Origin of the sequence: Dyella ginsengisoli, from assembly GCF_044904665.1 — a bacterium.
Classification (GTDB): domain Bacteria; phylum Pseudomonadota; class Gammaproteobacteria; order Xanthomonadales; family Rhodanobacteraceae; genus Dyella_A; species Dyella_A ginsengisoli.
Genome location: NZ_JADIKM010000002.1, coordinates 114,373 through 227,128, shown reverse-complemented (window position 1 = coordinate 227,128; position 112,756 = coordinate 114,373). Strand labels below are relative to the sequence as shown.

At 68.3% G+C, this 112,756-nt stretch carries 102 protein-coding genes and 1 tRNA gene (2 of these 103 running past the window's edge); 59 read left to right on the top strand and 44 right to left on the bottom strand.

Annotated features, from left to right (window positions below; genetic code table 11):
- Together ISP17_RS08005 and ISP17_RS08000 are read left to right on the top strand one after the other, a co-directional pair.
- Positions 1 to 436, top strand: the final stretch of a protein-coding gene (locus ISP17_RS08005; protein ID WP_404631863.1) for a LysR family transcriptional regulator. Its footprint begins 470 nt before the window's first position; 436 of the gene's 906 nt are visible here — the last part of the coding sequence; its start codon lies beyond the left edge, outside the window; its stop codon occupies positions 434 to 436.
- 181 nt (positions 437 to 617) lie between these two features.
- On the top strand, positions 618 to 1,001 hold the full coding sequence (locus ISP17_RS08000) for a GFA family protein (protein ID WP_404631861.1): 384 nt from the start codon (positions 618 to 620) through the stop codon (positions 999 to 1,001).
- Between the two features lie 93 nt (positions 1,002 to 1,094).
- Here ISP17_RS08000 and ISP17_RS07995 read toward each other — a convergent pair whose 3' ends face one another.
- Positions 1,095 to 2,033: an alpha/beta hydrolase gene (locus ISP17_RS07995; RefSeq protein ID WP_404631859.1), complete on the bottom strand. Its 939-nt coding sequence runs from the start codon at positions 2,031 to 2,033 to the stop codon at positions 1,095 to 1,097.
- Between the two features lie 264 nt (positions 2,034 to 2,297).
- Between ISP17_RS07995 and ISP17_RS07990 the strand changes: the two genes are divergently transcribed.
- Both ISP17_RS07990 and ligD read left to right on the top strand, forming a co-directional pair.
- Entirely contained in the window at positions 2,298 to 2,558 is a 261-nt protein-coding gene (locus ISP17_RS07990) for a hypothetical protein (RefSeq protein WP_404631857.1), read from the top strand.
- 34 nt (positions 2,559 to 2,592) lie between these two features.
- Positions 2,593 to 5,169 (top strand): DNA ligase D, encoded by a 2,577-nt coding sequence (ligD, locus tag ISP17_RS07985; RefSeq protein WP_404631855.1) that lies wholly within the window; start codon positions 2,593 to 2,595, stop codon positions 5,167 to 5,169.
- Between the two features lie 150 nt (positions 5,170 to 5,319).
- Here the strand turns inward: ligD and ku are convergent, their stop codons facing one another.
- Genes ku through ISP17_RS07970 form a run of 3 tightly spaced genes read right to left on the bottom strand, consistent with a single transcriptional unit; the run spans position 5,320 to position 6,811 of the window.
- Complete coding sequence (ku, locus tag ISP17_RS07980) at positions 5,320 to 6,294, bottom strand: non-homologous end joining protein Ku (protein WP_404631853.1); 975 nt, start codon at positions 6,292 to 6,294, stop codon at positions 5,320 to 5,322.
- Positions 6,287 to 6,610 carry a hypothetical protein gene (locus ISP17_RS07975; RefSeq protein WP_404631851.1) on the bottom strand — a complete coding sequence of 108 codons (324 nt, stop codon included), beginning with the start codon at positions 6,608 to 6,610 and terminating at the stop codon, positions 6,287 to 6,289. The genes ku and ISP17_RS07975 overlap by 8 nt, the downstream gene beginning before the upstream one ends.
- Before the next feature lie 21 nt (positions 6,611 to 6,631).
- On the bottom strand, positions 6,632 to 6,811 hold the full coding sequence (locus tag ISP17_RS07970) for a hypothetical protein (protein ID WP_404631849.1): 180 nt from the start codon (positions 6,809 to 6,811) through the stop codon (positions 6,632 to 6,634).
- A 601-nt stretch (positions 6,812 to 7,412) separates the two neighbouring features.
- Here ISP17_RS07970 and ISP17_RS07965 point away from each other — a divergent pair.
- Positions 7,413 to 8,318 (top strand): SDR family oxidoreductase, encoded by a 906-nt coding sequence (locus ISP17_RS07965; protein ID WP_404631847.1) that lies wholly within the window; start codon positions 7,413 to 7,415, stop codon positions 8,316 to 8,318.
- Positions 8,319 to 8,322: 4 nt separating this feature from the next.
- Here the strand turns inward: ISP17_RS07965 and ISP17_RS07960 are convergent, their stop codons facing one another.
- Together ISP17_RS07960 and ISP17_RS07955 are read right to left on the bottom strand one after the other, a co-directional pair.
- Positions 8,323 to 9,033 carry a DUF4386 domain-containing protein gene (locus tag ISP17_RS07960; RefSeq protein ID WP_404631845.1) on the bottom strand — a complete coding sequence of 237 codons (711 nt, stop codon included), beginning with the start codon at positions 9,031 to 9,033 and terminating at the stop codon, positions 8,323 to 8,325.
- Between the two features lie 33 nt (positions 9,034 to 9,066).
- Positions 9,067 to 9,501 (bottom strand): DUF6326 family protein, encoded by a 435-nt coding sequence (locus tag ISP17_RS07955; protein WP_404631843.1) that lies wholly within the window; start codon positions 9,499 to 9,501, stop codon positions 9,067 to 9,069.
- Between the two features lie 220 nt (positions 9,502 to 9,721).
- Between ISP17_RS07955 and ISP17_RS07950 the strand changes: the two genes are divergently transcribed.
- Together ISP17_RS07950 and ISP17_RS07945 are read left to right on the top strand one after the other, a co-directional pair.
- Complete coding sequence (locus tag ISP17_RS07950) at positions 9,722 to 10,051, top strand: hypothetical protein (RefSeq protein WP_404631841.1); 330 nt, start codon at positions 9,722 to 9,724, stop codon at positions 10,049 to 10,051.
- A 37-nt stretch (positions 10,052 to 10,088) separates the two neighbouring features.
- Positions 10,089 to 10,391, top strand: coding sequence for an antitoxin Xre/MbcA/ParS toxin-binding domain-containing protein (locus ISP17_RS07945; protein ID WP_404631839.1), 303 nt, complete (start codon positions 10,089 to 10,091; stop codon positions 10,389 to 10,391).
- 96 nt (positions 10,392 to 10,487) lie between these two features.
- Here ISP17_RS07945 and ISP17_RS07940 read toward each other — a convergent pair whose 3' ends face one another.
- Complete coding sequence (locus ISP17_RS07940) at positions 10,488 to 11,330, bottom strand: oxidoreductase (protein WP_404631837.1); 843 nt, start codon at positions 11,328 to 11,330, stop codon at positions 10,488 to 10,490.
- A 113-nt stretch (positions 11,331 to 11,443) separates the two neighbouring features.
- On the opposite strand from ISP17_RS07940, the gene ISP17_RS07935 reads away from it, so the two are divergent.
- Positions 11,444 to 12,340, top strand: coding sequence for a LysR family transcriptional regulator (locus ISP17_RS07935; RefSeq protein WP_404631835.1), 897 nt, complete (start codon positions 11,444 to 11,446; stop codon positions 12,338 to 12,340).
- Between the two features lie 55 nt (positions 12,341 to 12,395).
- On the opposite strand, the gene ISP17_RS07930 is transcribed toward ISP17_RS07935, so the two are convergent.
- Positions 12,396 to 13,958 carry an ankyrin repeat domain-containing protein gene (locus tag ISP17_RS07930; protein ID WP_404631833.1) on the bottom strand — a complete coding sequence of 521 codons (1,563 nt, stop codon included), beginning with the start codon at positions 13,956 to 13,958 and terminating at the stop codon, positions 12,396 to 12,398.
- A 281-nt stretch (positions 13,959 to 14,239) separates the two neighbouring features.
- On the opposite strand from ISP17_RS07930, the gene ISP17_RS07925 reads away from it, so the two are divergent.
- Positions 14,240 to 15,034 (top strand): SDR family NAD(P)-dependent oxidoreductase, encoded by a 795-nt coding sequence (locus ISP17_RS07925; protein WP_404631831.1) that lies wholly within the window; start codon positions 14,240 to 14,242, stop codon positions 15,032 to 15,034.
- Positions 15,035 to 15,432: 398 nt separating this feature from the next.
- On the opposite strand, the gene ISP17_RS07920 is transcribed toward ISP17_RS07925, so the two are convergent.
- On the bottom strand, positions 15,433 to 15,663 hold the full coding sequence (locus ISP17_RS07920) for a hypothetical protein (RefSeq protein WP_404631829.1): 231 nt from the start codon (positions 15,661 to 15,663) through the stop codon (positions 15,433 to 15,435).
- Between the two features lie 305 nt (positions 15,664 to 15,968).
- On the bottom strand, positions 15,969 to 16,883 hold the full coding sequence (locus ISP17_RS07915) for a LysR family transcriptional regulator (RefSeq protein WP_404631827.1): 915 nt from the start codon (positions 16,881 to 16,883) through the stop codon (positions 15,969 to 15,971).
- A 118-nt stretch (positions 16,884 to 17,001) separates the two neighbouring features.
- Between ISP17_RS07915 and ISP17_RS07910 the strand changes: the two genes are divergently transcribed.
- Positions 17,002 to 17,751 (top strand): SDR family oxidoreductase, encoded by a 750-nt coding sequence (locus ISP17_RS07910; protein WP_404631825.1) that lies wholly within the window; start codon positions 17,002 to 17,004, stop codon positions 17,749 to 17,751.
- A gap of 57 nt (positions 17,752 to 17,808) precedes the next feature.
- Here ISP17_RS07910 and ISP17_RS07905 read toward each other — a convergent pair whose 3' ends face one another.
- Entirely contained in the window at positions 17,809 to 18,345 is a 537-nt protein-coding gene (locus ISP17_RS07905) for a carboxymuconolactone decarboxylase family protein (RefSeq protein WP_404631823.1), read from the bottom strand.
- A gap of 133 nt (positions 18,346 to 18,478) precedes the next feature.
- On the opposite strand from ISP17_RS07905, the gene ISP17_RS07900 reads away from it, so the two are divergent.
- Together ISP17_RS07900 and ISP17_RS07895 are read left to right on the top strand one after the other, a co-directional pair.
- A complete protein-coding gene (locus ISP17_RS07900) occupies positions 18,479 to 19,411 on the top strand; it encodes an AraC family transcriptional regulator (protein ID WP_404631821.1) in 933 nt (310 codons plus the stop codon).
- 70 nt (positions 19,412 to 19,481) lie between these two features.
- Positions 19,482 to 19,946, top strand: a complete 465-nt coding sequence (locus tag ISP17_RS07895; protein WP_404631819.1) for a nuclear transport factor 2 family protein — start codon at positions 19,482 to 19,484, stop codon at positions 19,944 to 19,946.
- A 189-nt stretch (positions 19,947 to 20,135) separates the two neighbouring features.
- Here ISP17_RS07895 and ISP17_RS07890 read toward each other — a convergent pair whose 3' ends face one another.
- The 4 genes from ISP17_RS07890 to ISP17_RS07875 all read right to left on the bottom strand — a co-directional run bounded on the left by ISP17_RS07890 (position 20,136) and on the right by ISP17_RS07875 (position 23,071).
- The gene (locus ISP17_RS07890) at positions 20,136 to 20,660 is read right to left on the bottom strand and encodes an SRPBCC family protein (protein WP_404631817.1); all 525 of its coding nucleotides are present in this window, start codon (positions 20,658 to 20,660) and stop codon (positions 20,136 to 20,138) included.
- 197 nt (positions 20,661 to 20,857) lie between these two features.
- A complete protein-coding gene (locus ISP17_RS07885) occupies positions 20,858 to 21,373 on the bottom strand; it encodes an OsmC family protein (protein ID WP_404631815.1) in 516 nt (171 codons plus the stop codon).
- A 70-nt stretch (positions 21,374 to 21,443) separates the two neighbouring features.
- Positions 21,444 to 21,983 carry a cytochrome b gene (locus ISP17_RS07880; RefSeq protein ID WP_404631813.1) on the bottom strand — a complete coding sequence of 180 codons (540 nt, stop codon included), beginning with the start codon at positions 21,981 to 21,983 and terminating at the stop codon, positions 21,444 to 21,446.
- A complete protein-coding gene (locus tag ISP17_RS07875) occupies positions 21,980 to 23,071 on the bottom strand; it encodes a catalase family peroxidase (protein ID WP_404631811.1) in 1,092 nt (363 codons plus the stop codon). Before ISP17_RS07875 ends, ISP17_RS07880 begins: the two co-directional genes overlap by 4 nt.
- A 107-nt stretch (positions 23,072 to 23,178) precedes the next feature.
- On the opposite strand from ISP17_RS07875, the gene ISP17_RS07870 reads away from it, so the two are divergent.
- Together ISP17_RS07870 and ISP17_RS07865 are read left to right on the top strand one after the other, a co-directional pair.
- Entirely contained in the window at positions 23,179 to 23,721 is a 543-nt protein-coding gene (locus tag ISP17_RS07870) for an RNA polymerase sigma factor (protein ID WP_404631809.1), read from the top strand.
- Positions 23,718 to 24,473: an anti-sigma factor family protein gene (locus ISP17_RS07865; RefSeq protein WP_404631807.1), complete on the top strand. Its 756-nt coding sequence runs from the start codon at positions 23,718 to 23,720 to the stop codon at positions 24,471 to 24,473. The genes ISP17_RS07870 and ISP17_RS07865 overlap by 4 nt, the downstream gene beginning before the upstream one ends.
- Before the next feature lie 12 nt (positions 24,474 to 24,485).
- On the opposite strand, the gene ISP17_RS07860 is transcribed toward ISP17_RS07865, so the two are convergent.
- Positions 24,486 to 25,334 carry a LysR family transcriptional regulator gene (locus ISP17_RS07860; protein ID WP_404631805.1) on the bottom strand — a complete coding sequence of 283 codons (849 nt, stop codon included), beginning with the start codon at positions 25,332 to 25,334 and terminating at the stop codon, positions 24,486 to 24,488.
- Positions 25,335 to 25,452: 118 nt separating this feature from the next.
- Here ISP17_RS07860 and ISP17_RS07855 point away from each other — a divergent pair, with 118 nt between their 5' ends.
- Positions 25,453 to 26,460: a zinc-dependent alcohol dehydrogenase family protein gene (locus ISP17_RS07855; protein WP_404631803.1), complete on the top strand. Its 1,008-nt coding sequence runs from the start codon at positions 25,453 to 25,455 to the stop codon at positions 26,458 to 26,460.
- A 121-nt stretch (positions 26,461 to 26,581) separates the two neighbouring features.
- Here the strand turns inward: ISP17_RS07855 and ISP17_RS07850 are convergent, their stop codons facing one another.
- The 6 genes from ISP17_RS07850 to ISP17_RS07825 all read right to left on the bottom strand — a co-directional run bounded on the left by ISP17_RS07850 (position 26,582) and on the right by ISP17_RS07825 (position 33,881).
- Positions 26,582 to 27,079, bottom strand: coding sequence for a hypothetical protein (locus tag ISP17_RS07850; RefSeq protein WP_404631801.1), 498 nt, complete (start codon positions 27,077 to 27,079; stop codon positions 26,582 to 26,584).
- 52 nt (positions 27,080 to 27,131) lie between these two features.
- Positions 27,132 to 27,602 (bottom strand): GNAT family N-acetyltransferase, encoded by a 471-nt coding sequence (locus ISP17_RS07845; RefSeq protein WP_404631799.1) that lies wholly within the window; start codon positions 27,600 to 27,602, stop codon positions 27,132 to 27,134.
- 350 nt (positions 27,603 to 27,952) lie between these two features.
- The gene (locus ISP17_RS07840) at positions 27,953 to 28,231 is read right to left on the bottom strand and encodes a hypothetical protein (RefSeq protein ID WP_404631797.1); all 279 of its coding nucleotides are present in this window, start codon (positions 28,229 to 28,231) and stop codon (positions 27,953 to 27,955) included.
- A 162-nt stretch (positions 28,232 to 28,393) separates the two neighbouring features.
- Positions 28,394 to 30,079 carry an alpha-amylase family glycosyl hydrolase gene (locus ISP17_RS07835; protein ID WP_404631795.1) on the bottom strand — a complete coding sequence of 562 codons (1,686 nt, stop codon included), beginning with the start codon at positions 30,077 to 30,079 and terminating at the stop codon, positions 28,394 to 28,396.
- Positions 30,080 to 30,201: 122 nt separating this feature from the next.
- A complete protein-coding gene (locus ISP17_RS07830) occupies positions 30,202 to 31,671 on the bottom strand; it encodes an MFS transporter (protein ID WP_404631793.1) in 1,470 nt (489 codons plus the stop codon).
- Positions 31,668 to 33,881 (bottom strand): alpha-L-rhamnosidase-related protein, encoded by a 2,214-nt coding sequence (locus tag ISP17_RS07825; RefSeq protein WP_404631791.1) that lies wholly within the window; start codon positions 33,879 to 33,881, stop codon positions 31,668 to 31,670. Before ISP17_RS07825 ends, ISP17_RS07830 begins: the two co-directional genes overlap by 4 nt.
- A 519-nt stretch (positions 33,882 to 34,400) precedes the next feature.
- Here ISP17_RS07825 and ISP17_RS07820 point away from each other — a divergent pair.
- Together ISP17_RS07820 and ISP17_RS07815 are read left to right on the top strand one after the other, a co-directional pair.
- Positions 34,401 to 35,105, top strand: a complete 705-nt coding sequence (locus ISP17_RS07820) for a LuxR family transcriptional regulator (RefSeq protein ID WP_404631789.1) — start codon at positions 34,401 to 34,403, stop codon at positions 35,103 to 35,105.
- A gap of 120 nt (positions 35,106 to 35,225) precedes the next feature.
- Positions 35,226 to 36,008 (top strand): YdcF family protein, encoded by a 783-nt coding sequence (locus ISP17_RS07815; RefSeq protein WP_404631787.1) that lies wholly within the window; start codon positions 35,226 to 35,228, stop codon positions 36,006 to 36,008.
- A gap of 92 nt (positions 36,009 to 36,100) precedes the next feature.
- Here the strand turns inward: ISP17_RS07815 and ISP17_RS07810 are convergent, their stop codons facing one another.
- The 5 genes from ISP17_RS07810 to ISP17_RS07790 form a co-directional block, all read right to left on the bottom strand.
- Complete coding sequence (locus ISP17_RS07810) at positions 36,101 to 38,140, bottom strand: glycoside hydrolase family 13 protein (RefSeq protein ID WP_404631785.1); 2,040 nt, start codon at positions 38,138 to 38,140, stop codon at positions 36,101 to 36,103.
- 130 nt (positions 38,141 to 38,270) lie between these two features.
- Positions 38,271 to 40,643, bottom strand: a complete 2,373-nt coding sequence (locus ISP17_RS07805) for a TIM-barrel domain-containing protein (protein WP_404631783.1) — start codon at positions 40,641 to 40,643, stop codon at positions 38,271 to 38,273.
- 44 nt (positions 40,644 to 40,687) lie between these two features.
- On the bottom strand, positions 40,688 to 42,202 hold the full coding sequence (locus ISP17_RS07800) for an alpha-amylase family glycosyl hydrolase (protein WP_404632675.1): 1,515 nt from the start codon (positions 42,200 to 42,202) through the stop codon (positions 40,688 to 40,690).
- Positions 42,203 to 42,610: 408 nt separating this feature from the next.
- A complete protein-coding gene (locus tag ISP17_RS07795; protein ID WP_404631781.1) occupies positions 42,611 to 44,122 on the bottom strand; it encodes a tryptophan halogenase family protein in 1,512 nt (503 codons plus the stop codon).
- Positions 44,123 to 44,235: 113 nt separating this feature from the next.
- Positions 44,236 to 47,160 carry a TonB-dependent receptor gene (locus ISP17_RS07790; RefSeq protein ID WP_404631779.1) on the bottom strand — a complete coding sequence of 975 codons (2,925 nt, stop codon included), beginning with the start codon at positions 47,158 to 47,160 and terminating at the stop codon, positions 44,236 to 44,238.
- A gap of 914 nt (positions 47,161 to 48,074) precedes the next feature.
- Here ISP17_RS07790 and ISP17_RS07785 point away from each other — a divergent pair.
- Both ISP17_RS07785 and ISP17_RS07780 read left to right on the top strand, forming a co-directional pair.
- The gene (locus ISP17_RS07785) at positions 48,075 to 49,691 is read left to right on the top strand and encodes an alpha-glucosidase family protein (protein WP_404631777.1); all 1,617 of its coding nucleotides are present in this window, start codon (positions 48,075 to 48,077) and stop codon (positions 49,689 to 49,691) included.
- A 7-nt stretch (positions 49,692 to 49,698) separates the two neighbouring features.
- Positions 49,699 to 50,160, top strand: a complete 462-nt coding sequence (locus ISP17_RS07780) for a GNAT family N-acetyltransferase (RefSeq protein ID WP_404631775.1) — start codon at positions 49,699 to 49,701, stop codon at positions 50,158 to 50,160.
- A gap of 116 nt (positions 50,161 to 50,276) precedes the next feature.
- Here the strand turns inward: ISP17_RS07780 and ISP17_RS07775 are convergent, their stop codons facing one another.
- Positions 50,277 to 51,032, bottom strand: a complete 756-nt coding sequence (locus tag ISP17_RS07775; RefSeq protein WP_404631773.1) for a molybdopterin-binding protein — start codon at positions 51,030 to 51,032, stop codon at positions 50,277 to 50,279.
- Positions 51,025 to 51,954, bottom strand: coding sequence for a cytochrome b/b6 domain-containing protein (locus ISP17_RS07770; protein ID WP_404631771.1), 930 nt, complete (start codon positions 51,952 to 51,954; stop codon positions 51,025 to 51,027). The genes ISP17_RS07775 and ISP17_RS07770 overlap by 8 nt, the downstream gene beginning before the upstream one ends.
- Positions 51,955 to 52,336: 382 nt before the next feature.
- On the opposite strand from ISP17_RS07770, the gene ISP17_RS07765 reads away from it, so the two are divergent.
- The 7 genes from ISP17_RS07765 (at position 52,337) to ISP17_RS07735 (ending at position 66,796) form a co-directional block, all read left to right on the top strand.
- Positions 52,337 to 60,955 carry a GH36-type glycosyl hydrolase domain-containing protein gene (locus ISP17_RS07765; RefSeq protein WP_449757870.1) on the top strand — a complete coding sequence of 2,873 codons (8,619 nt, stop codon included), beginning with the start codon at positions 52,337 to 52,339 and terminating at the stop codon, positions 60,953 to 60,955.
- Between the two features lie 151 nt (positions 60,956 to 61,106).
- Positions 61,107 to 62,765, top strand: coding sequence for a glucose-6-phosphate isomerase (gene pgi / locus ISP17_RS07760; protein WP_404631769.1), 1,659 nt, complete (start codon positions 61,107 to 61,109; stop codon positions 62,763 to 62,765).
- Between the two features lie 126 nt (positions 62,766 to 62,891).
- Complete coding sequence (gene pgm, locus ISP17_RS07755; RefSeq protein ID WP_404631767.1) at positions 62,892 to 64,544, top strand: phosphoglucomutase (alpha-D-glucose-1,6-bisphosphate-dependent); 1,653 nt, start codon at positions 62,892 to 62,894, stop codon at positions 64,542 to 64,544.
- 27 nt (positions 64,545 to 64,571) lie between these two features.
- Entirely contained in the window at positions 64,572 to 65,114 is a 543-nt protein-coding gene (locus ISP17_RS07750) for a cytochrome b (RefSeq protein ID WP_404631765.1), read from the top strand.
- A gap of 46 nt (positions 65,115 to 65,160) precedes the next feature.
- Positions 65,161 to 65,856, top strand: a complete 696-nt coding sequence (locus tag ISP17_RS07745; protein ID WP_404631763.1) for a VIT1/CCC1 transporter family protein — start codon at positions 65,161 to 65,163, stop codon at positions 65,854 to 65,856.
- Positions 65,857 to 66,016: 160 nt separating this feature from the next.
- Positions 66,017 to 66,229 (top strand): hypervirulence associated TUDOR domain-containing protein, encoded by a 213-nt coding sequence (locus ISP17_RS07740; RefSeq protein WP_404631761.1) that lies wholly within the window; start codon positions 66,017 to 66,019, stop codon positions 66,227 to 66,229.
- A 3-nt stretch (positions 66,230 to 66,232) separates the two neighbouring features.
- Positions 66,233 to 66,796: a DUF488 domain-containing protein gene (locus ISP17_RS07735; protein WP_404631759.1), complete on the top strand. Its 564-nt coding sequence runs from the start codon at positions 66,233 to 66,235 to the stop codon at positions 66,794 to 66,796.
- A 22-nt stretch (positions 66,797 to 66,818) separates the two neighbouring features.
- Here the strand turns inward: ISP17_RS07735 and ISP17_RS07730 are convergent, their stop codons facing one another.
- From ISP17_RS07730 to ISP17_RS07720, 3 genes are all read right to left on the bottom strand, one after another.
- Positions 66,819 to 67,574: an ROK family protein gene (locus ISP17_RS07730; RefSeq protein ID WP_404631758.1), complete on the bottom strand. Its 756-nt coding sequence runs from the start codon at positions 67,572 to 67,574 to the stop codon at positions 66,819 to 66,821.
- A 52-nt stretch (positions 67,575 to 67,626) separates the two neighbouring features.
- Positions 67,627 to 68,532, bottom strand: coding sequence for a phosphogluconate dehydrogenase (NAD(+)-dependent, decarboxylating) (gene gnd, locus ISP17_RS07725; RefSeq protein WP_404631757.1), 906 nt, complete (start codon positions 68,530 to 68,532; stop codon positions 67,627 to 67,629).
- Between the two features lie 111 nt (positions 68,533 to 68,643).
- The gene (locus ISP17_RS07720) at positions 68,644 to 72,105 is read right to left on the bottom strand and encodes a glycosyltransferase (RefSeq protein ID WP_404631756.1); all 3,462 of its coding nucleotides are present in this window, start codon (positions 72,103 to 72,105) and stop codon (positions 68,644 to 68,646) included.
- 449 nt (positions 72,106 to 72,554) lie between these two features.
- Between ISP17_RS07720 and ISP17_RS07715 the strand changes: the two genes are divergently transcribed.
- On the top strand, positions 72,555 to 74,114 hold the full coding sequence (locus tag ISP17_RS07715; protein ID WP_404631755.1) for an MASE1 domain-containing protein: 1,560 nt from the start codon (positions 72,555 to 72,557) through the stop codon (positions 74,112 to 74,114).
- A 45-nt stretch (positions 74,115 to 74,159) separates the two neighbouring features.
- Here the strand turns inward: ISP17_RS07715 and ISP17_RS07710 are convergent, their stop codons facing one another.
- From ISP17_RS07710 to ftsY, 6 genes are all read right to left on the bottom strand, one after another.
- Positions 74,160 to 74,606, bottom strand: coding sequence for a hypothetical protein (locus tag ISP17_RS07710; RefSeq protein ID WP_404631754.1), 447 nt, complete (start codon positions 74,604 to 74,606; stop codon positions 74,160 to 74,162).
- 236 nt (positions 74,607 to 74,842) lie between these two features.
- Positions 74,843 to 74,918 (bottom strand) — tRNA-Phe (locus ISP17_RS07705).
- 82 nt (positions 74,919 to 75,000) lie between these two features.
- Positions 75,001 to 75,279 carry an oxidative damage protection protein gene (locus ISP17_RS07700; protein ID WP_404631752.1) on the bottom strand — a complete coding sequence of 93 codons (279 nt, stop codon included), beginning with the start codon at positions 75,277 to 75,279 and terminating at the stop codon, positions 75,001 to 75,003.
- On the bottom strand, positions 75,276 to 76,349 hold the full coding sequence (gene mutY / locus ISP17_RS07695) for an A/G-specific adenine glycosylase (protein ID WP_404631750.1): 1,074 nt from the start codon (positions 76,347 to 76,349) through the stop codon (positions 75,276 to 75,278). The genes ISP17_RS07700 and mutY overlap by 4 nt, the downstream gene beginning before the upstream one ends.
- The gene (locus ISP17_RS07690) at positions 76,346 to 77,401 is read right to left on the bottom strand and encodes an AsmA family protein (protein WP_404631748.1); all 1,056 of its coding nucleotides are present in this window, start codon (positions 77,399 to 77,401) and stop codon (positions 76,346 to 76,348) included. Before ISP17_RS07690 ends, mutY begins: the two co-directional genes overlap by 4 nt.
- Before the next feature lie 24 nt (positions 77,402 to 77,425).
- The gene (gene ftsY / locus ISP17_RS07685; protein WP_404631746.1) at positions 77,426 to 78,520 is read right to left on the bottom strand and encodes a signal recognition particle-docking protein FtsY; all 1,095 of its coding nucleotides are present in this window, start codon (positions 78,518 to 78,520) and stop codon (positions 77,426 to 77,428) included.
- Between the two features lie 74 nt (positions 78,521 to 78,594).
- Here ftsY and rsmD point away from each other — a divergent pair, with 74 nt between their 5' ends.
- From rsmD to ISP17_RS07655, 6 genes are all read left to right on the top strand, one after another.
- Entirely contained in the window at positions 78,595 to 79,167 is a 573-nt protein-coding gene (rsmD, locus tag ISP17_RS07680) for a 16S rRNA (guanine(966)-N(2))-methyltransferase RsmD (protein WP_404631744.1), read from the top strand.
- Between the two features lie 42 nt (positions 79,168 to 79,209).
- A complete protein-coding gene (coaD, locus tag ISP17_RS07675; protein ID WP_404632671.1) occupies positions 79,210 to 79,737 on the top strand; it encodes a pantetheine-phosphate adenylyltransferase in 528 nt (175 codons plus the stop codon).
- Positions 79,730 to 80,230: a hypothetical protein gene (locus ISP17_RS07670; protein WP_404631742.1), complete on the top strand. Its 501-nt coding sequence runs from the start codon at positions 79,730 to 79,732 to the stop codon at positions 80,228 to 80,230. Before coaD ends, ISP17_RS07670 begins: the two co-directional genes overlap by 8 nt.
- A gap of 98 nt (positions 80,231 to 80,328) precedes the next feature.
- Positions 80,329 to 80,589, top strand: coding sequence for a YfhL family 4Fe-4S dicluster ferredoxin (locus tag ISP17_RS07665; protein ID WP_404631740.1), 261 nt, complete (start codon positions 80,329 to 80,331; stop codon positions 80,587 to 80,589).
- A 186-nt stretch (positions 80,590 to 80,775) separates the two neighbouring features.
- Positions 80,776 to 81,642: an MBL fold metallo-hydrolase gene (locus ISP17_RS07660; RefSeq protein WP_404631738.1), complete on the top strand. Its 867-nt coding sequence runs from the start codon at positions 80,776 to 80,778 to the stop codon at positions 81,640 to 81,642.
- Complete coding sequence (locus tag ISP17_RS07655; RefSeq protein WP_404631736.1) at positions 81,642 to 82,709, top strand: TMEM43 family protein; 1,068 nt, start codon at positions 81,642 to 81,644, stop codon at positions 82,707 to 82,709. Before ISP17_RS07660 ends, ISP17_RS07655 begins: the two co-directional genes overlap by 1 nt.
- 115 nt (positions 82,710 to 82,824) lie before the next feature.
- Here the strand turns inward: ISP17_RS07655 and ISP17_RS07650 are convergent, their stop codons facing one another.
- The 5 genes from ISP17_RS07650 to ISP17_RS07630 form a co-directional block, all read right to left on the bottom strand.
- Positions 82,825 to 84,093 (bottom strand): EAL and HDOD domain-containing protein, encoded by a 1,269-nt coding sequence (locus tag ISP17_RS07650; RefSeq protein WP_404631734.1) that lies wholly within the window; start codon positions 84,091 to 84,093, stop codon positions 82,825 to 82,827.
- 52 nt (positions 84,094 to 84,145) lie between these two features.
- The gene (locus ISP17_RS07645; protein WP_404631732.1) at positions 84,146 to 84,592 is read right to left on the bottom strand and encodes a flagella synthesis protein FlgN; all 447 of its coding nucleotides are present in this window, start codon (positions 84,590 to 84,592) and stop codon (positions 84,146 to 84,148) included.
- Positions 84,589 to 84,927: a flagellar biosynthesis anti-sigma factor FlgM gene (gene flgM / locus ISP17_RS07640; protein ID WP_404631730.1), complete on the bottom strand. Its 339-nt coding sequence runs from the start codon at positions 84,925 to 84,927 to the stop codon at positions 84,589 to 84,591. Before flgM ends, ISP17_RS07645 begins: the two co-directional genes overlap by 4 nt.
- Positions 84,928 to 85,021: 94 nt before the next feature.
- On the bottom strand, positions 85,022 to 85,720 hold the full coding sequence (flgA, locus tag ISP17_RS07635) for a flagellar basal body P-ring formation chaperone FlgA (protein WP_404631728.1): 699 nt from the start codon (positions 85,718 to 85,720) through the stop codon (positions 85,022 to 85,024).
- On the bottom strand, positions 85,720 to 87,027 hold the full coding sequence (locus ISP17_RS07630) for a methyl-accepting chemotaxis protein (protein WP_404631726.1): 1,308 nt from the start codon (positions 87,025 to 87,027) through the stop codon (positions 85,720 to 85,722). The genes flgA and ISP17_RS07630 overlap by 1 nt, the downstream gene beginning before the upstream one ends.
- A gap of 175 nt (positions 87,028 to 87,202) precedes the next feature.
- Between ISP17_RS07630 and ISP17_RS07625 the strand changes: the two genes are divergently transcribed.
- The 12 genes from ISP17_RS07625 to flgL all read left to right on the top strand — a co-directional run bounded on the left by ISP17_RS07625 (position 87,203) and on the right by flgL (position 98,805).
- Positions 87,203 to 88,120, top strand: coding sequence for a chemotaxis protein (locus ISP17_RS07625; protein ID WP_404631724.1), 918 nt, complete (start codon positions 87,203 to 87,205; stop codon positions 88,118 to 88,120).
- A gap of 248 nt (positions 88,121 to 88,368) precedes the next feature.
- A complete protein-coding gene (gene flgB / locus ISP17_RS07620; RefSeq protein WP_404631722.1) occupies positions 88,369 to 88,761 on the top strand; it encodes a flagellar basal body rod protein FlgB in 393 nt (130 codons plus the stop codon).
- A 5-nt stretch (positions 88,762 to 88,766) separates the two neighbouring features.
- The gene (gene flgC / locus ISP17_RS07615) at positions 88,767 to 89,189 is read left to right on the top strand and encodes a flagellar basal body rod protein FlgC (RefSeq protein WP_404631720.1); all 423 of its coding nucleotides are present in this window, start codon (positions 88,767 to 88,769) and stop codon (positions 89,187 to 89,189) included.
- 17 nt (positions 89,190 to 89,206) lie between these two features.
- The gene (locus tag ISP17_RS07610) at positions 89,207 to 89,872 is read left to right on the top strand and encodes a flagellar hook assembly protein FlgD (RefSeq protein ID WP_404631718.1); all 666 of its coding nucleotides are present in this window, start codon (positions 89,207 to 89,209) and stop codon (positions 89,870 to 89,872) included.
- Between the two features lie 40 nt (positions 89,873 to 89,912).
- Complete coding sequence (gene flgE, locus ISP17_RS07605; RefSeq protein ID WP_404631716.1) at positions 89,913 to 91,127, top strand: flagellar hook protein FlgE; 1,215 nt, start codon at positions 89,913 to 89,915, stop codon at positions 91,125 to 91,127.
- Between the two features lie 9 nt (positions 91,128 to 91,136).
- The gene (gene flgF / locus ISP17_RS07600) at positions 91,137 to 91,877 is read left to right on the top strand and encodes a flagellar basal-body rod protein FlgF (RefSeq protein WP_404631714.1); all 741 of its coding nucleotides are present in this window, start codon (positions 91,137 to 91,139) and stop codon (positions 91,875 to 91,877) included.
- A gap of 39 nt (positions 91,878 to 91,916) precedes the next feature.
- Entirely contained in the window at positions 91,917 to 92,702 is a 786-nt protein-coding gene (flgG, locus tag ISP17_RS07595; RefSeq protein WP_404631712.1) for a flagellar basal-body rod protein FlgG, read from the top strand.
- 8 nt (positions 92,703 to 92,710) lie between these two features.
- Positions 92,711 to 93,400, top strand: a complete 690-nt coding sequence (gene flgH, locus ISP17_RS07590; protein WP_404631710.1) for a flagellar basal body L-ring protein FlgH — start codon at positions 92,711 to 92,713, stop codon at positions 93,398 to 93,400.
- 197 nt (positions 93,401 to 93,597) lie between these two features.
- Positions 93,598 to 94,674, top strand: coding sequence for a flagellar basal body P-ring protein FlgI (locus ISP17_RS07585; protein ID WP_404632669.1), 1,077 nt, complete (start codon positions 93,598 to 93,600; stop codon positions 94,672 to 94,674).
- A 1-nt stretch (position 94,675) separates the two neighbouring features.
- Complete coding sequence (gene flgJ / locus ISP17_RS07580; protein ID WP_404631708.1) at positions 94,676 to 95,605, top strand: flagellar assembly peptidoglycan hydrolase FlgJ; 930 nt, start codon at positions 94,676 to 94,678, stop codon at positions 95,603 to 95,605.
- Between the two features lie 87 nt (positions 95,606 to 95,692).
- Positions 95,693 to 97,570 (top strand): flagellar hook-associated protein FlgK, encoded by a 1,878-nt coding sequence (gene flgK, locus ISP17_RS07575; RefSeq protein ID WP_404631706.1) that lies wholly within the window; start codon positions 95,693 to 95,695, stop codon positions 97,568 to 97,570.
- Between the two features lie 5 nt (positions 97,571 to 97,575).
- Positions 97,576 to 98,805, top strand: a complete 1,230-nt coding sequence (flgL, locus tag ISP17_RS07570; RefSeq protein WP_404631705.1) for a flagellar hook-associated protein FlgL — start codon at positions 97,576 to 97,578, stop codon at positions 98,803 to 98,805.
- Positions 98,806 to 98,858: 53 nt separating this feature from the next.
- On the opposite strand, the gene ISP17_RS07565 is transcribed toward flgL, so the two are convergent.
- The gene (locus tag ISP17_RS07565; RefSeq protein WP_404631703.1) at positions 98,859 to 99,095 is read right to left on the bottom strand and encodes a hypothetical protein; all 237 of its coding nucleotides are present in this window, start codon (positions 99,093 to 99,095) and stop codon (positions 98,859 to 98,861) included.
- On the opposite strand from ISP17_RS07565, the gene ISP17_RS07560 reads away from it, so the two are divergent.
- The 14 genes from ISP17_RS07560 to ISP17_RS07495 all read left to right on the top strand — a co-directional run.
- Positions 99,094 to 100,548, top strand: coding sequence for a flagellin N-terminal helical domain-containing protein (locus tag ISP17_RS07560; protein WP_404631701.1), 1,455 nt, complete (start codon positions 99,094 to 99,096; stop codon positions 100,546 to 100,548). The two genes, ISP17_RS07565 and ISP17_RS07560, sit on opposite strands and share 2 nt — an antisense overlap.
- Before the next feature lie 307 nt (positions 100,549 to 100,855).
- Positions 100,856 to 102,250: a flagellar filament capping protein FliD gene (gene fliD / locus ISP17_RS07555; protein ID WP_404631699.1), complete on the top strand. Its 1,395-nt coding sequence runs from the start codon at positions 100,856 to 100,858 to the stop codon at positions 102,248 to 102,250.
- Between the two features lie 14 nt (positions 102,251 to 102,264).
- Positions 102,265 to 102,690: a flagellar export chaperone FliS gene (gene fliS / locus ISP17_RS07550; protein WP_404631697.1), complete on the top strand. Its 426-nt coding sequence runs from the start codon at positions 102,265 to 102,267 to the stop codon at positions 102,688 to 102,690.
- Positions 102,690 to 102,992 (top strand): hypothetical protein, encoded by a 303-nt coding sequence (locus ISP17_RS07545; protein ID WP_404631695.1) that lies wholly within the window; start codon positions 102,690 to 102,692, stop codon positions 102,990 to 102,992. Before fliS ends, ISP17_RS07545 begins: the two co-directional genes overlap by 1 nt.
- Before the next feature lie 56 nt (positions 102,993 to 103,048).
- A complete protein-coding gene (locus tag ISP17_RS07540) occupies positions 103,049 to 103,603 on the top strand; it encodes a PilZ domain-containing protein (protein WP_404631693.1) in 555 nt (184 codons plus the stop codon).
- 418 nt (positions 103,604 to 104,021) lie between these two features.
- Positions 104,022 to 105,434 (top strand): sigma-54 interaction domain-containing protein, encoded by a 1,413-nt coding sequence (locus ISP17_RS07535; protein WP_404631691.1) that lies wholly within the window; start codon positions 104,022 to 104,024, stop codon positions 105,432 to 105,434.
- 152 nt (positions 105,435 to 105,586) lie between these two features.
- A complete protein-coding gene (fliE, locus tag ISP17_RS07530; RefSeq protein WP_404631689.1) occupies positions 105,587 to 105,931 on the top strand; it encodes a flagellar hook-basal body complex protein FliE in 345 nt (114 codons plus the stop codon).
- Between the two features lie 41 nt (positions 105,932 to 105,972).
- Entirely contained in the window at positions 105,973 to 107,682 is a 1,710-nt protein-coding gene (fliF, locus tag ISP17_RS07525; RefSeq protein WP_404631687.1) for a flagellar basal-body MS-ring/collar protein FliF, read from the top strand.
- Positions 107,675 to 108,679 carry a flagellar motor switch protein FliG gene (gene fliG, locus ISP17_RS07520; protein WP_404631685.1) on the top strand — a complete coding sequence of 335 codons (1,005 nt, stop codon included), beginning with the start codon at positions 107,675 to 107,677 and terminating at the stop codon, positions 108,677 to 108,679. Before fliF ends, fliG begins: the two co-directional genes overlap by 8 nt.
- Complete coding sequence (locus tag ISP17_RS07515; RefSeq protein ID WP_404631683.1) at positions 108,679 to 109,317, top strand: FliH/SctL family protein; 639 nt, start codon at positions 108,679 to 108,681, stop codon at positions 109,315 to 109,317. Before fliG ends, ISP17_RS07515 begins: the two co-directional genes overlap by 1 nt.
- Positions 109,314 to 109,751 carry a hypothetical protein gene (locus ISP17_RS07510; RefSeq protein ID WP_404631681.1) on the top strand — a complete coding sequence of 146 codons (438 nt, stop codon included), beginning with the start codon at positions 109,314 to 109,316 and terminating at the stop codon, positions 109,749 to 109,751. Before ISP17_RS07515 ends, ISP17_RS07510 begins: the two co-directional genes overlap by 4 nt.
- Positions 109,748 to 111,112, top strand: coding sequence for a flagellar protein export ATPase FliI (fliI, locus tag ISP17_RS07505; protein ID WP_404631679.1), 1,365 nt, complete (start codon positions 109,748 to 109,750; stop codon positions 111,110 to 111,112). Before ISP17_RS07510 ends, fliI begins: the two co-directional genes overlap by 4 nt.
- Positions 111,109 to 111,546 (top strand): flagellar export protein FliJ, encoded by a 438-nt coding sequence (gene fliJ, locus ISP17_RS07500; protein WP_404631677.1) that lies wholly within the window; start codon positions 111,109 to 111,111, stop codon positions 111,544 to 111,546. The genes fliI and fliJ overlap by 4 nt, the downstream gene beginning before the upstream one ends.
- Positions 111,547 to 111,639: 93 nt before the next feature.
- A protein-coding gene (locus ISP17_RS07495) for a flagellar hook-length control protein FliK (protein ID WP_404631675.1) crosses the window boundary here: on the top strand, positions 111,640 to 112,756 show its 5' portion. Its footprint extends 83 nt past the window's final position; 1,117 of the gene's 1,200 nt are visible here — the first part of the coding sequence; it begins with the start codon at positions 111,640 to 111,642; its stop codon lies off the right edge, out of view.

Here is a 112,756-nt window from a genome sequence, read left to right as displayed (position 1 = left end):
TGCGAAGCGGCTGGCGACGAGCCGTCGAGTGCTGGTCGCGTCACCGGATTATCTGGAGCGTCGGGGCACGCCAACCTCGCTGGATGAGCTCGGGCGGCATCAAGGCATCCTTTACATCAATCGCGAAACCGACTGGCGGTTCGCGCGGGATGGCAGCTGGGTGGTGGTGCATCCTCGCGCAGGCCTGCGCGTGAATAACGGCATCGTGATGCGCGACGCCGCCATTGCCGGCCTCGGCGTCACCCTGCTGCCTACCTTCTTCGTCCGCGATGCACTCGAGCGTGGCGTGCTGATGCAGGTCGATATCGGCCTTGAAGCCGAAGGTGCCGAGCTCTTTCTCGCCTATACACGAGATCGTACGGTATCGATGAAGGTCGCCGCCCTCATCGAAAGCTTGCGGCAGAGCTTCGGCGAGCCGCCTTATTGGGATCTCTAAGGTGCATCACCGCTGCTGCCGGACCCGCACCGAGGCGCAAGCCGACCTGTTGATAGCCTCGAGCCGCGCATGCGCCATAGAGTCGCCCGACGCGATCGGCAGTTTTCAGCCTTAATCGAGCCGTCCATGGAAACGGGGTAGAACCCGCGTTCCGCGGTACAACAATTACGAGCACACTCCCATGAGCCAAGCACAGCCTCCACTATCGCTGCACGGTTCCTGCCATTGCGGCTTGGTGCGCCTCACGCTGCCGGCAACCCCCGAAACGGCGACCAGTTGCAACTGTTCGCTATGTCGGCGCACAGGAGGCATCTGGGCCTACTACGAGCTTGGCTCGGTCTCCATCCAAGGCCATCCAGAGCATACGGAAAGCTACGTGTGGGGCGATCGAACCCTGAGGAATTTTCGTTGCAGGAACTGCGGTATCGCCACCCATTGGGAGCCCATTGAATCCACCCCTTCCGCTCGCCACGGAGTGAACCTGCGGAATTTTGAACCCGCGCTGCTGGAGTCGGTGGTCATCAGGCACTTCGATGGGGCGGACACCTGGAAATTCCTGGACTGAGCGCTTGCCGCCTTTCGCGTCGGGCCGACGTCATCGCGCTTTTTGAGCCGCGCTTCCGTTTCCGGTGGGAGCATCTCCGAGGGCTTCCCGCTTTCAGCGGGACAGCACGCCGATCGTGCCCAGCCAAGTCTCCACCAACTGCTGCCATTGAGTGATCGGCAGCGTCGTCGGTCGCAGGCCGAAGGCATGGCCACCCTGCGCATACAAGTGCATCTCGGTGGGCACGCCGGCTTTCTGCAGGGCAACGTAGTAGGCAAGCGCCTGCTCCACGCCGTCCACGTGATCATCCTCGGCCATCGCGAGGAAGGTGGGCGGGGTGTTTTTGGTCACTGGCACATTGCGGTTGAATCCATAGGGTGCGGCGAGGTGGCCGGGGTAGATCGCCACGGCGAAGTCCGGGCGGGCACTCAGGTTGTCGGTCGCATCGATCGGCGCGTACACGCGGCGGTCGTAGTTTGTGCTGATCGAGGCGACGAGGTAGCCGCCCGCCGAGAAGCCGAGCACGCCGATCTTGTGCGGATCGACCCGCCACTCGCCCGCGTGCTGGCGCACCAGCCGGATCGTGCGCTGGGCGTCCTGCAGGGCAGGCGTGGGGATGGCGAAGTTGTGCGGGCGGCAGTTGCAGTGCCAGTCGTAAGGCGTGCCCGGCACGCGGTACTTCAGCAGCACGCAGGTGATGCCGCGCGCGGTTAGCCAGTCGCATACCTCGGAGCCTTCCAGATCGATCGCGAGGATCTCGAAGCCGCCGCCGGGGAACACCACCACCGCCGCGCCGGTGTTCCGGCCCTTGGGCGGGTACACCGTGAAGGTGGGTTGCGTGACGTTGTGGATGGCCGTCCAGGGCTTGCCGGCCACCAGCGCCTGCGCTTCCAGGCTGGTCGATTCGGTCGCAGGGGCCGGCTGCGCGTTGGGCGGCGTGCCGGGCCAGATGCGCTCCTGTTTCAGGCCGTGGCCGGGTTGCCAGACAGCGGCGTGGGCGCATGCGCCACCCAGCACGAGCGTGGTGAACAAGATGGAATGCCAGAGTTTCATCGCGCGCAGGCCGGGCAGGGGAGAAGCCGACAGGTTACGGCGTGAAGATGGCCGACGCCCGTCCGGCGCATGGCCGTGGTCGGGAAAAACCGGACATGCCGGGGGCGATGGCGCCGCGACGGACAATGCATCGGCAGCCTTGTGGCACGCCGTGCTCACCGCCACTCGCATTCCGCAGCCGTGTGGGCCGGCGCAAACGGACGATGCCCATGCCACTCCCGCGACGTGCGCTGTTTTCGACAAGCACTGCACAAATGCCTGCCTATGCTCGACCCCATGCGTGCGACATCCAGACAATCGCGAGTGTCGGCCAAGGCGCATCAGGCGCTAGCCCGGTTGCAGACGCTGAGTGTCGAGAACGAATGCCTGCGTGACGAATGGCGCCGGCACTCCTGTGGCGCGCTGCAGATTCGCGCGGCCTCGCGCAAGGCGCTTCACGCGGTGGTGGGTGGCTCCGGGCGCCGGTGGTGTGGGTTGCGCAGCACCTTCCTGCTGCCGTGGTTGAGCTGGATCTTTCGCCGATGAGGTACGCGCTGCGCGCCGTGCTGGGAGCGGCCCCATGAGTCTGCACGACTACCAGCGCAAGCGCGATTTCACTCGCACGCGGGAGCCGCCAGCCACCACGCGCGGCGCGGCGGGCAAGCGCGCGATCTTCGTGGTGCAGCTGCATCACGCCAGCAGCCGGCACTACGATTTTCGCCTGCAGGTGGGCGACGTCCTCAAGAGCTGGGCGGTGCCCAAGGGCCCGAGTTTCAATCCGAAGGACAAGCGCCTTGCCGTGGAGGTGGAGGATCACCCGCTCGACTACGCCAGCTTCGAGGGCGACATCGAGGCGGGCTACGGCAAGGGCCACGTGGACCGGTTCGATCACGGCGTGTGGTCGACCACCGGTGACGTCGAGGCGCAGTTGCGCAAGGGGCATCTGCGCTTTGATCTGTACGGCGAGCGGCTGCAGGGGGCGTGGCATCTGGTGCGCAGCAGCCGCAAGCAGAAGCAGCCGGCGTGGTTCCTGATCAAGGTGGACGACGCCTTTGCCAGCGCGCTCGAGGCCGATGACCTGCTCGATGCCCGCCTGCGCGCGAGCACCCGCAAGGCGGCGAAGACGCCCGCGCAGAAGTCCGCTGCCGGCCAGTCGACGGTGCGGCGTCGCGCATCACCGCCGATGCGGCCGGCGCCGCTGCGCAAGCTGATGGCGATGATCAAGGCCACGCCCAAGGCCAGGGCCGCGGCGATCTCCGGCGATTTCTTCAAGCCCGAGCTGGCCCGGCTCGGCGATGCTCCACCCGCGGGCGACCAGTGGCTGCACGAAGTGAAGTGGGACGGCTACCGCCTGCTGGCCACGGTGCACGCCGGCCGCGTGGCGCTGTGGTCGCGCAACGGCTTGCCCTGGACAGATCGCCTGCCGGAGATCGCGCAGGCGATCACGATGCTGGGGCTGGATTCGGCCCAGCTGGACGGCGAACTCATCGCACTCGACGCCGCCGGCCACAGCGATTTCAACGCGTTGCAGAAAACCCTCGCGGGCGAGGCCAACGCGCCGCTGGTGTACATGCTGTTCGATTGCCCGGCACTGCAGGGCTACACCCTTGCCCAGGCGCGGCTGGTGGATCGCAAGGCGCTGTTGGCCCTGCTGCTGAAGGATCGCCCGGCGCCGCTGGCCTACAGCACGCACACCGTGGGGCAGGGCGACGTGGCGTTTCGCATGGCGGTTGAGCACCAGCTGGAAGGCGTCGTTTCCAAGCGATGCGATGCGCCGTATCGCGGCGGGCGCGGCGACGACTGGCGCAAGACCAAGCGCCTGCACAGCGACGAGTTCGCGGTGCTCGGCTACACCCCGCCGAGTGGGAGCCGCCACGGCTTCGGCGCGCTGCTGCTGGGCAAGCCCGATCCCGCCAGTACGGGGCGCTGGGTCTACGCCGGGCGCGTGGGCAGCGGCTTCAGCGATGCGGACCTGAGCACATTGAGTCGCCGCGTGGCGAAGGGCGGCACCACGCGCGTGCCGCCAAACATTCACGGCATCGATCCCCTGCTGCGCGGCGCGCGCTGGGTGACGCCGCAGGCGGTGGTCGAGGTGAGCTTTCGCGGGCATGGCGGCAACGCGCTGCTGCGCCAGGCGAGTTTCAAGGGCATGCGGCCGGACAAATCCATCGCCGATCTCGTGGACAGCGATCGCGCCTCCGCTGCCGCTCGATCCTCTTCGCGCGCAACCCGGAGCCAGGCCATGAGCAGCGACACACCACACGCACCGACCGCGGTGGAGATCACCCATCCCGAGCGGCTGATCTATCCGCAGGACGGCATCCGCAAGCAGGACGTGGCCGACTACTACCGGGCCGTGATGGACTGGTTCCTGCCCGGCGTGGTGGATCGGCCCACCTCGGTGGTGCGCTGTCCCGACGGCGTGGAGAAGACGTGCTTCTTCCAGAAACACGCGCTGGCCGGGCTCAAGCATGTGGACACGGTGGCACTGGAAGAAGATGCCGGCGCGGCGGCGCAGTACATCGTGCCCCGCGACGCGCTCTCGGTGATGGAACTGGTGCAGTTCGGCGCGGTGGAATTCCATCCGTGGGGCGGGCACGCGGAGACGCCGGACCACTGCGATCGTCTGGTATTCGATCTGGATCCCGGGCCGGGCGTGACCTGGTCGCGCGTGGTGGCTGCCGCGCGGCTGGTACGCAAGCAACTGGAGCAGCTCGGGCTGGTGTCGTTTTTGCGCACCTCCGGCGGCAAGGGGCTGCACGTGGTGGTGCCGCTGCAACCGGCCACGCTGTGGCCGGACGTGAAGTCGTTTGCCCACGCCTTCGCCGACACGCTGGCGCTGGCGCACCCGCTCGACTTCGTCGCGGTGGCCGCCAAGGCGCACCGCAAGGAGCGGGTGTATCTCGACTATCTGCGCAATACCCGCGGCGCCACCAGCGTGGCCTCGTACTCGCTGCGCAGCCGGCCCGGCGCGCCGGTGGCGGTGCCGCTGCGCTGGAGCGAACTGGGCAAGATCACGGGCGGCGATCACTACACCTTGCGCACCGTGCCGCGGCGGCTGGCCGGCCTGCGCAGCGATCCGTGGAAAGGTATCGACACCGTGCAGCAGGATCTGCAGCGCGTGCTCGACGCGATTGGCGCGCATCGGTCGGATTGACTATCTCGGAGTCGTGGATTTCCCGGCCTGGCCTGCGTCGCTGTCTCCGGCGCACGGGCCGGGCGACAACACGCCGCCCCCGCTTTAATTCAGCACCCCGTCGGGGCATCACCCGCTTGTTACGAGCAAACACATTTCCCGCGTGACCGACTAGCCCGCTTTGCGCCGTCCGCCCGATTTGCTGCCAGTGGATGCCTTTCGCGTGGCGGTATCGCTCGCCGCGCGCTTGCCGCTGGCCTTCTTCGCGGCGGCCCTGGAGGCGGTGGATTTCTTCGCGGTTTTGGCCGGTGTGGCCTTGACCGGGGTCTTCTTCGCGGGTGTGCGTTTGCGCGTGTCCAGGCTCTTCTTGAGCAGGGCCATGAAGTCGACCACATTGGTGGAGGCCTGCTCGGAAGGCGCTTCCTCCTCGCTCTCCTCGGCGGTCACCACACCCTTGGACTTGAGCCGCTTGTCGATCACCTTGCGCAGGCGATCGCGGAATTCGTCACGGTAGTCTCCCGGCGTCCACTCGCCGGACATCGACTCGATCAGCTGCTCGGCCATCTCCATTTCCCTGGGTGCGATGCGGTAGTCGGCGATCGCTTTTTCCGGCAGGCGGTACTCCTCCACGTCCACCAGCTCCTGCGGGTAGCGCAGCAGCACCAACATCAGCGCCTTGTCCTGCGGCATCACGGCGCACAGGTACTCGCGGGTGCGGATCACCACGCGGGCAATGCCCACCTTGCCGGTGCGCCGCAGCGTTTCGCGCAGTAGCACGTAGCCTTTTTCCGCCTTCTTGCCGGGCACCAGCACGTACGGCTTGTCGAAGTATTGCGGCGCGATGGAGGCGGCATCCACAAACGCCTCCACCTCCACTGCCTCGCGTCCCTCGGCCGCGGCCGCCTTGATGTCGTCGGGATCGAGCACGACGTAGCTGCCCTTCTTGTATTCGAACGCCTTGACGATGTCCTTCCACGGAACCTCGTCGCCGGTTTCAGCGTTGACGCGCTCGTAGCGAATGGGCGTGTTGCTGCGGCTGTCGAGCATGCGAAAGTGCAGGTCGACACTGCGCTCGCCGGACATCAGCGATACCGGCACGTTGAGCAGGCCGAACGACAGCGTGCCGGTCCAGATGGGTCTAGCCATGGGGTTTCTCCGCGGCGTTCCGTTCGAATCGAAGTTTCAGTTGCCGGCGGTCGAGCGCCACGCGCCTGGCGCCAGCGAGGTCCTCGGGGTGCACCAGCTGTCCCTGCTCATTCCAGAGCGCGCGCTCGTCCTGGTAGATCATCCAGGCCAGCGTGCATGCCTCACAGCCGCAGCTTCCGTGGCATTCCTCGGCCACGCAGGCCGTGCCGCAGGTGCAGACGAGACGCTCGACGTCGCCGCGCGCGGCATTCTTTACGTGCAGATAGCCGTCCGAGGAAGGCCACAGCAGACGTCCGCTCGGCGTGGGCCGGTTCAAGCGCGTTGCTTCCACGTCGCGTTACTTGGGCAGCTTGGCCGGGATGAAGGGCGATACCGGGTCGCTGGCCGGAAAGGTCTCCGCCAGCGCCTCGTCCTGGTTGTCGCTTTCGTGCGACTTGCGCTCGCGACGCTCGTCTCCGGACTCCGGGCCGGCCCTCTGGTCGTGCTTGTTGCTGTCTTTGCGATCGTGAGCGTTCATGGCGCGCCTGTGGGTGGTGGACGTCGACGCAGGCTAGTCCCGCGTCTGTCAACGAAACATGCGCAGTGTCTGAACCTGGACGAACATACCGGACATCGCGCCGGGCACCCTTGCCAGTCGCCCCCGGCATCGGTTGCGCATGCCACTTCGGCAAAACGCTACCCGTGCCGCTCGCGGGAGCCAGGTCACTTCCACGGCGAACGTCGCGCTGTCTGATCGCCGCGGTGAATGCATCGTCAATCGCGATGGACCTGGCTTGCACATGCCAGCAACGTCGCGATTGGCAGGCTGCACGCCCGTTACCGCGGCGAGCCGGTGCGATGATCAAGGATCACCACTACAGCTGCTCTCACCCGCCAGCGCCTGCCGCGTCACGCCGCCATCGTTGTTCTGCGCAGACGCTTGCAGGCGGCGCTCCGAGGGTGGGCTTCCACGCGATGCGGCCTGTGTTCCCGCGGCCACGACGCCTGCATCGCCACGTGCACTGCGGCTGCCGTTGCGCCCTGATCGGCCCATGCCCACCGCCGCAATCGTGCGGAGGCGATTTCGCCATCGCGGAGCCGGCCTCCACCCTCGAGCAGATCGCTCCCAGGAGACAGCCATGACACACGACCACCCGCCCAAACCCGACTTGCAGGATCCCACCCGGCAGTATCCCCGCCCGCCGTTCCAGCAGCAGCCACAACGGGCGCCGGGGCTGGCGCGCGAGATGGTGCCCAGGCCCGATCATGGCGAGGAGAGTTACGTCGGTACGGGGCGGCTGGCCGGTCGCAAGGCGCTGATCACCGGCGCCGATTCCGGCATCGGTCGCGCGGTCGCCATCGCGTTTGCGCGCGAGGGCGCCGCCGTCACGCTGAACTTCCTTCCGAAAGAGGAAGCCGACGCCAATGAGGTGATCGAACTCGCCCGCGACGCGGGCGTCGACGTGCATGCCATGCCCGGCGACCTCACCGACGAGGCGTTCTGCCAGCACCTGGTGGGCGAGGCGCATCGCCGGATGGACGGACTCGACCTGGTGGTGAACGTCGCCGGCAAGCAGTCCTGGCAGGAGAGCATCCGCGACATCACCACCGAGCAGTTCGACGCGACGTTCAAGACCAATGTCTACGCCATGTTCTGGATCTGCAAGGCGGCCCTGGAACACCTGCCGCCGGGTGCGTCGATCATCAATACCGCCTCGATCCAGTCCTACGATCCCTCGGCAATCCTGGCCGACTACGCGCCCACCAAGGCCGCCATCGTCGCCTTCACCAAGGCGCTGGCCAAGCAGGTCGCCAAGGACGGCATCCGCGTCAACGCTGTCGCGCCCGGTCCGATCTGGACCCCGCTGCAGCCCTCGGGCGGACAGCCGCAGGAGAAGGTGGAGAAGTTCGGCGCCAACGTGCCGCTGGGCCGCCCCGGCCAGCCGGTCGAAGTGGCGCCGGCCTACGTGTTGCTGGCGTCGCAGGCGGCGAGCTTCGTAACGGCCGAGGTCTACGGCGTTACCGGCGGCCACTCCTCGTCGTGAGGCGCTACGCCGTGGCGGCCGGCCGGGCGCCGACGACCAGCAGCCACAGACAGGTGCCGATCTCGCCCAGCGCCGCGGGTGTCGTCGCGTAGCTGGCGAAGGCGGTGTCGCTGTAGCCGGGCACGAGCAGCTGTGCGGCGAAGTCCGCCACGTAGGAGAGGCCGCCGAGCACCAGCAGGTAGCCGAGCAGCCGCGGCAGCTGGCGCCCGCGAATCACCAGCCAGCCGAACGGCAGCAGCCACAGGCCCCAGAACACCTGCGCAAGCAGCAGGCCGTTGCCGTAGGCGTCGAGCTGCAGCATCACCTGCGTCTGCACCTGCGCGGCGCTGAGCGGGTGCAGCCACGGCGCCTGGCCGAGCAGGGTGAGCACGTCCAGCTTGTGGCCCAGGGTGACGAAACCGATCGGTACGCTGGCCATGGCCAGTGCCACCATCGCCACGCTGGCGATGCGGTGCGTGGCGCCCAGCAGGCGATAAAGCGCCAGCGGCAGCAGCAGGAAGGCGAGGTAGCAGATCGCTCCGGCGACGATGCCGGCGCGGAACAGCCCTTCATGCGCGGTGATGTTCTGCACGGTGGCCACCGCATCGCCGTGGCCGCCCGTCTGCGCCGGCACGTAGCCGAGAGCGAAGATGCCGGTGAGCACATTCAGCAGGTAGATCGCGCCAGCCACGCGGGCGTGGCGCCTGGCAGTGAGGTGGCTGTTGTCGAGAAGCATGGCGGTCCTTCGGGCGGTGGGCGGCAGGCGCGGTCAGCTTTCGACGACGGGCGTGCGACGCGGCCAGCGCCACGCAGTCCACACGATGGTCAGCGAGAGCGCGATCTCGATCACGCCGAAGAACACATAGAACGACCACGCGCCGGGCATCGTCATCAGCAGGATCGCGGCGTAGGCCAGCCCGAGCAATCCGTTCGCCCAGCGGCTGACCGCCGCCGGCAAAAGCAGGGCCAGGCACACCATCAAGGCCGGCACGGCCATCATCGCCGAGGTGCCCAGCAGCACGTTCGGGGTGACCGCGCCCAGCGGCGCCATGCGGCCGGCGAGCATGCCGGCCAGCTTGCCCGGCACGTACAGGCCGAAGTAGTCGCCGTAGACGTAGCAGAACATCAGCGATGCCCACAGCGCAGAGAGCTTGAGCTTCACGTTGATCTTCGGGTCGTCCAGCGGGGTGCTTGCCTTAGCCATGCGTGCCGTGTCCTTGCAGTGCCGCGGATGCTGCTGCCGGGGCGCCAGCCTAGTGCCTGCGCCGAGCTGGCGGGATGTGGCGGAGGTCACGCGCGAAAAGGGCGGCCCGGATGCGACGGCCGCGGGATGCAGCAGCTTGGGCATATGCCGAGCAAGAACGTACAAGTGCCCGCCTGCGCCCGAGGCCTATGGTGAACCATCGCCGGGAGGGAGGTTGTCCATGGCCGTCACCTATCCGATCCACCCCGTATCGCCGCGCGCGCTGCGCGCGTTGCTGCTTGAGGTTCACGGCGACGATCCGCGCGACGAGCCGATTGCTCCGCTCGGCGAGTACGGCTACAGCACGATGCTGCGCACCATTCCCGCCGCGCTGGCGGTGCTGCGCGTGGCGGCCGGGCTGGAGCCCGAGCCGGAGTGGGTGATGGACTGGTACCGCCACACGCGCATCGCCGAACTGGGCCACCTCACCGCCGAACAGCTGGTGGCGATGGGGCGCGCGCCGGTGGTCATCGCGTTCCTGCATGCGATCCGCGACGGCGCGCGCGGCTGAGCCGTCGTCGCCCTCACCGAACGAGGTAGCGCCCGTGATGCCACAGCACCGATTCCGCTCCATCGCCGACGAACTCGCCCGCCTCACCGCCCAGCGCGAGGAGGCGATGCTCAACGCCTTCGCCGCACTGGAGCGACAGGACGCCAGCCTGGCCGTGCTGCTCACCCAGCACCTCGGCGACCGCCAGCGCGCCGCCCGCTGGATGGGCATGCATCAGCGCGCCTTGGGCGGACGCTCCGCCTACGAAGCGCTGGCCGGCGAGATCGACCGCGTGTGGGATCGCGTGCTCGGCAGCGATGACAGTGATCCGGCGTCGCCGCTGGCTGCGCGCTCGGGCTGAAGCGGGGCATCGGGTGTCGTTGGTCGTAACCGCTGCGGAAGAGAAGGCCCTGGCGGGGCAGTCACTTAGGTTGTCGCTTCCACGGCAATACCAAATTCAGTCCGTGCCATCGAATGCCGTCGCGGCGCCGACCGGTGTCCATGTGGCGAGGTCGCGCAGCAACTGCTCGGCATGTTCTCGCACTGCATCCAGCGCATCCTGGCCCAGCTGCAGGCGCAGCGGTGTGTGGTCGGCGCGCAGGGCCTGATCGACCGCCGCAGCGGCCTTCGCCGGGTCGCCGGCCTGCGTATCGTGCATGGCATGGGCGAAGGCGCGGGTGTGGCCGACGGTGTCACGGTAGGCATCCAGTTCGGGCATGTGCTGCATGGATGCGCCGGCGAGGTTGGTGCGGAACGCTCCGGGTTCGACGATGAGTACCTTGATGCCCAGCGGCGCCACTTCGGCGGCCAGCGCCTCGGACAGCCCCTCCAGTGCGAACTTGCTCGCCGAGTAGGCGCCGAACCCGGCGAACGACATCTGTCCGCCCATGCTGGAGATGTTGACGATCGCGCCAGCGCGCTGGGCCCGCAGAACGGGCAGGGCGGCACGGATCACCGCGGCGGCGCCGAAGAAGTTGGTGTCCATCTGCGCGCGAAGTGCCTGTGCGGAGGTCTCTTCCACCGCGCCGACGATGCCGTAGCCGGCGTTGTTGATCAGCACGTCGATATGGCCGAAGCGTTCCACCGCCGCCGCCACCGCGGCTTCGGCGGCACCTTCGCGGGTGACGTCGAGCGGATATGCCAGCACGCGCTCGGGCGCCGTTGCCGTCAGTGCGGCGAGTTTGTCGGTGTCGCGCGCGGTGGCGACCACGCGGTGACCATGCGCCAGTGCGTAACGGGCGAAGGCCTCGCCGAAGCCGCTGGATGCGCCAGTAATGAACCAGACCTGGGACGTTGCCATGGGGTTGCTCCTCGTGCGGCGCCGGGGCGGCGCCTTCGGTAGTCACGATGCACCCGCCGGCACTGTTTGATAATTCCGTTTTTTTCGTATGAGTTATTCGATATGGTTCAGCAATGGATCGCGATATCCTGACCCACTTGCCGGTGGTCGCCGCCGTGGCGCGCCGGCGCAGCTTTGCCGCGGCCGCGGCCGAGCTGGGCATGAGCGCGTCGGCGGTGAGCCACGCTGTGCGGCTGGTGGAAGACCGGCTGAAGGCGCCGCTGTTCGCTCGCACCACGCGCAGCGTGGCGCTCACCGAGGCCGGCGAGGATTTCTTTGCCCGCGCGCTGCCGGCACTGCAGCAATTGGCCGAGGCCACCGAGGCGACGCGCGCCCTCAAGGGCGTCGTCAGCGGCACGCTGCGCATCAACGCTCCGCGCGTGGCCTTGCCGATGGCGCTAACCGAGCTGGTCGCGACGCTGACCACGCGTCACCCGGATTTGGTCGTCGACGTGACCTGCGACGAAGCGCTCACCGACATCGTCGCGCAGGGGTACGACGCCGGCGTCCGGTTAGGTGAGATGGTGGCGGAGGACATGGTGGCGGTGCGCCTTACCCCGCCGGTGAACGCGGTCATGGTGGCATCGCCCGACTACCTCGCCGCGCGCGGCACGCCCGCGCGAGTGGCCGAGCTGCACGCGCACAACTGCATCAACTACCGCCAGGCCAGCACTGGCGGCACCTACGCGTGGGAACTGCGCGAGCGTGGCAAGGACGTGACGGTGGCGGTACGCGGTACGGCCCGCGTGTCCGATTCGCTGTTCGCGATTGAGCTGGCGCTGGCCGGCGTGGGTATCGCCTACCTGCTCGAGCCGCTGGTTGCCGACCACCTGCGCGCTGGCCGGCTGGTGCTGGTGCTGCCGAAGTCAGCGATGCCGGAGCCGGGCTTGTTCCTGTACTTTCCGCGGCGCGCGTCGGAAGCACCCAAGCTGCGCGCGCTGATCGAGGCGGCACGCGAACGGCTCGCCTGATGCCGCCGCCGCACGCACGGCCCGGCCATCCTGCCGAGCCATGCGCGTTCGGAACTCAGGCCGAGGCCTGGCGCAACTCGTCGAAGTACGCCGCGATCGCTTCCGGGAAGTGGTAACGCGCCTCGGGCAGCGGCGAGCCAGCATCGATCAATGCCCTGGCGCAGGCCAGCCAGTCGCCGCCGGGCGTGGTTTCGGCGATGGAGGCGAAGCTGAGCGTGCCGTAGACGTTGTCGTTGAAGCCGTGACGCTCGTCGTAGCGCGCGCCGTGGGCGAGCAGGAACCGGGCGAGCGGCGCGTTGCCGCGGAATACCGCCCAGTTGAGCGCGCTGCCGTCGATGTCGCCGCCGCGCGTGGCGATCGGCCAGCCGACTTCCACCATCAGCCGCACCGCGTCCTCCGCGCCAGCGGCTGCGAGTTCGGGAAGCAGGCGCAGCGCCTGTGGTGGAAGCTTCGCGAGCAATCCGGGGTCGCCCGCCAGCATCGCCTGCACGCTGGCGCGGTCGGCCCGCGCGCAGGCGCCGAGAAAGGCGTCGCCCGGTTGGTCGTCGGCTTCGGCACCGGCCTGCAGCAGCCGTTCGGCGACGTCGCTGAGGCCGAGGCAGCGCGCCAGGCGGTAGGCACTGACGCCGTGATCGTTGCTGGCCGATGGATCGGCGCCAGCGTCGAGCAGCAGGCCGATCACTTCGGGCGAGCGGCGGCGCCGGATCGCGTGCAGCAGCGGCGACCCGCTCGGTCCGCGTTCATTGGCGTCGCCGCCGTGGGCGAGCAGCAGGCGCAGCGTGTCGGGGCGCTCGTAGTCGAGCGCGCGGAACAGCGCATTGCAGCCGGTGACGCGCGCACCGGCGTCGAGCAGCAGACGCACGATCGTCGGGTCGGCGATCTCGGTGGCGTGGTAGAGCGATTCGTTGTCGTTGGGATCGGCTCCAGCCTGCAGCAAGCGCCGGCTGAGCGCGATGTCGTGATTGCGGCCGGCCGCGCCATAGAGGGCGCTCAGCGGATCGCCCGGCGCCTGCGGATCGATCCAGCGCGCGTTCGGGTCGGCGCCCGCGGCGAGCAGCAGGTCGACGCAGGCGCGGATACCCGGCGCGTACGCGGGCAGGGCGATCAATCCGGAGAACGTGGCGCAGGCCAGCGGCGGCATGCCGCTGTCGGCATGCGGGTTGTTGGCCCAGGCCCGATCGGCGGCGATGGCGGCCTGCACCGCGGCGACATCGCCGATGGCACAGGCGAGCGCAGGCTCGCCGGCCAGCAGGTCCGGGTGTTCGCGCAGCAGGCGCTCGGCCAGTGCTGGCCGGGCCGGCTGGTAGCCGTGGCCGAAGGCCCACTGCCGCCACTGGCGCTTGCGTGTGGTCGCGTCGGCAGATGCCGCCTGCAGGACCACGTAGTCCTTCAGTTGCGACCATGCATCGAGGCCGTACTCGCGCGCGATGCAGGACTGCGCGTCGTGCAGGCGCAGCTCCATCGCAGCGATCGCGGCGTGGTCGAGCTGCGCGGCGGCGGGCAGGGCGAGGCGGATGCGTTCGAGCGAATCGGGGTCGCTGCGGCGGATGCCGTCGAGCAGGGCCTTGGCCTGCTTCTTCAGGTGGTCCAGGTGCGGACGGGCGGGCAGGGTTTTCATGACAACCTCCATGCAATCAACGCCGAAGGTCCGCAACACCGGCTGCACAAAGGTTGGTGGTGGCAAGCAACTGACAAGTGGGTTGAACCCTTTCCGCGGACCCGGTGGCGGCTTGCAACGCCGGGGCAGGAGCATAGCAAAGGCCGCGGCGGCACGAGCTTGCTTGAAAGCCCCGGCAGGGCACCCACGTGATCATTTCCCCGCGGCCCCGCGCGGGCATGTCCGTTCCCTGCCGGCTGCTCGCCGCAGTGGCGTCACCCTCTCCTTGCAAGGACCTCCCCATGCACATCGATCTCTCCTCCCGCACCGCCATCGTCAGCGGCTCCACCGCCGGTATCGGCCTGGCCATCGCGCAGGGCCTGGCCGGCGCGGGCGCCCACGTCGTCGTCAACGGCCGCACGCAGGCGCGAGTGGACGAGGCCATCGCGACGATCCGCCGGGCCGTACCGCAGGCGAAGCTCACCGGCGTGGCCGCCGACCTGGGCACGGCCGAGGGTGCCGCGCAGCTGATCGCGGTGATGCCCGAAGTGGACATCCTGGTGAACAACCTGGGCATCTTCGAGCCCAAGCCGTTCTTCGACATTCCGGACGAGGACTGGCAGCGTTTCTTCGAGGTCAACGTGATGAGTGGCGTGCGGCTGTCGCGGCATTACGCGCAGGGCATGGCGCAGCGCGGCTGGGGACGCATCCAGTTCGTGTCGAGCGAATCGGGCGTGCAGATTCCGGTGGAGATGGTCCACTACGGCATGACCAAGACGGCGCAGCTGGCGGTGTCGCGCGGCCTGGCCGAAACGCTGGCGGGCACCGGCGTGACGGTGAACGCGATCCTGCCGGGTCCGACCCGCTCCGAGGGCGTCAATGAGTTCATCGCCAAGATCGCCGCCGGTCGCGGCGTGCCCGCCGAACAGGTGGAGCGGGAGTTCATCGCTACCGAGCGCCCGAGCTCGCTGATCAAGCGCCTGGCGACGGTGGAGGAGGTGGCGAGCCTGTCGGTGTATCTGGCCTCCGAGCAGGCGTCGGCGACGACGGGGGCGGCGGTGCGGGTGGATGGTGGGGTGGTGCGGTCGATCGTTTGACGGGAGCTCGGGCTTCCATTTTCAGGCAAGCAGCGACGTGCCCCGTTGTCGGACTTCCCGTGCGGTTTCAATCGGTCGACGCAACAGCTTGTTGCTAAGTTGAGCCGGTTCGGAGAAAGGCGTTTCGTCCTCCTTCGGAGGCCGAGTCACTTTTCTCTGTTTGGCCAGAGAAAAGTAACCAAAAGAGAGGCCACCCCGCTTCCGCGCCTCGCGGGCCTTTGGCCCGTGAGGTTCGCGTCCGGGCTACGGGGTTTGTCGACAGGGCTTCCTGCCCTGACGTCAAACTGGCCGGCATCCATGCCGGCCACCCTTCGGGCTTTTCCTCCGCCCGGCCGCCGCTGCAGAGGGGAGGGAAGGTCAAAGGCAGCGCGCGACGCGCGCCCAGGCTCGGCGATCGCTCACGCGATCGCCATCGCTTTTGGATTGTTGTCCTTGCCGCTGCTGTTGCTGAGGCTGTAGCCGCTGTTGTTGCCGCGACCGCTGCCGTCGCTGTTGCTGTTGCTGTTGCTGTTGCTGTGGCTGTTGCTGTTGCTGTTGCTGTTGCTGTGGCTGTTGCCGTTGCTGTTGCTGTTGCTGTTGCTGTTGCTTTTGCTGTTGCTGTGGCTGTTGCCGTTGCTCTTGCTCTCCACCTCCCTTGTGAGGCAGTGAGTCGTGGACGATCAGGCCCGCAGGGGCATCGGCAAGGATGCCGATGCCTTTTCGTCAGTGCATGGATGCACTGTCGAAAAGCCCGGCCACGGCTCACGGACTTGTCGGGCGTAGCCCGGCAAGTGCCGAGGAGGGTCGCCTTCTCTTTGGTTACTTTCTCTTGGCGACCCAAGAGAAAGTGACTCGGTCGCCGAAGGCGCACGAAAGCCTTTGCTCTTCTCAAACGGACTTTGCAAGCGATGGGATGATCCATCGGCCACCGCTGGCGGGGAGTGGCTGAGCGGCCTCAGCCGGCCACTGGCACCCCATCAATCAACCGCTTCGCCAGTCGCGGCTGACGAATCTGTTCCAGCCACCAGGCCAGCGCGCGACCCTCGTGGTCACCGCGCCAGGCGGCGTATAGCACGTTCGGCTCGCGCGGATCGGCCATCGCCTTTTCCACCAGCGCGCCGCTCTTGAGCAGGGCCGATGCGCGGTGGCGCGGCAGCCAGCCCACGCCCAGGCCGTCGCGCTGGGCGTGGATCTTTGCCTCCATGCTCGGCACGGCCAGCGTGGCCTGGCCGCCCACCACGCCGTAGCCGCGGCTCGCGCTGCGTGCCGAATCGGCCACCACGATCGAGCGGTGCGCGCCCACTACCTCCTGCGTCAGCGGCTCGGCCGCCCTGGCCAGCGGATGCCGCGGCGACATGGCGAATACCCACTCCATGCGGCCCAGTTCGAACCAGCGCAGCTGCGGGATCGCAGGTGGCTCGTTGGTGGCGCCCACGATGAGGTCGGCGCGGCCTTCGCGCAGCGCCTCCCAGGTGCCGCCGAGCACCTCGTGGGTGATGCGCAGGCTCACGCCGGATTCCAGCTTGTCGAACGCGCGGATCACCGGCAGCAGCGTGTCGAACTCCAGGATCTCGTCGGTGACGATGTGCAGCCGGTCTTCCCAGCCGCCGGCCACCTGCTTCACGCGGCGGGTGAGGCGGGCGACGTCGTGCATCAGCCGTGCGGCTTCCTGCGCCAGCAGGTGGCCGGCCGGGGTGAGCTGCAGGCGATAGCGGCGACGGTCGAACAGCAGGGCGTCGAAGCGCGCCTCCAGCTGGCGGGCGGCGTGCGACACGGTCGAGGGCGCGCGCCCCAGCCGGGTGGCAGCGCGCGAGAGGCTGCCGGTTTCGCGGATGGCCTCCAGCAGGGCCAGTTCGTCCTCGGACAACATGTGCAACCTCTTCGAACGAGTTCGTCGATGCGATCGTACGGCATGGCGCGGATGGGCGCGCAGCATGGGCTCACGTTCAAAACCCTTTCCGAACGTCAACCCATCCAAGGAGTTCGTCATGAACCGTTTTGCCAACAAATCCATCCTCGTCACCGGCGGCAGCAGCGGCATCGGCCTGGCCGCCGCGAAGGCCTTCGCTGCTGAAGGCGCCCGCGTGGTGATCACCGGCCGCGATGCCACCGCCCTCGCCAGCGCGCTCCCGCAGCTCGGCAGCCAGGCCATCGCGCTGCGCAACGACGCCGGCTCGGGGGCGCAGGCGCGCCAGCTGGCCAGCGATCTCGCCGCGCAGTCGATCCAGCTCGACAGCGTGTTCGTCAACGCCGGCAGCGCGAAGTTCGCCCCGTTCGAGGCGGTGGACGAGGCGCTGTGGGACCAGGTGTTCGACACCAACGTGAAGGGCGCCTACTTCCAGCTGCAGGCGCTGCTGCCGCTGCTCAACAGCGGCGCATCGATCGTCATCAATGGCTCGATCAATGCGCACATCGGCATGCCGAACTCCTCGGTGTACGCGGCGAGCAAGGCCGCGCTTATCACGCTGGCCAGGACGCTTTCGGCCGAGTTGTTGCCGCGCGGCGTGCGCGTCAACGTGGTGAGCCCGGGGCCGGTGTCCACGCCGCTGTACGGCAAGCTGGGCCTCGACCAGGCCACGCTGGAAGCCACCGCCGCGCAGATCCAGGCGCAGGTGCCGCTGGGCCGCTTCGGCACGCCGGAGGAGATCGCCTCCACCGTGCTGCACCTGGCGTCGCCGGAATCGGCCTTCATCGTCGGCAGCGAGATCGTGGTCGACGGCGGCATGAGCCAGCTGTAATGCAACACACCCGGACGCCTCGCGGCGTCCGGGTGTGTGGTGGGCTGCTGGCAACGCTTACGCCACCTTCGGAAAGTCCAGCGTGGTGTCGTTGATGCGGTTCACCATGTTGGTGAACAGGATGGCGCTCACCACCAGCGGGATCTCGACCAGCTGGCGGTCGCTGAAGCCGGCGGCCCTCAACGCATCCACGGCATCGGCATCCAGCGTGCCGCGCTGCTGCACCAGGTGCAGGGCGAACTTCACCAGCGCGTCGATGCGGGCATCCTCGGCGAAGGAACCGCTGCGCAGTTCGCGCGTCTGCTCTGCCGTGTAACCGGCCATCTTGCCGGTCATGGTGTGGGCGGCCACGCAGTAGTCACAGCCGGTGGCCTCGCTCACGGCGAGATTGATCGCCTCCTGCTCGCGCTTGCTGAGCGAGCTCTTGGCCAGCGTGGCGCCGGTGCCGAGCACATGGGCGAGCACTGCCGGCGCGTTGCTGCCGATGGTGGCGTAGACGTTCGGCAGCTTGCCGATGCTGCGCTTGATGGTGCCGAACAGCTCGGATGTTTCCTGATCGGCCTGGTCGTAGGCGAGGGTGTGCAAACGGGTCATGGCGGTTACTCCGATGGAAGAATGGGCCGGCGTTGCCGTGGGCATCGGCCGGTGGTGACAATGCTGGGCATCGGAGGCCCGTCGTCGTGTTCCGCGCGTCTCGATCCTGGTTTCGTTCGTCTCAAGGTGACCGATGGACAGTTTGAGTGCGCTGGTGGCGTCGATGGGGCTGCGCGGGCGGGTGGACCTGCTGTGTCGCTTCGCCGGCGCGTGGTCGGTGCCGCATCCGGAAGCGCCGGCGGGGCAGGTGCCGTACCACGTGGTGCTGGCCGGCAAGGGCGTGCTGGAAGTAGGGCGCGAGCGGCGCCCGTTCGTGGCCGGCGACCTGGTGCTGTTCCCCCGAGGCAGCGCACACACCATGCGCCACGCCGACGGCGCCACGCTGACGTTTGCCGAGGTGCGCCGTCCGCTTGGCCGCATCGTCGAGGTGGCGAGCGAGGCGCCGCACAGTGAATTCGATGTGCTCTGCGGCACGTTCGAGCTGGGCCAGCACCATGCGCTGCTGCTGCAGGCGCTGCCCGAGGTGGTGCACCTGCATACGCAGGGTCGCGACGATTACGCCGGCCTGCACGCGCTGATGCACACCATGCGCCACGAGAGCCTGCAGGCCTCGCCCGGCGGCGACGCGGTGATCGCGCACCTGTCCGCCGCGCTGTTCACCGTGGTGGTGCGCACCCTGATGGACGAGGGCGAGCTGCGCCAGGGCCTGCTCGCCCTGTTGATGGACGCCCGTGTGGCGCCCGCGCTGGCGGCGGTGATCGCCGCGCCGGCCGAGCCGTGGACGCTGGAACGGCTGGCCGATGTCAGCCGCATGTCGCGCGCCAGCTTTGCGCGGCACTTTGCCGAGCTGTCTTCGATGACGCCGATGGAGGTGGTCACCGCACTGCGCATGGATCTGGCCGCGCGCCTGCTGCGCGAGACGCCGCGCTCGATCGAGTTGATCGGCGAGGCCTGCGGCTACGTTTCGCGCGCGGCGTTCGGGCAGGCATTCAAGCGCGTGCATGGCGCCAGCCCCGCGGCGTTCCGTCGACAGGCCGGCGGGGCCGCGTCCACGACCAAGGTCTAGTCTGCGCGGGTGGCGGCGCAGTGGCGGGACGCGCACACTTTTGGGGAGTCCCGTCCCCAGGAGATCCGTCATGCAACGTCCGCCGCTGCCCCCGTTCACCGAAGACACCGCGAAGCAGAAAGTGCGCCTCGCCGAGGACGCCTGGAACGGCCGCGACCCGGCCAAGGTGGCGCTGGCCTATTCGCCCGACAGCCGCTGGCGCAATCGCGCGCAGTTCCTGCAGGGGCGCGAGGCGATCGAGGCGTTCCTCGCGCTCAAGTGGCAGCGCGAGCTGGACTATCGCCTGATCAAGGAACTGTGGGCGTTTCGCGACAACCGCATCGCCGTGCGCTTCGCCTACGAGTGGCACGACGACAGCGGCCAGTGGTACCGCAGCTACGGCAACGAGAACTGGGAGTTCGACGAGAACGGCCTGATGCGCCTGCGCATCGCCAGCATCAACGATGCGCCGATCAAGGAAGCCGATCGCAAGTACTTCTGGCCGCAGGGCCGCCGCCCCGACGATCACCCGGGGCTGAGCGAGCTGGGTTTCTGAGGCCGCACGCCCGCGCATCTCGCGTAGGAGCCCGCTCGCGGGCGATGCCTTTTTGCCCACGTACGACATCAGAACCGGAAACATCGCCCGCGAGCGGGCTCCTGTGGAAACACGCGGGAGCCAATAAAACGGCAGCCGGAATCGCTCCCGGCTGCCGTTTGCGGCATCGCCTCGCGATGCCGGGGCGACCTACTTCGTCTCGAGCATCTTCTTCAGGTTGTCCAGGCCGGACTGGTACACGCCGCTGATGGCGGTGGTGGCCGTCTTGTCATCGGCGTCGGCCGCGGGGTGGTCGCCGGTGTCCTTGCGCTTGAACGTACCGGACCAGGTGACCTTGCTGGTGTCCTTGCCCGCGGCGATGACGCGCACGGTGGAGTGGTAGTCGCTTACCGGCAGCACGCCGCCGACGATGGTGTAGCCGAAGCGGCGGTGCGCGTCGCTGAAGCTCTCCAGCTTCTCGTCCACTTCGCCGCCGTTGCCCAGCGTGAGCTTGCGCTGCGCGCCGGGGTTGTTGTTGGTGCCGGCGACGATCTCGTCTTTCGCCACGGCCGGGTGCCAGGTGTTGAGCGCGTTGAAGTCCTTCACCTTGGCCCAGACGGTGGCCGCCGGTGCGTGGATGGTGACGCTCTTGCTGACCTTGAGCGTGGGCGCGGCGGCCAGGGCCAGCCCGGGAGCCAGGACGAGTGCGGCGGCAAGCATGCGGATGCGGTTCACGGTGTTCCTCCCCTCGATGGATGGATGCCGGCACAGGCCATGTGCTTGGATCGGCCGCTCGCCGGGCTCCCGGAATCTGGCACAAGCCGGCGGGTGCGAGGTGAAATCCTCCATCAGACCTTGGTCGGATGTCGCATTCTGCGACACCGCAAGAGCCTGCGAATGGATTTGCAAGCGGACGTCTGGACGTCCAAACATCATGCTTCGATGGAGGGCGTTCGCTCGATCGAAAACGCGGGCGGGTGTGCCAGCGTCTGGTACACCACGCAGTAGCGCTCGGTGAGCCGCAGCAGGGTGTCGAGCTGTTCCTCGCTGGCGTCGGTGTCGAGCAGGAAGTGCAGGCGGATCGCAGTGAAGCCGACCGGCGCGCCCTTGTCCACGCCCAGCGTGCCGCGGAAATCGAGATCGCCCTCGGCCTGCACGCTGGCGTCGCGCAGCGCGATGCCCAGCGCGGTGGCCACCGCGTTGAGGGTGACGCCCGCGCAGGCTACCAGCGCCTCCAGCAGCATGTCGCCCGAGCACGCGGACAGGCCGTTGCCGCCGGTGGCCGGGTGCAGCCCCGCCTCGACCAGCGCACGGCCGCTGTCGACGCGACACGTCACGCCCTCGCCCAGCCGGCCTTCCGCGCGCAGCGTGATGCGTGCGGCGTCGGGCGACGTGCGGTAGCGGTCTTTCAGCGGGGCCTGCACGGCCTTCAGCTCATCGGCATTCACGTGGCGGCTCCGTGGGGCGGAAGCCGGAGCTTACGCCGGGACGTTGCCGCACGTCCCGGCGTGGCCACGCTCAGCGACGCGTGCCCAGCATGCTGCGCAACACGCCGTCGCGGCGGATCAGGCCGTGGTAAAGCGCTGCGCCCATGTGGGCGAGGAAGGTGAAGAACAGCAGATAGGCCAGCACGCCGTGCGCGCTGCGCAGCCATGCGAACGCCAGCGCGTTCTCCGGCAGGATCGGCGGCAGGCGCAGGCTGCTTCCCAGCATCACCGGGTAGCCGCCGGCCGACAGCATCGCCCAGCCGATCAGCGGCATCGCGATCATCAGCGCGTACAGCAGCCAGTGCGAGAGATGCGCGGCCAGCTTCTGCAGCGCGGGCAGGTCGGTCGGCAGGGGCGGCGGCGGGTTTCGCAGGCGCACGATCAAGCGCGCGATCGCCAGCAGCAGGATCGCGATGCCCAGCGGCTTGTGGATGGCCAGCATCCACTGGTGCCTCGCGCTGACCGTGGCGACCATGCCGACGCCGATGAACAGCATCGCCACGATCAGCGCAGCCATGGTCCAGTGCAGCACGCGTGCGGGGAGGCTGAAGGTAGTACGTGGATCGTTCATCGGGCGGCCTCCGGGGCGGCGTGTCGGGTGGGCGCGGTGGTGCCGGGTACGTGCGCTTCCTCGCTGGTGCGGCGCAGGTAGGAGTCGGCATAGGCGGCCGAGCGCGCGGGCAGCAGCGGATCGTCGGAGATGGCGATGCCGGCGGGCAGCACGGTGGGGTCGTAGTTGATGTCGCGACACGGGCCGCTGTCCTGCGGCTGGGTGCCGGTGATCACCAGCGTGCCGGCGTCTATGTTGGTGCGATCGGCCGGCCACGCCTGCGTGGCGTCGTTGGTGGGATCGCCCGGCGCCGCCAGGGTCACCTGCAGGTGCCAGCGCTGCGGGCCTTGCGCCAGGCGCCGGCGCAGATCGTGATCGAGGTAGTCGGCATCGCTGGCCGGTGCGCTGCCCGCGGTGTCGGAGGCCTCCGGCAGCATGCGCCAGCGCACCGCATGGCGCTGGCCGGTGGCGTCGATGAAGTAGAACGCGTTGAGCGCGTCGTAGCGTTCGGTGGTGTAGCTGGCCGAGGGTCTGGTGTTTTTCAGCGCGGCGAGGAACGGCGCCGTCTCCGGGTGCGTCGCGAAAAATGCCTTGAGCCGGGCGGGATCCGGCTTGCCGGTCGCCGGGTCGGGGCGGCTCGCCACCACCTGCTCGTAGAACGCCTGCGGCGTCGCCACCGCGAACACCGGCATGCTGATCATGCCGGTGCGCCACTGCTGCCCGTTGGCGAGGTTGAAACGCAGCGCGAGGCTGCGGATCGGCACGCTGCCGTCCGGCGCATACGGGTTGCCGCCGGGCAGCGAGAACCGGCCTACCACCGGCGTGCGCGTGGCGGCGAACACCGGTGCGCTGGAGTAGGCGCTCGCGGCGCCGTTGCCCTCGAAATACCCGGCCACACACACGCCTTTGGCGTGGTTGCGTCGGTAGCCTGGATGCAGTCCGCCTGCCTGCTGCAGCTGGTCGACGAGGCGGTCGGCGGTGAGCCGCGAGGGCGTGAGCCAGCCGCCGACATAGGCAAAGGCGCCGCCGGTGACGGCCACCGCGGCGGCGATGACGGCCCAGCGCCAGGCCTGGCGGGGCGATCGGGGCGGGGGCAAGGGATCGTGCATGGACAAGCTCCGTGGCCGCGTCGGCCATGATGGGTTCCCCTGCCAGACGCCGCGCACGGAGATTTATTCCTCCGGCGTGGAATAATTTTTCGCCGGCGGCGTCTGGCATGGCATACCCACCCACGGCCCGATCGATGCACGACCACGCGTTCGACGACCAGCTCAGCGAACTGCTGCCGCGCCTGCGGCGCTTCGCGCTGTGGCTGACCCGCGACCTGTCCAGCGCCGACGACCTGGTGCAGTCGACGATGGAGCGCGCGCTGTCCACCCGCGCGGCCAAGCGCGAGCAAGGCGACCTGCGCGCGTGGCTGTTCCGCATCCTCTACCGGCAGTTTCTCGATGCGCGCCGCCGCGCGCGGCGCTACGCCTGGCTGCTCGGCCGGTTGCGCGAGGAGGACGAGCCCGAGTGGCCCTCGGCCGAGCGCGAGGCGCTGGCGCAGTCCGCGCTGGCTGCGTTCGAACACCTCACGCCCGAGCAGCGCAGCCTGCTGCTGTGGGTCACCGTGGAAGGCATGAGCTATCAGGACGTGGCCGACATTCTCGACGTGCCCATCGGCACCGTGATGTCGCGTCTCTCGCGCGCCCGCCAGGCGATGCGTCGCTACGGCGACGGCGAACAACCTACCCCTTCGTTGCGGTTACTCAAATGAACACGCCCCCCAGCGAACACGACATCCACGCCTACGTCGACGGACACCTGGACGGTGAACAGCGCGATGCGGTGGAGCGCTACCTCGCGCGTCATCCCGAGCGCGCCGCCGAAGTGCGGGGCTGGCAGCGCGACGCACAGCGTCTGCGCGCGGCGATCGGAGGCACGCACGTGCTGCCGGACAACGGCGAGCTGCACCCCACCGCCGTGCGCTCGCGTCGTCGCCAGTGGCGCATGGCGCGCGTGTCGCTGGCAGCCGCGGCGCTGCTGTGCCTGGGGCTGGGTGGATTCGGCGGCTGGCAGGCGCGCGGCTTGCGCAGCGCGAGCGGCATCGCACCGATGGCCGACGCGATGGAGGCCTACCGGATGGTGGCGATGGATCGCAGCGTGCGGCCGGACCTGGTGCCGCAGCGCGAAGGCGAGATGCAGCACTGGCTGGACACCCATTTTGAGCACGCCGCACGCCTGCCGGACCTCAGCGGCGCCGGCTTCCACGTGGTCGGCGGCCGCCTGTTCGCCACCGATCAGGGCCCCGCTGCAATGGTGCTGTACGAGGACGCCGCCGGCCACGCGATCAGCTTCTACGTGCGCCCGCCCGGCCCGCGCCATCACCTGCTGCCCAGCGGCGAGCGGACCGACGGCGGGCTGATGGCGCAGTACTGGTCGGGCGAGGGCTACAACTACGCGATGGTCAGCCGCGACGACAGCGAGGCCGCCCAGGTGGCGGCGCAGGCCAAGGCGCGGTCGATCTGAGCGCGCATCGGCTCAGCTCGCGAACCGTTCCGAGAGCAGTTCCAGCAGGCTGCGCAGGCGGTTCAGTCGCTTGAGGTCCTTGTGATAGCCCAGCCAGGTGTCGCGTGAGGGCGGAGGGTCGCCCAGCTCGACTCGGCGCAACGCGGGAAACGCGTCGCCCAGCGCCACCGGCAGCACGGCCAGGCCGATGCCTTCGGCGCACATGCGCGCCTGCGCTTCGCGGTTGTTGCTGGTGAAGGCGACGCTGGCCTGCGGCAGGTGCTTCTTCAGCCAGCCGACGTCGGGCATGCCGCCGAACGCGGCGTTCATGGTGACCAGGCGCGCGCCGCGGCCGTCCTTGCGCGGTCGCGGATCGCCGCGGCGGGCGTACAGCGCGTAGGGCATGCGCAGCAGGCGGCGCGAGATCACGTCCGGCTCGTCGAACGCCTTGATGCGGAACGCCAGGTCGGCCTCGCGCCGCGCCAGACTGTACAGCCGCGCATCGGTAAGCAGTTCCACCGTCACCGACGGATGCCGTCGCACGAACTCGGCCAGCACCGGCGTCAGCACGTAACTGCCGAACCAGTCCGAGGCGGCCAGCCGCAGCTGGCCGCTCAGCGTGCTCTCGCGTCCGGCCAGCGCGCGTTCGAAGGCCAGCGCTTCTTCCTCCATGCGCTCGGCGCTGGCCATCACCGCGGTGCCCTCGTCGGTGAGCACGAAGCCGTCGGCGGTGCGCTGGAACAGCGTCTGTCCCACCGACGCCTCCAGTGCGCGCAGGCGCCGGCCCATGGTCGGCTGGGTCTGCCCGACCGCGCGCGCTGCGGCACCCAGCGAGCCCTCGCGCGCAATGGCGAGAAAGATGCGTACGTCGCTCCAATCCATCGCTGGCTCCGGCCGTGTCAATCCATGCATTTTTGCATGAGTGGAAAACGAAAACGTCGATTTTCATGCACAACGACCAGGTTCACCATGAACCCACCTTCCTGATGGAGACCTCGCCATGAACCTGATTCCCGCCACCATGCAAGCCGCCGTTGCCGAACAGATCGACACCCCGCTGCGCCTCGTGGACCTCGCCGTGCCGGTTCCCGGCCCGGGCCAGGTGCTGGTGCGCGTGGCGGCCGCCGGCCTCAATCCGCTGGACACCAAGATCCGCGCCGGCAAGGCCGGCCATGCCCGGCACCCGCTGCCGGCCGTGCTGGGCATCGACCTGGCCGGCACCGTGGTCGCGCTGGGTGCGGACGTCGATCAGTGGCAGGTGGGCGACGCCGTCTACGGCATGACCGGCGGCGTCGCCGGCGTGCAGGGCTCGCTGGCCGAATACGCCGCGGTGGACGCCTCGCTGCTGGCACCCAAGCCGGCCCACCTCTCCATGCGCGAAGCGGCGGCGCTGCCGCTGGGCTTCATCACCGCGTACGAGGGGCTGGTGGATCGCGCTCGCGTACATGCCGGCCAGCGCGTGCTGGTGCACGGCGGCGCCGGCGGTGTGGGGCATCTGGCCGTACAGCTCGCCCGCGCCCACGGTGCCGAGGTGTTCGCCACCGGCACCGCCGCGCAGAAGGCGATGATCGAAGGCTACGGGGCCACCGCCATCGATTACGCCACCACGCCGGTCGCGGACTACGTGCAGGCGCACACCGCCGGGGAAGGGTTCGACATCATCTACGACACCGTGGGTGGCGCCACGCTGGATGCCTCGTTCGAGGCGGTGCGCACGTATCACGGTCATGTTGTGAGTGCGCTCGGCTGGGGTACGCATGCCCTGGCGCCGCTGTCGTTCCGCGCCGGCACCTATTCCGGCGTGTTTACGCTGCGCCCGCTGCTCACCGGTCAGGGCCGCGCCCACCACGGCGAGATCCTGCGCGCAGCGACCGCGCTGGCCGAGCAGGGCAAGCTGCGCACCCACCTCGACCCGCACCGCTTCACGCTGGCCGAGGCCGAGCAGGCCTATCAGTTGATCGAAAGTGGAAAGGCCGCCGGCAAAGTGGTGGTGGATGTGGCGCGCTGACACGACGAAGGCGCCGCGAGAGCGGCGCCTTGGGATTGGCCGGCGCATCCGTGCGCGATCAACTGGGTCTGCTGCGTTCCGAGGCGAACGAGCGCTTGTTTCGGTCTGCTGTCTTTACTCGTCACTGCTTTAGGCAGCGATCCATCGATTTAGTACAGCCAGTCCCGGGCCAATCACCACGGTGCCAACAAAACTGGTCGTTACCAAGAAGCATCAGATCCCACGTGACCGGTTTTCCCGAAGGGTCGAGCCGTTTCTCTCCGTCCAGCGCCAGCCGAAGGCCGTTGGGGAGATCGCGAAGCACCTGATAAGTGACTTCGCGGCGAGGCTCACGAGTGCCATGCTCGTCCGCGGGAGTGAGCGAAAGCACCATTTGCGTCCGGCCCGGGCTGAAACGAATTTTCTGAGGTGACACCGTGCAGTCATCGGTGCCCTCCCATCCCCATGAGCCGGGAAGTGCAGCGTACGGGTCTATCGAGCTGTCCAGCCATTGAGTCCCTGCCGATAGGAGGAAGGCAACGACCAGGAAAAACTTGATGATCGGGGTCACAGTTGCACCTTGGTTTCTAGTATTGGCTTCAGGCAACGTTGCCAAAAGCCGACGTTCCAGAGCTTTCATGCAAGAAGCCGACTCTGACCCTTGTTTTGCTCTTCCGTGTGAGGCGGTCGCTCTAAGCGCCGCAACCATCCGATTCGCCGGCCGGGTTCTGGAAGAGTGCCAACCGGGTATGGCTGTAGTGGGCCGGAAGTCCCGGGGCACTACTGAGTTGTCGATCGCCGACGTACTGGAATCCACACTTGATGTAGTACTTCACCAGTTTCTCGTTGTCGGCCCACGTGTCCATCCGGACGAACGTCCTGCCCAGACTCAAGGCATATCCCTTGGCCCAGGCCAAGACCGCGGGGGTGAGGTTGCTCCCCTTGCGCATCGGATTGACGCACATGCGATGGATATAAATCGCATCGCCGCGTTCTCTTCCCGCCCAGATGATTTCGTCGGAGAGGGCCACGGAAAAATAGCCCGCCATGGCCCCGTCGGCAAAGTCGGATGAGAAATGCAGCCCGGCCTGGATTTCGCTTTCGATCTGCTCGACGGGAAACGGTGGCCAGAGCGGCAGCTGCCTCGCTTGCTGATAGCTCACGGCGGACTCCCAGAACCGGCGAAAAGCGGGTACGTCGGCGGATGTGCTTGTGCGGAATTTCATCTCGACGTCTGAGGCGTGGATGGCTCCCGAGGGCAGGTTGCCCGGCCGGTCCCGATCAGGGTTGTGCAGACTCTATGGCCCTGCGTGAGCCGCCGGCGCGGGCGGAGCAGGACGGCGTCATCAAGATCGACGGTTTGCCCAAAGTGCGGAAGGGCCGCGAAGGCCTGCGTGAAACCGCGCGGCAAACGGCACCACGGACAGCTCGCCCAGCATCCGCGACGGCAACGGGCAATGATGGTCCATCTGCGCTTCACGCGTCCTCTTGCGGCCTGATCGAGTTGGCGAGGCTAGGAGAACAGGCCGACCGCGAGATGCGCCCAGACCAGCAAAAGCAGCAGCAGCACGGCAGCGACCACCAGGCTCCTGCCGCGGGGCGACTTCGTCCGGCGCACGCCGACCGCGATAGCCATGCCAGCGCTCAGCAGAAGCAGGGCGGCAACCGCAAAATCGCCGGCTGACCAGTTCACCTCACGCGTGAAGTGCATGGCCACGAGGGGAATGCACAAGAGCAATGCCGTGACGATTGCCACGACGGACAACGGTCTGATCCAGGAACGAGCGTTCATGGGCGGCCTGACTCCATCTCGATTAAAGAGCGGGGTGTGACCCTGAAGCCTTCCCCGCGTCCGTCACTCATCGTTGATGGTGCCGGATGCTGGGGATCCGCGGTAATGATCGCAAGCGCCGCCCGAGCCTGTCACCCGCCTGGCCACGCCCGCCTGGTCTGCTCACCGCGCAGGATGCCCCCGCTCCTCCATCAGCCGCGTCAGCTCCGCCACCAGGTCGGGCCGCGTTGCCTGCGCATCAAGCAGGTAGACCTGCACGTCGTGCGCGGCCACGGTGGTCTTGAGCCGGCCGCCGTCGGCAACAGTGATCGCGTCGCCGCCGAACGCCGGCTTCCACTCGCCGGCCTGCAGCCTGTCGCTCACTTCAAACGTGGCCGGCTGGTCGCCCTTGTTGAGCAGCACGAGTGCTATCTGGTGCGTGTCGCCTTGCTGGTACACGCGATAGAACGACGCCTGCTGGCCGGCGAAGCGGATCGGCAGCATCAGGCCGCGCTGTAGGGCGGGCGTCTCTTCGCGCAGCGTGGCGATGCGCTTGAGGTGCTGGTAGATCGGGCTCTTCGGCGCCGCGTCGATACGGGCCTGGCCGAAGTAGTTGCGGTTGCCCTCGTGCTCGGCCTTGCCGCGCTCGAAGCCGGTTTCCGAGCCGTAGTAGATGGCCGGGATGCCGCGGGTGGTGAACAGGAAATTGTTGGCGTCGATGAAGCCGTTGTCGGTGGCGTTCAAACGCGCCATGTCGTGGTTGTCGTAGAAGGTCACCAGCTCGTACGGGTTCTGGTACGGGCCGTTGGTGAGGTAGAGGCGATTGAGGATCTGCGCGTAGTCGCTGCCGGGGTGCTCGAACACGTCGCCGATGCGCCCGCGTAGCGGGAAGTCCAGCACGCTGATGCCGCCGTTCTGCGGCCAGGTGTACTGGCCGATGTTGTCCGGGCTGTAGTCGAACGCCTCGCCGTACATGAAGAAGCCCGGGTGCCTGGCGCGGATGCGGTCGCTGAACTGCTTCCAGAACGCGGTGGACATGTGGCTGATGGTGTCGATGCGGAACGCGTCGCTGCCTTCGTCGATCCACTGCTCGTAGGCGCCGACCATGTAGTCGAGCGCCATCGGACTCTGGTCGTCGTTGTTGGACAGCTGCACCAGGTCGTCGTACGCGTGATAGAAGCGGTGCAGCGGGTTGCGCACCGGGTCGAGCTGGTACGGCGGCAGGTTCTGCTCGTCGGCGATCAGCCTGCCGTCCTTGTCGAAGATCTGGCCGAACTGCGGCTGCTTCACCGGCATGGTGAAGGCGGGCGAGCCGTGGTTGACCACGATGTCCTGCACCACCTTGAGCCCGGCCTTGTGCATGCTGGCGGTGAACTGGCGGTAGTCGAGATGCTTGCTGGGCAGGTGCTCGTCGAGCTTGTAGAAGTTGACGCCCCAGTAGCCGTGGAAGCCGGTCTTGCCGCGGTCGGTGAACTTCGAGCCCCAGCTCACCGGATCGCCGCCGGTAAAGGCTTCATCCGGATTGTCGACGATGGGCGTGATCCACACCGCGCCGAAGCCCATGCCCTTGATGTAGCCGGCGTTCTCCAGCACGCCCTTGAAATCGCCGCCGAGGTAGCCGATGTTGGCGCTCTCGCCTTTGGGCGCGCCGGGTACGGGGATGTTCCAGGTGGGATGCACGCCGCCCTGGTCGCGGTGGTCGTTGGACGGATCGCCGTTGACGAAGCGGTCGGTCATCACGAAGTAGATCGCGTTGGAGGCCATGGGGGCATCGGTGCCGACGAACACCGGCGTCTGCGGCGTGGCCGCGTGCGCGAGGCCGCAGGCGAGCGTGGCGATGAGGGCGGGGAGCAGGCGTTTGGCGGTCATGATGCGGATTCCGTATCGCGGTGTTCTAGTAGGAGCCCGCTCGCGGGCGATGCTTTTGGCTTTGGTGTGGATCAGGAGCAAGGGCATCGCCCGCGAGCGGGCTCCTACAGGATGAGGAGGGGTCAGGCCGCTTCCGGGCGCGGCACGCGCAGCGTGCACAGGCCGGCGACGAGCAGGCTGGCGCCGCCCAGGCCCAGCGCCCAGATCGGCTGGTTGTGGAAGAACAGCTTGAGCAGCACGCCGAGCACGCTGGCGGCCATCAGCTGCGGGATCACGATGAAGAAATTGAAGATGCCCATGTAGATGCCCATCTTCGCGGCGGGCAGGTTGTCCGAGAGCATCGCGTAGGGCAGCGAGAGGATCGACGCCCACGCGAAGCCCACGCCCACCATCGAGGCGATCAGCCAGTGCGGATCGCGGATCACCAGGAACGACAGCAGGCCGATGCCGCCCAGCCACAGGTTCACCAGGTGGCTCATGCGCAGGCCGCAGGCGCGCACCAGCAGCGGGATGAGGATGGCCGCGAGCACGCCCACGCCGTTGTAGGTGCCCATCAGCACGCCGGCCCAGTTGGCACCTTCGTTGTAGGCGGCCGAGGTGGTGTCGCTGCTGCCGTAGAAGTGCTCGGCCACCGCGGGCGTGGTGTTGATCCACATCGCGAACATCGCGAACCACGAGAAGAACTGCACCCAGTTGAGCCGGCGCATCGGCCTGGGCATGCCGTAGAGGTCGCCCATGATGTGGCGCAACGCGCCGTCGCTGCGCGTGCGGCTGAGCCACACGAACAGCCCGCCGAAGCCGACCAGTCCGCCGGCCAGCAGATACAGCTCCTTCTCCAGCGCGAACTGGCCGATCACGCCGAGCATGATCGCGCCCAGCACGAGGAACAGCGCGCCGATCTTCCACGCGCCGGTCACCACCACGGGGGCGCCTTCCACCCGATTGTCGGAGAACGATTCGAGCTGCTCGGGCGGGTACTCGCGGGTGCTGAGGATGGTCCACAACATGGCGCCCAGCAGCACCGCCGCCCCGGCGTAGAAGGCATACATCACCGAGTGCGGCACCTCGCCGGCCGGCGCCGTGTTGGCCACGCCGAAGTGGGTGAGCACGTAGGGCAGGAACGAGGCCACCACCGCGCCCACGCCGATGAACACGCTCTGCATCGCATAGCCCAGCGGCCGCTGCTTGGGCGGCAGCTGGTCGCCCACGAAGGCGCGGAACGGCTCCATCGACACGTTGAACGATGCATCCATGATCCACAGCAGGCCGGCTGCCACCCACAGCGTGGGCGAGTTGGGCATGGCTAGCAGCGCGAGGGTCGCCAGCACCGCGCCGGCGAAGAAGTACGGCCGGCGGCGGCCGAAGCGGTTCCAGGTGCGGTCGGAGAAGTAGCCGATGATCGGCTGCACGATCAGCCCGGTGAACGGCGCGGCGATCCACAGCACCGGAATCTGGTCCACATTCGCGCCCAGCGTCTGGAAGATGCGGCTGACGTTGGCGTTCTGCAGCGCGAAGCCGAACTGGATGCCCAGGAAACCGAAACACATGTTCCAGATCTGCCAGAACGAGAGTTCCGGTTTGGCGTTGCTCATGGTGCGTTGCCCTTGGTGGTGGAAGCGCCCAGCGGCGCAATGACGAGGCCGCGCACGTCGGCCTGGTTGAGCGGGCCATCCGCACCGCCGACGCCGCCGGTGTAGTGGGCGAAGTGGCTGAGGTAGCTCATGTTGAAGCCGTCCTGCAGGTCGAACGTGCAGCGACTTCCGGCCCGGGCGGAGAACTCGCCCCAGGTCGATCGCTGCGCGCGCACGCTGTGCGGCATCACGATCGGCACGCGCTGCTCGGCGGTACCGTCGCAGCGGATCGCCAGCATCTTCACCGCGGCGGTGATGCCGGTGTTGATCGGGCCGTGGTCGTTCACGTAGTTCAGCGACACGCGGTAGTCGCCGCTGGTCGGTGCCGTCCACGTGCGCGGCCAGGTGCCAGTAACGGGCGGCAGCTCCCCAGCACAGGTGGCGGGGCTAGGCAGTGATTCAATGCCGTGGTCGTCGATGCGGGTGGCCCGCACGCAACTCAGCGAGCCGGTGGCTGGCAACATGCCTGTGCCGTCGATCGTCTGCGCACGCTTGCCATTGACGTACAGCTGCACCTTGCCTTGTGCTTCCACCAACCATTGCCCCAGGCGACCGTGAAGCCCTGGCGCCGGCGGTGCTTCCGGCCCATACAGCGGCGCGTCGATGCGTAGCGGCGCATCCTTCACCGTGATCGCCTTCAGCTGCACGGTGGTGGTGGTGCCCTTGGTCGACACGCGATCGGCTACCAGCAGGTTGCCTTGGCGCTGGGAGGGCAGCTGCAGTGTGATGGTGCGATCGGGCAGGGTGAGCGAGATGCTGAGCTGGTCGCCAAAGAGCATGGGAACCAGCGAGGTGGGCAGCTTGGGCTGCACGCTGCCGTCCTCGTTGAGGCCGAACACACCCTCGGTGACCACGGCGAAATACGCCGCCACCGACCACAGCTGGCGCGGCGAGTTGACCACCGGTCCGCTGAGCTTGCCCTCGTCCACGTGCTGGCCCTGGGTGAGCAGCTCGTAGTTCTCCATGTTGGAGCCGTACAGCGCCGCGCCGCGCATCACCGATTGGATCTCGTGGGCGATGCGCGCGGGCTGGTTCACCTCGCGTGCGGCGCGCAGCGCGTAGGCGCTGACGAACGGCCAGATCGCGCGGTTGTGGTAGATCGGCTGGTCGTTGCGCTCGGGCCACATCACCGGGCTGCCGGCGGGCCAGGTCGGATAGTTCGCGAGAGTTTGCGAGGCGCGATCGCCCTCGGCCACGCCGCTGGTGATCGCCAGCGCGATGCCGAGCAGGTCGTAGGTGTCGTTGGGCGTGCCGTCGCCGCCGAGGAAGCTCATGTACATGCCGCGGTCGGCGCGCCAGAAATGCGTGTTGATCGCCGCCTTGAGCGCCTTCGCCTGGTCGGCGTAACCGGCGGCGGCCCCGGCGTCGCCGTGCTGGCGCGCCATCGCGGCGGCCATCTGCAGCGCCTGGTAGTGCAGCACGTTGGTGGACAGCGCGTAGGACTGGCCGATGAAGGTGACCTCGTCGAAGGTCCAGGCCGGATAGCTCTGCTCGCGCCAGTCCATGAAGGAGGTCTCGCCGCGGTACAGGCCGAACGCCGCGTCGAAGGCGTACTGGCGATCCTGCGCCAGCGTGTCGCCGAGTGCATTGTAAACGTCGGCGGCGAAAGGTTTGTCGCCCAGCAGGTGCTGCGCGCCGAGGAACCACACCACGCGGTCGGTGCTGATCGGCCAGCTGCCGCCCGAGCCGGTGTCCTGCATCACGTACTTGCCCTGCGGCGCGGTGGGCACGCGCACGTCGGAGAGCTTGAAGGCGAGACCGTTGCGCGAGCGATCCGCATCGAAGCGCCATAGGCCCAGGTCGATCGAGTACGACAGGTCGCGTGTCCACACGTACGGCCACTTCAGGCCCGTCTCGAAGCAGTGGCAGGGGATCGGCTGGCCGTGGTCGAAGGCGCCGTCGCGGATCGCGGTGACCGAATCCTGCTTCAGGTCGTCCTGCGCCATGGCGAACAGGCCGTTGAACAGCGGGCTGGCGGTGCCGACGGCGAGCGGCTGCTTGCCGATCACGCGCTGGCCATACGGCCAGGCCACGGTGAAGGCGCCCTGCGGGTCGGCGCTCACGCTCACGTGCACGCCGTGCCAGTCCAGTCCGTCATGCCAGGCCGGCGGTGTGGCCGGTGGCGTCGCCAGCGCAGCGGCCATCGAGGCGGCCAGCAGGGTGCTCAACATGCGATCACCCCGCGCGGCACGTGGGGAAGGGTCAGGATCATGCAGGGTCTCTCCTCGAACGATGCCGGCGTTCGTTATGTCACGCGGCGGCACCCCTCGCATGCTGCGCTCGCAACATGCATCCGCGCCGTCACCGGCCAAGCCCCCTGATGCTAGGTAGCATCGCAGTGCAGCAACCAGCGGCTGCATACGTATTCATGCACCGCGCAGGCTTGCGATAGCGAGGGAGGGGCGGTTACGCGACGCGCAGGGACGGCACCCGGCCGGTGCGATCATCGGCGCAGGAAGTCAACCGGATGCGGGGCAAGGCGTTCGGGAACAGGGCGAGGAAGGGGGTATCCATCCTTGGATCGGGCGTCCGTTGTCCCTTCCTGACGGGGTGGGAGGCGCGAGGGCGCGCTCCGCGGTTGTCCCCTGCTGAGCCGCCGGGGCGGCCTGGCGCTATTGGATGTCGGGTGGCATCGTCGGGGAAACTGTCATTTCTGACAGGCAGCATGGGGTAAGCCGGAGGTGGCTTTGGTGTCGTGGCGCGAGCAATGCCTGATCCGGCTGGGCGATGCGACGACATCGCTCGACCACCTCGTGGGCGCGATGCGCGACGTGACCGCCGAACTCGGCTTCGAGCACTGCTCCTACGTCCATCGCCAGCCGCTGCCCATCGCACAGCCCGCGCTGCATTGGGCCAGCACGTACCCCAAGGCGTGGCTCGACCGCTATTTCCAGCGGCAATATCTGGAAGTCGATCCGCTGGTGCGCCGCGTCCTGCAAGTCAGCACGCCGGTGGTCTGGGGTGATGGCGATGGCGACGACCAGCCGCAGTTCTGGGAGGAGGCGCGCTCGTTCGGCATCCGCCACGGCTGGGCGGTGAGTTCGCGCGGACATGCCGGCGCGGTCGGCCTGATGTCGGTGGCTCGCTCGCACGATCCGGTGACGGCCGCCGAGCTGGAGCGCCACGAGATGCAGTTGCTCTGGCTGGCCCACACCGCGCAGGGACTGGTAGCCACGTTGCCGGGCATGGCCGCCCCGCCGCTGGAGCCGCTCTCGCTGCGCGAATGCGAGGTGCTGCGCTGGAGCGCGGCCGGCAAGACCGCCGACGAGATCGGCATGATCCTGGCCATCACCCCGCGCACCGTGGCCTTCCACATCAACCGCTGCATCGCCAAGCTCGACGCCGCCAACAAGACCGAGGCAGTGGCCAAGGCGCTGGTGCTGGGCTTGTTGTGATCGAGCGTCCCGGACGCCGCTTCGACTTCGCCGCGCCGCGCCAGGCCTGAGACTGAAGGGTTCGGGGGACGGGCTTTTGCGCCTCGGCGGGTGCTGCGGCCTGATCGGCGCGGGAATACCTTGCACGTCACGGCACCGTGGTCGATCCTCACGCCGGTGATCCTCATCGACGCTCTCGAACGCCTGAGCCAGCCGTGGAACCAGGCCGCGCTGATGGTCCTGGGCGGGACCATCGCGCTGCTGGCAAGACGCTACCGCACCGGTGCGGTGCTGCTGTGCCTCGGAGTGCTGTGGCTGGGCCTGTGTGCGGCGCCGAGCTTCGCCCTGCTGCTGCAACGCGGTTTGACCGGGGCGTATCCGCCCACGGCCGCGGGCGATTATCCGCAGGCCGATGCCATCGTGGTGCTCGGTGGTGGCGCGATCCCCGACACGGAGCAGGACTGGGACAGCGATCCGGCCGACACCGAGGCGACGCGCGTGGGCTTCGGCCTGCAGCTTTATCGCGCCGGGCGCGCGGCGCATATGCTGCTCTCCGGTGGCCACGGCGCCGCCGGGCACATGGCGATCGAGCTGCGCGAGCAAGGCGTGCCTGCCGCTGCGCTGGTCACCGAGGCGCAGAGCGCGACCACCCGCCAGAACGCGCTGTACTCGGCGGCGATCCTTCGGCGCGAAGGCTGGCACCGCGTGCTGCTGGTGACTTCGCCGATGCACATGGCGCGCGCCGCGGCCAGCTTTCGCCAGCAGGGTCTGCAGGTGATCGAGGCGCCCTCGATCGGCCATGAGGCTGGCTACCATCGGGTGCAGCCGGGCTGGCGCCCGAGGCGCACCGCGCTGTGGCTGAGTTCGCGCTGCCTGCACGAGTACATCGGCCTGTGGATGTACAAGCTGCGCGGCTGGGCTTGATGTGGCCACGGGCGGCACCCGTCCACGCAATGCCGCCACTTCGGAGAACAGGGCCGCATGTGCGGCCCTGCTGGTGTCGCCGTTGAAGATGTTTACTGCGCGAGGATCGCGCCGTAGTGCCCGTTGACGCTCACGCTCACCACGCCGTTCTGCACTGTGTAGTGCGTGCCCGAGAGCAGGTCGGTGACCGTGCTGCCGTTGGTCATGCTCAGCTGCCATACCGGCACGTTCACCGTGTGGCTGGTGCTGTCGTTGTTGAGCGCCACCGCGATGCGGTTGGTGGCGTCGAAACGGCCATAGACATAGAGCTTGTTGGTGTCGTCGGTGAGCAGGCTCATGAACGAGCCGGTGCGCAGCGCGGGGTAGGCGTTGCGGATGGCGGTGAGCTTGCCGGTGAGTGCCACGGCGCTGTTGGTGCTGGTGCCGACGGTCCAGTCGAAGGTGCGGCGATTGTCTGGATCGGCGCCGCCCTGCATGCCGTATTCGTCGCCGTAGTAGATCGTCGGCGTGCCTACGTAGGTCATCTGGAAGATCAGCGCGAGGTAGGTCTTCCAGATGTCGCCGCCGGCGCGGTTGCCGAAGCGGGTGATGTCGTGGCTGGAGAGGAAGTTGCTCATCACCTGCTGCACGTTGGTCGGGTAGTTGGCCCGCGTGCCGTGCAGCCAGCTGTCGAACTGCGAGGCCGGGATCGATGCGCTGCCGCCGCCGTAGTCCTGGCCGGTGATCCACTCCGACACCGGCTGGGTGAAGCCGTCGTAGTTCATCGCGCCGTCCCACTCGGTGCCGTTGGTGGTCCACGGTCCGGCGTTGCCCCAGAACTCGCCGAGGATGTCGGCATTGGCGTTGACCGATTTCACCGCGCTGCGCATCTCGGCCATGATCTGGTGGTTGGTGGCGTCCTTGCCGCCGTTGCCGCCGGCGTCGATGTATTCGGCCGCGTCCAGCCGCCAGCCGTCGATCGAATAGGGCGACTTCAGGTAGGTCTGCACCACGGAACTGGCTGAGCCGTAGATGGCGTTGCGTACCGCCGAGCCGCTGGCGCCATAGTCCAGCTTGGGCATGCTGGAATAGCCGAAGAATCCGGAGTAGGTGTTGGGCCAGCTCTGGAACGTGTAGTAGCCGTAGGTGGGGCTGGACTGCGACTCGTAGGCGCCGGTGATGCTGGTCCACCAGTTGTAGCGGTCGAACCACTTGTGCGTGTCGCCGGTGTGGTTGAACACGCCGTCGAGCACCAGGTAGCCCTTCGGCCCGTTGCTGGTGCTGTGGATGTCCGCGCTCAGCGTCTGCAGCGTGCTGTTGCTGCCGAACGCCGGGTCCACCGTCATGTAGTCCTCGGTGTCGTACTTGTGGTTGCTCGGCGAGAGGAAGATCGGATTGAGGTAGAGGATGTTCGCGCCGACGGTGTTCTTGATGTAGCCGAGCTTCTGGTCGATGCCGGCGAGGTCACCGCCGAAGAACACCGCGGTGTTGCAGCCGCTGACGTTGGCGAACACGCTCGATCCCCATGCGTGCTTTTCGGTGGCGCAGCCGGAGTAGGTGTACTGGCCGTTGGTGACGTCGTTGGCGGTGGAGCCGTTGTAGAAGCGGTCGGGGAAGATCTGGTACATCACGCCGTTCTTCATCCACGCCGGGGTGGTGAAGCCGGGGATGATGAAGAAGTCGCCGGAGCTGGGCTCGGACGAGCTGATGCCGGCGGCGTTGTACCAGGCGGTGGCCGTGCCGTCGGTGATCTTGAAGCGGTAGTACTTCTCCGAGGCGCTGGCCGGAATGGTGCCCTTCCAGTAATCGAAGGTGCCGGTGGCGTCGTTGGACGACCAGCTCATCGCCACGGTGTGGAAGGCGCTGTCGGCGCTGTCGTAGTACTTGATGGTGGCGCTGGTGATGTCACCCTTGAACGTGCGGAAGGTCAGCGTCACCGCCTGGGCGGACGTGGGTTCCACGTGGTTGTCGAACAGTGGGCCCTGGTCGTGGAACAGGCCGTTCCACTCCACGTTGTTGTCGTTGGTGGCGGCGCGTGCCGTGACGGGCAGGGTGCCCACCGCCAGCGTGGCGGCCAGGGCGAGCCAGAGTGCGCGGCGCGCGGTCGTGCGGTGCTGCAATCCCTCCCGGGGAAACTTCCTGCTTGCGAACATCGACCTTCTCCTTCAGTGATGGCCCCGGCCGGCATGGCAGGGGAAAATCGGGAGCAGACGACGCCGTCGCGCGGCCCCCCCGACCGCACGTGTGGTGTATCGACAGCTCCCTCCGAAGGGGCGCGCGGGCTTACATGGGCGCGTGCCCCCAAACCAGCGCGAGGGTTCGCGCCTGCGCGGCGTTCACCCGGACATAGGTGACCGCGCCGAATCGATCGGTGCCGGTGGTCCAGCCTTCGCTGGCGGCGGCGTTGAGAGCATCGAGGCTGGCGGCGTGCGGCAGGGCCCTGCCGTCACCGGTCACCGCCCTGGCTGCGTCGCCGTGCACCTTGAGCAGGTAGAACTTCAGCGCCGGGACGTAGCTGCCCTCGATGGCGCCGGTCTGCACCCGTACGCCGCCGGCCGTGCGCTGCAGCGACAGCGGCTGGCGGAAGTAGGCGCCGCGCTCGTAGGCGTACGTGTCGCCGTCATCGTCGTAGACGTTGAAGCGGCTGCGCTGCGCGGCGGGGAACATCTCCACGTCCACCTGCGTCACCGGATGCTGGCCCACGTAGTCCATCACCGGCTGGGTCGGCACGATGGCGCCGTCGCGCACGAACAGCGGAATGTCGCCCCAGGTCTTCGCGTCGATCGCCAGCGTCACGCTCTGGCCGCCGGCGTAGCGCTTGCCGGTGAACCAGTCGGTCCACGGGCCAGCGGGCAGGTAGATCGTCTTCGACGTCTGGCCCTGCTCGACCACCGGAGACACCAGCAGGCTCTCGCCGAACATCCAGCTGGCCACGTCGTTGCGCACCTTGGGATCGTCTGGCCATCCAAACACCAGCGGGCGCACCAGCCCGACGCCGGTGAGGCGACGCTGGTCTTCGTAGCTATAGATGTAGGGGATCAGGCTATAGCGCAGCCGGATCGCATCGGCGGCGGCCTTTTCGGCGGTCGGCCCGTACAACCACGGCTGGCGCTTCTGGCTGGAGTCGCCGTGCACCCGGAACACCGGCACGAAGGCGCCGAACTGCACCCAGCGCGCGTAGTTCTCCGGCGTCGGCGTGCCCGCGGTGAAGCCGCCGGTGTCCATGCCCCACTGCATCGCACCCACGTCGATGGCGCTCAGCATGCGCGCACGCTGGCCGGCCATGCTGGCAAAGCCGGTGTGGATGTCGCCTGACCACATGCCGTAGGCGTAGCGCTGTGCGCCAAGGTAGAAGTTGCGGCTGATCGACCACACGCGCTGGTCGGTGATGGCGCGCTGGCCGTCGTAGATCGCGCGCTGCATGTCCTGGTGCTGGGTGTCGATGTCGACGTTGTCGGCTTCGTCGTTCCACCAGCCGACGATGCCGGACTGGAACGCGCTCTTCATGTGGTCGAAGAACCACGTCCGCGCTTTCGGATTGGCGAAGTCGATCTCGCGCACCAGCTTGCCGGAGAAATAGTCCTTGGCCGGCTTGTTGCCCTTGAGGAAGTAACCGCTCTCGGCTGCCTCGCGACCCTCGATGGTGTTCACGTGCACCCGCGGCTTCATGATGCCGGTGAGCTTGATGCCACGCGCGTCGAGCATCTGCTTGAGCTTGCCGCTGGGGCCATCGGGAAACTTGGCAGTGTTCCAGGTGAACTCGCCCCAGTCGTTGCCCCAGTCCTTCCAGTCGAAGTCCAGCGTGAAGTTGTCGATCGGGATGTGCTTGGCGCGGTAGGTGTCGACGATCTGCAGCAGCTCCTTCTCGTCGATGCCCCACTGGCTGTTGGTGAAGCCCATCGCCCATTTCGGGAACAGCGGCGTGTGGCCGCTGACCTTGGCTACGTCGGCGAAGATCTGCTTCGGCGCGCCAGCGATCAGGTAGTAGTCCAGGTCCTTGCGCGAGGTATCGCCGGCGGTGATGCGGCTGCCGTCGAGATGGAAGGTGCCGCCCACGGTATCGATCAGCACGCCGTAGCCGGCGGTGCTCCACACCAGCGGCGCACCGGCATGGCCCTGCTCGCCGGCGGTGATGGTCTGCTTGCCGGTGCGCAGCAGGCCGGCGCTGGCGTCCTCGGTGGCGTTGTAGCCGCCGATGCCGTAAAGCGGATCGCCCTTGGCGTGATCCAGCGACAGCTCGCCTTTGGCGAGTGCGCCCAGCTCATGCTGGGTCAGCAGCACGTGCCCGGCCGCGTCCGAAAACTGAAGGCTGCCGTCGCGCGCATCCCAGCGCAGCGTGGCCGCTGCGGTGGATAGTGTGGTGACGCCGCCCGCGGTGCCGGTTTTCACGTCGGTAAGCGCGGCCGGCATCGCCTTCGGGTCGATCACGATGGAGGCGGGGCTGCTTTCGCCGTTGGGCAGCACGTGCACGCGCACGGTGTTCGGCGTGATGAAGCCGATCGCGATGCGGTCGTTGCCGTCGGCGAGGTTGAGGCTGCCGTGCGCCACCTGCGCGGTGAAAGCGGCATCGGCCGCTGCGGCGGACGCCGGCATGATCGTCGTGCCGAGGCAGAGGCCGAGGGCAAGCGTCAGGTGGCGTGGCGTGAAGTGGGACATGCGGAAACCTTGCATCGGGGAACGGGAGAGCGGGATCGCCGGCGTCACTGCAGGATCACCGAGGCGTAAGGCGGCAACACCAGCCGGCGGCCGTCGAGCGTGGCGCCGGAGCCGGTCTGGCGCGCGATCGTGGAGAACTCCTGCGCGCCGTCGCCGAGCGCCACGGTCTGCGCCTGGCCGGAGAGGTTGTGCAGCACCAGCACGCGTTCGCCGGCATCCGCCAGCTGCCAGCCCACCACCTGCGCGTTGTCGCTGGCGAAGGCGGTCAGCGCGCCGTCGCGCAGCGCGGGGATCTGCTCGCGCCAGTGGATCAGCGTCCGGTAGCGGGCCAGCAGTGAATTGGGGTCTGCCAGCTCGGCCTGCACCGAGACGTCCGCGCCATCGTGCGACGTCGAGGGCTTCCAGCGGGTCTCGCCGGCGGCGCGTGCACTGCGCTCCCAGCGCATCGGCTCGCGCAGGTCCGGGTCGGGCTTGACCCCGCGCATGCCCAGCTCCTCGCCGTAGTAGACGAACGGATGGCCGGGCAGGGTGAGCAGCATGGCCGCGGCCGTGCGCATGTGCGCGGCATCGCCGTCGAGCTGGCTCATCACGCGGTTCTGGTCGTGGTTGGTCAGGAACGGCGCGTCGCTGCCCGGCCGGCCGGCGGCGGCCGCGAAACCCGCATAGCGCTGCTGCAGATGCTCGGCGAGGTCGTCGACCCGTTCGCCGCGCGCCGCATCGATCATCCGCGTGGCCAGCGGAAAGTCGAACACGGCGCTCAGCGCGCCATACCACGGCGCGAGTTGCTGCCAGCTGCCTTCGGTGACTTCGCCGACCACGTAGGCGTGCGGGTTCAGCGCGCGCACGCCGCGCATGAACTGCTGCCACCACGCGAGGTTCTTCGCGAGCACCGCGGGGTCGCCTTCCTGCGACTTGAAGTCGAGGTAGACGTGGCGCGCCGCGTCCAGCCGGAAACCATCCACGCCCTTGCGCGACCAGAACTGGCCGACATCGACCATCGCCTGGCGCACGACCGGGTTGTCGTAATTGAGATCGGGCATGCCCGGCGAAAAGATGCCCAGGTAGTGCCGGCCATCCGGCAACGCCTGCCACGCCCTGTCGCCCGCGGCACTGCGCGCGGCCAGATCGGTGTCGGGCGTGGCCCAGCTGTACCAGTCGTGGTGCGGATCGCGCGGGTCCTGCGCGGCGACGAACCACGGATGCTCGTTGCTGGTGTGGTTGATCACCAGATCGATGATCACCTTGATGCCGCGCTTGTGCGCCTCGCTCAGCAGGCGCTCGAAGTCGGCCATGGAGCCGTACTGCGGGTTGATCGCCTCGTAGTCGGTGACGTCGTAGCCGTGATAGCTCGGCGAGGGGTTGATCGGCATCAGCCAGATGCCGCTGACGCCCAGCGACTTGAGGTAGTCGAGCTTGGCGGTGACGCCGTCGATGTCGCCGATGCCGTCGCCGTTGGTGTCGTACCAGCTGCGCACGAAGATCTCGTAGTACACCCCGCTGCTCGCTGCATCGCCGGTGGGCGACGGTGTCGCCGCGGTGCTGGCGGCGGCATGCGTCATGTGGGGCGGAGCGACGCTGCAGGCACTGGCGAGCAGGGTCGAGGCGGCGAGGGCGGCAAGTAGGGCGCGGCGAGGCAAGGGCGGCTCCTGGAACAGCGGGGAAACATCTCTGTACCGGCAGGTCTTCGCGCCGGTGAGGAGAGCGATCGGACGTCCAAATCGGACGCCCGCGATCGCTGTCGATGGTAGGCCGCGTGCGCCTTGCCGCGCCGCTCCTGCATACGTATTCATCCGCGCTGCTGTGCGGTTTTCCGTTGTGCGGTGCGGAATAAGAACGCCGGAATAAAGACACCGGAATGAGAACGCCGCGTCGTCGTGCTGCTGATGGCGGTGGTCAGCATCGTGCTCGCGGTGCCGATGGTCAGCCCGCGGCCGCGGCGTGCACGGCGCGTCCCCTGCTGCTGACGCTCAAGCCTCGGCGCGGCAGTGCCCGGCCACGAACTGCTCGTGTCCGGGGAAGGTCTGCACGGCGCGCTGGATCAGCGTGCGCATGTTGCCCAGGAAGCCATCGAGCTCGGCCGCGGGCAGCGCATCGGCCATCGGGTGGTAACGCTGCGGCTCGATGCCCTGGCCGATCAGCACCTGCAGCCAGCCGACCTCGGTGAACAGCTCCTCGCCGTGCCGGAAGATCTGCCCGCTCTGGCGGAACAGCTCGACCCGTCGCGCCAGGTGCTCGGGCATGCCGATGGCGCGGCAGTGGCGCCAGAACGGTGTGTCCTCGCGCTCGGTGGCGCGATAGTGCAGCACCAGGAAGTCGCGCACGCTCTCGTATTCGAGTCGGGTCTGGCGGTTGTACTCGTCGCTCAGCGCGCTGTCGCAGTGGCGATCGGGGAACAGCGAGATCAACCGGTTGATGGCGGACTGGATCATGTGGATGCTGGTCGATTCCAGCGGCTCCATGAAGCCGCTGGCCAGGCCCAGCGCCACGCAGTTGCGGTTCCAGCTCCTGCGCCGCATGCCGGTGGTGAAGCGGATCATGCGCGGCTCGGCCAGCGCTTCGCCGTCCAGATGCGCAAGCAGGGTGGCGGTGGCCTCGTCGTCGCTGAGGTACTCGCTGCAATACACGTGGCCGTTGCCGTTGCGGTGCTGCAGCGGGATACGCCACTGCCAGCCCGCCGCGCGGGCACTGGCCTGCGTGTACGGGCGCATCGGCGCGACGCGCGCGCTGGCCACGGCCACCGCGCGGTCGCAAGGCAACCATTGCTGCCAATTCTCGTAGCCGCTGTTGAGTGCGCCCTCGATCAGCAGGCCGCGGAAGCCCGAGCAGTCGATGAAGAAGTCGCCGTCGACGATCTCGCCGCTGGCCAGCTGCAGTGATTCGATGAAGCCGTCCTCGGCCCGCAGGCGCACGTCGACAATCTTGCCCTCGATCCGCTGCACGTGGCGCGGATCGCAGGTGCCGCGCAGATACTGCCCATACAGCCCGGCATCGAGGTGGTAGGCGTAGCGCACGCCGGTGAGCGGGCTGCTGCCCACGCGCTCCATGCGGCCGAAGCGCATCTGGCGGCAGGCCTGCGCGTTGATCGAGTAGCTCCACAGGTCCGGCGCAACGCCCTCGCGCCGTTGCCAGTCCCGGAGCCAGTAGTGCTGGAACGGCACCAGCCCCAGCGGCAGGCCGATGTCGCCGAAGGCGTGCAGGTAGGAATCGCCGATGCGCCGCCAGTCGTTGAACTCGATGCCGAGCTTGAGGGTGCCGCGCACGGCGCGAAGCATGGCGTCTTCGTCGATGCCGAGGAACTGGTTGATGTGGCGGATCTGCGGGATGGTGGCCTCGCCGACGCCGACGGTGCCGATCTCGTCGGACTCGATCAGACGGATCGCCAGCGTAGGCCCGAATGCCTTGGCAAGCAGTGCCGCGGCCATCCAGCCGGCGGTGCCGCCGCCGACGATGACCAGGCGCTGGATCGGATGCGACTGCATGGTGTTGCCCTGGTTTCGGTGAAAGCTGCTGGTTAGCGGCTGGCCGGCCGCTTGTCAAAAAAAAGCCCCGTTGGATGTACTCAACGGGGCTGTTGGGGAGGAAGCCTTGCGGCTTACTTGAACTTGTAGGAGACGCCCACCTCGTAACGACGGCCGTAACGCTCCCAAGTCTGAATCTGACGCGGGTCTTTGTTCTGGTACGTGGTGAACACCTTGTTCGACAGGTTGGAGCCCTGCGCGATGATCGTCAGGCCGTCCAGCGGGCCGTGGTCGAAGGTGTAGCTGACCTGCGCGTCATACGTGCTGCCGCCGCCCACCGTCTGCAGGATGCGCGTGGCGCTGATGCCCGACACTTCGCCCAGGAAGCTGGAACGGTAGCTGTCGCTGATGCGCGCCTCGAAGCCGGCGTACTGGTAGTACACCGTGCCGTTGGCGACCCACTTGGACAGGCCCGGCACCGTGATCGGATCCGGGTTGCCCGGATAGACCAGCGAGCTCTTGGTGCGGTTGCCGGTGAGGTTCACGCCGAAACCATTCAGCGCCGGGGTGATCAGACCAGCCGGCAGATTCAGGGTTACCTGGGCGCCCTTCACGTAGCCACGGCCGTTGTTCTGCGGGCCGGACACGGTGCCGAGCGTGGTACCAAGATTGGCAAGATCCGCCGGAGACAGGTTGAACGGCAGGAACGAGCTGAAGTCGTACAGGAACGACGAGTTCGGGTTGATGTAGTCGTGCAGGGCGATGAAGTAACCCGACACGGCGAAGTAACCGCCGCCGCCGGTACGGCACAGGTCCGAGTTCTTGTTGTCGGCCGAGTTGCACGCGAAGCCCGACGAATCACCCGAGAAATAGTGCTCGTAGCTGACGTTGTAGTTGTCGGCCATGGTCGGCTTCAGCTTCGGGTTGCCACCCGAGGCGCTGAAGTAGGACTGGTTCGGATCAGTAGATTGAAGCCGCTGGATGTTCGTGTTGACCGACACACTCGCGTTCATCTGGTCCATGCGCGGACGGGCCAGGGTGCGGGCGGCGCTGACGCGCAGGTCGTCGTCGCTGCTGAACCCGAAGATCAGGTTGGCGCTGGGCAGGTACTTGTTGTAGCTGGTACTGCCGGAAACCGGGATGAGGGTGATGCCGTTGCCGGTGTTCGTACTGCCCGGAGCGAGGCGCTCACCCTCGGCGCTCTGCGAGGTGTGCTGCATCTGCACGCCGAAGTTGCCGCGCAGGGTGACCGTGTTGCCCAGGTTCGTGTCCAGATTGAACTGGAAGTAGGGGGTCAGCACCTTTTCCTGGGTCTTCCAGTCCGGAGGCGTACCCGTGTTCGAACCGAAAGTCGGCACGCCGACGAGGGTGCCGTTGGCGATCATCGCCAGCGGGTCATAGCAGAGCTGCTGGCTGATGCCCATCCACGCCAGAGGGCTGCAGGCGGTGCCGCTGTAGGGCGCGCTCGTGACGGCACTGCCGCCGCTGATCGTACCGCCGCCCAGGGTCAGGAATGTCTGGTCGATATGGTAGGTCTTGTGTCGCTCGCTGTGCGCCACGCCGAACTCCAGGCTGGAGAACGGACCGCTGGCGAAATCGCGCTCCACGCTCAGCTTGAGGTTGGCCAGGTAGTCGACGGTGTGCGGCGCGTTGATGAAGCCCGCCTGCACCACGTCATTGCCGCCGCCCCAGCCCTGCGGGTCGGTCAGCACCACGCCCTGCGTGTAGTCGTACGACGGATTCAGGTACAGCAGGCCGTTGTTCCGCTCGGTGAAGCCGATCGTGTCGGTCGGGCCGGTCTTGTTGAAGCCGGTGCCGGAATAGCTCTCGAGGTTGATGTCGTCACGGGTGGCGCGCGAGTAGTTGCCCACCAGGTCCGCCGACCAGTCATCGTTGAAGTGGAACTTGTTGTCCCAGTTGAAGTTGTACACGCGCGCCGAGGTGGCGTTGTAGTCGTTGCGGATCACCGGGGTGACGTTGCTGTAGGTGCCGCTCTGCACGAAGCCGCCGCCGTTGACATGGGGGTCCGGGATCACCGTGCTGCCTGGCAGCAACTGGGCCGAGCTCCACAGCAGCGGGAACTCCATGCCCTTGGCCTGCTGGACTTCCTTGAAGTTGGTGTACGTCATGTCGATCGTGCCGGTGTAGTGCTCGTTCGGCTGCCACTGGAACGTGGCGAGCAGACCGTTGCGCTTCATCGTGTCGGAGATGCCGTAGTTCTTCGCGCCGCCGACCACCGCATTGCCATTGGCGTCGGTGGGGTAGCCCCAGGGAGCCTGGTGCTGGATCTGCGCGGGGTTCTTCTCGAAATCCACACCCAGCGTGACGCCCACGGTGTGGTCGGCGAACTGGTTCACCCACACGCCGTTGAGGTTGTAGCCCTTATCGCTGACGCCCTGACCCTTGGAGAGCTGCGACTGGCTGTCCCAGATGTAGCGTGCGTTGACGGCAGCTTCCGCCTTGTCCTTCTCGAGCGGGCGGATGGTCTGCATGTCGACCGTGCCGGCCAGGCCCTGGCCGATCAGGTTGGCCTGCGGGCTCAGGTGCACCACCACGGTGTTGAACCAGCTCGACGGGTACTGGTCGAACTGCACGTCACGGTTGTTGGAGGTGGACACCTGCTGGCCGCCGTTGACCAGCGCGGTGGAGAAATCCGGGCCCAGGCCGTGGATGGTCAGCACCTGCGGGCGACCGCTCACTTCCTGCACGGCGAGGCCGGGCAGGCGGCCGAGGGTGTCGGCGATCGACACACCCGGCAGCTTGCCGATCTGTTCGGCGGACACGGCTTCGACGATCGAGTCGGCGTTGCGCTTGACCGCGGTGGAGTTCTCCAGGCTGCTGATGAAGCCGCTCACTTCCACGGCCTGCAGCTTGGTGGCGCCGCGCTTGGCGTCCGTCTTCTTGCCGTCCTTGCCCTGCGTGGACTGGTCGGTGTTCTGTGCGCTGTCGGTGGACTGCGGGCCCGGTGCCGCTGCGGCATCCGCCTGAGCATGCGTTGCCACCATGAACATGGCCGATGCCAGCGCTGCGCTGAGCAGATTGCGCTTGAGATTCAACATGTACGCCTCCCCTTGAAAATCGATTTGATTTCGCCGGGAGTGCCGTTGGATTCGAATCCGGCCTGCCCGTTGCGAACGACGTTATGGATGTGCCGTCGGGGCGGGATGTTAGTCCTGCGTCTAGGCGTGCAGCGCAAACCTGCATACGTATTCATAACAATCCGTCATGCAGCTATCACTTTGTTGCAATTGATATTTTTCCTTGCGGCACTGCGACACGAAATGATGGTGAAAACGCTTCCATCATTGCTGCGCAAGCGTTGTTGTTCTTGATGCGTTGCCGCAATCCCGGGTATTTCCTGTGCTGCCCGCGCGCCTGGCGTACCCGTACGCCGTGACGGATGAAGCCGCGAGCGCGCAGCTGTCGGGCGAGGCGTCTCCGTGCATGCGTGGTTGCCAGGCGGCGTGGAAAGTGCCCCTGCGTATAGACGTTTGGACGTCCAAACGAATCGCCCCGCGCAGGCGACTTCGGCCCCTCCGGAGTGCGTGGCATGGCTGTCGCGCCGCGCCACTTCGACGCGCCAAGTCGCCGCCTCGCGTTCTCCTCCAAACCGTTGTGCGGCGAGAGCTGGGCGGGTACAGGTCCGACGCATTGCTGGTGCCGGACGGGTAAATCCCGACGTACGCGTTTGCGTGCGAAGTCATGTCGCAGGGTTTTCGTGGTCGCGATGATTTCGACCCGACACGTGCGCACCATCCGTCGCGCCGCATGCGGCGGCATGCTTGCAGTACGCGAGTCGATGCGGCGCCGCACCATGCGGCACAAGGGCTGCGGGGCATCGGCCATTTGCCATGAATACGTATGCAGAGTGGTCGGAAGCGGGGGGAGTGGCGATTAAGCTGCCCGCCATCGCTGCCTCGCGCAGCACGCGCGGCCCAACAGGGGGCACCGGCGCGGACGTCGGGATCAATGCATGCACAAGCAACCTTGGTGGCGCGGAGCCGTCATCTACCAGATCTACCCGCGCAGCTTCCTCGATACCAACGGTGACGGCGTCGGCGACCTGCCGGGCATCATCGAGCGGCTCGACTACGTGGCCGGGCTCGGAGTGGAAGCGATCTGGATCTCGCCGTTCTTCAAGTCGCCGATGGCCGATTTCGGCTACGACATCGCCGACTACCGCGACGTCGATCCGCTGTTCGGCACGCTGGACGATTTCGATCGGCTGCTGGCCAAGGCGCACGGGCTGGGCATCAAGGTGATGATCGACCAGGTGCTCAGCCACACCTCGATCGAGCACGCGTGGTTCCAGGAAAGCCGGGCCAGTCGCGACAACCCGAAGGCCGACTGGTACGTGTGGGCCGACGCCAGGGACGACGGCACGCCGCCGAACAACTGGCTGTCGCTGTTCGGCGGTTGTGCATGGCAGTGGGAGCCGCGTCGCGGCCAGTACTACCTGCACAACTTCCTCATCTCGCAGCCGGACCTCAACTTCCACAACCCCGCCGTGCGCCAGGCGATCCTGGACAGCGTGAAGTTCTGGCTCGACCGCGGCGTCGACGGCCTGCGGCTGGATGCGATCAACTTCTGCTTCCACGACGCGCAGCTGCGCGACAACCCGCCCAAGCCGCCGCACGAGCGGGTGGGACGCGGCTTCAGTCCGGACAACCCGTACGCGTTCCAGCGCCACTGGTACAACAACACGCAGCCGGAAAATCTGCCGTTCCTGGAGCAGCTGCGCGCGCTGCTGGACCAGTACGGCGATGCCGCCGCGCTGGGCGAGATCTCGTCGGAGGATTCGCTCTCCACGATGGCCGAGTACACCTCGGGCAAGCGCCTGCACATGGGTTACAGCTTCGAGCTGCTCACCGACGATTTCAGCGCCGCGTACATCCGCGGCACGGTCGAGCGGCTGGAAGCGCAGATGACCGAAGGCTGGCCGTGCTGGGCGATCTCCAACCACGACGTGGAGCGGGTGCTCTCGCGCTGGGGCAACGGCGATGCCTCGCCGCAGCTGGCCAACCTGCTCACCGCGATGGTCTGCTCGCTGCGCGGTTCGGTGTGCGTCTACCAGGGCGAGGAACTGGCGCTGACCGAGGCCGAAGTGCCTTACGAGGCGTTGCAGGATCCGTACGGCATCGCGTTCTGGCCTACCTTCAAGGGTCGCGACGGCTGCCGCACGCCGATGCCGTGGAACGATCGTCCGCACGCCGGTTTCAGCAGTACGTCGCCGTGGCTGCCGGTGCCGGCCGATCACGCCGCGCGCTCGGTGCAGCATCAGGAGGGCGAACCGCAGTCGGCGCTCAAGGGCTTCCGCACCTTCATGCACTGGCGCCGCACCCAGCCGTCGCTGTGCTGGGGCAACATCCGCTTCGTCGATGCAGCCGAGCCGGTGCTCGCGTTCACCCGCACGCTGGATGGCCAGACGGTGTTCGCCGCGTTCAATCTCGGTGCCCAATCGGCGTCGCTGGACGTGTCAGCACTGGGCACGCTGGTGCCACTGGAAGGCCACGGCCTTGTCCAGGGCACGCTCGCTGGTGGCACGCTGCGGTTGCCCGCGCATGCGGTGATGTACGCCCGGGTCGGCTGAGCCGCACGTGGCGTTCGCCATCCGTCTGGACGACCTGTGCAGCGAGGCGGTGCATGCCCTGCTGCGCGAGCATCTGGCCGGCGTGGCGCTGCATTCGCCGCCCGAGAGCATCCATGCACTCGATCTCGATGGCCTGCGCGCGCCCGGCATGAGCTTCTGGACGCTGTGGGACGGCGAGGCACTGGTCGCCTGCGGCGCGCTGAAGGAACTCGATCGCGAACACGGCGAAGTGAAGTCGATGCGCACCGCGGCGGCGCATCTGCGCAAGGGCGCCGCGCGCGCCATGCTGGGGCACATCGTGGCCGAGGCGCGGCGCCGCGGCTATCGCCGGTTGAGCCTGGAAACCGGCACCGCCGCCGCGTTCGAGCCGGCGCATCGGCTGTACGCATCGGCCGGCTTTTCGCCCTGCGGGCCGTTCGCCGCTTACGTGGATGATCCGTACAGCTGCTTCATGATGCTGGAGCTGTAGTCGCCAGCTTCGGTGCATGGCGAAGAGCGTCGCGACTGAAGTCGCTCCCACCGAGGCATTGAGCTTGCGGCTGCTGGTGGAAGGGGGCTTCAGCCTCGACGCTTTCCCGGGATCACTCAAATCCCCGCGTACCACTCGTAGCCGTAGTCTTCCCAGTAGCCGCCGTTGCCGCCGGCGATGTGCGCGAACGAATCCACCAGCTCGATGCGGGCGATGTACTTGGCCTGCTTGTAGCCGAGCTGGCGGCTCACGCGCAGGCGCAGCGGGGCGCCGTTCTTGATCGGCAGCGGCTGGTCGTTGAGGCCCCAGGCCAGCAGCGTCTGCGGGTGGCGCGCCTCGGGGATGTCCACGCTCTCGTAGTACGGCTCGCCGGGGTCCATCTCGTCGTAGCAGTGGAACACCACGTAGCGCGCATTCGACTTCACGCCGACCTGGTCCAGCACGTGCGACAGGCGCACACCGTGCCACTTGCCGATCGCGCTCCAGCCCTCCACGCAGTCGTGGCGGGTGATCTGCGCCACCTGCTCGATCTGCTTGAGGTCGTCGATGGAAAAGCTCAGCGGGCGATCGACCAGCCCGCCGACCTGCAGCCGGTAGTCGCGGAAGCCGTTGGCCAGCAGCGCCTGGTAGGCCTCGGTGGTGGGCATGGCGGTGCCGTTGGAGCGGAACACCGGCGAGAGGTCGGCCTCGGTGTATTCCTTGGCCATCGCGCTAGACGGCGCCAGCAGTGCCTGCACGCGGCGGTTGAGGCCCTGCGCCTTGTTCAGCACCTTCGGGCCCCAGTCGCTCTGCGAGATGCGATCGCAGCCGGCGACGATGATGCCGGCGGTGCCCATGATGGCCATGCGGATGAAGGAGCGGCGATCAGTCATGGTCTTTCTCCGCGTCGGCGGCGATGGTGTCGGCGGGCGGCGTGAGGTCCACCTTGTACCAGCCGGTGAGCATGCCGCGCAGCTGGTTGAACGCGCCGCTGATCAGCACCTCGAACACGTGGATCAGCACGAAGGCCACGAAGCCCCACGCGATGATGAAGTGGATGGTGCGCGCGCTCTGCCGCCCGCCCACCGCCTCCACCAGCGGCGACAGCACCGCGTCCATGCGCGGCGACATCGCCAGCCCCATCAGCACGACGCCGATGCCGAACACGAAGATCACCGTGAGGTAGGCCAGCCGCTGCAGGATGTTGTAGCGCAGCGCCTCTTCACCGTGCGGATGCTTGAACTTGAGGTGGTCGACGATCGAGCGGCCGATGCCTCGCCAGTCGGCGCGCGTGGGAATCAGGTCGCGCTGCAGGTGCTTCTTCGCGATCGAGTAGCCCAGGTAACACAGGCCGTTGAGCACGAAGATCCACGCAAAGAAGAAATGCCACTGCCGCCCCATCGCCAGCCAGCGCGAGCCGGGCACGGTGAGCCACGAGGGGAAGCCGCGTACCTGCGGCGTGCCGTCCGGCCCGTTGGATACGCCGAACAGCCCGGTGGTGATGAACTCGTGCTGGCCCAGCCGGGTGACCCCGATCAGTTGCCCGTTGGGCTCCGTCCGAGCGCCCATGGAGAGGATCTCCTTGCCCGAATCGGAGCGGTTGCCCCAGGACAGGCTCGGATGCGCGTTGAAGATCTGCAGGCCGCTGAAGAACATGATCGACAGGGCGATCACGTTGACCCAGTGCATGATGCGGATCGGCCAGGTGTGGCGGTACACCAGCCGGCTGCGCGGTGTATGGGTGCCGGCAGTCGCGGCGTCCGCGGCGACAACCGGCGGCGCCGGCTCGGCGGTGCTTTCCAGATGCGCGCTCATGCTCTCCCCCCGGACAGGACGGCCGAATCGGCGAAGGCGGCAGTGTAGCGCCGCGTGAATGTGCTCATGTGTCACCCCGTGCCCGTGCTGACGTTGCTTTCGCATACCCTGCCGCGTGCGGCAAGGCGATTCCCTAAGGACATGCCCGGCCGGCGCGACGGCGCCGGTACCGGCCTGGCAGGCACCCATTCGCCACGGTACGAAGGGCGGTTACATGCCGCCCGCCTCGGCGGCCGGAACCCGGATTTCACGCGGCAGGGCGTATCCATGCCCGGTGGATGGCCGCTTTCCCCGCAGGCCGCCGTCCGCGCCACGACTGCCAACGCCCCGCGCTCCGCCGCGACGACGCCCGACAGCCTGTCCGCCAAGGGAGCCGCGCGTCTTGAAGATCCAGCACCGATCGACCTTCCACCCGCCGGTACGCATCAGCGCGATCCTGGGCCGCGACGGGTCGCCGGCAGGCCATGAAAGCGAGGAGCCCACGCTGCGCGGCGAGCTGTTCAGTGCCGAGCAGATGGAGTTGCACGGCGTGCTGCTGGCGCGCCGTCACCGCTTGAGCCCACGTTCCACCTCCGACCGCCTGCTGCGCCGGCTCGACGACAACGACCGCGTACTGGCCGAGGCCTGCGGGTCACTCACCGCCGCCGCGCAGGCCAATCGCCGCGTGTCGCCGGCCGGCGAGTGGCTGCTGGACAACTACTATCTGGTGGAAGAGCAGATCCGCACGGCGCAGCGGCATCTGCCCAGGGGCTACAACCGCGAACTGCCCCGCCTGGCCGACAGCGGCGACGAGGGCTGGCCGCGCGTGTACGAGCTGGCGCTGGAAATCATCCTGCATGGCGACGGCCGCGTGGACGACGACAGCCTCGGCCGCTTCATCACCGCCTACCAGGGCATCCAGCCGCTCACGCTGGGCGAGCTGTGGGCGATTCCGATCATGCTGCGGCTGGCGCTGATCGAGAACCTGCGCCGTGTGGCCGCGCGGGTGATCGCCGACGGCAACTACCGCGAGCTGGCCTGCCAGTGGGCCGACACCATCACCGAGATCGCCGAGCACGATCCCAAGAGCGTGGTGATCGGCGTGGCCGACATGGCGCGCTCCAACCCGCCGATGGCCAGCGCGTTCGTCGCCGAGCTGGCGCGGCGGCTGCAGGGGCAGGGGCCGGGCCTGGCGATGCCGCTGAGCTGGCTGGAGCAACGGCTCGCCGAGAGCGGGTCCAGCGTCGAGCACCAGGTGCAGATCGAGGCGCAGCAGCAGGCCGCCGACCAGGTGTCGATCGGCAACAGCATCGGCAGCCTGCGTCATCTGGCGGCGGTGGACTGGCACGCCTTCGTCGAGCGGCTGAGCGTGGTGGAGCATCTGCTGCGCAGCGACCCGGCCGGCATCCACGCGGAGATGGATTTCGCCACCCGCGATCACTATCGCCATGTGATCGAACGCCTGGCGCGGCGCAGCGGGCGCTCCGAGCCGGACGTGGCGCAGAGCGCGCTGGCGCTGGCGCATCGCGCCGCGGCGGTGGATGCGGCGCCTGGCATCGAGGCGCACGTGGGCTACTACCTCGTCGACGACGGACGCGCCGAGCTCGAACGGGTGGTGAAGCTGCGCTCCGGTCCGCTGGCGCGGTTCGGCCGGCGTGTGGCGCACGCGCCGCTGCCGGCCTATCTCGGCTTGATCGCGTTGCTGACCGTGCTGATGGCCGAGCCGCTGCTGGAGGCCATGGCGCAGAACCATGCACCGCTGTGGGCGCTGCTGCTGCTGGCGCTGCCCGCGCTGCTGGTGGTGAGCCAGCTGGCCACCGGGCTGGTGAACTGGCTGGTGACCGTGTTCGCGCTGCCGGCGCTGCTGCCGCGGATGGATTTCTCCGAAGGCCTGCCGGACCATGCGCGCACGCTGGTGGTGATCCCCACCTTGTTTGGCAGCCTGCATGACGTCGACGAGCTGGTCGATGCGCTGGAAGTGCGTTACCTGGCCAATCGCGATCCCAACCTGCACTTCGGCCTGCTCAGCGATTTCATCGACGCGGCCACCGAAACCACGCCACAGGACGCCGCGTTGCTGGCGCGGGCCAAGGCGCGCATCGAGGCGCTCAACACGACCTACGCCGGCGGCACCGGCGAGCGGTTCTTTCTGTTCCACCGGCCGCGCGTCTACCACGCACCCGATCGCCTGTGGATGGGCCGCGAGCGCAAGCGCGGCAAGTTGGCCGACCTCAACGCCCTGTTGCGCGGCGGCGGACGCGAGCCGTTTTCGCTGATCGTCGGCGAGCTGGCCGCGCTGCACGGCATCGCCTACGTGATCACGCTGGATTCGGATACCGAGCTGCCGCGCGACGCGGCGCGTCGCTTCGCCAGCGCCATGGCCCATCCGCTCAATCGCCCGGTGTACGACGCCGCGCGCGGTCGCGTGGTGCGCGGCTACGGCATCCTGCAGCCGCGGGTGGGGGTGAGCCTGCCCAGCGCCGCGCGTTCGCGCTATGCACAGCTGTTCGGCAGCGAGGCCGGCATCGATCCGTATACGCGCATGGTGTCGGACGTCTACCAGGACCTGTTCGGCGAAGGCTCGTTCATCGGCAAGGGCATCTATCACGTCGATGCGTTCCGCCTGGCGCTGGAACGCCGTTTTCCCGACAACGCCATCCTCAGCCACGACCTGATCGAGGGCGCCTTCGCACGCTCCGGCCTGCTCTCCGACGTGCAGCTGTACGAGCCGTATCCGTCGGGCTACCTGGCCGACTGCCAGCGGCGGCATCGCTGGATCCGCGGCGACTGGCAGATCCTGCCGTGGCTGTTGCCGCGCGCGCCCGGGCCGCACGGCTGGCAGCACAACCCGCTGTCGGCGCTGTCGCGCTGGAAGATCCTCGACAACCTGCGCCGCAGCCTCGTGCCGGCGGCCTTCGTGCTGCTGTTGCTGGTGGGCTGGCTGGGCGTGGCGCAGGTGGTGTCGTGGACGGCCGCCATCCTCGGCCTGGTGGTGCTGATGCCGGTGCTGGGCACCATGCTGGTGCTGGTGCAGAAATCGCCGGACGTGCAGTGGCGGCCGCACCTGCGGGTGGTCGCGCGCGCGGGGGTTGCGCAGGGCATGCGCGCGGGATTCTGGGTGATGACGCTGCCGCACGAGGCGCTCTACAGCCTCGATGCGGTGATGCGCAGCCTGTGGCGGATGGGCGTGAGCCGGCGCCGCCTGCTGCAGTGGCGGGCGTCGCGCGACTGCACGCACGATCCGCGCGGCCCGCTGGCGCAGGTGCTGCGCCGGATGTGGATCAATCCTGCGCTGGCGATCGCCGCGGCGGTGGCGCTGGCCGTGCTGCGCCTGCCGGCGCTGCCGGTGGCCGTGCCGTTGCTTGCGCTGTGGGCGCTGGCGCCGGGGCTGGTGTGGTTCTCCGGCCGGCCGCGTCGGCGCGAGGTGTTCGCGCCCACCGCCACCCAGCAGCGTTTCCTGCGCATGCTGGCGCGGCGCATCTGGGGCTTCTTCGAGGTGCACGTGGGCAGCCACGACAACGCGCTGCCGCCGGACAACATGCAGGAGCATCCGACCGAGGCGATCGCCCATCGCACCTCGCCGACCAACATCGGGCTGGCGCTGCTGTCCAACCTGGCCGCCTACGATTTTGGCTACATCACCGCCGGTCGGTTGATCCAGCGCACCGCCGACACGCTGCACACCATGCAGGGGCTGGCGCGCTACCGCGGGCATTTCTTCAACTGGTACGACACCGTGTCGCTGCAGCCGCTGGCGCCGCAGTACGTGTCGAGCGTGGACAGCGGCAACCTGGCCGGCCACCTGCTGACCCTGCGCCCCGGACTGCTCGCCCTGATCGACGCGCCGGTGTTCCATCCGCGCCTGCTCGATGGTCTCGCCGACACCCTCGACCTGCTGGCCGGCGCGAGGCCTGACGACGACTTCCTGGTCGCCGCCTGTGGCGAGCTGCTGCAGCGGCTGGACGAGGCGCGCGACGCGCCACCCCGCACGCTGGTGCAGGCCCGCGATGCGGTGCGTCCGATCCATGCCGGCGTCCTCGCCATGCGCACGCACGTCCCGGCCGACGATGTGCGCGACGAGGCCGCACTCTGGTACGGCCGGCTGGTGGAGCAGGTACGCGACGTGTTCGGCGAGCTGGACTATCTGGCGGACAGCCCGCTGGCCGACGGCATGCCCACGCTGCGGCAGCTTGCAACGTACGCGGCGCCGATGGCTCCGGGAACCGACTGCGTGGCCGATCGCGCCTGCGCGCGCGTCGGCGAGCTGGGCCAGCTGGCCCGCCTCGCCGGCGACATGGCGGTGATGGATTTCAGCTTTCTCTACGACCGCCGGCGCGACCTGCTCAGCATCGGCTACAACGTCGACGAGCGCCGCCTGGATGCCGGCTTCTACGACCTGCTCGCCTCCGAGGCGCGGCTGGCCAACTACGTGGCGATCGTCCAGGGCCAGTTGCCGCAGGAGGGCTGGTTCACGCTGGGCCGCCTGCTCACCACCACCACGCGCGGTCGCCCGGTGCTGCTGTCGTGGACCGGCTCGATGTTCGAGTACCTGATGCCGATGCTGGTGATGCCCAGTATCGAGGGCACGCTGCTGGACGAGACCTGCCATGCCGCGGTGGCCCGTCAGATCGAGTACGGCCAGCAGCTGGGCGTGCCGTGGGGCGTGTCCGAGTCGGGCTACAACACGGTCGACGTGCAGCTCAACTACCAGTACCGCGCGTTCGGCGTGCCCGGGCTGGGCCTCAAGCGCGGGCTGGGCGACGACGTGGTGGTGGCGCCCTACGCCAGCACCATGGCGATGATGGTGGCGCCCGCCGCGGCCTGCGCCAACCTCGAACGACTGGCGCAGGAGGATCGCCTGGGCCGCTTCGGTTTCTACGAGGCGATCGACTACACCCCCGCGCGCCTGCCGCACGGGCAGAGCGCCGTGGTGGTGCGTTCGTTCATGGCGCATCACCAGGGCATGAGCCTGCTGTCGCTGGCCCACGCGCTGCTGGACCAGCCGATGCAGAAGCGTTTCGAGGCCGATCCGCAGTTCCGCGCCGGCGCGCTGCTGCTGCAGGAGCGCGTGCCGGAGACGGCGGCCGAATACCGCCATGCGACCGGCTTCCCGATCCAGCCGGTGGACGCCGCCACAGCCGAAGGCACGCTGCGCGTGTTCACCGATCCGGACATGCCGCGCCCGGCCGTGCAGCTGCTCTCCAATGGCCGCTACCACGTGATGGTGAGCAGCGGTGGCGGTGGCTACAGCCGCCTGCGCGACCTGGCGGTGACGCGCTGGCACGAGGACATCAGCAGCGACCACTGGGGCCAGTTCTGCTACCTGCGCGATGTGGAAACCGGCGCGTTCTGGTCCACTGCGCACCAGCCCACGTTGCACCAGCCGGAGCATTTCGAGGCGATCTTCTCCGATGCGCGCGCCGAGTTCCGCGTGCGCGAGCGCGACTACGACGCGCACACCGAGATCGTCGTCTCGCCCGAGGACGACATCGAGCTGCGTCGCGTGCGCCTGACCAACCGCGGCCGCACCGCGCGCACCATCGAGATCACCACCTATGCCGAGGTGGTGATTGCGCCAGCGGCGGCCGACGCGGCGCACCCGGCCTTCAGCAACCTGTTCGTGCAGACCGCCTGGCTGCCCGCGGCGCAGGCACTGATCTGCACGCGCCGGCCGCGTTCGGCCACGGAGGCGGTGCCGTGGATGTGCCACCTGATGGCGGTGCACGACGCGCGGGTGGAGTCGCTGTCGTACGAGACCGACCGCGCCGCCTTCATCGGCCGCGGCCGCAGCCTGGCCCGGCCCAGGGCGCTGAGCGACCGGCTGCAGGCGCAACTGGGCAACAGCGTGGGCTCGGTGCTCGATCCCATCGTGGCGATCCGCTGCCGCATCACGCTGGCACCGGAGCAGTCGGCCACCATCGACATCGTCACCGGCGTGGCCGACAGCGACGAGGCCTGCCGGCATCTGGCGGAGAAGTACCGCGACCGCCATATCGCCGATCGCGTGTTCGACCTGGCCTGGACGCACAGCCAGGTCTTGCTGCAGCAGCTCAACGCGGGTCCGGGCGACGCGCGGCTGTACGAGCGCATGGCCGCGTCGATCATCTATGCCAACACCTCGCTGCGCGCCGAGCCGGGCGTGCTGCAGGCGAACCGGCGTGGGCAGTCCGGGCTGTGGGGTCAGGCGATCTCCGGCGACCTGCCGATCGTGCTGTTGCGCATGTCCGACCCGAGCAACATCGAGCTGGTGCGCCAGCTGGTGCAGGCGCACGCGTACTGGCGGCTCAAGGGCCTGGCGGTGGACCTGGTGATCTGGAACGAGGACCAGGCCGGCTATCGCCAACAGCTACAGGATCTCATCATGGGGCTGATTGCCTCGGGCACCGAGGCGAGCCTGATCGATCGCCCCGGCGGCATCTTCGTGCGCCCCGCCCAGCAGCTGTCGGTGGAGGATCGCGTACTGGTGCGCTCGGTGGCGCGCGTGGTGCTCAGCGATACCCGCGGCTCGCTGACCGAGCAGCTGGCGCGCCGCCGGATGGAGCCGCCGCTGCCGCGCTTCGACCCCACCCGCATCCACGTGCCCGAGTCGGTCGCAGCGGACGCCGCGATCGATCCGCAGCTGGCCACGCTGCAGCTGGCCAACGCCTATGGCGGCTTCAGCGCGGACGGCAGCGAATACGTGATCGTGCTGCACCCGGGCCGCCCCACGCCCGCGCCGTGGTGCAACGTGCTGGCCAACCCGGGCTTCGGCTGCGTGATCTCCGAGAGCGGCGGCGCCTGCACCTGGAGCGAGAACGCGCACGAGTTCCGCCTCACGCCGTGGCACAACGATCCGGTGACCGACGCCAGCGGCGAGGCCATCTATCTGCGCGACGAGGAGAGCGGTCACTGCTGGTCGCCCACGCCGCTGCCGCGGCGCGGCACCGGCCGCTACGTCACGCGCCACGGCTTCGGCTATTCGGTGTTCGAGCACGTCGAGGACGGCATCGAATCGGAGCTGTGGGTGTACGTGGCGCTGCACGCGCCGGTGAAGTTCTCGGTGCTGCGCCTGCGCAACACCACCCGCCAGCCGCGCCGGCTGTCGGCCACCGGTTACGTGGAATGGGTACTGGGCGACCTGCGCGCCAAGTCGGCGATGCACGTGGTGACCGAGTCCGATCCGACCACCGGCGCGCTGTTCGCACGCAACGCCTACCACATGGATTTCGGCGGCCGGGTGGGTTTCTTCGACGTCGACGGCGGCGCGCGCAGCGTCACCGGCGATCGCCGCGAGTTCCTGGGCCGCAACGGCAACATGCGCGCGCCGGCGGCGATGGGGCGCAGCGGCTTGTCCGGCCGGCTCGGCCCGGGGCTGGACCCCTGTGGCGCGATCCAGGTGCCGTTCGAGCTGGCGCCGGGCGAGACGCGCGAGGTGGTGTTCCGCCTCGGCGCCGCGCACGACGAGGCGGGCGCCAGCGACCTGGTGCAGCGCTTCCGAGGTTCGGCCGCGGCTGCCGCGGCGCTCGACGAGGTGCGCATGCACTGGCACTGGACGCTGGGCAAGGTACAGGTGCGCACGCCCGATCCGGCGGTGGACGTGCTCGCCAACGGCTGGCTGATGTACCAGGTGATCGCCTCGCGCTTCTGGGCGCGCAGCGGCTACTACCAGTCCGGCGGCGCGTTCGGTTTCCGCGACCAGCTGCAGGACACCATGGCGATGATCCACGCCAGCCCGTACAGCGCGCGCCAGCACCTGCTGCTCAGCGCGGCGCACCAGTTCGTCGAGGGGGACGTGCAGCACTGGTGGCATCCGCCCACCGATCGCGGCGTGCGCACGCACTGCTCGGACGACTATCTGTGGCTGGCGCTCGCCACCAGCCACTACGTGCACACCACCGCCGACACCGGCGTGCTCGACGAGCGCGTCAACTTTGTCGAAGGTCGCCTGGTGAAGCGCGAGGAAGAGTCGTACTACGACCTGCCCACCCGCTCGGAGCAGTCGGCCACGCTGTACGAGCACTGTGCGCGCGCGATCGTTCACAGTCGCGCGCGCGGCCCGCACGGACTGCCGCTGATCGGCACCGGCGACTGGAACGACGGGATGAACCTTGTGGGCGAACAGGGACGGGGCGAAAGCGTGTGGCTGGGCTTCTTCCTGTACGAGGTGCTACAGCGCTTCGCCGTTACCGCGCGCCGGCACGGCGACGGCCCGTTCGCCGAACAGTGCGAGAGCGAGGCGATCGCCCTGCGCGCGTCGCTGGAAGCGCACGGCTGGGACGGCGCCTGGTATCGCCGCGCCTATTTCGACGACGGCACGCCGCTGGGTTCCAGCGCCAACCTCGAATGCCGCATCGATTCGATCGCGCAGAGCTGGTCGGTGCTCTCCGGCGCGGCGCCGGACGCGCGCCGGCGGCGGGCGATGGAGTCGCTCGATACGCACCTGGTGAAGCGGCGTGCGGGGCTGATCCAGCTGCTGGAGCCGCCGTTCGATCGCTCCGCGCTCGACCCTGGCTACATCAAGGGCTACGTGCCCGGCGTGCGCGAGAACGGCGGCCAGTACACGCACGCCGCGGTGTGGGCCACGATGGCCTTCGCCGCGCTGGGCGACGGCGCCCGCGCGTGGGAGCTGCTGGGCATGATCAACCCGGTCAACCACGGCAGCGGCGCGGGCGACATCGAGGTATACAAGGTCGAGCCCTACGTGGTCGCTGCCGACGTCTACGGCGTGCCGCCGCACCAGGGCCGCGGCGGGTGGAGCTGGTACACCGGCTCGGCCGGCTGGATGTACCGGCTGATCGTCGAGTCGCTGCTGGGCCTGCGGATCGAGGGCGAGACCCTGCGCGTGACGCCGGTGCTGCCGCCGGGCTGGAGTGGTTACGAGCTGGCCTATCGGCATCGCGAAACCGACTACCGCATCATCGTGCGGCCGGGTGACGCGGCGGGTACGGCACCGCGCATCCTCGTCAACGGCGTGCCGATCGAAGGCCAGGTGGTGGCGCTGGTCGACGACGGCGGCGAGCACCGCATCGAGATCGTGCCCTGATGCCTTGACGTTCCGTGCGCGCGCCATCCGGATCATCCGCGGACCGGACGCCGCGATGGCGCGTGCTTGGCGTTAATCTAGACGGCCAGGTGCCAGTGGCATGCCTTTCAGGCACCACGCCGGTCTCCCTCCCACGACGACGGAACGCCCCGTGACCTCCTCCCCGACTCCCGATCTGACCCGGCTCCCGCAATGGCAGGCGCTGCGCGCCCACCACGAGCGCAGCGGCGAGCGCCACCTGCGCGAACTGTTTGCCGCCGACCCCGCCCGCGGCGAGCGCCTCACCGCCGAGGCAGCAGGGCTGTACGTGGATTACTCCAAGCAGCGCGTCGATGACGAGACGCTGCACCTGCTGCACGAGGTGGCCGCAGCCTGCGGCCTGGAAGCGCGCATCGCGGCCATGTTCGACGGCAGGAAGATCAACGTCACCGAAGACCGCGCCGTGCTGCACACCGCGCTGCGCGCCCCGGCCCATGCCAAGGTGACGGTCGACGGCGAGAACGTGATCCCCGCCGTACACGCGGTGCTTGAGCGCATGGCCGCCTTCGCCGACAAGCTGCGTGGCGGTGCGTGGCTGGGCCATACCGGCAAGCGCATCCGCAACGTGGTCAACATCGGCATCGGCGGCTCTGACCTGGGCCCGGTGATGGCCTACGAGGCGCTGCGCCACTACAGCCAGCGCGAGCTCACGTTCCGCTTCGTCTCCAACGTGGACGGCATCGACTTCGTCGAGGCCACGCGCGATCTGGACCCGGCCGAGACGCTGTTCATCGTCTGCTCCAAGACCTTCACCACGCTGGAGACGCTGGCCAACGCGCAGGCCGCGCGGGCCTGGTGCCTGGCCGCGCTGCAGGACGAGGCGGCGGTGGCCCGGCACTTTGTCGCGGTGTCCACCAACGAGAAGGAAGTGGCGAAGTTCGGCATCGACACCGCCAACATGTTCGGCTTCTGGGACTGGGTCGGCGGGCGCTATTCGATGGACTCGGCGATCGGCCTGTCGACCATGCTGGCGATCGGGCCGGCCGGCTTCGGCGACCTGCTCGCCGGCTTCCACGCGATGGACGAGCATTTCCGCAGTGCGCCGCTGGAGCGCAACCTGCCGGCGCTGATGGGGCTGATCGGTATCTGGAACACCAACTTCCTCGGTGCCGAGACGGTGGCCGTGCTGCCCTATGAGCAGTACCTCAAGCGCTTCCCCGCCTACCTGCAGCAGCTGACCATGGAGAGCAACGGCAAGCGCGTGACGCTGGACGGGCGCGCCGTGGACTACGCCACCGGCGCGATCTACTGGGGCGAGCCGGGCACCAACGGCCAGCATTCCTTCTACCAGCTGATCCACCAGGGCACGCGGTTGATTCCCTGCGACTTCATCGGCTTTGGTCAGCCACTGGCACCGCTGCCGCTGCCGGACGGCAGCGACCAGCACGACCTGTTGATGGCCAACCTTATGGCGCAGGGCGAGGCGCTGGCCTTCGGCAAGACCGCCGACGAAGTGCGCGCCGAAGGCGTGGCCGAGACGCTGGTGCCGCACAAGACCTTTCCGGGCAACCGCCCGAGCACCACGATCCTCGCCCAGCGGCTCACCCCGCACGTGCTCGGTGCGCTGGTGGCGCTGTACGAGCACGCCACCTTCGTGCAGGGCGTGGTGTGGGGCGTCGACTCGTTCGACCAGTGGGGCGTGGAGCTGGGCAAGGTGCTGGCCAAGCGCACCGCCGCCGAGCTCACCAGCGAGGCGGAGCCCGAGCTCGGCCACGACAGCTCCACCAACGCGCTGATCCGCCGCTATCGCGCGCTGCGCGATGGGCGTTGACGCCCTCAGTAGGAGCCGCCTCGGCGGCGATGCCCTTGGCTCGCTGGAGAAAAGGCATCGCCGCCAAGGCGGCTCCTGCATGGGTTGCGTGCACCCGATGCATTCCGTGAACTTCTTCGAGAAACCATGAGCCCCACCATCAGTCCTCTTGCCGGCAAGCCGGCGCCCGCGTCGATCCTCGTCGACGTTCCGCAGCTGCTCGCCGCCTACGCCGACCTGGCGCCCGACCCGTCGGTGCCGGCGCAGCGCGTGGCGTTCGGCACGTCGGGCCATCGCGGCTCGTCGCTGAGCCGCAGCTTCAACAAGGCGCACGTGCTGGCGATCAGCCAGGGGATCTGCGACTACCGTGCGATGAAGGGCATCGACGGCCCGCTGTTCGTGGCGATCGACACGCATGCGCTGTCGGCGCCCGCGTTCGAGGATGCGCTGGAGGTGTTCGCCGCCAATGGCGTTATCAGCATGATCTCGGCCGGCACGCCGTACACGCCCACGCCGGTGCTGTCGCACGCGATCCTCGTCTACAACCGCGGCCGCACGGAGCACCTGGCCGACGGCATCGTGCTGTCGCCCTCGCACAATCCGCCGGCCGACGGCGGCTACAAGTACAACCCGCCCAACGGCGGTCCGGCCGACACCGACATCACCCGCTGGATCCAGGATCGCGCCAACGCGCTGCTGGAAGGCGGGCTCAGGGAGGTGCGCCGCGTGCCGTACGCGCAGGCGCGCCGCTCGTCGCGGGTGATCGAGCACGACTACGTCGCCAGTTACGTGTCCGACCTGGCGAACATCGTCGATTTCGACCTGATCCGCGCCGGCGGCCTCCGGCTCGGCGTCGATCCGCTGGGCGGCTCCGGCGTGCATTACTGGGCGCCGATCGCCGAGCGCTACCGGATCGACCTCACCGTGGTGCGCGAGACGGTCGATCCGCAGTTCGCCTTCATGAGCGTGGACTGGGACGGCAAGATCCGCATGGATCCGTCCTCGCCGTACGCCATGGCCAGCCTGATCGCCATGAAGGACCGCTTCGATGTGGCCTTCGCCTGCGATACCGATCACGACCGCCACGGCATCGTCGCGAAAAGTTGCGGCCTGATGCAGCCCAACAGCTATCTCGCCACGTTGATCGACTACCTGTTCCGCCATCGGCCGCACTGGCGCGCCGACGCGGCGGTGGGCAAGACGGTGGTGAGCAGTTCGCTGATCGACCGCGTGAGCGTGCGGCTGGGCCGACGGCTGTATGAGGTGCCGGTAGGCTTCAAGTGGTTCGCCGACGGCCTGTTCGACGGCTCGCTCGGCTTCGGCGGCGAGGAGAGTGCGGGTGCGTCGCTGCTGCGCATGGACGGCAACGTGTGGAGCACCGACAAGGACGGCATCGTGCCGGCGCTGCTGGCCGCCGAGATGACCGCGCGCGAGGGGCGCGATCCGGGTGAGCGCTACGCCGATATCACCGCGGCGCTGGGCACGCCGCATTCCGATCGCGTCGACGCGCCAGCCACGACCGAGCAGAAGGCGCGGCTCGGCAAGCTGTCGCCCGCGCAGGTGCACGGCACCGAGCTGGCCGGCGACCCGATCACCACGGTGCTGGACAAGGCCCCGGGCAACGGCGCGGCGATCGGCGGCATCAAGGTGGTGACCGCGGCCGGCTGGTTTGCCGCGCGCCCCTCGGGAACCGAGGCGATCTACAAGATCTACGCCGAGAGTTTCCGTGACGAGAACCATTTGCGCGAGCTGATCGCCGAGGCGAATAAGATGGTGGACAGCGCGCTGGCCACCCCCTGAGCACCGGCGATTTCCAAGGAGCCTTCCATGTCACCGATCAATCCACCCAGCCGCTATGCGGCGTCGTTGCGCTGGCTGCACTGGATCGTGTTCGCGCTGGTGCTGCTGGCGTACGTATTCATCAACCTGTTCGAGCTGTTTCCGCGCGGCAGCACACCGCGCCTGAACATTCTGGCGGCGCACTACCTGGCAGGCATCGCGGTGCTGCTGCTGGTGCTGCCGCGACTGGCGGTGCGGCTCTCGCACGTGGATCCGCCGATCCAGCCCGCGCCGGATGCGTGGACCCGGCGGCTGAGCAAGCTCACCCACGTGGTGCTGTACCTGTTTCTCATCGCCCAGCCGATCATGGGCATCATTACGCTGCAGATCGCCGGCAAGCCGGTGACGCTGTTCGGCGTCACCTTCCTGCCGGCGCTGTTCGGACCCGGTGACCGCGCGCTGGCGCACCAGTGGGAGGACATCCACGGCACCGTGGGCGAGGTCTTCTACTACGTGATCGGCCTGCATATCGTGGCCGCGCTGTGGCATCACTTCGGCCGCAAGGACAACACGCTGCGGCGCATGGTCTGATCAGTCGCACTGATCCGCCGCCGCAAGACCGACGAGGGGAACGCACATGCATCATCGACACAACGAGCGGCACGTGACCGGCCGCATGGGCTGGCTCCGCGCCGCCGTGCTCGGCGCCAACGACGGCATCGTCTCCACCGCCAGCCTGGTGCTCGGTGTGGCGGCAGCGCATGCCAGTTCGCAGAACATTCTCATTGCCGGCACGGCGGGCCTGGTGGCGGGCGCGATGTCGATGGCCGCGGGTGAATACGTGTCGGTGCACTCGCAGGCGGACAGCGAGACGGCCGAGCTGGCCCGCGAGCGCAAGGAGCTGGAGACCGACGTGGAAGGCGAGCACAAGGAGCTCGCCGCCATCTACGTCGGGCGCGGGCTCGATCCGGCGCTGGCGAAGCAGGTGGCTGAACAGCTGATGGCGCACGACGCGCTGGATGCGCACATGCGCGACGAGCTGGGCATCACCGACACGCTCAAGGCGCGTCCGCTGCAGGCGGCCGGCGCTTCGGCGCTGAGCTTCGCGATCGGCGCGGCGCTGCCGTTGATCGTGGTGGCGCTGGCACCGGCCGGGGTGGTGCTGTGGTCGGTGTTCCTCACCTCGCTGCTCTTCCTCGCCGTGCTGGGTGGCCTGGCAGCGCGCACGGGCGGCTCGCCGGTTCGCGTGGGGGTCATGCGCATCACCTTCTGGGGCGCGCTGGCGATGGCGATCACCGCCGGCGTGGGCATGCTGTTCGGCGTCACCGGCTGAGTTCGACGGAGCGGGTCGTCTGGCTCCCTCCGCATGCTTCCTCGGTCCGCTGTGCCGGGGCGCCGGCTCGAAGGCGCGGGTAGCCACGGCGACTTCACGGGTAGATCAGAGGCGGCGCGTTTCAATGGCGGCCCTGCCGTAGCCCTGCGGAGCGAACGCCATGAAACGTGCCTTTCACGTGGGTGACCACGTCCGCTGGAACTCCGAGGCCGGCCACGTCAGTGGCCGCATCACCAGGGTGCACACGCGCGACGTGGACTACAAGGGCCACACCCATCGCTGCACGCCCGACGATCCGCAGTACGAGATTGCCAGCGACACCACCGACCACGTCGCCCTGCACAAGGGCCGTGCGCTGCATCGGATCGATTGAGCGATGCCTGCCGTGGCGCCCGGCGCCGGGGATGCGAAAACCGTCTGGACCATCGGCCACTCCACCCGCACGCTGGACGAGCTGGTGGCGCTGCTGGTGCACTGGCGCATCACCGCCGTGGCCGACGTGCGGCGCTTTCCCGGTTCACGACGGTATCCGCATTTTTCCAGCGAGGCGCTGGCCCGCAGCTTGCCCAGGCACGGGATCGCCTATCGATGGATTGTGCAGCTGGGCGGGCGGCGCAAGGTGCAGCCCCACTCACCCAACACGAGCTGGCGCAACGCGTCGTTCCAGGGCTATGCCGATCACATGGCCAGCGCGGAGTTCGCCGACGGCCTGGCCGAGCTGCTGGCAATCGCCGGGCCGCAGCGCACTGCGATCATGTGCGCCGAGGCGGTATGGTGGCGCTGCCATCGCTCGATGATCGCCGACCTGCTGTGCGTGCGCGGCTGGACGGTACTGCACATCGCCGATGCCAGCCACGCCAAGCCGCACCCGATGACGGCGCCCGCGCGCGTGGTGGACGGCCAGTTGAGCTACGTGCCGCCCGAGACTGCCGGCGGCTGACCGCGCCGGGACTCTCCCGCCGTCATGGCGCCGCGTCCTGCCACAGCTTGATGCCGCCGGTCAGGCCGGCCGCGTTGTCCACGATGCTGACGTCGGGTGGCAGCGCCAGCGTCACCCTGGCGGCGTTGCCGCCACCCAGGTAGAGGCGGTCGAACTGGAGCAGGGTGCGGAACGCCTCGATGGTTTTTTCCACCCGGCGGTTCCACTTCTTGTCACCGACCTTGTGCCTGGCCGCGTTGCCGACGTAGTGATTGAAGGTCTTCTTCTTGCGGAAGGGAAACTGCGCAAACTCCATGTGCGGCATGCACATGCCGTCGCGAAACAGCGCCGAGCCCATCCCGGTGCCCAGGGTGAGCACCAGCTCCAGCCCCTCGCCCCGGACGACTCCGTAGCCCTGCACGTCGGCGTCGTTGAGCAGGCGCACCGGCTTGCCGCCCAGACGCCGGCCCAGCGCCTCGGCGAGGGGGAAATCCCGCCACGGCTTGTTGCCGAAATGCGGTGCGGTCAACACCCGCCCGTGGCGAACCACCCCGGGAAAGCCGATCGACACCCGGTCGAACGCGCTCAGCGGCGCCACCAGGGCGGCCAGCGCGTCGACCATGCCCTCGGGTGATACGCCCTCCGGCGTGGGCACGCGGACGCGGTCGCCCAGCATGGCACCGTCCTGATCGAGCAGGGCCGCCTTCAATCCGCTGCCGCCGACGTCGATGGCCAGCGTGACCGTGGTGCGTCGTGGCGCAGGCGCCGTACCCGCGTCCCGTCGGGTGGTGCGTTTCATGCGGTTCTCCCTGGGAGCGATGTGGTTGCCGCGCGCAGTCTGGCCGCGCCGCTCATTCGTGCTTGATGGCGTGCCCGCCGAACTGGTTGCGCATGGCGGCCAGCAACTTGTCGGAGAACGAGTCGGCATCGCGCGAGCGCAGCCGTTCGAGCAGCGACAGCGAGATGACCGGCGCGGCGACATTCAGATCGATCGCCTCGGCCACGGTCCAGCGGCCTTCGCCGGAGTCGGCGACAAAGGGCGCGATGCCGTCCATCGACGGGTTCTTCGCCAATGCGTCGGCGGTGAGATCGAGCAGCCACGAGCGCACCACGCTGCCCTCGCGCCAGATCTCGGCGACCTGGTGCAGGTCCAGCGCGAACTCGCGCTTGTGCTGGAGGATCGAGAAGCCCTCGGCATAGGCCTGCATCAGTCCGTACTCGATGCCGTTGTGGACCATCTTGCTGAAGTGGCCGGCGCCGGCCGGGCCGACGCGGCCCCAGCCCTTGTCCTTCGCCGGCGCCAGCGCCTCGAAGATCGGACGCAGCCGCTCCACCGCGGCCTCGTCGCCGCCGATCATCATGCTGTAGCCCTCGGCCAGGCCCCACACCCCGCCGCTGGTGCCGCAGTCCACGTAGTGGATGCCATCTCCGGCGAGTGTCTCGGCGCGGCGCATGCTGTCCTTGTAGAACGCGTTGCCGCCGTCGATCAGCGTGTCGCCCGCCGCCAGCAGTGGCCGCACTTGAGCGATGGTCTGCTCGGTGATCTCGCCGGCCGGCACCATCAGCCACAGCGCGCGGGGTGCGGGCAACTGGCGAATCAGGTCATCCAGTGTGGTGGCGGTGCCGGCACCGTGGGCGGCCAGCGCCTCGCGCGCATGGGCATCCGGGTCGAAGCCGATCACGCGATGGCCGTGCTGCAGCAGCCGCTGCGCCATGTTGCCGCCCATGCGGCCCAGGCCAATCATGCCGATCTCCATGCATCCTCCTTGTAGTGCGCGGCGACATCACGCCGCGCGTGAGCTTGCATCATGCCGGGACAGGGCTGGAGTGCGCGTGAGGATGCGCGGCGCGCTGGTCGGGCAGGCCGCTCAGGGCACCGTCTCGTGATCCTGCTTCGCGCGTGCGGAGGCGCTCTCCGTGGCGTCGTCCTCGTGCGTCGCGTTCACCGTGGCCTTGCGCTCCTGCCGGCCCCAGCCGACCGACGGGCCGCGCAGGGCGGTCGACACCGAGCGCACCACCACGTAGTACATCAGCTGCCGATAGCCGAAGCGCTGCAGCACCAGCCACCACAGCAGGCTCCAGCGCTCGCGCTTCTCCATCGCGAAAGCCAGCACGCCCGCACCCAGGTCGACCGCCATGAACAGCGCATAGAACGCCGCCATGGTCAGCAGGTTTTGCGAGTTGAACTGGCCGCGGTGCTGCAGGTAGTCCAGCCCTGTGGCGATGATCTGCCAGACCAGCAGCAGGTCGACCAGCGGCGATACCACCGAGAACACGATCTGGAACAGCCACACCTGCGGCAGCGCGATCATGCCCAGTGCGCCGTAGCGCGGGCGGAACGTGGCGTCGCGATGTTTCCACAGGCACTGCAGCGTGCCGTAGGCCCAGCGGAAGCGCTGCCGCGCCAGGCCGCGGGCGGTGTCCGGCGCCTCGGTCCAGGCAATGGCGTCGGCATCGAACAGGGTCCGGTAACCGGCCTTCTGGATCGCGATGGTGAGGTCCTGGTCTTCCGCCAGCGTGTCGCCGGGAAAGCCGCCGAGCTGCTCCAACGCCTCGCGCCGCCAGGCGCCGACCGCGCCCGGCACCACGGTGATCGCGCCCAGCGCGGCGAGTGCGCGGCGTTCGAGGTTCTGCGCGGTGATGTATTCCAGCGCCTGCCACGCGGTGATCAGGTTGATGCGATTGCCCACCTTGGCATTGCCGGCGACGGCGCCGATCGCCGGATCGGCGAACCAGCGCACGAGCCGCGCGATGGTGTGCGGTTCGAACTGCGTATCGGCATCGAGCGCCACGATCACCTGTCCGCGCGAGGCGCGCAGCGCCGTGTTCACCGCGTTCGCCTTGCCGCCGTTGGGAATGCTTATGAGCTGCACGCGGGGATCATCGGCGTACTGCGTGCGCACGATTTCGGCCGTGGCGTCGGCAGAGCCATCGTCGACCACGATGACTTCCAGCGCCTCGTAGCGGCTCTTGAGGATGCGGCCGATCGCGCTGGCGATGACTTTTTCCTCGTTGAACGCTGGAATCAGCACGGACACCAGCGGCGGTGGATGGTCCAGCACCGGCGCCACGCGTCGGCGATCGCGATACCAGTTGAGCAGGCCCAGCCCGCCCAGCAGCAGCAATCGCGCCACGCCCAGCCAGATCGCGGTGAGAAACAGCGCGTTGAGGAAATGGCCGAACCAGCCGAGGGTTAGGAATACCGAGCGGTCCGCCCACTGCGACAGCGAGCCGACGGTGAGCGGCGGCATGCCCTGGTCGCGGGTGAGGCCGGCCAGCGCGGAGACGGTGACGAAGTCGTAGCCCTCGGCGCGCAGCGCATCGATGATCTGCGGCAGCGCGGCGACGGTGTTCGCGCGATTGCCGCCGCCGTCGTGCAGCAGCACCACGCGGCTCTGCCGGTCCGGGCTCTGGTGATGCACCTGATCGAGCACGCTCTGCACGATCTTGTCCACCGGCGGGCGCTGCCAGTCGTCCGGATCGATGTGCAGGCCCACCGCGATGTAGCCCATCGCCTGGGCCTGCTCGATCGGTACCAGCTCGTCGGACGTGGTGGGCTCGGCGTCGCCGAAATAGGGCGCGCGGAACAGCCGCATCGAGCGACCGGTGAGCGCCTCGAACAAACGTTGGGTGGCGTTGAGCTCGAGCGCGGTGATGCCCGGCGAGGTCTCGCCCAGGTTCGGATGGGTGAAGGTGTGGTTACCCACGTCGTGGCCTTCGTCCACCATGCGCTGGACGAGCCGTGGCGACGCCTCGGCGTTCTCGCCGATGATGAAGAAGGTGGCCGGAACGTGCTTGGCCTTGAGGATGTCGAGGATCTTCGGCGTCCAGTCCGGGTCGGGGCCGTCGTCGAAGGTGAGCGCGATCTTGCCCGGCTGGATGCCCACGCGCTGGATCACGTAGGAGGTGGGCAGCGCGGTGTATTGCTCGCCGTCGATCTCGCCACTGTCCTTGTCGATGGTGAAGGTGCGCGCGCCGGCTTGCGGCTTCGAGGCGATCTGCAGGATTTCTCCCTGGCCCTCGATGTCGATGTCCTGTCCCTGGCCGATCTCGCGCAGGGCGTCTGGTGCGGTGGCGCCGTAGGGACGTCCGATCACCGACCAGATCGACGGATCCTCCGAACCCAGCCGCCACACTGCGTAGCCGTAAGGCTGGTAGCCGTCGGCATCGTGGATCTGGTTGTAGGCGGTGGTGGCATCGAGGAACCACAGGTCGTGGACGGTGCCGTTGTCCTCGCTGTAGGAAAAGTGCGGGTTCTGCGTATCGTCGTCGAAGTCGATCGTGGCCTGCGCGTCGGCGGCGCGGTCCATGGCGTCCTGGAAGGTCACTGCCTCGGCATTCTGACCGTGTGCCCAGTCGTAGCCGTAGCTGCCGAGGGCGACGATGGTCTGGTCGGGGTCCAGTTCCTTCATGCGCTTGTCGAGCGTGCTCTCGAACCAGTCCTGCGCGGCGATGCTGCCGGCGTCCTTGCCGGCCCAGTGCTGGTCGTAGGCCATCAGCAACTCGAAATCGACGATCTTGGCGAAGCCGGCGTAGTCCCACGCCTCGTCGTCGAACGGCACCGACAGCACGATGCCCCAACCGTGCGGCGCGAAGGCGTCGGCCAACTCGCCCAGGAACTGCTTGAAGTCGCCCTGCGCGCTGTCGGGCACCTCCTCGAAATCCACGGTAACGCCCTGGAACCGGTTGGCGTCGAGGAAGGCCACGATCTGTGCAATGCGCTCGTGCCGCAGGTCGGGATTGGCGAGCATCTTCGCCAGCCCCGGGCCATCCCATTGGCTGTTCACTGCGTTCTGCAGCAACGGCAGGATCGGGGTGGACGGCTTCTCGCGCCGGATCAGCTCCAGCGCCTTGGCGTCGATACTGGTCTTGAGCGCCATGTCAGGCCCGCTGACGCTCATCCAGCTGGGCACCACCCAGTCCAGCGTCGGCAGGGCCCGCTTCAGGGACGGATAGCTGCTGTCGTCCCAGTTCACGTAGAAGCCGATTGCCAGTGCGCGGCCCTCGGGCTTGTCCAGTGACGGCGGCGCGGCGCGGAGCGCTCCATGCGTGCGCCCGGGATGAACATTGTGGTGGTGGGCCCGCACCTCGGCGGCCAGCTGCGCAGCCCGTTTGGCCAGCGCCGGCGCCGCCAGCTTCACGCCGTTCAAGGCATGCAGGCCCTTGCCGTGTCGGCCCAGTTGCACGCCTTCCATGGTCGGCCCCACGAACAGGCTCAGTACGAAGGCGATGACGAAAAGGGTGCTGATGACCGCCAGGGTCAGCCCCATTCGCGACAGCCGACTGGCCCGCCGGCCGGTGGGGTCGAAAAATACGGGCTTCTTGTGCATGGGGCGTTGCTGACAGGTCGAGAGCGCTATTGTGGTGCCTCCGACCGGCTTTCCGTGAGGGGGAGGCTCAAGTCGCGAGATCTTCCGGCCGTTAACGGTTCAGCCTTCCCGCGGAGATCCCGGGCTTCAGCGTCCATCCACAGGAACCGTAGGGGATCGCTGACAACGAGTAATCCATCGCAACGCGGGTTCCGGCGGCGCCGCACAATGGAAAGGCGGTATGCCGGGGGCTCGTGGGCGTTGGGCACTACTTCGGAGCGCGTAAGCCAGGGCCGGAAACCGTTGTATTGACCGACCCCGGCCGCTTGTGTTTGAAGTCGACGCATACGATGATCAAAAGGTTAACGTGCGGCGCGCAGCTCGCCGCCGGTCTGCCGGGGATGTACAGGGGAAGTATCCAGCGCAGGGGGAAGCAGTCGATGTCTAAGCAGGGAAGTCGATGGGTTGAGATGTCGAAGCACGTCGCCGTGGCGCTGGGATATGCGCTGGGCTTCATGCTGCTGCGCGAGGTCTCGTTCTCGCACTGGGTGCTTTTCGCTGGCCTGCGGTTTTGCGCGTTGTTGCTTGCGCCGTACAAATATTGGCCAGCCTTGGTGGTCGGTGAGCTGGGTCCGGCCGCGTACACAAGCTTCAGTTGCATCGAGGTCTACGGACTTGCGTGGTCCGCGCTTGCAGCCGTTCCGCCCATCATTTTGGGTATGCCGCTGGTTTGGTGGGGACGCTCCCGCCTGGATGTTCTGCCCAAGAACGGTTCGGTAAATATCAGATCGCTTCTTTTGTGCACGTTGGCGGCCGCGATTGTCTGGAGCTTCTTCAACCTGGCGGTCCTCTCTCTTGCCAAGCTGCCGGCCAATGCTCCCGCTCTCGCTTATCCAAGCATTCTCGGGCGCTGGTTTGTCGGTAATTTCCTTGGAGTGCTAACGATCGCCCCGCTTGTTCTGAGCTTGCGCGAGCTGTCGGTCAGGCGCTCTGGAAGCACGGCTATTCGATCTGTGTTCGACACGGGATTGCTCGGTACTGGCGGCGTGGTGCTTGCTTCCCTGGCTGCCCTGGCCATGGTCGGGCATTTCGCGTCCAGCGAGGGACTGCGGCAAAGCGCTCGAATGGCAATGTTCCTGCCCGTTGTCTGGCTGGCGTTGAAGCACGGATGGCATGGTGCCGCCATAGGCGGAACGTTTGCGAGTATCGGCGTAGTAGTGACGATGCCGGCAATCGCTGACACCGACACCATGCAGGCTCAGGTATTCATCGCTTTCGCCATCACGACAATGCTGCTCCTTGGAGAACGCATCGCATCGCTCGACTACAACGGGCGAAAGGAGCAGCAGGAGCTCCGTAGCGCGATGGTGCTTGCCCAAAGGAACATGTATCTGGGTGAGTTGCATTTGCGCCAGACCTCAGAGGCTCTGGAGCATGTCCGCGAAGCAGTCCAAGGCACCTATGGCCAGCTTCTGACCCGGCTTCAGCACCTGCTGCCCGATCAGGATGAAACGAACTACCGGAAGAAAGTGGCGGTTACCCAGCAACAACTGTTTCGGCTGGCCGACAGTCTGAATCCGGTCGTGTGGCGTTCCGAGGGTTTGGCCGCAGCATTGCGTCAGGGCTCAATTGCACGTGCGTTGTCTGAGTGCGGCGTCGACTATTGGTGCGGCATTCGGGACAGAGGGTTGGACGGCATTTCCGACACCCTCTCCATCGCTGCCTACCGACTGGTATGCGACGCCATTTTCGATCTTTGCAAGGATCACCCTGTCAGTTCAGTATCGCTGGCTCTCAAAGCCGGGCGAGGGAACCAGGGCCGCCGATGGCTGATGGTGTCAATTACGGCATCCCGACTGGGTGATGTAAGGCTCCTTCATTCCGCGGAGCTTGCCTTGCGGCTCTCCTCCAGCGGGCTGGGAATCGAGGCCGTGCGAGACAGGGTTTCGACCTTCTCCGGTCGGCTGAAGTACCGCCAGTTCGATGATCATGCGCGGATCAGCATCATCATGTACGACCCCCAGCCCTGACTGATCGTCAGGACTGGGGGTCGGTTCAAGCCCACATCCAATCTATCAATTGACGCGGGTGCTGCATTCCACGGGGTCAGTGCACCCGGTCGAGGTTACGGACATCTGCACCGTGCCCGTGGACAGCGCGGCGGCCTTGATGGTGGTGGTGCCATCGCTGTACACCGTGTCACCCGAGGTGTCCGTCGTGGTGGTGCTGGTGGAGGTGGTGACGCTCTGGGCGTCCGCACCGATCGGCAGCACGAGCACTTGGCCGCCCGCGGTGGCAATCGCAGCGTGCACGCCGCCGTTGGTGTCATTCACCTGGACGTAGCGGACGCCGTCTTTCTCGAACACGTACACGTGCCAGTGCGGATTGGCGCTGACGTCGGTGGCGTTCGGCCAGGACTGACCCAGGCCGGAGGAGGGTGCATCCGTGGCCTGGGCCATGCTGGACAAACCGAAGGCGAGGAGCGCCCCGGCGATTGCGTGAAAACGCGAAATCTTGAGCATTGCAAATCCCCTTTTCTGTAGAAGTGATAACTGCCGGTGATCGTGAGATCGCGCCCAACATACCACCGCGGGATTTCGTTACATCGGGAATTGCATCACGTGGAATAGGCCAGATTCCTATACGCCTGGATGAGCTCCATGCGCGAGCGGCCCTGGAATCAGCGTAATGGGGCGGTGCGGGCCGTGGTGATGAGCCAAACGAAAAAGCCCGCCTGGCGGCGGGCTTTTCGATGTCATGGTGGCCGGGGACGGAATCGAACCGCCGACACGGGGATTTTCAATCCCCTGCTCTACCAACTGAGCTACCCGGCCAGGGTATGGGTCCGTCGATGCATGCGCGGCGATGGCCGGTGCGTCGTGGAGCCGCGCATTAAACTGGATGCGCCTTCCTGCGTCAAGACTCGGACGGCGGCGGCACGTAGCCCGCGGGCTGTTCGGCGCCGCCCTCGAACAGGAATTTCTCCATCTCCCGCGCAAGGAACGAGCGCGCGGTCGGATCGAGCGGGTTGAGCCGGTTCTCGTTGATCAGCATGGTCTGGTGCGTCATCCACTGCTGCCATGCCGGCTTGGAGATTTCCGCGTAGATGCGTTGGCCGAGCGGACCGGGCCACGGCGCGAAGTCGAGTCCCTCGGCATCGATGCCGAGCTTGCTGCAATGGACGGTGCGGCTCATGGGGATTCCTCGTGATCGGCTTGAAGGGACTGGAGCAGGACGCGGACCGGTGCGGGGAGGCCCAGTGCGGCGCATTCGTCCCGATCGCACCAGCGTTGCAGCGGCTGGTCGGCCACGCCGGGGCGCGCGCTGGCGCGATCGAACAGCAACGGCTCCACGGCGAGCTTGTAATGGCTGAAGACGTGGGTGAACTGCGACAGGGGCCTGGCGTCGTCCACCCGTGCCCATTGCTCGGCGATACGCCAGGCGGCGTCCGGATCGGACGCTTCGGGCAGGCTCCACAGGCCCGACCAGACGCCCTGCGGCCCGCGTCGCTCCAGCAGGACGCGGCCCTGCTCGTCGCGCAGGATCAGCATCAGCGTGCTGCGGACGGGCTGGCGCTTGCCGGGCTTGGCGGTGGGCAATTGCGCGGTGAGGCCCTCGCGGTGGGCCACGCAGTCCTCCTGCAGCGGGCAGTCGCCGCAGCGCGGCTGGCTGCGCACACATACGGTAGCGCCCAGGTCCATGATGGCCTGGGTGTAGTCGGCCACGCGCTGGTCGGGCGTGTGCGATTCGGCGAACTGCCAGAGTTCCTTCTCGACGGCGCTTTGCCCCGGATCGCCGTGGATGCCGTGGTAGCGGGTCAGCACCCGCTTCACGTTGCCGTCGAGGATGGGAAAGCGCAGCCCGTGGGCTTGCGCCAGGATCGCGCCCGCGGTGGATCGCCCGATGCCGGGCAGCGCACGAAGCGCGCCGAAGTTGCGGGGAAGTTCTCCGTCGTGGATCTCGGCACAGCGCTGCGCGGCCTGGTGCAGGAAGCGGGCGCGCCGGTAATAGCCCAGGCCCGACCACAGCGCGAGCACGGTGTCTTCGTCGGCGCATGCAAGGTCGCCCAACGTGGGTAGTGCCTCGACGAAGCGGTGGAAGTACGGAATGACCGTGGCCACCTGGGTCTGCTGCAGCATCACTTCGGACAGCCACACGCGGTAGGCGTCGCGGCGACCGTGCGGGCCCTCCTGCTGCCAGGGCAGATCCCTGCGGCCGTGCTGGTCGAACCAGCGCAGCAGTCGATCGGCGACGCGCTCGGTCATGGCGAGCCGGTAGGCCGGGAAGCGGTGCTGGCCGAAGCGGCAGGGAAGTCCTTGCCGATGTTCAGGCTCAGCCCTTCCACGCTGATGCCACCGACATCGAGACGCTCGGCATCGACATGGCCCTCGCCCGGCGGCATGGTGAGTGTGGTGCTGCCGCCGTTGCCGAGCTGCGACCACCAGCTCGCCAGCTGCAGCGGCGGCAGGCGCAAGTCGACATGGTTGGCGGGGCCATCGAGCTTGAGCGCCAGCAGCAGCGGGTCGCGCGCATTGGCCGGGGTCAGTCGAAGCGCCACGTCGTAGCGCCCGCTGTCCGCACTGTCGAGCTGACCGGTGAGGTCGGCCGAGGCATCGGCCGCGCCGTGCCAGCGAGCGCTGCCGCGCAGGTCCGCCGCCATGCCCGCACCGTGCGACAGGTGCAGCACGATGTTCTCGAACAGCATGCTGGCGCCGCTCATGCGGGGCGTGGCGAGCAGGCGCAGCTGCACCGGATCGTCGCTGGCGTCGCGTCCGGTCATGTCCAGCGAGAATGGCTTGCCGGGATTGAGCTGCCCGGTTTCCAGTGCGAGGTTCTGCAGCAGGATGTCGTTGCCGCGCACCACACTGGCCCGGCTGATCAGGATGCCGGTGTCGATGCGGGGAATCTGCGGCGGATGGGCGGCATTCGCAGCAGGAAGGCTGGCTGCCCACGCCTGCAGTGCATCCAGATCGACGCGCGGAGCGTCGATCTCCAGTCGGGCGATCACTGTGGGGCCGCCGAACAGGGTGTGCCACGGCAACGCCAGCCGGCCGCGCGCGGCCAGCAGGATCGGCATGCTCGCATTCTGTTCGTTGAGCGTGATGCCTTCGAGCTCCAGCGCGGGTCGGGGGAACAGCGCGGGGCGGGCGGGACTGGCCAGATGCAGTTCGAGCCCCGCCGCGCGGGCCTGCGCCTGCAGCGTGGCGGTGAAACGGTCGGGTTGCAGCAGCCAGTACACGCCGATGACGGTGACCAGCAGCAGCGCGGCCGCCACGCCGGCCACGCCGAGCAGGGCGATGCGCCAGCGACGCGTCATCCGCACTGGCCCGCGTGGCGCAACTCAGTCATGACCGAGCCGGGCAGGGAGCAGGCCGTCGACGAAGGCCTCGGCATCGAACTGGCGCAGGTCCGTGGCGGTCTCGCCCAGCCCCACGTAGCGGATCGGCAGGCCGAACTCACGCGCCAGTGCGAACACCACGCCGCCCTTGGCGGTGCCATCGAGCTTGGTCACCACCAGGCCGGTGACGCCGACGATCTGGCGGAACTGACGCACCTGGCTCACCGCGTTCTGGCCGGTGGTGCCGTCGATCACCATCAGCACCTCGTGCGGCGCCGCCGGATCGAGCTTCTTCAATACGCGGGCGATCTTGCCCAGCTCGTCCATCAGGCCGCCCTGGGTGTGCAGGCGGCCGGCGGTGTCGGCGATCAGCACGTCGCTGCCGCGCGAGCGGCCGGCCTGCAGGGCGTCGAAGATCACGCTGGCCGAATCGGCGTCCTGGCCTTGGGCGATCACCGGCACCTGGTTGCGCTCGCCCCAAGTCTTGAGCTGGTTCACCGCGGCGGCACGGAACGTGTCGCCGGCGGCCAGCAGCACGCTGCGGCCCTCGTCGCGATACCGGCGCGCCAGTTTGCCGATGGTGGTGGTCTTGCCCACGCCGTTGATGCCGACGGTGAGCACCACGAAGGGCTTGTGGCCAGAGACGTCCAGCGGCTGCTGCACTGGCACGAGCTGTGCGATCAGCGCCTGGCGCAAGGCGCCGAGCAGGGCATTGGCGTCAGCGAACTCGCGCGCGTGCATGCGCTTGCGCAAGGCTTCGACCAGATTCGTGCTGGCCTCGACGCCCACATCGGCGGTGATCAGCGCGGTCTCCAGCTCGTCGAGCAGGTCGTCGTCCAGCCGCGGATGGCGCACGAACAGCGCGCCGAGACTCTTGGCGAAGCCGCTGCCGGACAGGCGTTCGCGCCAGCTGCGCCTGGCCGGTTCAGATCCGCCCGGGGTTTCCGCTGCGGTGGACGCGACGGCGGCGGTGGGCATGGCCGCCTCTGGCGGCGCGCCGGGAACATCCGATGCTGTCGGGGCGGCGACGTCAGGTGCGGTGGCCGCATCCTGCGCCGGCTCGCCGTCGGCGGGCTTCTTCTTCCAGAACTTGAGCATTGCAGGGGCGATTCAAAGACAATGGGCGGCATGCTATCACCCCGATCCGAACTGCCCGCTGAGGGCGCGACCCGATGAGGCGCACGCCCGGGCGCATCCGCATCATCAGCGGCAGCCTGCGCAATTCGCGCCTGGATGTACCCGACCTGCCCGGCCTGCGGCCTACGCCGGAGCGGGTGCGCGAGACCCTGTTCAACTGGCTCGCGCCGGTGATTGTCGGAGCGCACGGGCTGGATCTGTGCGCAGGCACCGGTGCGCTGGGCCTGGAGGCGCTGTCGCGTGGCGCCGCCAGCGTGCAGTTCGTGGAGCCGCAGGCGAGCGCGGCCCAGGCGCTGCGTGCGAACCTCGCGCGGCTCAAGGTGGACGGGGCGAGCGTGGATGCGGTCGATGCCGCCAGCTTTCTGGCAGGCCCGCCGCGGCCGTTCGACGTGGTCTGGCTCGATCCGCCGTTCGCCGCGAATCTCTGGAGCACGCTGGCGCAACGGCTGGAGCAGGGCTGGCTCAGTGCCTCGGCGTGGATCTACGTGGAGTCGCCGCGGGACAAGGCGCCGGTATTGCCGGCCAACTGGATGCTGCACCGCGAGGCGCAGGCCGGCGAGGTGCGCCACGCGCTCTATCGCCGCGCCGGGACGCTTCCGTTAAGCTAAACGCCCATTCATTCGGGCTCCCGAGCACCCGTGATCAAGCCGTTGGTCAACAAGCGCCTGGCCGTCTATCCGGGCACCTTCGATCCGATCACCAACGGTCACGCCGATCTGGTGGCCCGTGCGGCGCCGCTGTTCGAGCGCATCGTGGTGGCGGTGGCCGAGAGTCAGAACAAGGGCAAGGGCCCGGGCTTCACGATGCAGGAGCGCATCGCGCTGGCGCGGCTCGCGCTGGCCGACCTGCCGAACGTGGAAGTACGCGGCTTCGATTGCCTGCTGGCCCGGTTCGTCGACGAGATTGGCGCCGGCGTGATCATCCGCGGGCTGCGCGCCGTGTCGGATTTCGAATACGAGTTCCAGTTGGCCAGCATGAACCGGCACCTGATTCCCCAGGCCGAGACGCTGTTCCTCACGCCGGCCGAACAGTACAGCTTCATTTCCTCCTCGCTGGTGCGCGAGATCGGCCGCCTCGGCGGGGATATTTCCGGTTTCGTGCATCCGGCGGTGCAACAGGCCATGCGCCAGCGCTGGCACAAAAAGCAACCTGAAAACGAAGGTGACCACCATGCGTAAGTTCGTCCTCGCCGCCACGCTCGCCCTGGCCGGTACCGTCATGCTCTCGGCCTGCAACAAGCAGGACGACGCGCAGCAGACCACCCAGCAGACCCAGAAGGCCACCAAGCCGACCGATCCGAACGACACCAAGGCCTGGAATGCCTACCTCGGCCAGATCGTCACGGCCAACATGCAGGGCATGAGCGCCGACCGCCCCTACGCCTACCTGGTGCCGGCCGGCGACGATGCCGACTCGCAGGCCAAGTACGGCCGCCAGCTCGAAGCGGTACAGGACGTGGTTGCCCGCGGTGTGCTGCCGGGCAACATGCTGGTGTTCGCCGGCCCTAGCTCGGCCAAGACCGCCGACTTCATCACGGCCGCGTTCAAGGACGCCAAGCCGGGTGCGTTCAAGGACGTCATCGTGCTGTTCATCGGTGACGAGGCCGACAAGCAGCGCGTCACCGACGTGCTGACGCCGACCAGCGCCAACATCCGCTTCGTCGCCATGTAATCGGCGCCCGCGGAGGCCGGGTCGCGCGCTCGCGCGATCCGGCCCGGTGCGCTGCGGATCGCCGCGGTGCGCCGGTTTCGCCGGCTGCGTACAGCATCATGTCCCTCAAGATCCTCGATACCTGCGTCAACTGCGACGTCTGCGAGCCGGCCTGTCCGAATCAGGCGATTTCGCTGGGCGAGGAGTTCTACGTGATCGATCCGGCCCGCTGCACGGAGTGCCACGGGCATTACGACGAGCCACAGTGCGTGGTGGTGTGCCCGGTCGAATGCATCATCATCGACCCGGAGCACGTCGAAACCGACGCACAGCTCGACCTGAAATATCGACAGCTGACCGGGGCCGGCGACGGTCACTGAGTCGGCGCTCCATCTGCAGGGCCGACCCATGGAATTGTTCTCGCTCATCGGCAACTCGCAGCGCCTCGACGGTGGCGCCATGTTTGTTCGGCCCATCCCTGGGCCTCACCCCCCGCTGCGCTCGGGGCCGCCTGCGGCGTCCGAATTCGTTCCGAACGAATCCGTGCCAATGCGGAAGTGATGGCCATGGAAATGTTCTCGCTCATCGGCAACTCGCAGCGTCTCGACGGCGGCGCGATGTTCGGCAATGCGCCGCGCGCGCTGTGGTCGCGCTGGATCGCGCCGGATGAGCACAACCGCATCCCGCTGGCCTGCCGCTGCCTGCTGGTGAAGGATCTGGACGGCCGCAACGTGCTGTTCGAGACCGGCATCGGCGCGTTCTTCGAGCCGGCCCTGCGCGAGCGCTACGGCGTGGTGGAGGAGCGTCACGTCCTGCTCGATGCCTTGGCCGAGGCTGGCCTGTCGCACGAAGACATCGACGTGGTGGTGCTCTCGCACCTGCATTTCGACCACGCCGGCGGCCTGCTCGCGCCGTGGGCTGAAGCTCAGGCGCCGCGCCTCCTGTTTCCCAACGCGCGCTTCCTGGTGGGTGCCGAACACTGGCGCCGCGCGCTCGATCCGCATCCGCGCGATCGCGCCTCGTTCATTCCCGAACTGCCCGGCCTGCTCGAGGCCAGTGGTCGGCTGGAGCTGGTCGAGGGCGAGCACTCGACCACGCTGGGCGAGGCGGTGCGCTTCCATTATTCGGACGGCCATACGCCCGGCCTGATGATGGCCGAGGTCGGCGGCGTGGTGTTCTGTGCGGACCTGATTCCCGGACGGCACTGGGTGCACCTGCCGATCACCATGGGCTACGACCGCTGGCCGGAGAAGCTGATCGAGGAGAAGCGCGACTTTCTCGAGGACAAGCTCGCCCGCGGCGTGCGGTTGTTCTTCACCCACGACCACGATTGCGCGCTGGCCGAGGTGACCTGCGATGCGCGCGGCCGCTTCGGCACCGCGCACGAGCGCGCATCGCTGGGCGGTTCGCCGAGCGCGATGGAGGCAGCGTGATGCGCCTGCACATCTCCCGCGAACTGTCCGGCGGCGGCGTGCTGCTCAAGGTGCTCGGCGCGCTGCTGCTGCTGGGCGGGCTGGCGCTGCTGGCCTCCACCGAGAACGGTCTGCTGGCCTATCGCCAGGCGTCGCAGCGGCACGGCGGCGAGGTGCTCGATCTGGATCGGCAGATCGGCCCGGAGATCGGGCAGTACGGCTACATGGTGCGCGTCGCCGGCATGCCCCACGTGGTGGTACCGCCGCGCGATGTCGACTTCAACCAGAGCGCGGCGGTGCCCGTGCTGATCCGCCACGTGGAGATGTTCCAGTGGCGCGAGGTGATCGTCGGCGGTGTCGCCTACTACGAGCTGGACTGGGTCGATCGTCCGGTCGACTCCAACCGCTTCGAGCACCCGGCCGGCCACGCCAATCCTGGCGCGTTTCCGATCGCCGGTCGCCAGTTCGATGCCGGGGAAGTGCGCGTGGGCGGGTTTCGCCTTTCCGCACCGTTGCTGCACGCGCTGCCCGGCAGCGCGCGGCTCACGCCGGAGGTCAAGGCGCTGCCGCCGAATCTGGCCGCCAGTTTCTCGGCCGATGGCGATTACCTCACCACCAGCGCGCATCCGGACTCCCCGCGCCTGGGCGACCTGCGCGTGAGCTGGGAAACCGTGCCGCTGCAGACGGTGACCCTGATCGGCCGCCTCGACGGCGACACCCTGGTGCCGGCGAAGGATGCGGCCGACGGCAAGGGCTACGAAGTGCAGGTCGGCACTCGTTCGCTGGTCGACATCTTTCCCGATCTGCCGGTGCCGCCGGAGGCGGTGACGCCGCGACGGGCGATCGCCCTGCTGCTGGCTTCCCTGGGCGTGTTGGCGCTGCTGTGGGAGCGCCGCGAACACGTCAGCGACCTGCTGCTGCCGGTGGGCGTGGGCGCGCTGCTGATCGGCGCCGTGGGCGGGGCCATGTGGCTGGGCGGCAGCGCGGGAGTCAGCCTGCACTGGTTCGGCCTCGCCGCGCTGGGACTGGCGATCGCCGGCTGGCCGCTGTGGCGCAGGCACCGCGGCAGCGCTCGCCAGCACGGCTGAACGCAAATCCCGCGCCCGCCGGGCCATGCGGGCTGAATGAAAAAGGCCGCCTTTCGGCGGCCCTGGGCTTCATCGGTCCGATGGAATCGGGCCATCTCGACCCCGGTCGGCCCGCTCAGCTTGGCCTGGCCTCGGCGTGCGAGAACACCTGGTCGGCAAACTGGGTCGCTTCCAGATAGATCGCAGCCATGCGCTGGATGCGCTGCGGCTGCGCGTTCTGGCCGGTGAGCTCGCCCGCTTCCCACGCATAGATCTGCTCAAGCAGCGGGCCGAACGGGCCACGTCCGCCGACCAGCGCCTCGGCGATTTCCGGCACCAGCGGCAGGTGGCTGAGCACGAACTCCATCGGCGCGCACATCAGCGTGTCCAGCAGCGAGAACAGGCCGGTGGTGAAGGCCATCTCCTGCTTGTCGCGCGGCATGCCGGCGCCGGCGGCGAGCTTCTCGCACATGTGGGCGCGAATCAGCGCTGCGCGCAGCAGTTCCGGCGGGCGGTCGTCCATGCCGCTGAGCGACATGGTGTAGATCCAGTTGCGGGTGCGGGTGACGCCGAAGAAGATCGCCGCCTGCTGCACCGACTTCAGCTGCTTGGGCAGCGAGAAGTAGGCCGAATTGACGCAGCTCAGCAGCTTGTAGCTGAGGATGGCGTCGTCGCGGATGATGTCGCCCAGTTCCACCGGACCCGGGTTGGACTCCTGCAGCTCGCGCATCAGGCGCAGCATGCTCAGCCGGTTGGCGGTGAGCACCGGCACTTCGACGGTTTCGGGAATCAGCAGGTAGCGGCCCTGGATCGCCTGCAGCGGCAGTTCCAGGCAGCGCTGGTAGGTGGCGTGGTCGTCGACCTGGCCGGCTACCACCCAGATGCCGCGATCGTGCAGCTGCTGGCTGGCTTCGCGCAGCACTTCGGGCGCCATCACGCTAGCGTCCAATCGCACGAACTGCACGATCTGCAGCAGCGCCTCGAGCGCGGCTGAACCGGTGATCTGCGGCTCGTTGACGTCGAGCATGAGCAGGCAGCCGCGCTGGGCCATCTGCTGCAGGCGCTCCATCAGGGCGGCGTCGTGCGCCACTTCCGGGCGCAGCAGCACGCCGAAGCGCGGCTGGTGCAGCAGCACGTCGGTCTGCTCCAGCAGCAGCTCGCGCGACAGGCGCAGGAAGGTGCGGTTGCCACGCACGAGACGGGTCAGCGCGCCGTCGAGGATGGTCGACAGCACGCGCTGCATCAGCACGGCCTCGTCGATGCCCTCGCGGTGGAACAGGATCTCGTAGGCGAACAGCTGGCGCTTGGCGTCAAGCATCGGCAGTCGCACCACCGGCAGCGGTTGTTCCGTGCTCATGGCGGGCGGGACGGCGGAGGAGGCGGTGGCAGCGGCAGCTTGGTTCATGGTGGCTCTTCGCGCGTGGGCGGGGCGCGCGTTGCGCCCTGCGGGGATGGGGTCAGACTTCCGCCAGCGTGTGCGAGCGGGCGCGCGCATGCAGCGCACCGCTGCGGCCATACACGCCGGTCTCGCTATCCTGGCCGGTGAGGATCGCCAGCGCCCGGCGCACGCTGCCCAGACGTTGCTGGACGATGCTGCCGTTGCGCTGGTTCTGGTCGCGGCAGTCGCGCAACCGGGCCAGCAGGTCCTGCCAGCGCGTCTGCTGTGCCGCGGCCGCGTGGGGTGCCGCCAGTGCCAGCTGCTGGCGCTCGGCGTCGAGTCGCTCCAGCGACTGCATCAGCGCCTGCTTGCGCGCGCCTGCCGCATCGATGGCGGGGACGTCGGCGTCGAGCAGCGCGGTGCGTTCGCGGGCGAGCGCGTCGGCCAGCTCGGCGAGCGAGCGCTGCATGTCGTCCAGCACGGCGCTCAGGGCGTCGTCCAGCTCGACCTGCAGCGCGGCACTCATGCGTTGCCGCCCGAGACCGGCTTGGTGCCGGCGATCTGGCTGTCCAGCGAGAGCATGCGGTCGGCGATGCGCTCCGGGTTCACCTGGTAGGTGCCGGCGGCCAGCGCCTGGCGCACGCGCTCCACCTTGGCGGTGTCGATCGGCGAGGAATCGCCGGCGCGCGAGGCTTCCTGCAGAGCGCGGGCCGAGTCGGTCAGGTTGACCTTGTCGGCGGACACCGCGCCGCCCGGCTCGGTGCCGGCAGCGGCGGCCGTCGCCTGCGACGGCGCGTTGCCCTGGCTGCTGTTCGCCTGCGGAAGCTTGGGCAGGCCGTTGTTGGAAATGGTCGTGTTCATGGGTCCGTTCTCTGGTCGGTTTAGGCCCTGTGCCCCTGTCATCGGCGGCGCTGGCAGGAACTTTAGGGTCGATCGATCCGTTCTTTCGATTCGTTCAGGGTAATGCCAGCACCACCCCGGGCGCGTTCACCATGGCATCCACCACGCGGCCCGAGACCTCGTTGCGCACCCGCAGGCGCGCGCCGTTGTCGCCGCTGCCCAGCGCGATGCCGCTGGCGCGCACCTCGATGCCGTCCAGCTGGGCCACCAGTTGCACGCGGTCGCCGGCCCGCACCATCTCGCGGCCGCCCAGCGCCGAAGGCGTCAGCACGCTGCCGGGGCCGAGCGGCCGGGCCAGCGTGCGGCCGGCGGCCTGCTGCAAGTCATCGACATAGCCGTAGCCCAGCCGGGTGATGTCGCGCGACTCGCTGTGCACGTCGCCGGCGGCAATGCCGTCGCCGCGCAGCAGCGGGCGCGTGGTGACCAGCACATCGCGGAAGATCCTGAGGCTGACTGGCACGTGCACGGTCCAGCCCGCGCCGGCCGTGCAGCGCACCTGCACGCTCATGCGCGGGCGTGGCGGCAGGTTCGGCGGCAGGCTGGCCGTCATGGCGCTGCGGCAGTCGGCCAGGTCGAGGCGCGCATCCACCGGTGTGGCGCTGGCCTCGACCCGGTTGCCGGGCAGGCTGTACTGCGCCACCAGCCACTGCCGGGCGAACGCACTGATCGGCTCGTCGCCGGCGCGCGCGGGCATGGCCGCGGCGACGCCGCCGATACCCAGCAGGCAGCCCAGCAGGGCGGCGGCGCGCGGCATCAGCTCTCGGCCGCCAGCAGCTGCGCGAGCTGGCTCACCAGCGCCTCGCGCTCGGATTCGAGTTCGCCGGCCAGCGCGCCGGCTTCGGCTTTCTTGCCTTCGCACAGCAGGCCGACAAAGGCGTTGCCGCGCTCGCCCAGCCGGGTGCAGCTCGCCTGCATGCCGGACACCGCCGGATGGCCGGGGTGCTGGGCGAGCAGCCGCGCCAGCGCGCGCTGCAGCGCGCTGGTGTCGAACCAGCGGCGGTCCAGTGCGGCCGGCTCGGCCAGCGCCAGTTCCATCGCCTGGCGCATGCCCTGGGCCGACTCGCGCACGGTGAGGCTGAGGCTGGCCGGATCCTTGCCGCTGAGGCTTTCCAGCCACTCCAGCCCGAGCCGCTGCGAGAGCAGGGCGGAGCGGGCCAGTACTTCGGCCTGTCGGCGCGCCTCGGTGCCGCGGCGCTGCAAGGCGCCCAGCGTGGCCTGCGTGCCGGTGGCGCGCACGTGCTGGGCATCGTGGTTCTGGCGCAGCGTGCCGATGCGCTCGCGCGCCAGCTGCAGCGCGGTGGCGCCCTGTTGCAGCGAGGCGTCGGCCTGGCCGATGCCCTGCTGCGCGCGTTCCAGCCGCAGCATGCCCTGGCGCACGTCGCCGTCGAGCTGCAGCGAGAATTCGCCGATCGAGCCGGTGACGGTTTCGATCTCGGTGGTGGCGAGGGTGGTCTTTTCGGCGAGCTGCTTCACCTCGTCGGCGACCACCGCGAAGCCGCGGCCGGCCTCGCCGGCGCGGGCGGCCTCGATCGCCGCGTTTAGCGCGACCAGGTTGGTCTGGTGGGCGATCTCCTGCACCACGCCGGTGAGCTTGCGGATCTGCGCGACCTGTTCGGCCAGCTTGTTCTGGTTGCGGTTCATCGCAGCCATCGCGCTGCGCAGCAAGCGCAGCTGGCCATCGAGCTCGCTGACATTGCCGGCGCCGGCGTGGCTGGCCTGGTCGGCGTTGTCCAGGCTGGCGGCGACCTGCTGCAGGCCCGTCGAGATCCCGGCGCTGCCGTCCGTCAAACGCCCGACGCTGTCGCGGCATTCGCGGGCGGAGTCTTCCAGGGATTTCTGTTCGTGCGCGAGCTGCTGGGCGGCACCGAGCAGCAGGCTCTGCTGTTCGATGGTCTGCAGCGCGACGGCCGCGGGCGGACGTCCGGCCGCCAGCTTCAGCAGCGGCGCCAGCGCCAGCGCCAGCCGGGGATGCTGATCACCGAGCCGGGCGAGTTGTGCCTCGTCGCCGACGGCGGCGGCCTGGGCGAAGGCGGCCAGATGCTGGCTGCGGATGAAGCTCATGGACGGACGTTTCCTTTTCAGGTGGCAAGCGGGGGATCGACCGCCGGCGACGGAACTTGAGCAAGCAAGGCACATGCCATGGCGCCGTGCCGCGTCCGCTCAAGCCGCGCCGGCCACCGCCGATAGCCGCTGATCCACCGCGCGTGCGGTGCAGCTTGCGAAAGGGAAACCCGGCATGAGCGGTGCGTTGTTGGAGAGCGTGGAGCGGCACACCCGGCTGGCGGGCCACAACCGCGTGGCGATGCTGCTGTTCCGGCTGGGCGATGCGCAGCTGTTCGGCATCAACGTGTTCAAGGTGCGCGAGGTGCTGCGCCGGCCGCCGCTGGAACGCATGCCCGGCGCGCACGAGCTGATCGCCGGCAGCTGCGACTACCGCGGCCAGACCATCGCGGTGATCGACCTGGCCGCCGCGCTGGGTTATCCGCCGCTGAAGGACGTCGCCTCGGCGCACCTGCTGGTGACCGAGTTCAGTCGCACCGTGCAGGGCTTCCTGGTGGCCGACCTCAAGCACATGGTGCATTGCGACGGCAGCGCGCTGGTGACGCCGGAGCCGGCGCTGGGCTTCGGTACGCGGGTCAACGCGATCACCCGCGTGGACGGCGCGCTGGTCGCGGTGGTGGACGTGGAACACGTGCTGGCCAGCATCCACGGCGTGCCGGGCGAGCTGTCCGCGCACATGCAGCGGGCCGTGGACGGCCACGCCATGCACCCGCGCCGCGTGCTGGTGGCCGACGATTCGCTGGTGGCGCGGCGCCAGATCGAAGGCGTGTTCCGCCAGATGAACATCGAATGCGTGATGGTGGAAGACGGCGTGCGTGCACTGGAGAAGCTCCAGGAGCTGGCGGGAGTGGAGCCGGCCGAGCGGGTGCATCTGGTGGTGTCGGACATCGAGATGCCGCAGATGGACGGCTACGCGCTGACCCGCGCGATCCGCGAGACGCCCGCCCTGCGCGGACTCAAGGTCGTGCTGCACAGCTCGATCAGCGGCATGTTCAACGAGGCGATGGTGAAGGAGGTCGCCGCCGACCGCTTCATCGCCAAGTTCCAGCCGGACCTGCTGGCGCAGGCGGTGCTGGATCTGTTGCCGGGGTGAGATGACCCAGGGCCGCTGCAAGGGCGCGGCCCTGTAGGACCGCACCTCGCCCTGTAGCGGCATCCGTCACTCACCCGGTGGCCTCCTGCCCGCGGCGAGGCGGTCGGGCGCTGCGTCGGTTTTCCGACTTCGCCCCCGCAGCGTGAATCCGGCGCCGGGTGCAAACCCAGCTCCTGCAACGCTTTTCGCCCCGTGGCACGCGAATTGCCTCAAGCCCCCTGCGGTCCGATACCGCGCGGAGGCAAGCCATGAGTGCACCCATCGACAACCTGTTCGGCATCCACACCCAGGCGCTGGGTCTGTGGCAGCGCCGCAGTGAAGTGCTGGCCGGCAACCTGGCCAATGCCGACACGCCCGGCTATCAGGCGCGCGACGTGGATTTTCGCAGTGCGCTGATGCAGGCCAGCGGCCAGTCCGAAGGGCTGGCACTGAGCACGCCCACCGCCGGCCAGGTCGATCCGTCCGCGCAGGCGGCCGACAAGCTGATGTGGCGCAACCCCACCCAGCCCAGCATGGACGGCAACACCGTCGACGAGCAGGTCGAGCAGGCCAACTTCGCCGCCAACGGCGTGCACTACCAGGCCAGCCTGGCCTTCATCACCGCGCAGATCCGCATGCTGCGCACCGCGATCACCGGGTAATCGCCATGTCGATGTTCAAGATCTTCGATACCGCCGGCTCCGGCATGGCCGCGCAATCGCTGCGGCTCAACACCGTGGCCAGCAACCTCGCCAACGCCGAGAGCGTGTCGAGCACCCAGCAGGGCGCCTATCGCGCGAAGGAGCCGCTGTTCGCCGCGGTCAAGCAGCGCGTGGAAGGCGCGATGGCCGACGCCGGCACGGTCGGCGTGAAAGTCGATGGCGTCACCGAGAGCCAGGCGGCGATCCCCAGCCGCTACGAGCCCGGCAACCCGATGGCGGATGCCAACGGCTACGTCTACGGCAGCAACGTCAATCCCGTCGACGAGCTGGTCAACATGATTTCCGCCTCGCGTTCGTACCAGAACAACGTCGAGGTGATGAATACCACCAAGCAGTTGATGGTGAAAACCCTCGACCTCGGCAAGTAGTCCGAAGGAGCGCACGCATGACCATCAACACCATCGGCAACGCCAGTACGGGCAGCACCGCCAGCCAGGTCACCACCGCGGCCAAGGCCGGCGGCATGACGCAGAGCGATTTCCTCAAGCTGATGACTGCCCAGCTGCAGGCGCAGGACCCCACCAACCCGGTGGACAACAACCAGTTCGTCTCGCAGATGGCGCAGTTCAGCCAGCTGCAGTCCACGCAGGATCTGCTGGGCTCGGTGAAGACGCTCAACAGCACCGTGAACGGCGCGTTGCAGACCTCGCAGGTTCTCGGCTCGTCCAACCTGGTGAACCGCGAGGTGGTGGTGCCGTCGTCCACGGTCAACTACGCCGGTGCCACCGTCAACGGCGCGGCCAACGTCACCGTGCCGGGCGACCTCACGGTGAACATCATCGACGGCGGCGGCAACGTGGTGCGCACGATGACCGTGCCGGCCCCGAGTTCCGGCCTTACCCAGTTCAGCTGGGATGGCAAGGACGATGCCGGCAACGCCCTGCCGCAGGGCACTTATTCGATGGCCGCCAGCAACGCGGGCAGCCCGTTCGATACCTATGTCGCCGGCAAGGTGACCGCCGTGGGCTACGGCGGCAGCGACGTGGGCACCTACCTCCAGGTGGCTGGCGTGGGCGGCGTCGCGCTCAGCCAGGTGGCCCAGATCCTCTGACGCACGCGTTGCATCCATTCACTGATTCGAGGAACACATCATGGCTCTGAACACCGCGCTCACCGGCATCAACGCCGCGCAGTCCGACCTCAACGTCATCGCCAACAACATCGCCAATGCCAACACCACCGGCTTCAAGGGCTCGCGCGCCGAGTTCGCCGACGTGTTCGCGGTGACCGGCCTCAACCTCAACTCCACCGCCACCGGCAGCGGCGCGCGCCTGCAGGACGTGGCGCAGCAGTTCGCCCAGGGCGACATCGAGACCACCAACAACTCGCTGGACCTGGCGATCAGCGGCAACGGCTTCTTCGTGGTCAACGACGGCAGCGGCGTGCAGTACACCCGCGCCGGCGACTTCAAGAAGAGCGCGGACGACTACGTGCAGACCAACAACGGCGCACGCCTGCAGATCTATCCGCCCAACGGCCTGGGCGGCTTCGACACCAGCACGCTGACCGATCTCAAGCTGGTGTCCTCGCAGAGCAACGCCACCGCGACCTCGCTGATCACCATGAACTCCAACCTGCCGGCCAGCGCCACCGTGCCGGCGACGGCCTTCAGCACCACCGATGCCACCTCGTTCAACGCCGCCACGCCGGTGACCGTGTACGACTCGCAGGGCGGCTCGCACCAGGCCACCGTGTACTACGTGAAGACCGCCACCAACGCGTGGGACGCACATCTGTACGTGGACGGCAACAACGCCGGCACCCAGGCGCTCACCTTCGATACCAGCGGCAACCTGGCCACGCCGGTGGGCGGCAACCTCACGTTCACCCCGGTCAACCTGGCCAACGGTTCCAACCCGCTGGCGCTGTCGGTGAACGTGACCAACACCACCCAGTTCGGGACCGACTACTCGGCCGGCGCGATCAACCAGAACGGCTTCGAGGCCGGCACGTTGTCGAACATCGACATCGATTCCAAGGGCGTGGTGACGGCGTACTACTCGAACAACCAGAGCACCCAGCTCGGCCAGATCGCGATCGCCAACTTCTCCAACGTGCAGGGCCTGCGCCAGGTCGGCGAAACCACCTGGGCGGCCAGCGGCGACTCCGGCTCGGCGGTGATGGGCGCGGGCGGCACCGGCACCTTCGGCGACCTGCAATCGGGTGCGCTGGAGTCGTCCAACACGTCCGACACCACCGCGCAGCTGGTCAACATGATCAAGGCGCAGCGCAACTACCAGGCCAACGCGCAGGTGCTCACCACCGACAACACGCTGGCCACCGCACTGTTCAACGCGGTCCGGTAATCGATCGCCATGGACCGTTCCCTCTACGTGGCAATGACCGGGGCGACGCAGGTGATGCGCGCCCAGGAAGCCGTGAGCCACAACCTGGCCAATGCCTCCACGGTGGGCTTCAAGAGCGAGCTGAGCGCGTTCCAGAGCCTGCCGGTGCTGGGGCAGGGCGAGGCCACGCGCATCAACGCGGTGGCCCGCGGCATCGGCGCGGACACCACGCAGGGATCGGTCACCAGCACCGGGCGCTCGCTCGATGTGGCGGTGCAGGGCAGCGGCTGGATCGCGGTGCAGGCGCCGGACGGTTCGGAAGGCTATACGCGCGCCGGCGATCTGCAGCTCACCGCCGACGGTCTTTTGACGGACGCCAGCGGCCATCCGGTGATCGGCAACGGCGGGCCGATCAACCTGCCCGCCAGCGCGCAGCTGCTGATCGGCGAGGACGGCACGATCTCCACCGTGCCGATCGGCGAGGGGCCGTCCACGGTGGCCGCGCTCGACCGCCTGCGCCTGGTCAATCCCGACCCGAGCCAGCTGGTGCAGGGCGGCGACGGCCTGATGCATCTGGTCGGCGGCGGCAATGCCGCGCCGGACACCACGGTGCGGGTCACCTCCGGCGCGCTGGAGAACAGCAACGTCAACGCCTCGTCGGAGCTGGTGAAGATGATTGCGCTCTCGCGCCAGTACGACATGCAGATCAAGTCGATCAAGGCATCCGAAGACAACGCCGCGTCGGCATCCAAATTGCTTCAGTCGAACTGACGACGGGTTGCCGTCGCAGATATTCAGGAGTTCACGACCATGCTTTCCTCCCTCTGGATCGCCAAGACCGGCCTCGATGCGCAGCAGACGCGCATGGACGTCATCTCCAACAACCTGGCCAACGCCAATACCACCGGCTTCAAGAGCTCGCGGGCGTCGTTCCAGGATCTGATGTACCAGAACCGCAGCCAGCCAGGCGCGCAGACCACCGAGCAGACGCTGTCGCCGTCCGGACTGATGCTGGGCACCGGCGTGCGCGTGGTGGGCACCGAGAAGCTGTTCACCCAGGGCGGCATCAGCCAGACCGGCAACTCGCTGGACGTGGCGATCCAGGGCCGCGGCTTCCTGCAGGTGAGCCTGCCTGACGGCACCGTCGCCTACACCCGCGACGGCTCGCTGCATACCGACGCCAACGGCCAGCTGGTCACCGCCGACGGCTACGCGCTGGATCCGGCGATCACCCTGCCGACCGGCGTGCAGAGCATCTCCATCGGCGCCGACGGCACGGTGTCCGCCACCACCGCCGGCTCCGCCGCCTCGGTGCAGGTGGGCACACTGCAGCTGGCCGACTTCGTCAATCCTGCCGGCCTGCAGGCGCAGGGCGGCAACCTCTTTCTGGAAACCGCCTCCAGCGGCGCGCCGCAGACCGGCCAGCCCGGCTTGAACGGCATGGGCACGCTGATGCAGGGCGCACTCGAGTCCTCCAACGTCAACGTGGTGGAGGAGATGGTCAACATGATCGAGACCCAGCGCACCTACGAGATGAACTCCAAGGCCATCAGCAGCACCGACCAGATGCTGCAAGACCTCACCCAGAAGATGTGAGCACGCCCATGCGCCCGATCGCCTCCCTGTTCCGTCTCTGCGCCGCGTCTGCCGCCGTGCTCGCGCTGGCCGGCTGCGCCTCGATGGGCGCGACGCACGACGACAGCCAGTGGGCCGCCACCGCGCCGGTGCAGCCCGAGGCCGCACCGGTGGCCGACGGCTCGATCTACCACGACGCCGGCAACATGGAGCTGTTCGCCGACCCGCGCGCACATCGCGTGGGCGACATCCTCACCATCGTGCTGCAGGAAAGCACCCAGGCCAGCAAGAAGGCCACCACCAGCACCAGCAAGAAAGACAAGACCGCGATCGACGCGCCGACCATCCTCGGCCAGGGCGTCACGCTCAACGGCAACCCCGCCAGCATCGGTCTCAGCGGCGATCGCAGCTTCGCCGGCGACGGCTCTTCCAGCCAGAGCAACCAGCTCAGCGGCCAGATCACCGTCACCGTGGCGCAGCGGCTGTCCAACGGCAACCTGGTGGTGCGCGGCGAGAAGTGGCTGACCATCAACCAGGGCCAGGAGATGGTGCGCATCTCCGGCATCGTGCGCCCGCAGGACATCAACCCCGACAACAGCGTGGCCTCCAGCCGCGTGGCCGACGCACGCATCGCCTACACCGGGCGCGGCTCGCTGGCCGACGCCAACACCCAGGGCTGGCTGTCGCGCTTCTTCAACTCCAAGTGGATGCCGTTCTGATGAAAACGCGTCGACTGATGAAGCACCTGCGCAATGCCTCGGTACCCTCGTCGGTGCATGCGCCCTTCGAGCATCGCATCCACGAGCCGGCCCTGCCGGGGCAGGCGCTGGGAGATCGCGCGGCCGATGCCTTGCGCCGCAGCGAGAGGCGGCAGGCGCTGCTGCGCTGGCGCAGCTTCGGCACGACGTTGCTGGTGATGCTTGCCGTGGCGGTGGCCGCGCCGGCGCGTGCGGACAAGATCCGCGATCTCGCCTCGGTCGCTGGCGTGCGCAACAACCAGCTGATCGGCTACGGCCTGGTGGTCGGCCTGGACGGCTCGGGCGACCAGACCACGCAGGCGCCGTTCACCACGCAGAGCCTGGAGAACATGCTGCAGCAGTTCGGCATCGTGGTGCCGGCCAACGCGCGGCCGCAGCTCAAGAACGCGGCGGCGGTGATCGTCACCGCCGACCTGCCGCCGTTCGCCAAGCCGGGCCAGACCATCGACGTCACCGTCGCCTCGATCGGCAACGCCAAGACGCTGCGCGGCGGTCAGCTGCTGATGGCACCGCTGAAGGGCGCCGACGGCAACACCTACGCCATCGCCCAGGGCAGCGTGGTGATCGGGGGCATCAGTGCGCAGGGCAAGAGCGGTTCCAGCGTGCAGGTGAACATCTCCGACTCCGGCCGCATTCCCAACGGCGCCACGGTCGAGCGCAGCGTGCCCTCGGCGTTCGGCAACGGCGGCGACCTCATGCTCAACCTCAACACGGCGGACTTCACCACCGCCTCGCGCGTGGTGAAGGCGATCAACGCCGCCTACGGCGCCGGCACCGCCAACGCGATCGACGGCGGCTCGATCGCCGTGCGCAGCCCGCAGGACCCGTCGCAGAAAGTGGCGTGGCTGGGCGATATCCAGAATCTCGACGTGACCCCGGCCGACGCCCCCGCGCGCGTGGTGGTGAACTCACGCACAGGCACCGTGGTGATCGGTTCGGACGTGCGCGTGAGCGCCGCCGCGGTGGCGCACGGCTCGATCCAGGTGACCATCAGCGAGCAGCCGCTGGTGAGCCAGCCCAATGCCTTCAGCCGCGGCCAGACCGCGGTGGTGCCGTCCAGTAACGTGCAGGTCAGCGAGGACGGCGGCCACATGTTCAAGTTCGGCCCCGGCGTGAGCCTGGACACCATCGTGCGCGCGGTGAACCAGGTGGGCGCGGCGCCGAGCGATCTCATTTCCATCCTGCAGGCGCTCAAGCAGGCCGGTGCGCTGCACGCGGAGCTGGTGGTGATCTGACATGGCCGCGAACATCGACGCCACCGCGCAGAACCTCAGCACCTGGACCGACCTGTCCGGCTTCAGCGCGCTGCGCCAGAGCGCGCAGGCGGACGCGAAGTCGGCGCTGCCGGTGGTGGCCAAGCAGTTCGAGTCGATCTTCACCCAGATGGTGTTGAAGTCGATGCGCCAGGCCAATTTCGGCGATCCCAACTTCGACAGCCAGGCCGGCGATTCGTGGCAGGGGCTGGCCGATCAGCAGCTGGCGGTGACGCTGTCCAACCAGGGCCACGGGCTGGGCATTGCCGAGATGCTGGTGCGCCAGCTCGGCGGCAAGGACACGGCCGCGGCCAGCCAGGGCGGCGACGACTGGAAAAGCCGGTTGGGGTCGGTGGCTCGTGCCGTGGGTTCGTCGGTGCAGGCGGTGTCGCACTTCATTCCTGGCGACCCGGCCGACTTCGTCACCAAGATGGCGCCGTTCGCGCAGAAAGCGGCCGAGAAACTCGGCGTATCGGTACGCGCCGTGCTGGCGCAGGCCGCGCTGGAAACCCAATGGGGCAAGCACATGCCGCAGCACGGCGACGGCACGCCCAGCTACAACCTGTTCGGCATGAAGGCCGGTTCGAGCTGGGACGGCGAGCGCGTCAACGTACCCACGCTGGAAGTGGAGGGCGGCGTGCCGGTGCGTCGGCACGCGGCGTTCCGCGCCTACGAGTCGCCGGCGCAGTCGTTCGACGATTACGCCCGTCTGCTCGGCGACAACCCGCGCTACGCGCAGGCGCTGGGCAAGGGCGACGACGTGGCGGGGTTTGCCCGCGGGCTGGTGCAGGGCGGCTACGCCACCGATCCTTCCTACGCCCACAAGATCGCCGCCATCGCCAACAGCCCGGCCATGCGCCAGGCGCTTGACGCACTCAAGAACGGCGCCATCGCGCCGACACCCCTGGAATGACGAGTCAGGTGCACCGACGGCGGAATTCCCGGCAGCTGCGTTGCGGCCGCCCGGTTTGCGCTGCCTCCGCGCCCACAGGACTGACCCATGGCTAACCTGCTCAGCACCGGCATCTCCGGCCTCAACGCCGCCCAGGTGGCGCTCAACACGGTCGGCAACAACATCGCCAACGCCGGCACCGACGGCTACAGCCGCGAGGTGGTGCGCCAGACCGAGCGCGTGGTGCCGCCGTCGAACCGCTACACCGTGGGCAGCGGCGTGGACGTGGTGGCGGTGGAGCGCGCGTATTCCAGCTACCTCACCAGCGCGGTCTGGAGCAGCAACGCCAATCTTTCCCGCGCCGGCACCTACAACGACCTCACCGCCACGCTCAACAGCATGCTCAGCGCCAGCGGCGACCTGCAGGGCGCGCTGGACAACTTCTACGGTGCCTTCGACACGGTGGCCAACGCGCCGGGTGACAGCTCCGCGCGACAGGCGCTGCTGGGCAATGCGTCCACCGTCGCCTCGGTATTCACCACGCTGGGCGCGCAGCTGGACAGCCAGCAGAAGCAGATCGACGGTCAGGTCACCAACACCGTCAAGAGCATCAACACCACGCTGGACAACATCGCCGACCTCAACCGCAAGATCCACGACAGCCTCGGCAGCGGCGCACCGAACGCGTTGCTGGACCAGCGCGACGCGCTGGTGAATACGCTGTCGGGCTACCTCGGCGTCACCGCCGTGAGCGAGAGCAACGGCACGCTCAGCGTGTACAGCAGCAGCGGCCAGAGCCTGGTCAGCGGCAGCCATGCGTTCAAGCTGTCCACCGGCAGCGATCCCTACGACACCACGCGCGTCAGCGTGCTCGACAGCAGCGGCAGCGACATCACCGCGCGCCTCAGCGGCGGCTCGCTGGGCGCCCTGCTCGATTACCGCAGCAACGTGCTCGACAGCGCGCAGAACCGGCTTGGCCAGGCGGCGATCGGCCTGGCCACCAGCGTGAACGCGCAGCAGGGCAAGGGGCTGGATCTCAACGGCCAGCTCGGCGCGCCGATCTTCGCGCTGCCGGCACCGCAGGCGCTGGCCGCCAGCACCAACGCGGGCGGCGCCACGGTGAGCGCGCAGGTCTCCGACGTCGCCGCGCTGACCAGCGCCGACTACACGCTGCGCTACGACGGCAGCGCCTGGAGCATGACCACCACCGGCGGACAGCCGGTGGCGCTCACCACCAATCCGGACGGCACGCTAAGCGGCGCCGGGCTGACCCTGGCCGTGGCGGGCGCGGCACAGGCGGGCGACAGCTTCCGCATCCAGCCCACCCGCAACGCGGCCAGTGGGCTGACCGTGAGCCTCACCGATCCGTCGGGCATCGCGGCCGCCGCCGCCCTGCAGGCCAAGGCCGCCAGCGCCAACACGGGCAGCGGTGCGGTGTCGTCGCTGCAGGTTACCGACGCCAGCAACCCGGCGCTGTTCACCGGCGTCACCGTGAGCTTTCCCACGGCCGGCAGCTACACCCTCACCGATGCCGGTGGCACCGTGCTGGGCAGCGGCGCCTACACGCCGGGGCAGGCGCTTTCGGCCAACGGCTGGAGCCTCACGCTGTCCGGCGCGCCGGCGGCCGGCGACAGCTTCGCGATCAGCGCCAACAGCAACGGCCTCAACGACAACGCCAACGCGCTGGCGCTGGCCGGGCTGGCCGACACCGGCGTGCTGGCCGGCGGCAGCCGCTCGGTGATCGACAACTACACCCTGCTCACCACCGAAATCGGCAACGCCGGTGCGCAGGCGACGAGCAACCTGACCACGCAGACCAGCCTGCACAACCAGGCGATGTCGGCGCAGCAGGCTGTGTCGGGCGTGAATCTCGACGAGGAGGCGGCCAGCCTCGTGAAGTACCAGCAGGCCTACCAGGCCTCCGCGCAGGTCATCTCCACCGCGCAGTCCATCTTCAGCAGCCTGCTTGCTGCCGTGCAGAGGTAATCGTCATGCGCCTTTCCACCAGCTGGATGTACCAGCAGTCGCTGTCCAACATGATGAACCAGCAGAGCACGCTGGCCGCCACGCAGAACCAGGTGAGCACCGGCCGGCGCATCAACGTGGCCTCCGACGATCCGGCCGGTGCCGGTCGGGTGGTAAGCCTCGATCACATCCTCGCGGCGAACACGCAGTACACCGCCAACATCGATGCGGCGAGCACGCGGCTGAACACCGCGCAGTCCACGCTCAATTCGGTGAACGACATCTACAACAGCGCGCGCGATCTCACCCTGCAGGCGCTCAACGGCTCGCTCGCCGACAGCGATCGCCAGGCGATCGCCACCCAGCTCACCCAGATGCGCGACCAGCTGCTGCAGATGGCCAACACCACCGATGCCAACGGGCAGGCGCTGTTCGCCGGTACCAGCAGCAACACCGTGCCCTTCGTGAAAAATGCGGACGGCAGCGTGAGCTACATCGGCAACGACGGCCAGCCGCGCGCGGCGATTGCCGCGGGCCTGAGCGTGCCGACCGGCGAATCGGGCAGCGCGATCTTCATGAATGTGGCCGCCGGCAACGGCCGCTTCGTCGCCAGCGCCGCAGCGGGCAACACCGGCACGCTGGTGGTGGGCGAGAACGCAGTCTCCGATCCGACCGCCTTCGCTGCCGGCCTCGCGGCGAACGGCAGCTACTCCATCACCTTCGATGGCGCCGGCAACTGGAGCGCGCTGGACGGCAGCGGCAACCCGGCGCTCGATGCCGGCGGCAATCCGCTCACCGGCACCTACACCGCCGGCGGCAGCATCAGCTTCAACGGCCTCACGCTCTCGCTCGACGGCACGCCGCAGGCCGGCGATTCGGTAAGCATCCAGGGCAGCGCCTCGCAGGACATCTTCGCCACGTTCAACAACATGATCACTGCCCTTCAGGGCAGCGGCAGCGGCACCGAGTCGCAGCTGACCAACACGCTCAATCGCCAGCTCGAAGCGCTCGACAATGCCCGTGCCGGCGTGACGCGCGCCGAGGTGGACATCGGTGGCCGTACCAACGCGCTCGCCGCGCAGCGCGCGGCCTACCAGGATCTGGGCGTGACCTATCAGGCCACGCTGTCGGACACGCGCGACGTGGACGTGTACAAGGCCATCAGCAATCTCTCGATCCAGTCGAACGCGCTGCAGGCATCGCAGCAGGTGTTCGCGCAGGTCAAGTCGATGAGCCTCTTCAACTACCTCAAGTAAATGCCTGCGTTGGAGCCCGTCAGCGCCGCGGCCTGGTCCGCGGCGTTTTCGTTTCATGGCTCGCGCACGTCGCACTCAAGCAAGCCATCCGCGTGCCGATACGCCTCGCGTTCCCGCATCCGTCGTGGCGCCAGACGCGCACCACGAAAAAAAATCAAGTGCAGATGCTCAAGTAATTTTCGCCGCTGACGAAACAGTCTCTGAGGCGGATGGCATCCCACACGGAACCCCGCCGGGAATACAACAAGCCTCTTATCCGGCTCATCGATTTCCGTCAGGAGAATTTTCATGTCATTCGTCATCAACACCAACGTTTCGTCGCTGAACGCGCAGAACAACCTGGCCACCTCCAAGAGCGCGCTGGCCCAGGCCACGCAGCGCCTGTCCTCGGGCCTGAAGATCAACAGCGCGGCCGACAACGCCGCGGGCTTCGCGATCTCGCAGCGCTACACCACGCAGATCGGCGGCCTGGCCCAGGCCAGCGCCAACGCCTCGGACGCGATCAACCTGGCGCAGACCGCCGGTTCGGCGCTGGACCAGGTCACCGCCAACCTGCAGGCGATCCGCGACCTGGCTGCCCAGTCGGCCAACGGCACCTACTCCAACGCCGACCGCGCCACCATCGACAAGGAAGTGCAGCAGCGCCTCGCCGAGGTGACCCGCATTGCCAACCAGACCACGTTCAACGGCAAGCGCGTGCTGGATGGTTCGCTGCAGTCGCAGAGCTTCCAGATCGGTGCCGACGTCGGCCAGACCGTGTCGGTGAGCCTGGGCCAGAGCGTCAAGGCCAGCAGCCTGGGCCAGGTGGCCGAGGTGAAATCGGGCGACCTCAGCGCGGCGCTGGGTGGCTCGGCGACGGGTACCGCGGCGGCAGCTTCGTTCGACTTCACCAGCGCCACCGGCACGCCTGCCTCGTTCACTGTGGACGGCAAGGCGGTCAGCCTCACCACCAACGTCACCAATGAAGCCGGCCTGGCCACGGCAGTGCAGACCCAGCTCAACGCGGCCGCGGCCGGCGCCTATACCGTCAGCGTCGACGGCACCACTGGCGGTCTGAAGATCGTCAACAACGCTGCCTTCTCGGCCGCTCCGGTGGTCGGCGGCGCCAGTGCCGACATCACGGCAGTGTTCGGCGGCACGCCGACCACGGCGGCGGGTGGTTCCGCGCTCGGTTCGGAAGGCCTGTCCGTGAACGGCACGGCGGTGGACCTCACCGGCGCCAAGTCGCTGCAGGACATCTCCGACGCGATCAATGCCGCCGGCGTCACCGGCGTCAGCTCGGCGGTCAGCGCAGATGGCAAGGGCATCAACTTCTACTCGCAGTCGGCGCTGACCATTGCCGATACCGGCGGCGCGATCATCGGCGCCAACGCGAAGGATGCCAACACGGGCAGCACCTACGCCGTCGGAACCGCGGCGGCCACCGGTGGCTCGCTGGCCGGCGGCAGCGTGAGCACGGTGGACGGTGCCAACGACGTGATCTCGCGCATCGACGTGGCGCTGAGCTCGGTGGCCGACTTCGCTGCCCAGCTGGGTGCGGTGCAGAACCGCTTCCAGTCGACGATCTCCACGCTGAGCTCGCAGTCGACCAACCTGAAGGCCTCGCAGTCGACCATCCAGGACGCGGACTTCGCGGCCGAGACGGCCAACCTGAGCAAGGCGCAGGTGCTGCAGCAGGCCGGTATCTCGGTGCTGGCGCAGGCCAACTCGCAGCCGCAGCAGGTGCTCAAGCTGCTGCAGTAACAGACACCAGTGCGGGCGGCCCGTGCACGCGGGCCGTCCGACAGTCTGGCGCTTTTTGACGGTGGCACCGGAAGGTTTCGGTGCCACCGTTTTTTTATGCGCGTCTCCGCGGGGAGGGGGTTGTCGATGCATCCGGCCATCGGTGGAGATGCTTCAGTTTCCGGGTGTTCGGCCGATCACCTGCACATGGGCAGGGCAGGGTCTCGGCCTTCGACAGACCAGCGCCTTGCCAGTGGCGAGGTTCTTGCAATCCGCCTGCAGCGCCCCGTTTTGCACGAGGCGCGTCAAGAAAACCACGGGAGCCGGCATGGCTATCAACAGCGTCAGCACCAGCAGCAGCCCAGGCAGCGGAGTCCTCAGTTCGGCCGGCATCGGCTCGGGCCTGGACGTCAACTCGATCGTCACGGCGCTGGTCAATGCCAAGAAATCCGGACCCCAGGCGCAGATCACCAGCAAGGCCACGCAGACCAATGCGCTGCTCACCGGCCTGGCCTCGCTCAGCTCGGCGTTGTCCTCGCTGCAGTCGTCGCTGTCCAAGCTGACCCAGACCAGCACCTTTGCCAGCTTCAGCGCCACGCTGGCGGACAGCGCCATCGGCACCACCAGCACGCTGTCCAGCGCCCAGCCGGGCAGCTACGCGCTGGTGGTGGGCAACCTGGCCACCGCGCAGAAGCGCGGCAGCGACGCCTACGCCAGCACCACTGCGATCGGCGCCGGCAACCTCACGTTGACGGTCGGTGCAAACAGTTCCACCGTGGCTATTTCGGCGACCGATACCGTGGCCGACATCGCCGCCAAGATCAACGCGGCATCGGGCAACCCGGGTGTCAGCGCCACCGTGGTCAACGGCACCAGCGGCGCGCAGCTGCTGCTCAGTTCCACCAAGACCGGTGTGGCGAACGGTTTCAGCATCAGCGCAGACGTCACCAGCAGCGCCGGTTTGACCACGCTGGCCAACAAACTCAATACCGCCGGTGCCACCGAGGCGAAGGACGCCCAGTTGAGCCTGGATGGCATTGCCATCACCAGCGCAACCAACAGCGTCAGCGGCGCCATCGACGGCGTCACGATCAATCTGGCGGCCGCCGGCAGCACCACGCTTACCGTGTCGCGCGACAACAGCGTGGCGACCAAGGCCGTGCAGGACTTCGTCTCCGCTTACAACAGCTACACCGCCACGGTGGGCACGCTGTCCAGTTACGACAAGGCATCGGGGCAGGGCGGCATCCTGCTGGGCGATACCACGCTCAATTCGGTGCAGCGGGCGATCGGCAGCGTGCTGAGCGGTAAGGTTGCCGGCAACAGCATCGGTTCCCTCGCCGCATTGGGCATCACGCGCTCGGCCGACGGCACGCTGGCGGTGGACAGCACCAAGCTCACGTCCGCGCTCGACAGCAATCCCTCCGTCGTGCAGGACCTGTTCGCTGGCCCCAACGGTTACGCCAATCGGCTCAACACCGCGCTGGACGGCTTCACCGCGTCTGGTGGGGTGATCTCCACGCGCCAGCAGAGCCTCACCGACAGCCTGAGCAAGCTCAACACCCAGCAGAGCCAGCTGGATGCGCGCATGAGCGTGTACGAGAAGCAGCTGCGCGACCAGTACACGCAGCTGGACACCCTGATGTCCTCGCTCAACAACACCAGCAGCTACCTCACCGGTGCGCTGGCCCAGCTCGAAGCCACCTACACCCGAAAGAACTGATTCCGGAGCGCCCCATGACCTACGGACCCCTGCGCCAAGCCAGCGCCCTCTACCAGCAGAACAGCGTCGCTGGCGTCGAAAGCGCCGATGCGCACCAGCTGGTGAGCCTGCTGCTCGATGGCGCGATGGATCGCATCGCCCAGGCCCGTGGGCATCTGCAGCACGGGAACGTGGCGGCCAAGGGCAGCTGCATCTCCAAGGCGGTGGCGATCATCGGTGCCTTGCGCGACAGCCTGGACCACGCCGTCGATCCCGCCTTCAGCCAGCGGCTGGAGTCGCTGTACGAATACGTGACCCGGCGCCTGCTCTACGCCCAGCTGCATGACAACGTTCCTGCGCTGGACGAGGCGTCCCGCCTGCTCGCGCCGGTGCGTGAAGGCTGGCAGGGCATCCGGGCGAGCTACCTGGCCGCGGCCGGCGAGCTGGTCAAGAGCGCGTAATGAACGAGGCGCCGCATCCCGATCTGCAGCGTGCGCTCGTCCTGAGTGCAGACATGCTGCAGGCTGGCCGACGCGGCGACTGGGCCGGCGCCACCGCGTTGCAGGCCGAGTGCGACCACCTGTTGCGGCAGGCGCCGATCAACGCGGCCGGGCTGATGGCACTGCGCCAGCTCCAACTGGACCAGCGCACCCTGCTGGACCTGGCGGTGCAGGCACGCACCATGGTGAGCGAGCACCTGGCGCGCCATCATGTGAACCACCGCGCGGTGAGCGCCTACCTCGACGCGGCCGATCCCGGCTGACGCTCGCCGTCCGCTGTCGTTGGACCACGCCGCGACCGCTACAGGAACCCCCGTCAATGACCGACGACCTCTGGCTTGCCTTCTCCGAGCGCGTTTGCGTGGACGACCGCCTGCGCGTGGCCGTGCTGCCGCGCGATGTCGCCTCGACGCCGCTGGCCCGGCTGGCCGAGCGCAACGCGTCGACGCTGGCCAGCATCGCCGCGATCGAGGAACGCCGCGCCGACGGCGCCGACGAGGACAGTCCGGTACTGCAGGAGCTGGCCCGGCTCGACGCCAAGCTCAACGCGCTGGTGGAGATCGTCAACCGCCTACTGCTGCCGGCCGATACGCTGCCCGAGCGCGTGGCGGTGCGCTTCAACGTGGTCGGCGCGCTGTTGCCCGGCATGCTGTTGACTGGGGCTGAAGGGCAGGCGATCTGCCTGCGCATCCACCTCGATGCCTGTCCGAGCTTGCCGCTGGAGTTGCCGGCGCGGGTATCGCGTCGGCTCGATGACGGCCTGGCTTTCGTGGTCTTCGAACCGCTCGGCGAGGCGGTGGGCGATGCGATCGAGCGATTCGTTTTTCGCCATCACCGACGCAAAGTGGCCGAGGCGCGTCAGTCGCTGACCTGACGTTTTCGACGGGCTTGGTCACAGTGTGATGGCCGTCACGCAAACGGTTTCACCGGTGACGATTTCAAACGTGATACGGCTCACGTTTTGGAGCGTCGCCGCGCAAATTCGTTGACGGGCCAAATTGTCGACGTGACCGCGTGCGTCACTGTCCCTGGGACATCTTCACGCGTTGAAATCCTTGCGCGACATTCACTTGCGTGACGAACCCGAGGACGTGCCCCGGCGCAAGAAGTCGGGGTGACGCGCAGCGGCGCTTCAGGTGACGTTTATCCGGCGTGCCGTTGGCCCGCCGTGGCCTTCTTCTTGCTCCCTCTCTCGACGTGGACCGACGGCAAACCGTCGCGGTCCGAAAAACACAGCGGCTCCCCCACCCAACCGCTGCGTCCCACCGAGTCAGTACGAGAGGCGTTGCACGATGGACAAGACGGATTTCCTGGTCATTGAGTCGAACCCCACCCGGGCCGACTCGGTCATCTCGGCGCTGCAGTTCCTGGGTTTCAATCCGCAGCATGCCGGCCGTATCGACCAGGCTCCGTCCGACGGGGCGTTGCGCGGCATCTACATTGGTGACGTCAGCGACGAGTCGGCCGCCGAGCGCCAGCTCGACAGCCTCGGTGAGGCGCTCGCCCACCTGCCGCTGCTGCTCGCCGAGGATTCGCCGTGGGCCTCGCGAATGCTCGGTGCCAGTTCGCCGTTCTACGGCCGGGTCGGCGTGATCGGTTTTCCGCTGCGCTACGAGCAGTTCGCCGAGGCGATGCGCTGCGCCAGTGCGCGCAGCTCCGGCGCGCGCCGCGGCGAGCAGCGCTTTGTGGGTGAATCGCGTGCCATGGGCCGCGTCAACGCGCTGATCCGCCAGGTGGCCCCGTTCGACTCCAGCGTGCTGGTGCTCGGTGAGTCCGGCACCGGCAAGGAGATGGTCGCCCGCACCATTCACGACTGCTCGCCGCGCAAGGACAAGCCGTTCATCGCGATCAACTGCGGCGCGATTCCGGCCGAGCTGCTGGAAAGCGAACTGTTCGGCCACGAGAAGGGTGCCTTCACCGGCGCGATCAGTGCCCGCAAGGGCCGCTTCGAGATGGCCGAGGGTGGCACGCTGTTCCTCGACGAGATCGGCGACATGAGCCTGCCGATGCAGGTGAAGCTGCTGCGCGTGCTGCAGGAACGCATGTACGAGCGCGTCGGCGGCAACAAGACGCTTCGCTGCGACGTGCGCATCATCGCCGCCACCCATCGCAACCTGGAGCAGGCGATTGCCGACGGCCGCTTCCGCGAAGATCTGTTCTATCGCCTGAGCGTGTTCCCGCTGGAGCTGCCGTCGCTGCGCGAGCGGCTGGAAGACCTGCCGGTGCTGATCAACGAATTCAACCAGCGCCTGGAGCGTCGCGGCGTGGGTTCGGTGCGCTTCTCGCCCAGTGCGCTGCAGACCCTGCGCGGCTATCCGTGGCCGGGCAACGTGCGCGAGCTGTGCAACCTGGTCGAGCGCCTCGCCATCCTCTATCCGCATGCCGAAGTGCGTGCCGGCGAGCTGCCCGAGCGCTATCGCGGTGCTGCGCCCGCCGAGGAGCCCAGCAGCAGCCAGCTGCTGACGATGATGGATACGGTGGTGACCGACCAGAAGGCCGTTGCCGGCAACGACGCGACGCTGCTGCCCGAGGGCGGTATCGACCTGAAGGATCACCTCGCCGATATCGAGGTCGGGCTGATCCGCCAGGCGCTCGACGTCACCGGCGGCGTGGTGGCGCACGCCGCCAAGCTGCTGCACATGCAGCGCACCACGCTGGTGGAAAAGCTGCGCAAGTACGGGCTGCAGAACGGGCTGGCGGCCTGAGGCATTGGGTTGTCGGGCTTCAAGCCCCTCCCGCAGGCGCTCGATCCAGGGCTCTTGTGGGAGCGACTTCAGTCGCGACGATCCGGCCCCGGCTGATGGCACACATCCTGCAGTAACACCCTCGGAAACCCGTCACGCGTTGGAAAACCGTCATGACCACGATCGACGTCAACAGCCTGCTCAGCCAGATGCGCCAGATGTCCGCCCAGGTGCGCTCGCCCGAGGTGGCGTTCTCTTCCACGGCGTTGCCCGCGACCACCCCGACGAACGGCGCCAGTCCGTTCGGTGCGCTGCTGAAGCAGTCGATCGCCGCGGTCGGTGACAGCCAGGCCACGGCCGGGCGCATGGCGGCGGCGTTCGAGCGGGGCGACCAGGGCGCGGATCTGGCCCGCACGATGGTGGCGATCCAGAAGGCCGACCTCTCGCTCAACGCGATGACGCAGGTACGCAACAAGCTCGTCGATGCCTACAAAGACATCATGAACATGCCGGTCTGACGACTGCTTTTTCCTTCGCCCATCGATAACGAGCAACTCTCATGGCAGACGGCGGCATGACCCCCACCGAACCGAAGGTCGACAGCGAGCGCCCCGGCGCACGCCTCGATCTTCGCGATATCGCGCGCAGCCCGGCCTCGCGGCAGTTGATGCTGCTGGTGGGCGTGGCGCTGGCGGTGGCGATGGGCGTGGCGGTGGTGCTGTGGTCGCGCGGTCCCAACTACGGCATGTTGTATGCCGGGCTGGATCAGAAAGACGCCGCCGCGATCACCCAGGCGCTGCAGGCGAGCAACACCCCCTACACGCTGGCCGGCGACGGCACCACCATCATGGCGCCGCAGGCCGACCTGGCCGCGATCCGCCTGCGCCTGGCCGGGCAGGGCCTGCCGCAGGGCAGCGCCAACAGCACCGTGCTGCCGGCGGCCGACTCGCCGTTCGGCATGAGCGACATGGCCGAGCGCACGCGCTACCAGCAGATGCTGGAGACCGATCTGGGCAACACCATCGGTGCGCTGCAGTCGGTGCGCTCGGCGCGCGTGCATCTGGCGCTGCCCAAGCCGTCCGCCTTCATCCGCGACAACCGCCAGGCCAGCGCCTCGGTGCTGGTCACGCTGTTCCCCGGTCGGCAGCTCGATGCCAGTCAGGTGGCGGCGATCGTGCACCTGGTGTCGTCCAGCGTGCCCGAGCTCGATGCCAAGCAGGTGTCGGTGGTCGACCAGCAGGGCCAGCTGCTCACCGGCGACGCGCCCGACAGCGCCGCGGCCGTGGGCGACACCCGCCTGCGCCTGGCCACGCGCATCGAGAACACCTACGCCGAGCGCATCGAGGAGCTGCTCACGCCCCTGGTCGGTGCCGGCAAGGTGCGCGCGCAGGTGTACGCCGATCTCGACTTCAGCCAGACCGAGAAGGCCACCGAAACCTACGATCACGATCACCCGGCGCTGCGCAGCGAGCAGACCAGCTCCGAGCAGCGCACCGATGGCGCTGCCGGCAATGGCGCCGTGCCTGGCGCCCTGAGCAACCAGCCGCCGAACACCCCGGCCCAGCCCACTGCGGCCAATCCGCAGGCCGGCGCGGCGCCGAACGCGGGCGCCAATGCCGCCAACACGACCACCGCCACGCCCAGCGATACCTCTTCCAGCGCCACCCGCAACTACGAGCTGGACCGCACCATCAGCCACGTCAGCGACCCGGCCGGACGGCTGTCGCGGATCAGCGTGGCGGTGGTGGTCGACAACAAGCTCGTCGGCAGCGGCAAGGACGCCAAGAGCGTGCCGTTCACCCAGCAGGAACTCGACCATCTCACCGAGCTGGCCAAGAACGCGGTGGGCTTCAACGCCGCGCGCGGTGACACCGTGAGCGTGGTGAACCAGCCGTTCCACCACGACACGGTCGCCGACGACGACAGCGCGCCCGCCACGCCGTTCTGGCAGCGCCCGGGCATGCTCGACCTGATCAAGCAGGGCGGCGGCATCCTGGTGGCGCTGGTGGTGGCCTTCGGACTGCTGCGTCCATTGCTCAAGGGGCTCAGCCGCGGCCCGGCCCGTGCGAGCGCTCCGATGGCGAACGCGTTGCCGTCGCCGATGCCGAAAGTTTCCGTGCGCGTGGACGATATCCCCGAGGACGAGCCCGCCCGCATCGGGCAGGCGATTGCCTACGAGCAGAAGATCAACATGGCCAGGCGTCTGGTGAGCGAAAACCCCAAGCAAGTCGCGCAGGTCGTGCGCAACTGGGTGGGCGACAATGGCTGAGCAGGTTTCCGAGGGCGCACGCAACGCTGCGATCCTCCTGCTCACCCTGGGTGAGCAGGACGCTGCCGAGGTGCTAAAGCATCTCTCCGCCCGCGACGTGCAGGCGGTGGGCTCGGCGATGGCCGGCCTCACCAGCGTCACGCGCGACCAGGTGGAGCAGGTGCTCAACCGCCTCAACGAGGATGTCGGCCGCCAAACCGCGCTGGGCGTCGGCACCGAGGAGTACATCCGCAAGATCCTCACCAACGCGCTGGGCGAGAGCAAGGCGGGCGGCCTGATCGACCGCATCCTGCTCGGCCGCTCCAGCAAGGGTCTGGAGTCGCTCAAGTGGATGGAGAGCCGCGCGATCGCCGAGCTCATCAACCTGGAGCATCCGCAGATCATCGCGCTGGTGCTGGCCCATCTCGAACCGGACCAGGCCGCCGAAGTGCTCGGCTACCTGCCGCCACGCGTGCGCTCCGATGCGGTGATGCGCATCGCCACGCTGGACGGTGTGCAGCCGCACGCGCTGAACGAGCTGGACGAAATCATGGAGCGCCAGTTCTCCGGCAACTCCACCAAGCTCAAGTCCGCCAACGTGGGTGGCCTGAAGGCCGCCGCGGACATCCTCAACGCGATGGAGACCAGTCGCGAGGCCGAGCTGATGGCGGCCATCCGCAGCCAGGACGCCGGCCTCGGCGGCAAGATCGAAGAGCTGATGTTCGTCTTCGACGACCTCGCCGCCATCGACGACCGCAGCATGCAGACGCTGCTGCGCGAAGTGCCTTCTGCGCGCCTCACCGTGGCGCTCAAGGGCGCCGAGCCGGCGATGCGCGAGAAGATCTTCGCCAACATGTCCAAGCGCGCCGCCGACATGCTGCGCGACGACCTCGAGGTGGCCGGCCCCGTGCGCGTGAGCGAAGTCGATGCCGCGCAGAAGGAAGTGCTGATGATCGCGCGCCGGCTGGCCGATGCCGGCCAGCTCACCCTGGGCGGTAGCGGAGACGACTTCGTCTGATGGCCGCGCAGATCCTCCGTGATTCGTTTGCCGGTGCCGAGCGCTGGGAGCTGCCGCAGGTGCAAGACGCCGCGCGCAGCGAACCGGTCAACGACCTGCCGGCGCCGCCCACCGTGTCCGAGCTGGAGGCGCTGGAGCGCCAGGCGCGCGACGAGGGCTACGCGGCCGGTCGCGCCGAAGGCCTGGCCGATGCCGCGCGCGAGCGTCGGGCTGTGGTGGCGCGGCTCGAGTCGCTGCTGGAATCGGCCGCCCGTCCGCTGGCTGCGCTGGATGACGCCACCGAGCAGGAGCTGGCGCGGCTGGCCGTGGTGATCGCCCGCCGCGTGCTGGCGCATGAACTGGCCACCTCGCCCGAGCTGATCGTGCAGGCCGTGCAGCAGGCGGCGCGCGCGCTGCCCTCGGCGACGCGCGAACTGCGCGTGCGCGTGCACCCGGACGATCTGGCCCTGCTGCGCGAGCACGCGGTGGCCGAGGAGCACTGGCAGCTGCTGCCCGACCCCGCGCTGGCGCGCGGCGACTGCCTGCTGGAAAGCGAACGCTCCCGCCTGGACGCGCGCGTGGACACCCGGCTGGCTGCGGTGGTCGATGCGGTGCTCGGCGTGGACGAAGACGATGGCGACGAGGAGATCACCGCATGAACGCGAAGCGGACCTGCGCGCAGGTGATCGACCTGGCTTCGCATCCGGCCATGCGCGCACGCGCGGCCCGATCGGTGTCCGCTGCGGTTGCGCCGGACCTCGCACAGCGCGAGGCCGACGACGTGGCGATCCGCATAGCCGCCCGCATCGCGCGCCGTCGCGCACGCGTCGAGCCCGATGCGCGGGATGTGCGCGTGCTGCACTTCCGCCCCTGGTTTCCCCTGTTCCGGCTGTGGCGCCGCTGGCGCCTCGGCCTACCCCTTTCGCGCCGCTGGTGTGCCCTCGCGAAGCTGCCGTCCCCGCCATCCTCCCCCGGCGGCGTGGTCTGCCAGCTCAAGCGATCCCCCCGTCCCGCGGGCGTGCACCAGTGGCGCGATTTCTTTGCCGTGATGACCCGCCGCGCCCGGCGCGACGACCGGGCTTCGACGCGGTGAGCGCCGACCCGCTCACCCTGCGCAGCGAACGCTGGCGCGAGCAGCTCGCCCGCCGCGGCCGTCGCGCCGAGGCGTCGCATCCGCTCACCGTGGAAGGCAGGCTGCGTCGCGTGGTCGGCCTCACGCTGGAAGCCGAGGGCTGCGAGGCCGCGCTGGGTTCGCGCTGCCTGGTCGACGCCGCCGACGGCGAGCAGCTGGATACCGAAGTGGTCGGCTTCGCCGACGAGCGCCTGCTGTTGATGCCGGTGGGCGAGATGCACGGCGTGCTGCCGAACGCCCGCGTGCGCCCCTGCGCCCGCGCCGGCGGCCTGCCGGTAGGGCAGGGCCTGCTGGGTCGGGTTATCGGCGCCGACGGCCTGCCGCTGGATGGCCTGGGCCCGCTGGATTCCGACGAGCACGCCGCGCTCAAGGGCGAGCCGATCAACCCGATGGCGCGCAAGCCGATCGACACCCCGCTCGATACCGGCGTGCGCGCAATCAACGCGCTGCTCACCGTGGGCCGCGGCCAGCGCCTTGGCCTGTTCGCGGGCTCCGGCGTGGGCAAGTCGACCCTGCTCGGCATGATGACCAAATACACCGACGCCGACGTGGTCGTGGTCGGACTGATCGGCGAGCGCGGCCGTGAGGTGAAGGAGTTCGTCGAGCACACGCTGGGCGAGGAAGGACGTCGCCGCGCGGTGATCGTCGCCGCGCCCGCCGACGCGCCGCCGCTCAAGCGCCTGCGCGGTGCGCAGTACGCCACCGCGATCGCCGAGTGGTTCCGCGACCGCGGCCTGCGCGTGCTGCTGCTGATGGATTCGCTCACTCGCTACGCCCAGGCACAGCGCGAGATCGCGCTGGCGATCGGCGAGCCGCCGGCGACCAAGGGCTACCCGCCGTCGGTGTTCGCGATGCTGCCGGCGCTGGTGGAGCGCGCCGGCAACGACGCCGAAGGGCGCGGCTCGATCACCGCGTTCTACACCGTGCTCACCGAGGGCGACGACTACCGCCACGATCCGATCGCCGACGCCGCGCGCGCCATTCTCGACGGCCACATAGTGCTCTCGCGCGACCTGGCCGAGGCCGGACATTACCCGGCGATCGACATCGAGGCGTCGATCAGCCGCGTGATGCCAGCGGTGGCGAAGCGCGAGCATCTGCGCGCCGCCCAGCGCTTCCGCCAGGTGTATTCGGCGTATCGCCAGCAACGCGACCTGATCGCGGTGGGCGCCTACCAGAAAGGTTCCGACCCGCAGGTCGATCACGCCATCGCCATGTGGCCGCGCCTGCGCGCGTTCCTGCAGCAGGAGGTGGACGAGCCGATGACGTTGGCCCAGGGCATCGACGCACTGCGCGCGCTCACCGGCGAAGGCGACGCATGAGTTCGCGCGCCGACCGCCTGCAGCCGGCCGTCGACCAGGCACACAAGCGCCGTGACGAGGCCATGCAGAAGCTCGCCGAGCAGCAGCAGCGCGTGGCGCGCGCCGAACACCAGCTCGACGAGCTCAAGCGCTATCGCCGGGATTACGCCGAGGGGCAGGGCGACGGCATGAGCGTCAGCGCGCTGCTCAACCGGCAGCAGTTCATCGAGCGCATCGACCGCGCCATCGAGCAGCAGCAGCTCGACGTGCAGCGCCAGCAGCGCCAGCTCGACCAGGTACGCGGCCACTGGCGCGATGCCCACGCGCGCGAGCAGGCGCTGGACAGCGTGGTCAGCAATTACCGCGAGCTGGAGCGCAAGGCGGAAGACCGCCGCGAGCAGTCCGATGTCGACGAGCGCATGCAGCATCGCCGTCCGCCCGGCCCGGGCCGGTAGCGTGCAACGCCACCCTCGCACCGAGCGCTTGGCGCGAACCTTGCTGCAACTACCGCACAGCCCACCGGCCGACGATTTTCCGACGAGGTTCCCATGCCCGCCACCGCCACTCTCTCCGTGACTCCGACCGTCGTCTCCACCGCGCCCGCACCCGCCGAGCCGCGCGGGCCGACCGACGCCGGACGTGCCTTCGACAGTCATCTGGATGCCGCGCGGCAGCAGCAGGGCGGCGATACGTCCGCTGCCGATGCCGCGCCCGCCGGTGCCGCCAGCGCGGATCAGGCGACGGCCAACGATGCTCACGCCGATCGCCGGCGCAGCGATGCCGACGCCGACGCATCGCCGGCACCGCCGTCCGACGGATTGCCCGGCGCCGTGCTCGTGCCGGCCGCATCGGTCGCATCGGTCGATACCGGGCAGCCGGTGCCAGGCACCGATGCAACTACATCGACCTCCAAGGACGAGCCCACGCCCGATGCGATCTCCGTGGCCGGCGCCATGCTCGCCCTGCTGGGTCAGGCCATGCCGGCCAACGCGTCCGCCGCCACGGGCGGCGCGGCCAAAGTATTGGCGGCCAGCGTGCTCAAGGCTTCGGCAGGCCAGCCTGCGCTCGGCCGTCTGACGGCTCCGTCCGACACGCTCGCCACCCTCACGGATGCCGGCGCCGCTGCCGGCAACGATGCGGTCGCCGTGGTGCCATCGGGCAACGCATCGACCGCCGGCACCGCGGCGCTGGCCGACCTGTTCGCCGCCGGCGGCAGCAAGGCCGCGATGCACAAGGGCGCGGACGGCCCGGGCGTGCGGGATCTCGCCACGCTGCTCGGCGCCACGCCGCAGACCACGGCCAACACCGGCGTGATGCCACCGCACGCGCTGCACATCGCCAGCCCGGCCGGCAGTCCGGCGTTCGCGCAGGAGCTGGGCCAGCAGGTGGCGTGGCTGGGCAACCAGGACATCAAGCAGGCGAAGATCCGTCTGCATCCGGACGAGCTAGGTCAGGTCGACGTGAGCGTGCGCGTGCAGCACGGCGGGCAGGTCGACGTGACCTTCGCCGCCCAGCATCCCGCCGCCGTGCACGCGCTGCAGCAGACTCTGCCGCAGCTGGACGCGCTGCTGGCGCAGCACGGGCTGTCGCTGGGTCAGGCGCAGGTGGGTCAGCAGTCGTCGGGTGGCGACGGGTCGCGCAACGGCACCTCGTCGTTCGGCAGTG

Excerpts from the sequence above, each read along its gene's own strand:
- ISP17_RS07545 (WP_404631695.1), top strand. The coding sequence starts at position 102,690 with ATGAACGAGGCGCCGCATCCCGATCTGCAGCGTGCGCTCGTCCTGAGT.
- ISP17_RS07805 (WP_404631783.1), bottom strand. The coding sequence starts at position 40,643 with ATGTCCCACTTCACGCCACGCCACCTGACGCTTGCCCTCGGCCTCTGC.
- ISP17_RS07665 (WP_404631740.1), top strand. The coding sequence starts at position 80,329 with ATGTCCCTCAAGATCCTCGATACCTGCGTCAACTGCGACGTCTGCGAG.
- ISP17_RS07900 (WP_404631821.1), top strand. The coding sequence starts at position 18,479 with ATGGACAGTTTGAGTGCGCTGGTGGCGTCGATGGGGCTGCGCGGGCGG.
- ISP17_RS07735 (WP_404631759.1), top strand. The coding sequence starts at position 66,233 with ATGCCTGCCGTGGCGCCCGGCGCCGGGGATGCGAAAACCGTCTGGACC.
- ISP17_RS07810 (WP_404631785.1), bottom strand. The coding sequence starts at position 38,140 with ATGTTCGCAAGCAGGAAGTTTCCCCGGGAGGGATTGCAGCACCGCACG.
- ISP17_RS07795 (WP_404631781.1), bottom strand. The coding sequence starts at position 44,122 with ATGCAGTCGCATCCGATCCAGCGCCTGGTCATCGTCGGCGGCGGCACC.
- ISP17_RS07740 (WP_404631761.1), top strand. The coding sequence starts at position 66,017 with ATGAAACGTGCCTTTCACGTGGGTGACCACGTCCGCTGGAACTCCGAG.
- flgE (WP_404631716.1), top strand. The coding sequence starts at position 89,913 with ATGGCTCTGAACACCGCGCTCACCGGCATCAACGCCGCGCAGTCCGAC.
- ISP17_RS07840 (WP_404631797.1), bottom strand. The coding sequence starts at position 28,231 with ATGAACGCTCGTTCCTGGATCAGACCGTTGTCCGTCGTGGCAATCGTC.
- ISP17_RS07830 (WP_404631793.1), bottom strand. The coding sequence starts at position 31,671 with ATGAGCAACGCCAAACCGGAACTCTCGTTCTGGCAGATCTGGAACATG.
- flgC (WP_404631720.1), top strand. The coding sequence starts at position 88,767 with ATGTCGATGTTCAAGATCTTCGATACCGCCGGCTCCGGCATGGCCGCG.
- ISP17_RS07955 (WP_404631843.1), bottom strand. The coding sequence starts at position 9,501 with ATGGCTAAGGCAAGCACCCCGCTGGACGACCCGAAGATCAACGTGAAG.
- ISP17_RS07515 (WP_404631683.1), top strand. The coding sequence starts at position 108,679 with ATGGCCGCGCAGATCCTCCGTGATTCGTTTGCCGGTGCCGAGCGCTGG.
- ISP17_RS07750 (WP_404631765.1), top strand. The coding sequence starts at position 64,572 with ATGTCACCGATCAATCCACCCAGCCGCTATGCGGCGTCGTTGCGCTGG.
- ISP17_RS07565 (WP_404631703.1), bottom strand. The coding sequence starts at position 99,095 with ATGAAAATTCTCCTGACGGAAATCGATGAGCCGGATAAGAGGCTTGTT.
- ISP17_RS07970 (WP_404631849.1), bottom strand. The coding sequence starts at position 6,811 with ATGAACGCTCACGATCGCAAAGACAGCAACAAGCACGACCAGAGGGCC.
- ISP17_RS07770 (WP_404631771.1), bottom strand. The coding sequence starts at position 51,954 with ATGAGCGCGCATCTGGAAAGCACCGCCGAGCCGGCGCCGCCGGTTGTC.
- ISP17_RS07895 (WP_404631819.1), top strand. The coding sequence starts at position 19,482 with ATGCAACGTCCGCCGCTGCCCCCGTTCACCGAAGACACCGCGAAGCAG.
- flgB (WP_404631722.1), top strand. The coding sequence starts at position 88,369 with ATGAGTGCACCCATCGACAACCTGTTCGGCATCCACACCCAGGCGCTG.
- ISP17_RS07790 (WP_404631779.1), bottom strand. The coding sequence starts at position 47,160 with ATGTTGAATCTCAAGCGCAATCTGCTCAGCGCAGCGCTGGCATCGGCC.
- ISP17_RS07910 (WP_404631825.1), top strand. The coding sequence starts at position 17,002 with ATGAACCGTTTTGCCAACAAATCCATCCTCGTCACCGGCGGCAGCAGC.
- ISP17_RS07875 (WP_404631811.1), bottom strand. The coding sequence starts at position 23,071 with ATGCACGATCCCTTGCCCCCGCCCCGATCGCCCCGCCAGGCCTGGCGC.
- ISP17_RS07850 (WP_404631801.1), bottom strand. The coding sequence starts at position 27,079 with ATGAAAGCTCTGGAACGTCGGCTTTTGGCAACGTTGCCTGAAGCCAAT.
- fliF (WP_404631687.1), top strand. The coding sequence starts at position 105,973 with ATGGCAGACGGCGGCATGACCCCCACCGAACCGAAGGTCGACAGCGAG.
- fliS (WP_404631697.1), top strand. The coding sequence starts at position 102,265 with ATGACCTACGGACCCCTGCGCCAAGCCAGCGCCCTCTACCAGCAGAAC.
- ISP17_RS07915 (WP_404631827.1), bottom strand. The coding sequence starts at position 16,883 with ATGTTGTCCGAGGACGAACTGGCCCTGCTGGAGGCCATCCGCGAAACC.
- ISP17_RS07995 (WP_404631859.1), bottom strand. The coding sequence starts at position 2,033 with ATGAAACTCTGGCATTCCATCTTGTTCACCACGCTCGTGCTGGGTGGC.
- ISP17_RS07650 (WP_404631734.1), bottom strand. The coding sequence starts at position 84,093 with ATGAACCAAGCTGCCGCTGCCACCGCCTCCTCCGCCGTCCCGCCCGCC.
- ISP17_RS07870 (WP_404631809.1), top strand. The coding sequence starts at position 23,179 with ATGGCATACCCACCCACGGCCCGATCGATGCACGACCACGCGTTCGAC.
- ISP17_RS08000 (WP_404631861.1), top strand. The coding sequence starts at position 618 with ATGAGCCAAGCACAGCCTCCACTATCGCTGCACGGTTCCTGCCATTGC.
- ISP17_RS07865 (WP_404631807.1), top strand. The coding sequence starts at position 23,718 with ATGAACACGCCCCCCAGCGAACACGACATCCACGCCTACGTCGACGGA.
- ISP17_RS07655 (WP_404631736.1), top strand. The coding sequence starts at position 81,642 with ATGCGCCTGCACATCTCCCGCGAACTGTCCGGCGGCGGCGTGCTGCTC.
- ftsY (WP_404631746.1), bottom strand. The coding sequence starts at position 78,520 with ATGCTCAAGTTCTGGAAGAAGAAGCCCGCCGACGGCGAGCCGGCGCAG.
- fliE (WP_404631689.1), top strand. The coding sequence starts at position 105,587 with ATGACCACGATCGACGTCAACAGCCTGCTCAGCCAGATGCGCCAGATG.
- ISP17_RS07690 (WP_404631748.1), bottom strand. The coding sequence starts at position 77,401 with ATGACGCGTCGCTGGCGCATCGCCCTGCTCGGCGTGGCCGGCGTGGCG.
- ISP17_RS07860 (WP_404631805.1), bottom strand. The coding sequence starts at position 25,334 with ATGGATTGGAGCGACGTACGCATCTTTCTCGCCATTGCGCGCGAGGGC.
- ISP17_RS07630 (WP_404631726.1), bottom strand. The coding sequence starts at position 87,027 with ATGAGCTTCATCCGCAGCCAGCATCTGGCCGCCTTCGCCCAGGCCGCC.
- ISP17_RS07670 (WP_404631742.1), top strand. The coding sequence starts at position 79,730 with ATGCGTAAGTTCGTCCTCGCCGCCACGCTCGCCCTGGCCGGTACCGTC.
- ISP17_RS07835 (WP_404631795.1), bottom strand. The coding sequence starts at position 30,079 with ATGACCGCCAAACGCCTGCTCCCCGCCCTCATCGCCACGCTCGCCTGC.
- ISP17_RS07710 (WP_404631754.1), bottom strand. The coding sequence starts at position 74,606 with ATGCTCAAGATTTCGCGTTTTCACGCAATCGCCGGGGCGCTCCTCGCC.
- ISP17_RS07825 (WP_404631791.1), bottom strand. The coding sequence starts at position 33,881 with ATGTTGAGCACCCTGCTGGCCGCCTCGATGGCCGCTGCGCTGGCGACG.
- ISP17_RS07560 (WP_404631701.1), top strand. The coding sequence starts at position 99,094 with ATGTCATTCGTCATCAACACCAACGTTTCGTCGCTGAACGCGCAGAAC.
- ku (WP_404631853.1), bottom strand. The coding sequence starts at position 6,294 with ATGGCTAGACCCATCTGGACCGGCACGCTGTCGTTCGGCCTGCTCAAC.
- ISP17_RS07610 (WP_404631718.1), top strand. The coding sequence starts at position 89,207 with ATGACCATCAACACCATCGGCAACGCCAGTACGGGCAGCACCGCCAGC.
- ISP17_RS07715 (WP_404631755.1), top strand. The coding sequence starts at position 72,555 with ATGTCGAAGCACGTCGCCGTGGCGCTGGGATATGCGCTGGGCTTCATG.
- ISP17_RS07880 (WP_404631813.1), bottom strand. The coding sequence starts at position 21,983 with ATGAACGATCCACGTACTACCTTCAGCCTCCCCGCACGCGTGCTGCAC.
- ISP17_RS07905 (WP_404631823.1), bottom strand. The coding sequence starts at position 18,345 with ATGACCCGTTTGCACACCCTCGCCTACGACCAGGCCGATCAGGAAACA.
- rsmD (WP_404631744.1), top strand. The coding sequence starts at position 78,595 with ATGAGGCGCACGCCCGGGCGCATCCGCATCATCAGCGGCAGCCTGCGC.
- ISP17_RS07990 (WP_404631857.1), top strand. The coding sequence starts at position 2,298 with ATGCTCGACCCCATGCGTGCGACATCCAGACAATCGCGAGTGTCGGCC.
- mutY (WP_404631750.1), bottom strand. The coding sequence starts at position 76,349 with ATGACCGAGCGCGTCGCCGATCGACTGCTGCGCTGGTTCGACCAGCAC.
- ISP17_RS07745 (WP_404631763.1), top strand. The coding sequence starts at position 65,161 with ATGCATCATCGACACAACGAGCGGCACGTGACCGGCCGCATGGGCTGG.
- ligD (WP_404631855.1), top strand. The coding sequence starts at position 2,593 with ATGAGTCTGCACGACTACCAGCGCAAGCGCGATTTCACTCGCACGCGG.
- flgG (WP_404631712.1), top strand. The coding sequence starts at position 91,917 with ATGCTTTCCTCCCTCTGGATCGCCAAGACCGGCCTCGATGCGCAGCAG.
- ISP17_RS07925 (WP_404631831.1), top strand. The coding sequence starts at position 14,240 with ATGCACATCGATCTCTCCTCCCGCACCGCCATCGTCAGCGGCTCCACC.
- flgL (WP_404631705.1), top strand. The coding sequence starts at position 97,576 with ATGCGCCTTTCCACCAGCTGGATGTACCAGCAGTCGCTGTCCAACATG.
- gnd (WP_404631757.1), bottom strand. The coding sequence starts at position 68,532 with ATGGAGATCGGCATGATTGGCCTGGGCCGCATGGGCGGCAACATGGCG.
- fliJ (WP_404631677.1), top strand. The coding sequence starts at position 111,109 with ATGAGTTCGCGCGCCGACCGCCTGCAGCCGGCCGTCGACCAGGCACAC.
- flgF (WP_404631714.1), top strand. The coding sequence starts at position 91,137 with ATGGACCGTTCCCTCTACGTGGCAATGACCGGGGCGACGCAGGTGATG.
- flgJ (WP_404631708.1), top strand. The coding sequence starts at position 94,676 with ATGGCCGCGAACATCGACGCCACCGCGCAGAACCTCAGCACCTGGACC.
- ISP17_RS07585 (WP_404632669.1), top strand. The coding sequence starts at position 93,598 with ATGCTTGCCGTGGCGGTGGCCGCGCCGGCGCGTGCGGACAAGATCCGC.
- ISP17_RS07645 (WP_404631732.1), bottom strand. The coding sequence starts at position 84,592 with ATGAGTGCCGCGCTGCAGGTCGAGCTGGACGACGCCCTGAGCGCCGTG.
- flgA (WP_404631728.1), bottom strand. The coding sequence starts at position 85,720 with ATGCCGCGCGCCGCCGCCCTGCTGGGCTGCCTGCTGGGTATCGGCGGC.
- ISP17_RS07965 (WP_404631847.1), top strand. The coding sequence starts at position 7,413 with ATGACACACGACCACCCGCCCAAACCCGACTTGCAGGATCCCACCCGG.
- ISP17_RS07950 (WP_404631841.1), top strand. The coding sequence starts at position 9,722 with ATGGCCGTCACCTATCCGATCCACCCCGTATCGCCGCGCGCGCTGCGC.
- ISP17_RS07960 (WP_404631845.1), bottom strand. The coding sequence starts at position 9,033 with ATGCTTCTCGACAACAGCCACCTCACTGCCAGGCGCCACGCCCGCGTG.
- ISP17_RS07930 (WP_404631833.1), bottom strand. The coding sequence starts at position 13,958 with ATGAAAACCCTGCCCGCCCGTCCGCACCTGGACCACCTGAAGAAGCAG.
- flgM (WP_404631730.1), bottom strand. The coding sequence starts at position 84,927 with ATGAACACGACCATTTCCAACAACGGCCTGCCCAAGCTTCCGCAGGCG.
- ISP17_RS07625 (WP_404631724.1), top strand. The coding sequence starts at position 87,203 with ATGAGCGGTGCGTTGTTGGAGAGCGTGGAGCGGCACACCCGGCTGGCG.
- fliG (WP_404631685.1), top strand. The coding sequence starts at position 107,675 with ATGGCTGAGCAGGTTTCCGAGGGCGCACGCAACGCTGCGATCCTCCTG.
- ISP17_RS07540 (WP_404631693.1), top strand. The coding sequence starts at position 103,049 with ATGACCGACGACCTCTGGCTTGCCTTCTCCGAGCGCGTTTGCGTGGAC.
- ISP17_RS07535 (WP_404631691.1), top strand. The coding sequence starts at position 104,022 with ATGGACAAGACGGATTTCCTGGTCATTGAGTCGAACCCCACCCGGGCC.
- ISP17_RS07730 (WP_404631758.1), bottom strand. The coding sequence starts at position 67,574 with ATGAAACGCACCACCCGACGGGACGCGGGTACGGCGCCTGCGCCACGA.
- flgK (WP_404631706.1), top strand. The coding sequence starts at position 95,693 with ATGGCTAACCTGCTCAGCACCGGCATCTCCGGCCTCAACGCCGCCCAG.
- ISP17_RS07785 (WP_404631777.1), top strand. The coding sequence starts at position 48,075 with ATGCACAAGCAACCTTGGTGGCGCGGAGCCGTCATCTACCAGATCTAC.
- ISP17_RS07935 (WP_404631835.1), top strand. The coding sequence starts at position 11,444 with ATGGATCGCGATATCCTGACCCACTTGCCGGTGGTCGCCGCCGTGGCG.
- ISP17_RS07855 (WP_404631803.1), top strand. The coding sequence starts at position 25,453 with ATGAACCTGATTCCCGCCACCATGCAAGCCGCCGTTGCCGAACAGATC.
- ISP17_RS07510 (WP_404631681.1), top strand. The coding sequence starts at position 109,314 with ATGAACGCGAAGCGGACCTGCGCGCAGGTGATCGACCTGGCTTCGCAT.
- ISP17_RS07800 (WP_404632675.1), bottom strand. The coding sequence starts at position 42,202 with ATGACGCATGCCGCCGCCAGCACCGCGGCGACACCGTCGCCCACCGGC.
- flgH (WP_404631710.1), top strand. The coding sequence starts at position 92,711 with ATGCGCCCGATCGCCTCCCTGTTCCGTCTCTGCGCCGCGTCTGCCGCC.
- ISP17_RS07775 (WP_404631773.1), bottom strand. The coding sequence starts at position 51,032 with ATGACTGATCGCCGCTCCTTCATCCGCATGGCCATCATGGGCACCGCC.
- ISP17_RS07720 (WP_404631756.1), bottom strand. The coding sequence starts at position 72,105 with ATGCACAAGAAGCCCGTATTTTTCGACCCCACCGGCCGGCGGGCCAGT.
- pgm (WP_404631767.1), top strand. The coding sequence starts at position 62,892 with ATGAGCCCCACCATCAGTCCTCTTGCCGGCAAGCCGGCGCCCGCGTCG.
- fliD (WP_404631699.1), top strand. The coding sequence starts at position 100,856 with ATGGCTATCAACAGCGTCAGCACCAGCAGCAGCCCAGGCAGCGGAGTC.
- ISP17_RS07945 (WP_404631839.1), top strand. The coding sequence starts at position 10,089 with ATGCCACAGCACCGATTCCGCTCCATCGCCGACGAACTCGCCCGCCTC.
- ISP17_RS07660 (WP_404631738.1), top strand. The coding sequence starts at position 80,776 with ATGGAAATGTTCTCGCTCATCGGCAACTCGCAGCGTCTCGACGGCGGC.
- ISP17_RS07700 (WP_404631752.1), bottom strand. The coding sequence starts at position 75,279 with ATGAGCCGCACCGTCCATTGCAGCAAGCTCGGCATCGATGCCGAGGGA.
- ISP17_RS07940 (WP_404631837.1), bottom strand. The coding sequence starts at position 11,330 with ATGGCAACGTCCCAGGTCTGGTTCATTACTGGCGCATCCAGCGGCTTC.